Source organism: Mangrovimonas yunxiaonensis (assembly GCF_000733475.1).
GTDB classification, from domain to species: domain Bacteria; phylum Bacteroidota; class Bacteroidia; order Flavobacteriales; family Flavobacteriaceae; genus Mangrovimonas; species Mangrovimonas yunxiaonensis.
In genome coordinates this window covers 230,687-346,029 of record NZ_JPFK01000005.1, presented here as the reverse complement: position 1 = coordinate 346,029, position 115,343 = coordinate 230,687, and the positions used below count along the sequence as shown (strand labels likewise).

The window sequence follows — 115,343 nt, the reverse complement described above, 5'->3', positions numbered from 1 at the left end:
GCGGCTTTTATATGGCAACACCTTTTTAAGGTGCTTTAGAATTTTTTACTCGTAAAAAGTAACCCCACCAGTATTAATGTCGTACATGGCACCTATAATCATGATTTCGCCATTTTTCGCCATTTCCGAAAGGATAGGGCTTTCTTGGTGAATGCGATCTAGGGTTAATTCGACATTCTTTTTGGCTACCGAATCTACAAATTCCAAATTTTTAGATGTTCTTTGGCTTTCGTCTTTTGGTAGGTCTGTTGCATTTACGGCTGGGGTTATTTTTTCGATTAACTTGGTTAAATTCCCCATTTCGGCGTGGTCGCAAGCCCCTTTTATGGCGCCGCAGCTGGTATGCCCCAATACAACTATTAGCTTTGTGCCCGCTAGTTTACAGGCAAACTCCATGCTTCCTAAAATGTCTTCATTAACAAAATTTCCGGCAATACGAACACTAAATATGTCTCCTAACCCTTGGTCGAAAACCAGCTCGGCCGATACGCGAGAGTCTATACAACTTAAAATGGTTGCAAAAGGAAATTGCCCATCGCTAGTATCGTTTACTTGTTCTAATAAATTTCTATTTGCTTTTAGGTTGCTTTGAAACCTCACGTTTCCTTCCTTTAAAAATTGCAACGACTTTTCTGGTGTCATGGTTGCTTGTGATTCTTTTGTATGTGCTTTCATTATCTTAGTATTTTTTAATATTTATTTTCTACGTTATTTTTTATCCATTGTGTACACGCTTTAAATGTCTTAAAGATATGCTCTTCTGAAATTAAATCGGGAATAATGTCTATGCGTTCCATCATATACCTAGGTTGTTTTAATAAATCGACAAACAGCACCCTTACTTTGTTTTTACGAAGCTCTTGGAGCACGTCTTCCATAGCGTACAGTCCCGACTGGTCCATATATTGCATGCGCCCCAATCTGATGACAACCGTTGATGCCGTACTTGGTATCTGGTCTGCCAAACTTTGAAAGTCGCTTGTGGTTCCAAAGAACAATGGCCCTTTTAGGTGCTTGATAAAGACTTCTTCCTTAAGCGATACAGGGAAATCCTTCTCGTCGTCCCAAGCTTTTTCGTTGGCCAGAGCTTTAACATCTGAACGCTGTGCCGTAAGGTCGCCAATTTTTTTCATAAACATTAGCGAAGCAATAACCAAGCCTATTCCTACGGCATAAACCAAGTTCCAGAACGTTGATAAGGCCAATACAATTAGCATGATAATAACTTCTGAACTTACTTTTAACGGTCCTAATTTAACATCTTTTGGTAAACTTGGTATGGCTTTTAAGCCTTTATAGTCCATAACACCAATACCAACGGTTATTAAAATCCCGGCCAATACGGCTGCTGGAATTTGGGAAGCTATAGGCCCCAATGCCAACAATACCACTAAAAGCAACACGCCAGCAATCATACCAGACAATCTGGTTTTTCCTCCCGATTGAATGTTAACCACCGTTCTTATGGTTGCTCCTGCGCCCGGAATACCGCCAAAAATAGCAGCTATGCTATTCCCTATACCCTGCCCCATCAATTCCTTGTTGGGCTTGTGCTTGGTTTTGGTCATGTTATCGGCCACGACACTTGTTAACAACGAGTCGATTGCCCCTAACAAGGCTAGGGTTAATGCCGTAAACACATAAGGTGTAATGCTGCTTAGTTGAAACTCGGTAAAAATGGCCAAATTAGGAACAGGAAAACCGCTAGGAATTTCTTCAATTCGCCTATAGTCTAGCCCTAGCGCTACCGCCAAACCAGACATAACCAATAGGGCAACCAATGTACTAGGCACCGCCGTGGTTATGCGCTTAAAACCATAAATAATGATAATGGTTCCTAAAGCCAACATTAACTCTAACCAACTAATATTGCCTAAGGCCTTACCCAAAACTTTAAACGTCCCTAAAACCCCTGAGGCCTCTTTGGCTGCTAAGGTTTTAGCTTCTTTCATAATATCGTCTTGCGTAACCTGTTCGGCTCTGGAAATGGTTTCTTTAAAGTCTTCCAGCACCAAAATGCCCTCTCCGGCTTCTTCTTTCAAGATATTCTCTAGAATAACCTCTTCGGCTTGCGGCTTAAAGGTGTTTACAAATTCTAAATCCTCCTTTGGGTAATACCCTACTGCCGGAAGAATTTGTGTTATTAGAATAATAACCCCAATAGCGGTCATAAATCCCGAAACAACGGGGTAAGGAATGTATCTAATATACTTACCAAGTCCTAAAACACCTAAGCCAATTTGCATTAACCCAGCTAATAGAAAAACAGTTAAAATGGCTGGCAAGGCTTTGGTTACATCGCCATCGTTGGCAGCAATAATTCCTGCAATAACCACCATACTAACCGCGGTCATGGGTGCTGTGGGCCCCGAAATTTGCGTGTTGGTGCCTCCAAACAAAGCTGCAAAAAAGCTAATAAAAATAGCTCCGTACAAACCTGCCGTAGCGCCTAGCCCAGAAGACACCCCAAATGCCAAGGCCAATGGCAATGCTACGATACCCGCCGTAATGCCGCCAAAGGCATCACCTTTTAAATTTGAAAAGAATTTGCTCATATTAATCTGTTATATTAAGTTCGACTTACTTTATCACTTTATTTACAATTTTGCCCCAAGGCATTATCCTGTAAATAATTTATCTCAGTTTACTTATCTATTAGGCTACCTTATCTTAAAGGCAAGACCTAATACAATTTGTTTAAAGCGCTGGCTACACCCGTTATTTTAAAATCATGTTATAGCATAATTTTCGGTACCCGATACCAACAACGGTACATTTATGGTTTTTAATAGCTCTTGCAATTGAACACGTCCCTTTTTAGCCCCTTGTTTATGCTCTTCTCGATCTGCATACAAAAGGTCTACCTTACTTTTCAGTAAATATTTCGATATGCTTTTTATTGTGTGATCGTTTTCTTCAAACGCAAATTCAACGGCATCGTTATGGCTATAAAGCGCTGCTTTATTGTCTGCTTCATTTTTATCAAGAACATTAAACAGCCTAAGTGGTTGTTGCGAATAGCTGATTAAATCTTGGGCAAACGGCACCTTAAGTCCTGATGTTTTCCCGTTAAACACGCCCAAATGCAAGGTTTTTTTAGGCGCTAAGGCCGCATGGCCAGCAATTAAAATGGCGCCCTTGTGGTTTTTTAACACAAACTTGGTTACTTGATCGCCTATCGGATTAAATGGGCGCTGCTTTTGCTTTCCCAAAACAATCACATCTGGTTGCTGTGTTTTTATATAATTGCCTATTTCTGTTTTTACATGACCAATGGCATACCTATAATTCACAGGTATTTTGTATTGCTTGAACAACGTACTTGTTACTGCCTGCAATTGTTTGTCTATATCTGTTTGCTCTGAATGGATGGTACGCATGGCTGCCAACTGGTTGTCTTGTTTAACAACCTCTGTTGGTTTTTTTACACACAACAACTCCACATCGCCAGAAATTATATTTGCTAGGCCCAAGGCGCTTTTTAAAATGGCCTCTGTGGCATCTTTTAAGTCTGTGAGCACTAAAATTTTATATCTCTTGTGTCCCATAGCGATTAGCTTAAACTTAAATTAGACTTTGGCCGTTCGTTAAAGAACCTAATAAAACTAGACGGGTTTTCTACCACCCCTCTTTTAGACACCAGCTTTATGTCTATATTGCGCTCTTCGGCCTTATGCAGAAAATCCTCCAATATTTCAATAATATCGTTGTCCAGATAGCGAGTTTTAATCAGGTTAATCTCTAAATAGGTGTCCCTTGGCAAACTATCCAATTCTTTAAGGATGGCGCCTTTGTTAAAAAAGGTTACCTCTTCGGCAAGCGTCATTTTTATTCTGTGCTTGCCATTACTTTTATCTTCAATATGAAGAAAATGAGAGTTTTGGTAACTTTTTAAGAGTATCACAACAATACCTACGGCAAGCCCTAGGCTTATTCCCATTAACAAATCGGTAAATACAATACCAAACACTGTAACAAAAAATGGCACGGACTGTTTCCACCCCATTTTGTACATGTCCTTAAACAAGGCTGGCTTGGCCAGTTTGTAGCCAACCACCAATAAAATGGCTGCCAATACCGAAAGTGGAATCATATTAAGTAACCTCGGGATTAAGATGACCGATATGAGCAATAAAAACCCGTGTATAATGGTAGACATTTTCGATTTTCCTCCAGACTGCACATTGGCAGAACTTCTTACAATAACCTGTGTAACAGGCAACCCCCCAATTAGTCCAGAAACAATATTACCGGTACCCTGTGCCAGTAACTCCCTATTGGTTGGGGTCACGTTTTTATCTGGATCTATTTTATCTGAAGCCTCTACACACAACAGAGTCTCTAAACTAGCCACCAAAGCAATGGTAAATGCGGTAACCCAAATGTCTGCTTGGGTGATGGCTGCAAAATTTGGAAAGCTAAACTGGTTAAAGAACGATGCTGCATCTTCTGGTATGGGCACACTTACCAAGTGGCTCCCAGAAATGGAAAGCACCGTTGAAGCCCCTGTTAAATTGAAAAAAATAATACCTAAGACCACAGCTACCAAAGGCCCCTGTACCAATTGGAATATTTTCCCCTTTTTACTTAGCACCTTGTCCCAAAGGATTAAAATGGCCAAGCTTACAATACCTATTAAAGCGGCTCCTGGATGAATGTTATTAATAATCTGAAAAATTTCTGAAAACGTGGTACCGCCATCTAATTCGAAGAACTCCAAATCCCAAGCCGATGCTTCATCGTACCCAAAAAAATTGGGGATTTGTTTTAAGATAATAATCACCCCAATACCGGTAAGCATGCCTTTAATTACCGATGAAGGAAAATAATACCCAATAATTCCGGCCTTAAGAACCCCGAAAATTAATTGGATAACCCCAGCCAAAACTACGGCCACCAAAAAGTTTTGGTATCCTCCTAAAGCGCCAATAGCAGTTAAAACAATGGCTGCCAATCCTGCAGCCGGACCGCTTACTCCTATTTTAGAGCCACTTAGCCCCCCTACTACAATTCCGCCGACAATCCCGGCAATTAATCCTGAAAATAATGGTGCGCCACTAGCTAGTGCAATACCCAAACATAAGGGCAAAGCCACAAAAAACACGACAATACTAGCGGGCAAGTCGTTTTTTATGTATTTAAACATATTATAAAGTTTATAAATTTTAAAAATAAGACTCCCCCAAATGAAGATTTGGGAATTAAAAACCTGTTATAATATGTCTTGTTCGGGAGGTGGAGAAAGATTTTCTAAACTTAAGTTTGAATAATGGTTTAAATAAAAATCTGAGATTTTATTAGATTGTTTTTGCCCTAAAGACTGCATAAAGCCATCTGCATTGTAATTTTCTATATGCTTAATTTCGTTAGGGTTGTTCTCCTCCTCACTAACACTGTAAAAGAAGGAAACATCGTAAGAATCGTCTACAATAGATATAACCGTTGGCGCCAGCAAAAACATGGCGAAAATAAATAGGAAAAATGTATTAATAATACGCTTGGGCATAGTTTATTGTAATCGGTGGCAAATATACAGCATCCACCTTAAAGTTACGTTAAATAAACTTTAAAACTATAATGCCTTTAAATCCTGCGAAGGAACCCACCCTGTTTTGCCGTCTGAGAGCTTAATTTGCTTCCATTCGTTAACCGTATCCAGAATTTGAACCTTGGTGCCCTCGTGAAGTTTAAAAGCCTCTACACTGCGTAAATTGGGCTCGCTTTTTACTTGGGTTTCTTGGGCAAAGATAATTGCCGGTTTGTTGTTTTGGTCTAAGTTATATTTATGAAAAGCGAAAGCAAGTGCAGTTACCGATAACGCTAAAAACAACAGGCCCAGAACAAAGGCCAGACGCTTTCTGGCTGTTGCTGTGTTAAAGTAATACAACAAATATGCAATAACAAACACCAGCATGGTTCCTATAGACAAATACGCCCAACCATCAAAACCAAAGGTATTGGTAACCGCTTTTAAAAACCGTGTTAAACCAACCTCCGGAATCACATCAATAGCATCTATGGTCATGTTCTTGGCAAATGCCATATTGTTTTTAATAGCCTTGTCGTTTGGTGCCAATCGCAGCGCTTTTTCGTAATTATAAATACTAGGAGCTATATGGTTTAGTTTGTAATGGGCATTGGCGAGGTTAAAATACAGCTCGGCCGAATGTTTTCCACTTTCCAGCACCTTTTCATACCTAGTAATGGCCTCGGCGTACTTTCCTTGGTTATACAGCTCATTGCCTTGATCGAACCACTGCTGGTTTTGCGAAACCCCCATTGCCACTACAAAAAACATCAGGTAAAATAAAATCCTCTTCATCTTATTTGGCTTGTTTATCGATTAACGAAATGGTTTTGGCAGCCTTGTCGTAATCTTGTTGCATGGCCACATTGCTAAAAGGGGTATAGCGCGCCAATTCACAATTTTCCAGCAGGTCTAAAAACTCGCCCACTACAGCATGATCCACCTGTTTTGAAAGGAGCAAGGCTTTAATTTTGTCTTTACTAAAATCGCTTGTTTCTATATGTAATTTTGCTTTCAAATAATTGTGAAGCGCTTTCTCTAGAGCCACATAAAAGGCTTCTTTTTGCCCTAGTGTTTTCTTGGCTTCACCTAAATATTTTTTCGCCAATTTATCGGCTTTTCTAATCTTATTCCCAAACACATCGGCATCGCGTTTTTCTTTTTCCCTACGAAAAACCATGGCTAACGGTATGGCTAATAATGGTGCCAATAGCGATGTCCAAAAACCAACCGATTTAAAGAAAGGCTCTGGTTTTACCGAAGTAAACCGCGTTTCGGTTTTTACAAAAGCAAACTGGTCGTTACTCATAATAACCTTTTGTTTGCTGTTTGGTGCGGCTGCTATATTATCGTTAGACGAGGCATTGGTTGGGCCTTCTAAAACATCAATTACAATACTGTTGGAGTTTAGGCTCTTGTAGGTTTCTGTTTTAGGATCGAAATAAGAAAACGACACGTCTGGTATGGGGTATTTCCCTTTATACTGCGGCACAACGGTATACGTATCGGCTATTTGGCCTTGCATGCCATTTAAATTGGTGCGTATGTTTTCGGTGTGTTCTGGCTCGTAAATTTCTAAGGAGCTCGGCACAGAGACTTTTGGCAATTCGAACAGTTTAAGGTTGCCATTTCCTGAGACCTCAATTTTTAATTGTAAGGATTCTGACGCTTTAAGTTGTTCTTTTGATGTGGTTACGGCAAAATCAAAATCACCAACTGCTCCCGTAAAATCGGCTGGTTTTCCTGCTTCTGGGAGCGGTTTTACATGAATGGTCCTGCTGCCTGCCGAAATGGTTCTGTGGGCTTGTGTCATTAAACGCCCGCCAAAAATATCACGCCTATTGGTGGGGACCTCAACCGTTACGTTTAAACTTAGGGGCTCTATTTCCAGTTTTCCTGTTTTTTGTGGATACAGCACCGTTTTACGCAAAACCACATAGCGGTAATCCTCGCCCTTGTACTGTCCGTTCTGAATTTTAAGGCCCTTAATATCGATGTTCTGACTCCAAAAATCACTATATTTTGGACTGTCTACTTCACGCCAATTGCTAACGCCCGTATTGGGACTAACATAAAGTTTGTAAACCACCGTTATGGCTTCATTTAGGTAAGGCTTGGTTTTAGACACCTCGGCAACCAAATGAATGTTCTCCGATGCAATATAATCGGCATTATTACCATCTGTAGGTTTGTCTACTGCTTTGGTAACCACAATAGCTATTGGTGTTGTTTTATAGATTTCGCCCTTAATTTCTATGGTAGCTTGCTGAATTGTAAACGTTCCCTGACGTTTTGGGGCTAAAAAATAGCTGTAAGTTTTAGAGAATGAACGCTTGCCATTTACCCAAGAATGACTTACCGATTGATTGGGGCCTCCCACAATCGTAAAGTTTTGAAAACTTGGCGGATTAAAATTATCGCCGTCTTGGTTCATTTCAAAATCTACACGCAGGCGCTCGTTTACGCCCAACTTTTTCTTGCTCACCTTAGCTTCAAATTTAACTTGCGCATAAGTAAAGCTAGATAGCAGTATGAATAATATAAATATGTTCTCTTTTAATCTCATATTTTAACGAAAGACCATTATCGATTAATTTTTACCAATCTTTATCTGTCTGTACTTTTATGCCTTTTTGTTTTTCGGCATTCATTTTTTCTTGCACCTTTTGCTCTTGGTTGTTCATCGCCTCTAAAAGGTTTTTTACTTGTTGTGGCGATAGTTGTCCTTGCTTAGGCTTTGGCTGTTGTTGCTGGGTGTTATCTTGATTTTTTTCCTGATCGTTCTTTTGGTCTTGATTATCGTCTTTAGGCTGCCCGTCTTCGTCCTTTTCATCTTCGCCTTCCTTTTCGTCTTGATCGCCTTTATCTTCGTTATCTTTATTTTGGTCGTCCTGGCTTTCTTCGTTTTCTTTGTTTTCTTCTTTTTGCTCCTGACTTTCGTCTTGGTTCTCCTGATCTTGGTTATCCTGATTTTGGTCGTTTTCTTGTTTTTGCTGCTCTGCGCATGCTTTTGCCAAAGCAAAATTATAACGGGTTTCATGGTCGGCAGGATTGTTACGCAACGCATTTTTATAAGCTTCTACGGCTTCCTGGCAACGCTTATTTTTATACAGTATGTTGCCTATGTTGTGATAGGCCTTGTGCTTTTCTTCTTTTGTAGTCGCTCCTTTTGCAGCCTGCTCTAGGCGGTACAAAGCTTCGTCCAGACTTCCTTTTTTATAATACGAGGTGCCTAAATTATAAGCTCCTACGGTATGGTTTGGTTGCTCTGAAATGGCTTTTCGGTATTCCATTTCGGCAGATACATAATCGTCTTGCCCCAACATTTCGTTGGCTTCATACACCAAACCATTGGCTTTTTTAAGAGCCTGTTCCTGCGCTTTATCGGCAGCATCTTGCCCCCACACCAATGAGGTTATACAAAGCAATGCTATAGAGAATATCTGTTTCATTTTATTTTTAAACAGCGTTTTTGATGGGTGTTTTTTCAAAACCAATTGGTTTTAGCTTTTAGCCCCTAATTTATAAAGCATTTCGCGTTTTATGAGTTAAATGTTTTATAAAATTAAAGCGTGACATTATAGGTTTTCGTTAAATAGGTTAAGCTTTTTAAGCCAGGCCGTTTTACGTTCTAAAAGAAAAATATCGATAAATAGTAAAAACACGGCACAGGCTAAAAACCACTGAAATTGGTCTTTAAAATCGGCAAATTCCTTGGCCTCGAACTCGGTTTTATCCATTTTGTTTAAAATATCGCGGATGTTATCGACAACCTCTTGGGTGTTTTGACCATTTATGTATACGCCATTGGCCGCTGTGGCAATGGCTTTAAGGGTTTCCTCATCAAGTTTGGTGATAACCGTTTCGCCTTGGTTGTCTTTTTTATAATTTAAAACCACACCGTTTCTCTTTATAGGAATTGGCCCGCCTTTTACGGCACCAACGCCTATGGTAAAAATACGAATGCCTTCGTTGCTGGCTTCTTCTGCAATATCTGTAGCCACTTGAGAGTGGTCCTCGCCGTCTGAAATAATGATTAAAACGCGGTTGGTTTGTTCTTCATTATCAAAATAGGTTTTGGCCAGCTCTATCGCCTCGCTAATGGCTGTACCCTGCGATGAGAGCATGTCGGTGTTCATGTTCTGAAGGAACATTTTTGCCGCCGCATAATCGGTTGTAATGGGCAACTGCGGAAAGGCCTTACCGGCATAGGCAATAATGCCCAAGCGATCGCTTGCCAAGTTGTTAATGATTTGCGTAACCAATTGCTTTGATTTCTCTAAGCGGTTTGGTGCAATGTCCTCTGCCAGCATACTTTTAGAGACGTCTACGGCAAATACAATATCGACTCCTTCTCGTTTTACAGTTTCTAATTTGGTGCCTACTTTGGGGTTTACCAAAGCCAATACCAAACAGGCTATGGCCAAACACCAAACAACCAGCTTTAATACTGCCTTAAATAAAGATTGGTTGGGGCTTAAACGCTTTAAGAGCACTTTGTTGGCAAACCGCTTTTGAGCCCTTTTTTTCCAAAACTGAAGCACCAAAAACATAAGTACAACCACCGGAATAACCAGCAATGCCCAAAACCATATTTTTTCTTCTAATTGAAAATAATCCATCATAAATCCATCAAATAAAACTCCTAAAAACGGTATGTCTTAACAACACTTCAAACAATAACATTAGCCCTGCTAGTAGGACCAGTGGACGAAATTTTTCTTCGTAATTATAATATTTAAACTCTTCGATCTCTGTTTTTTCCAATTTGTTGATTTCATCGTAGATCTCTGCCAATTTTTGGTTGTTGGTCGCTCTAAAATAACGGCCGCCAGTAACTTGGGCAATGTCTTTCAGCAAATCTTCATCAATCTCAACCTGAACACGTCCATATTGAAAATTGCCATTAGGCAAAATGGCGACAGGCGATAGCGCCATACCATTTGTGCCAAGGCCTATGGTATAGGTTTTAATACCATATTCTACAGCCAGTTCGCTAGCTATTTTAGGGTCGATAAAACCCGAGTTGTTTACCCCATCGGTTAGTAGAATAATAACCTTGCTTATGGCCTTGCTATCCTTAAGGCGGTTAACAGCTGTGGCCAGCCCCATGCCTATGGCGGTCCCGCCTTCAATAATGTTGTTGTATTTTATATCTTCTAAGGAACGTAGCACAATGGCTTTATCGCTGGTTATTGGTGTTTTTGTATAACTTTCGCCCGCATACTCCACCAACCCAATACGGTCGTTTGGGCGTCCTTTTATAAACTCCGCAGCCACATCTTTTAAGGCTTCCAATCGGTTGGGACGCAAATCTTTTGCCAACATACTTGCCGATACGTCTATAGCCATAACGATATCAATCCCCTTAGTGGTTTTTGTTTTTGTAGAAACATCTACGGTACGAGGTCTGGCCAAAGCGGTAATTAGTAACGCCAAAGCCCCTAAACGCAAGGCGAACAGCAAATGCTTTAGCATGGGTAACCAAGACCTTGTTGCTTTAAACCCTTTTAGGCTAGACATTTTTAATTCGGCCGTTTGTTGGTTGCGCTTATACACATACCAAGCTATTGCTACCGGCAGCAACAGCAACAGCCAAAAGAACTCCTTATTTAAAAATTCGATCCCTTCTAACATTATTCTGTTTCGGTTTTTTCGGGCTGTAACTCCACCGAGTTTATAATTCTTTCTACCATTTCATCTGCATAAGCATCGTTTTGCGGCCAGGTTACAATAATTTGCTGTAAGACGTTTTGCGATGTAAAATGCAGCATGGTATAATTGGCAGCGATGTAATTTTCTGTTTGCAAAATGGGCACGCTCATGGTTCCGTGAGTTTTTAGTCCTTCGGCACCGTTAGGCGTGGTAAACTTATCGCGTTTTACAAAAATGTTGGTCATGCCCTTTTGCTCCATTTCCTTAATAACACTTTCTGTTACCATATTCAGATCTATTTCTGGGGCTTGCTGCTGGGCTTGATTTTGCTGGGGTTGTGGTGACTGTTGTGGTTGGTTATAAACCGATGTCGCAACGGTTACACTAAACATATCCAACATGGTGCCGTAACTAAACCCAATGGAGCTGCTTTGTTGCTTTACCTGTTCGGGAACCGGAAGCTCGATGCGTTTTAACACTTTTGGGGTTGAAATGGTAATTGGCGGCACCCCATAATCGCTAGTTACCCAATGACCCTCCAGCAATTCTTTGCTTTCGTGGCCTATAATGGTATCCTTAACATAGCCAAAGCCATATTTTACGCCAAAGCCCACAAATGTTGCCAGCAATAAAAACACGCCTATGGCAACTGTAATCCATATTTTTTGACGTTTCTTTTTTTCCTCTTGGGCTGCTTTATATCTTTCATCCAACAGTTTTTCTTCTTCTGATGGTTCTGGCAAAGCTTCTTTTACATGATCGATTTCCTGATCGATGGTTTGCCTATCCAGTTCGGCCAAAGCCGTATCTGGGGCAGACTTAGCAAATTTTACCAAATCGGCACGGCGTAAAATGGCCTCTAGTTTTTGAATATCGTCTTTACTAATATCAATTTGATTGCCTTCTTTAAGCAAGTTTAATCGTGATATCAATTCATCGGTTGTGCTTTCCAACGCCCGGTCGTATACTTTTTCGTCGAGATACCTTCTAATAATGAAGGTTAATTCTGAGTAATACTCCTTTAATTTTGAATGTTGTAAATAGTGGCTTTCATCCAGCTGCTTTAAGGCTGCTTTAGCCTTATCGTAAGGAGGTAACAAGGCCATTTTTTCGTCTTCGGTTAATGGCTTTTTACGCCATACAAACCAATACAATACAAATGCAACAACCAATAAAACCGCAAGCCCTACAAGGGCTGTTTTCCACCAATTACTAGCTGGTTTTTCTACATTTATCAGCGGTTTAATATCGTACATGCCTTGTTTGGTGGTATCGACTTGTACGGGGTTTACCCTTACGCGAAGCGAATCGGTTAAAAAGGTTTTGTCGCCTATAAGTATTTTTTGTCTTGGAATGGTGTATGCCCCCGAATCGAATTGGGTTAAACCGTATTTTTTAATGAGTTGAAGCTTGGCGTCTTGCTTGGTGGTATCAATTTTATACGATTCAATCATTTCCAATGGCGCAAAGGTTTGGCCTTCTGGAAAGATGACCAAATCGGTAGAATCTACTTCAACTTCTATTTTATAGGTTATTTGTTCGCCAATTTTTATGGCCGTAGAATCGATAGACGATGTTACTTGGGCATAGGAGCACAGCGAACAGAGGGCGAAAAACACAAACAAGCCGTTTATGGCTTGGCGCTTAAGGCTTGAAGTGGTTTTGTTCTTATATCGAAAATCGTTAATCATAACTCTAAACTCCTTTTATCCGCGTCTTTTAAAATACCCCAAGAGTTTTTTTACGTAGCTTTCATCGGTTCTACAGGCCAAACTTCCAGCCCCCGCTTTTGTAAAGCTGTCCTTAAAATAATCGACCCGCTCTTGGTAAAATGCCCCGTAATTGCGGCGTACTTTTTTCGATGCTGTATTCACTAAAAGCAACTCGCCTGTTTCTTCGTCTTGCATTTGTACCATGCCCAGATTTGGGATTTGCGCCTCGTGCTTGTCGTACACGCGAATGCCTGTAACATCGTGCCTTCCAGAAGCAATTTTTAAGGTGTGTTGGTACTGGTCGGTAATAAAATCGCTTAGTACAAACACAATGGCTTTCTTTTTCATGACGTTAGACAAAAACTTCAGGGCTTCGGTAATGTTGGTTTGTTTGCTTTTGGGTTCAAACTCTATAAGCTCCCTAATAATTCGCAAAACGTGCGAACGTCCTTTTTTAGGTGGAATGTACAGCTCAACATCATCTGAAAATAAAATAAGACCAATTTTATCGTTGTTTTGCGTCGCAGAAAATGCTAGTGTTGCGGCTATTTCGGTAACAATTTCACTTTTGAATTGCTGCTCGGTACCAAAAAACTCCGAACCAGACACATCGACCATAAGCATCATGGTAAGCTCGCGCTCTTCTTCAAACACCTTTACGTAGGGCTCGTTGTAACGCGCGGTAACGTTCCAATCGATGTTTCTTACATCGTCTCCAAATTGATATTGGCGCACTTCGGAAAATGTCATACCACGCCCTTTGAAGGTAGAATGGTATTCGCCCCCAAAAATATGATCGGACAACCGGCGTGTCTTGATCTCTATTTTACGTACTTTTTTGAGTAATTCCTTAGTATCCATTTTTTTTAGTATGCAGTGTTCAGTATGCAGTAAGCAGTCCTAAAATAGCATCCAGTAATTAGTTTTCAGTTTTACACTGAAGACTGACGACTGAATACTGCCAACTAATTAAGGTACTTCAATCTCGTTAACGATTTTGTTGATGATGTCTTCTGAAGTGACATTTTCGGCCTCGGCCTCGTAAGTAATGCCTATTCTATGGCGTAACACATCGTGAACTACTGCGCGCACATCTTCTGGAATAACATACCCACGACGCTTAATAAAGGCGTAGCATTTAGCGGCATTGGCCAAATTAATACTACCACGCGGCGATGCCCCAAAGGAAATTAACGGTTTTAAATGGTCTAATTTATATTGTTCTGGGTAACGTGTTGCGAAAATAATGTCCAGGATGTAGGTTTCAATCTTTTCGTCCATGTAAACCTCACGAACGGCTTGTTGTGCCTTTAATATTTGTTCTATAGACACGACAGGGTTTACTTTTTCGAAAGCCCCTTTTAGGTTGGCTCTAATAATAAGTTGTTCTTCGGCTTGCTTGGGGTAATCTATAACCGTTTTTAACATAAAACGGTCTACCTGTGCTTCTGGTAACGGGTAGGTTCCTTCTTGCTCTACAGGGTTTTGTGTGGCCATAACCAAAAACGGCTTGTCCAACACAAAGGTTTCGTCGCCAATAGTTACTTGCTTTTCCTGCATGGCCTCTAGCAATGCCGATTGTACTTTTGCCGGTGCTCTGTTAATCTCATCGGCCAGCACAAAATTGGCGAAAATAGGGCCTTTTTTTATGGAGAAATCGTTCTCTTTAATGTTGTAGATTAATGTTCCAACCACATCGGCTGGCAACAAATCTGGTGTAAATTGTATTCTACTAAAACTGCCATCGACCGCCTGCGACAAGGTGTTTATGGCCAGTGTTTTTGCTAGTCCCGGAACGCCTTCCAACAGGATATGCCCTTGCCCTAACAAACCGATAAGCAACCGTTCGACCATGTGTTTTTGACCAACGATAACTTTATTCATTTCTCTGGTAAGTAAATCAACAAAAGCACTCTCTCGCTCAATTTTCTCGTTAATTGCTTTAATATCAATTGTACTTGTTTCTTCTATCATTATTATAGGATTTTAAAAGCTCGAATATAGTTTCCTTATTTGAGTGATGCAAATTGTTAATTTTTTTTCTGCACCGCTGTTAATAATTGGTTAAAAAACAAAAGAGCAGCGCAAATGCGCTGCTCTTTAACAAAAATTTATAGTGGATGACTTACTCTAGGGTAATTTCTCCTAAATCGGCGGTCATGTCTGCTACCACCTCAACATCTGGAACAACCAGTTCTGTTAATCCAGTACCTTCTTCCGGTGTGATGGTTACAGCATAAATGCCTACAGGAATATCTGCTAATAAGAACGCCCCTGTTTCATCGGTTGTGGCTTCAACCATTTCGCCGTTCACCTCTACAGCAGCGGTTGCTACTACACCTTCATTTAAAATGGTTCCTGTAATGGCTCCAACAACGGGTACTTCAAGAAGTTCTATGGTTCCTATATTGGTTATTTGGCCGTTTACCACTTCTACATTTTCTACCATGGCTACGGCATATCCAGACTCGGGATCTGGTGTAATGGTTACGGTATGCACGCCAGCAGGAACGCCGTTTAGTACAAATGCACCGTTTTCATCGACATAGGCTGTAATATCGCCATCTGGTGTTGTAACAGCAGCTTGTACTTGAAAGTCGAATGGTGTTACTACACCTTCTATTTTTCCTGAAGATACTTCGGCTGTTGCACGAATAACTGGCTTTAAGTTGATGTTTCCTGAGTTTCCGGCAATTACGATAGACTCGTCTACATCAAAATCTAAAACATAATCGTAGGTAAATCCTGGTTCTAGAGTTTGGTTCACCTGAATTTTTAATCCAGACTGTTGTGCACTAGGCGTGTTTAGAGGGTGTGTTTCGCCATCGATAACCACAGAGTTATCTTCGCCTAGCACCAATCTAATTTGGTTTAACGTTCCCGAAGGAATTTGAAAGTCGTCTGCCAATAGCACATTAACGCCTCCTGTTAATTCTAATAAATCGTATACTCCAGTGTTAATTGGGTCTAGGCTTATCCAGCCTTCTTCGCCTTCACTGTTATCGTTCACCTTAACCATAACGTCTACCACCTCGACAAAAACATTGTCGAAATCGCCTGGATCATCAACAAGTTTTACCGAGATAAAAGACTTGCCCTCTGCTTGAGGTGTATCGTTATTATCTTCAGTACAGTTGAACAGTGTTAAGGCTAATAGTGAAAGAAAAGTTAGTTTTAACTGCTTAAAAGCTTTCATAAATTCTAAGGTTTTTTTGTTTTCTATTATCATATACGAAGCAAAACGGCTTTTGGATGACATTATTCACAAAAGATTTCCCTAGTCTGTATTTTTAAGTATCTTTTGGGAACAAAAAACGTTACAATACATTTTTGCATTTAGAGCGCTATTTGTGCAGAAATTTAAAGGCCTTCTAACCATGATTAACAAACGCCTGCTTATAAAAAACTTGCTAGCTCATAACGATGAGAATAGTTTTTATGACAAAAAGCGCAAAATTGATATCGGCCAAAAAGAGGGCAAAGCTAAGTTTTTAAAGCATATTTGCGCACTCTCTAACAGCAACCCCAACAACAACTCGTATATTGTTATTGGTGTAGACGATGCGGACAATGCCATTATCGGTGTCGATTTTTTTGACGATAGTAAAATCCAAAACCTCATTAATGCGTACTTAACCAACCCACCCATTGTTCAATACGAGAACATTCCTTTTCCACATTTACCCGACGACAAGGTTGTGGGTCTGGTAACCATTAGACCCAAAGGCGATAACACCATAACATCGCTTCGGAAAAACATTTGGAAATATTACGGTGGCTCGGTGTTTTTTAGAGATGGTAGCATGAGCATGCCTAAAGTGTTCGATATAGAAATTAAGGACACCAACTCCAGCCTTGTTTCGCAAATAGAGCAACACGCCCAAAACAACATTGAACACACCTTAGATGGGGTTTTCGATTTTATGAAAGCCCGAGAGGATTTTAACCCACAATACAAGGTTTTTAAAGAGTATTTTGTTGTGTGCTGGGCCGGACTGAAAAAAGTGGTAAAAGATGACGTCTTCTTTTCCAGAGTAGACATTAAGCTTATTAACGAACAGGTTAGGCTTTTTTATTCCAACCTAGACGAAGTCGCTATTTCATATGATGATGATACGTTTAAAATTATTGAATATGTGAGTCTAGGGCTTCAAAATTCTTACAAATACTACCCTTTAGAAGAGACCATTTTTTGTTTTGAAGACAACGGGTCGTATCATATAAACAGCCAACTGCTCTTTCAGCCCCCACAATACGATAAAAAAGTACTGCACCACATATACAACACCAACAATGCCATATTGGAAAAGCTTAAAAAAGGCATTTCTCTTACCAAAACCGACCAAATTGACATTAAAAACTTACCTGCTACTTATTTAATTTGCTATTTAAACCTTTTTCATGAGGCCATAGACAAGCTTCACCAAGCAAAACCCTACCTTAAAGCTTATAACGAAAGTGTCTATTCAGCATACAAAGATACCTTAAGAATTTTACGAAAAGTTAAGTATAGCTAGCTATGCATCAGTTTTTTATACCATTTTTTATGCCTTTCATAGGATTTATTTTACAAGCCCAGCTTTTTTTCACATCTTAGTAAGGCTATTAATTATATATTATATTCATAAACCTGCTTCTCCCGGCAAAGTTTCGGCATTGAAGCAGGTTTATACATTATATACCATAAAAAAACGCTTTGGGTTTCTCCAAAGCGTTTTTTTATGTCTTAAAGATGTTTGTTTATTTTTTTAGCTCGGCTTTTCCCGGCAACACCTTATAGCCCATATTGTAAAGGGTAAACCCATAAATATCGGCCCACTCCTGTATGATCATGCTAACAGGTTTTCCTGCGCCATGCCCGGCATTAACATCAATTCTAATTAAAGTTGGGTTAGGCCCAGATTGTTTGTCCTGCAAAGCAGCAGCAAACTTAAAACTGTGCGCCGGAACCACGCGATCGTCGTGATCGGCTGTCGTAATCATGGTTGCAGGGTAAGACGTTCCTTGGGTTACATTATGTACCGGAGAATATGCTTTTAAGTAATCGAACATCTCTTTACTATCTTCTGCCGTACCGTAATCGTAGGCCCACCCGGCACCAGCGGTAAAGGTGTGATAACGCAACATATCCAACACACCAACTCCTGGCAGAGCTACTTTAAACAAGTCTGGACGTTGGGTCATTGTTGCACCAACTAAAAGCCCGCCATTCGATCGGCCAGAAATGGCCAAGTAATCTGAAGCTGTATAATTATTAGCAATTAAATATTCTGCAGCAGCAATAAAATCGTCAAACACATTTTGTTTTTGCTGTTGTGTTCCTGCTTTATGCCACTCTTTTCCGTATTCTCCGCCACCGCGCAGGTTAGGCACAGCATAAATACCACCTTGCTCTAACCAAACCGCATTGGTAACACTAAAGGAAGGTGTTAAACTAATGTTGAACCCACCATAACCATATAAAATGGTTGGGTTTTTACCATTGCGCTCCAAGCCTTTCTTATAAGTAACCATCATAGGAACCTTGGTCCCATCTTTAGAAGTGTAGAACACCTGCTCGCTTACATAATCCTCTGGATTGAAGTTGATGTTTGGCGCCCAATACAATTCAGAATCTCCTGTTTCGGCATTGAACTTATAAATGCTTGATGGCGTGTTGTAATTGGTATAAGAATAATACAATTCTGTTTGGTCTTTTTTACCCGAAATAGCGCTCGAGCTTCCCAATCCTGGCAGTTTAAGCTCTCTAACCAACTCGCCATCGTAAGTGTATTGTTTTACTTGCGAAAGGGCATCAACCATGTATTCTGCAAAGAAGTACCCGCCCCCTTTTGAGATGGACAACACATGCTTGGTTTCTGGAATAACATCTTCCCAATGCTCGGGTGTAGGATTGCTAGCATCTACTTTTACCACACGCCCATTAGGGGCTTCTAAGTTAGTAAATAGGTAAAGGGTGTCGCCATTATTTTCAATAATATTGGTATCGGAATTTGTATGCTCAATAACCGCTACTAAAGGCGCTTGTTCCTTGGTTAAATCTTTAATGAACATTTTATTTCCCGAGGTAGACACTCTTGGTGTTAAAACCAAGTATTTTTCGTCTGGCGATACTTCGGCGTAGATGTAGCGGTGTTTTTCTTCATCGGTATGGCCGTACACCTTTAAATCGTCTTTTTGAGACGTTCCTAATTTGTGGTAGTACACCTTGTGCTGGTCTGTTTTTGCTGAAAGTTCACTACCGCTAGGCTTATCGTAGCTTGAATAGTAAAGTCCTTCGTTACCTTTCCAAGAGAGTTTTGTAAATTTCACATCATAAAGCGTATCGCCTAGTTGTGTGTTGGTTTCGGTATCGATTATAACCACTTTTCTCCAATCACTTCCGCCTTCAGAAATGGTATATGCGGCTAAGCTGCCGTCTTTAGAGAAGTTAATTTCCGATAAGGACGAAGTACCGTCCTTAGAAAACGTATTGGGATCTAAAAATACGGTATCGGTACCATCGGCTTGCTTTTTATATAGCACACTGTGGTTTTGCACCCCATCATTTTTATAAAAGTATATCGATTCCCCTTCTTTAAACGGTGCTCCTACACGCTCGTAATTCCATAAGTCCTTAAGCTGGCTTTTTAGGGCATCTCGATAAGGAATTTGGTTTAAAAACTCTTGGGTCACTTCGTTTTGTGCAGCTACCCAGGCGCCAGTTTCTTCGCTTCGGTCGTCTTCTAACCAGCGGTAAGGATCTTTAATTTTGGTGCCAAAATACGTATCTACCGTATCGACTTTTTTTGTTTCTGGGTATATCATGGCTGCTTCGGTTGTTTCTTTTTGCGCGTCTTTACATCCCAACAGAGCGGCAAAACCTAAAAGGGGCATTACATACTTTTTCATCATATTTATGCTAATTGATATTAAACAAAGAAGGTTCATATAAATCGCTATGAACCTTCTTTTTATTATTGAATTCTCTTTTATAAATCGAACTTAATACCTTGTGCTAAAGGCAATTCGGTTGTATAGTTAATGGTATTGGTCTGGCGACGCATGTATATTTTCCAGGCATCGCTTCCAGACTCACGCCCTCCACCAGTTTCTTTTTCACCTCCAAAAGCACCGCCTATTTCGGCTCCTGAGGTTCCAATGTTTACGTTGGCTATACCACAATCCGATCCGGCTTGCGACAAGAATCTTTCTGCTTCTCTTAAATTATTGGTCATGATAGCTGAAGAAAGCCCTTGTGCCACCCCATTTTGCATATCGATAGCGTTTTCTACATCGCCCGAGTATTTTAGTAAATACAATACCGGAGCAAAGGTTTCGTGCTGTACAATGTTAAAATGATTTTCGGCCTCGGCAATGGCTGGTTTTACGTAGCAACCGCTCTCGTAACCTTCGCCTTCTAGTACGCCACCTTCTACAACAACATTTCCACCTTCTTCTACAACGCGCTCAAGTGCCTGCTGGTACATTTTTACTGCATCTTTATCGATAAGCGGCCCAACGTGGTTGTTTTCGTCAAGTGGGTTTCCTATTCGTAATTGCTTATAAGCATCTACAACGGCATTTTTTACCTTATCGTAAATACTGTCGTGGATGATTAAACGTCTGGTTGAAGTACAGCGTTGTCCTGCTGTTCCTACAGCACCAAATACTGCACCAATAACCGTCATTTTAATATCGGCGTCTGGTGTAACAATAATGGCGTTGTTACCACCTAGCTCCAATAGGCTTTTTCCTAATCTGGCAGCAACTTCTTGGGCCACAATTTTACCCATTCTTGTCGATCCTGTTGCAGAAACTAAAGGCACACGCTTGTCTTTGGTCATAAACTCACCCACTTGGTAATCGCCATTAATTAAGCAAGAAATCCCTTCTGGTAAGCCATTGGCTTTAAACACTTGGGCGGCAATATTTTGGCAAGCAATACCTGTAAGCGGTGTTTTTTCACTTGGTTTCCACACACACACATCGCCACAAATCCAGGCTAAAGCGGTGTTCCAGCTCCAAACGGCCACTGGAAAGTTAAAGGCAGAAATAATACCAACCACGCCTAACGGATGGTACTGTTCGTACATTCTATGTCCTGGGCGTTCGCTATGCATTGTTAACCCGTGAAGTTGGCGCGATAATCCCACGGCAAAATCACAAATGTCAATCATTTCTTGAACCTCGCCCAATCCTTCTTGGTAGCTTTTACCCATTTCGTAAGATACCAATTTTCCTAAAGGCTCTTTAAGCTCGCGAAGCTTTTCTCCAAACTGACGTACAATTTCGCCACGCTGTGGTGCTGGCATGGTTCGCCACGTTTTAAATGCTGCGGTGGCGGTTTCCATCACTTTTTCATAATCGGCTTTTGTGGTGCTTTTCACCTTACCTATCAACTGCCCATCTACAGGAGAGTAGCTTTCAATTATATCGCCATTTGAAAAACTATTCGACCCTGTTGAAGTGCCATTATTAATATCGTTAACGCCTAGTGCTTTTAAGGCTTCAGTAATCCCAAAATCTGTAGCTACTGCTTGCATATTCTTCTTTTTTTGTATTTAATTGTATGATTTTTGCGAATATACTAATAATTAGTTGCTTAATTAAACAATGTAAAGGGTTAAAATTTGTTAACTTTAGCAGATCGCTTAAACAACAAAACCTTTTAAACCCAGTAATGACCAAAGTCCTACCTTATTACGCTGTTATTTTTACATCGAAGCATTCTAATAATTTGGAAGGCTATCATGACATGTCTCAAAAAATGGAACAGCTTGCCAAGCAGCAAAACGGGTTTTTAGGTATGGAAAGCGCCCGAGATGCGATTGGCATTACCGTAAGCTATTGGCTGTCCCTTGAAGCCATTACCCAATGGAAACAACAGAGCGAACACCTGTTGGCACAACAAAAAGGGCGCACCCAATGGTACGATTGGTATGCTGTTAAGGTTTGCAAAGTAGAACGGGAATATGCCTTTACTCCGTCGCTTTAACATGCTTTGTTAATTATTTTTTAGACAGCACCCAAGGCCGTACATTTGCATTTTTTTTGACTTATTATGGCTAATATCATCCTGCTTTTTCTGTGTTTATTCTTGGGGTTTTTCTTTAAAAAGAGCAATCAATTTCCAAAGGAAACGGCTTTGGTGCTGAACAAATTTGTGGTATACATCTCCCTACCGGCCATGGCCTTGCATTATTTACCAAAAATTGAATTATCGGCTAAGCTATTATACCCTATAGGGGTCGCCTGGATTGGTTTTTTAGTCGCTTTTGTGTTGTTTGCTTCTTTAGGAAAATGGCTGGGGTGGTCTAAAAGTCTTACGGGCTGTTTAATACTAACCAGCGGTTTGGGAAACACCTCTTTTGTTGGGATTCCTGTTATTGAAGCCCTTTACGGAAAGGACGGTTTAGAAACGCTTGTTCTTGTCGATTTACCAGGGTCTTTTATCATGCTGTCCACATTGGGCATTTTTGTTGCAGCCACTTTTTCCCGCGGAAAAACCAGCTTAAAACAAATAGGCGCTCGAATGATTGGCTTTCCTCCGTTTATCGCATTTGTTATCGGGTTTTCCCTTATTCTTTTAAATCTACAACTACCAGAAACCTTAGATTATGTTTTTGAAAAGTTATCTCTCACAATTACGCCTTTGGCACTGGTCTCGGTAGGCTTTCAAATTAATTTACAGAAACGCAGCAAACACTGGGGATTTCTCACCTTGGGGTTGGCCTATCAATTGCTGTTATGGCCGTTTCTTATTTTAATACTTTATAAGGTGGTGTTAAACCAATCTGGCGTGCCTATAGACGTTTGTGTTATGGAAGCCGGTATGGCACCCATGATTACGGCGGCTATTGTTTCTAGCGCTTACGGACTAAAACCCAAATTAAGCAACATGATGGTAAGTGCAGGTATTCCGGCATCGTTTATTACGCTGGCCTTCTGGTATTGGGTTTTAACCTTTGTATAAGATAACTATTACCTTAAAGGGAAGCCTTTTGCTGCCCACCACGGACGCACCTCTACCTCCAACCTTCTGGCTTGAACCATAGGATCTAAATGCGCTAGACTATCGGCCATTTTTTGTGTGGGTACGTTGTAAATTGTAATGCCCCTTATATCGCCATTATCGCCAAAAGGCCCCGAAATATCAGCAAAACCTTCCTCGTACATGCGTGCTAAATGTGCCAAGTGCGCTTCTTGCAGTTTGGCGGTCTCTTCTTCATTTTGGTTGCGTATGGGACCACTTTTTAAAAAGGCCATAAAATACTGTTGCATTAAAATGGTATCGCCTGTTTTTTTATCGACATAATCAAACGTTTGATATCCTTGCGCCTTTAACTCTTGCTTAATTGTTGCGATAGATTTTTCGGGAGCCTGTTCTTTTACCTCAGCAACGGTATCTACGGGTATTTCAACTGTTTCTGGCATTGGGGTTTCTTGAGTGATTACCGTTTGCTTTTCGTCTTTACAAGCGACCATAAGTAGTATTAAAGCTAGACCGGTTAAAAAGTGTTTCATAGGTGTTTTGTGTTATTCCACGTTTTAAATGGATGTTTGCTTAATTGTGAATTGTAATATTGCGGTTGCCCTGTAACCTCAACCCCCAACCAATCTGGGGTTTTAAAGGTTTCATTGGCATGGCCAAGTTCGACCTCTGCCACTGTTAGTCCGGCGTTGGCACCATAAAATTCATCTATTTCAAAAGTATGGTTTTCTACAACAACCTCGTAACGGGTTTTGTCGATAATCCCTTCTTCACAAAGTTTCAAGAGGTTTTCGGCGTCTGCCTTAGCAATAGGGGTCTCCCATTCAAAACGGCTGGTGCCGTCCTCAGACGATTTCCCTTTTACGGTTAAAACCCCTTTATCGCCTTTTATTCGCACCCTTACCGTACGCTCTGGGTGGGTGTTTAAAAACCCTTGTACAATTCTGGTTTTTGATACAGCTTCGTCTTTAAAAGCATTGGAGGTGACCAAAAATTTGCGTTCAATTTCTATCATTAAAAAGCAGGTATTAAAAGGCATTTAATGCCTAAATTTACATCATGTTAAGCGATTTACCAATACGAAAGATTATTCATGTTGATATGGATGCCTTTTATGCTTCTGTAGAACAAATGGACCATCCCGAACTAAAGGGCAAACCCCTTGCTGTTGGCGGAAGCAGCAAGCGCGGCGTGGTAAGTGCAGCGAGCTATGAAGCCAGAAAATTTGGGGTACGTAGCGCCATGAGCGGTGTAAAAGCAAGACGATTATGCCCCGATCTTATTTTTGTAAGACCTCGTTTTGACCGCTACCATGAGATTTCTAAAAAAATTAGACATATTTTTCACGACTATACCGATTTGGTAGAACCGTTATCGCTAGACGAGGCTTACCTAGACGTGACGCAGAACAAAAAGGGCAACCCCAGCGCTACCCTAATTGCCAAAGACATCAGGGCTCGTATTTTTGAAGAGGTTGGCTTAACAGCTTCGGCAGGGATTTCCATCAATAAATTTATTGCCAAGGTTGCCAGTGACTACAACAAACCCAATGGACAAAAAACAGTAACTCCCGAAGAGGTGCTACAATTCTTGGAGGATTTGGATATTAGGAAGTTTTATGGCGTTGGAAAGGTAACGGCAGAAAAAATGTACCAATTGGGGATTTTTACCGGCAAGGACCTAAAAAGCAAATCCCTAGAATACCTTGACAGCCATTTTGGAAAATCCGGCAGATACTATTACCATGTGGTACGCGGCATTCATAACAGTGCAGTAACATCTAACCGCATTAGAAAATCGTTGGCTGCCGAACGCACTTTTAGCGAAAACCTTTCTTCGGAAGTCTTTATGCTGGAAAAACTAGAGCATATTGCCCAAGAAGTCTCTAAACGATTAACCAAAAGTAAGGTTGCAGGAAAAACAATTACCTTAAAAATAAAATACAGCGATTTTACCTTACAAACCAGAAGCAAAACCTTACCCTACTTTATAAGCGATAAAAGCATTATTCTTGAAACCGCCAAGAAGCTGTTATACCAAGAGACCCTTCAAAATTCGGTGCGTCTTCTGGGAATTTCCCTGTCCAATCTCAATACCGAAAAACAACACAAGCCCAAAGACACAAAAACGGTTAGCGTACAATTGCAATTTGCGTTTTAATTTATTGCGAAAATGCGCCTTCTAAAAAACCCATAAAACTTACTTCATAAAGCTTTTCTCAAGTAACGAAACGCAGTATTAAGAAAACTATAACAAGCAGCGTTCGGTTTATTTTATATGTTTACAGCATGGGAAAATCAAACACAGTACGAAACACTTCGTCCCTTTATCTTTTATTGGGACTGGTAACGCTATTGCTGTTTTCTCCTTGTAAGGTTAGAAATGCTGTTGAAATAGCTTTAGGCGCCAACACAACCTCTGTTAGCAACAAGAGCCAAACAACGGCACAGCACCAACTTTGTGCATCATACGAAAGAACCCCTATTAGCGCTACTGCTCAACTGCCTGTTCATGGCAAAATACCGAATCTTTATGGTGGTGCCTTATTTAAGACCTTACACTCTTCTAAACACAAAATGCAATGGCACAAACAACTGTTTGTGCACCGCGAAATTACTATTCCCTACTACATTTTATACCAGAATTTTAAGGTTTACGCGTAATATTTTCTGTCCTAAAAATTACTTTTTCTATCTGTAAGGCAAACACCTTACAACTCTTTTTTAACCTTAAACATTTTATACAATGCATTATAAAAACGATTCGGGGCTTTTTGCCCTTGCACTACGTCTGGTTGTAGGCTGGACCTATTTTTCTGCCTTTTGGAGGCGGTTATTTTTAGCCAATAAACTCGATCCTGATGCGGCCGGTTATATTGGGGAGAAATTCAATCATTTCCTGCCCAATGCCCTAGGCATTAAACCCATTATAGAATACCTAGTTACCCACCCCGAAGCACTTTGGTGGAGTATGGCTTCTTTTACTATTGTTGAAGGTATTGTTGGGTTGTTTATCATGTTTGGGCTATTCACTAGGCTTATGAGCTTTGGTGTATTCTCTCTAGCTATGGGCATATTACTGGGCTCTGGATGGATAGGAACAACCTGCTTGGACGAGTGGCAAATTGGCGTTTTAGGCGTAGCAACCGGTTTTGTGCTTTTCTTTACAGGAAGCGGGAAATACTCTGTAGACAACCTGTTATTAAATCGCAACCACAGCATCACAAAAACATCGTGGTTTGCTTGGTTGGGCTCTGGGGAACTTCCTATTAAAGCGCAACTGCTTCCTAAAATAGTTTTAACAGGTTCCCTTTTAATCTTAGGGCTTACGCTTTACACCAACCAAGTGTTTCACGGTGGTGTTTATGGCACGCTTCATAACAAGTCGGTAAAGCCCAAATTAGAACTCTCTAATGCAACCATAACAAACAACACCCTCTATTTTGACGTTTACAGAACCGAAGGTGTAGACGTGTATGGGTCATTTTTAATAGGCTTGCAGGTGCTTGATAGCAACCATCGGGTTGTTTTTGAATTAAAAGGGAATGATCTTGCTAACCTCCCTTCAGAATACATTAAAAACTACTATGTTGCCAAGGTAAAACCCGGCGCACACAGTCTTATTATCCCTCTGGGTGCCAAGGCCACTTTACAGCTGCCCTTAAAGGAGAGCCTTCCTAAAAACGACCATTTCACCCTAAAACTTACAGATATTAGCGGGCTTGAGTGGCAACAACCCTTTTAAACAAAAAAACGGGAAGCGTAAAAATATGCTTCCCGTTTTTAAAATAGTTTTATACTGTTTAAAAATCGCAATTTGCAATCTCGGTTACCCGAAGCGTGTTTACCATGCCCTTATCCTGTATTGGCATTGCGGCCAAGCTAATAATCATGTCGCCAGCGCCTACAAAACCTTCCTTACAGGCTATGACGTTTACATCTTCTATGGTTTCGTCTGTACTCACAAACTTATCGTAGAAAAACGCCTTAACACCCCAAAGTAAGTTTAACTGGGTTAAAATACGCTTGTTAGAGGTAAAGGCCAATATGTACGCATTAGGTCTCCAGGCTGAAATTTGAAAGGCCGTATAACCACTATTGGTTAAGGTAGAAATAGCCTTGGCATCGATCTCGTTGGCCATATGAGCTGCATGGTAGCATACCGATTTGGTAATGTAGCGTTTTGTACGAATGTGGGGCGGAGCCTGTGGCACTTGAATTAAATGCGAATCCTCTACACTTTTTATAATGTCGGTCATTTGTTTAATAACCTGAACAGGGTATTGCCCTACAGAGGTTTCCCCAGACAGCATAACGGCATCGGCACCGTCCATAACCGAATTGGCAACATCGTTTACTTCGGCTCTGGTTGGAGTTAAGCTAGAGATCATGGTCTCCATCATTTGTGTCGCGATAATTACGGGAATACGGGCTTTTTTTGCGCGTTGCACCAATTGTTTTTGCACCAAGGGTACTTCTTGGGCTGGTATTTCTACTCCCAAATCGCCTCGGGCCACCATTAACCCATCGCAATACGCCACCAGCTTATCTATATTCGCTACTGCTTCTGGTTTTTCTATTTTTGCGATAATTGGTATTTTGTGGTCGCTATGCTCATTTATTAAGGCTTGAAGCTCCATTAAGTCTTCTGCGCGGCGCACAAAAGACAACGCTATCCAGTCGACCTTTTGCTCGATTGCAAATAGGGTATCTTCAATATCTTTTTCGGTTAATGCCGGTTGCGAAATGTTGGTATTAGGCAAATTAACTCCTTTTTTAGAGCGCAGCGGGCCACCTTGTATAACCCGTGCTTTTACCTCGGACGTTTTGTTGGTAGCGACAACTTCAAAGATTAATTTTCCATCGTCCAATAAAATTCGCTCTCCCGGATTGGCGTCCTTCGGAAAGTTCTTATAGGTCATGTAAACCCTATCTTTAGTCCCTTCAAAACGTTTTCCTGTGGCAAAGGTTATTTCATCGCCTTTGTTTACCACAACTTCGCCTTTCATTACGCCCACCCTTAATTTTGGCCCTTGTAAATCGGCCAAGATGGCTGCATTATAGCCATAGGTTTCATTGAGTTCTCGTATCATGGCTATGCGTTCTCTTACATCGTCGTAATTGGCGTGTGAAAAGTTTATTCTAAAAACATTTACACCTTCATCCAGCATGTCTTTTAGTATATCCTTACTACTGGTTGCTGGTCCTAATGTGGCTACTATTTTGGTTTTTTTCTGTTGTGGCATTAATAAAAAATTAAATTGTTCTTAGATTTTAATCGCTCGGTATTGATCTCGTAAGCGGCAATAACATGGGGCATTTCCTGCAAACGCACTGCAAGTTTTTGGCCCATTTGGGGGGGCATACCTTCATCTTCAATTTTTAGCAGGTAATTTACTTTTTTGTGTTCTGGCAGCAAATACGATGTTCTTAAAACCGTTTTGTTATCACTCTCAGAAAACAGGCTGTTGTTTTCTTGATGTTGGCTTGCCATTTCTTGTTTACAAACATTGGCTGCTAGGTTCCATGTTATTTGGCTGGCTTCGTCAAGCCAGGTAAAAATGGCATATTTTGAACCATCACCAAACTCCAGATCGTCTTTTTCGCGCTTAAGGTTTAAGTTTAGGGTTTTATTTAACAAATAGGCTAATCTGTAATCTTCTATAGACGTATGAATGCCTATTAGCTTGTAATCTATTTCGTCAAAACAATCAAGATTTAGTTTATATATCCCCATAGCTACAATAAAATGTAAATATACCACTTATAACTGTGATTAAAGTTATGTTTTCTTTAATCTTGGGTAACCATAGCGGCCTTAAACCAGCTTCTAAATGGTTTTGAAGCGCTTAGAATGTTCTTGATATTTGCTTTTGAAAAACGAAGAAGGCGCGTTTTGATGCTTTCTCTTCGGCTTTCTTTTTGGAAGTTGCTCTGGCTTTACTAACCACTTTTCCATTTATGGATAATTTGACCGAAAAATGCTTGGTATCGTCATTTCCGGTATCGTCGTAAACGTTATAATCGAACGTCTTTTTTTCTTTTTGGCACCATTCTATCAGCAGGCTTTTGTAGCTGATAACTTTGCCTTCCAGCTTTTCTATATCGACATATGGGGTAATGACCTTTTTGTAAATAAATTTCTCGCAGTACTTGTAGCCCCTATCTAGGAAAATGGCGCCTACAAGCGCTTCGAAAAGGTTGCCGTGAATGTTATCGCCAAATTGGCCTTTGGGTATTTTACTTTGCACCAGATTTATAAGTCCTAAATCGCGACCCAACTCGTTTAGGTGCTCGCGGCTAACGACTTTCGAGCGCATTTTGGTTAAATAGCCCTCGTCGCCACTAGGCACTTCTAAATACAAATGCGATGCAATAACCGCTCCCAACATGGCATCGCCTAAAAACTCGAGACGTTCGTAATTAATAGGATTGCCCTTATCGTCCTTGGTATTCATAGAACGGTGGGTAAAGGCTGTTTGGTAATATTTAAGTGTTTTAGGTTTAAACCCCAAAATATTCCGGACTACCACAAAAAAATTCCCGCCATCATCTGCACGGGAATTAAATATGTTTTTTATGTAAATCATTAAGGAATTAATCCAGCTTCTTAAACAACACACAAGCATTGTGACCTCCAAAGCCAAACGTATTGCTCATGGCCACTTTAACATCTCTTTTTTGAGCTTTATTAAGGGTTAGATTTAATGCTGGGTCAATATTTTCATCAACTGTGTTGTGGTTTATGGTAGGTGGTACAACACCATGCTCCATAGCAAGTATAGAGGCTATGGCTTCTATAGCACCAGCCGCACCCAATAAGTGTCCAGTCATGGACTTTGTTGAGTTAATATTGATTGTTTTGGCATGATCTCCAAAAACTTCTTTAATAGCCTTTAACTCGGCAACATCTCCTAAAGGTGTAGAGGTTCCGTGCGTGTTAATATGGTCTACGTCTTCAGGTTTCAAACCAGCATTTTCTAAACAATTTCTCATCACGGCCATAACGCCTATGCCATCGGGGTGAGGGGCTGTCATATGATGCGCATCGGAAGATAAGCCTCCTCCAACTACTTCGGCATATATTTTTGCACCTCTGGCTTTAGCATGCTCGTAATCTTCAAGGATAATTGCGCCAGCGCCTTCTCCTAAAACGAAGCCATCTCGTGTGGCATCGAAAGGTCTAGAAGCTGTTTCTGGGCTATCGTTTCTTGTTGATAACGCGTGCATAGCATTAAAACCACCCATTCCTGCAATGGTTACAGCAGCTTCGCTTCCACCGGTTACAACCACATCGCAATGGCCTAAACGAATGTAGTTTAGAGCATCGATCATGGCATTGGCAGAGGAAGCGCATGCAGATACTGTTGTGTAATTAGGCCCCATAAATCCATGTTTAATGGAAATGTTTCCTGGAGCAATATCTGCAATCATTTTAGGGATGAAAAACGGGTTGAATCTGGGCGTTCCATCGCCTTCGGCAAAATTAATCACCTCGTTTTGGAACGTTTCCAGGCCGCCAATTCCGGCACCCCAAATAACGCCTACTCGTAATTTATCTACAACGTCTAGATTTAGCTTAGCATCTGCAATGGCCTCATCAGAGGCAACCATGGCATACTGTGTAAACCTATCCATCTTACGAGCCTCCTTTCTGTCTAGAAAGTCGGTAGCGTTAAAGTCTTTTAATTCGCAAGCGAATTTAGTCTTGAACTTCTCAGTATCAAAATATGTTATAGGGGCAGCGCCACTTTTTCCATTAAGTAAGCCATCCCAATATTCATCTTTGGTATTGCCAATAGGTGTAAGCGCTCCTAAACCAGTAACTACAACTCGCCTTAATTCCATAAATTATATATGAATTACTTTGCTTCTTCTATGTATGAGATAGCTTGACCAACTGTTGCAATGTTTTCAGCTTGATCGTCTGGGATTTGAATATCGAATTCTTTTTCAAATTCCATAATTAATTCAACTGTGTCTAATGAGTCTGCTCCTAGATCGTTAGTGAAGCTAGCTTCTGTTACTACTTCGTTCTCATCTACACCTAATTTGTCTACGATAATCGCTTTTACTCTTGATGCAATGTCTGACATAATTTTTAATTTTAAGTTTAAATTTAGGACGCAAAAATATAAAACTTTATTTTAATACACACCTTTGACCTAAAAATGTGATTGTAATTTACTAAAATTACTTTGAAGTATTTCTATTTTGCCCCTTATTTGTTAATAATTATTCTTTTTTTTGTGTTACCAACAACCGCCTAACCCCTATACATGAAACGAATTGTAATTTTTGCGTCCGGTAGCGGCTCTAATGCTGAAAATTTAATCAGGTTTTTTCAAGATCGAGATAATGCTACGGTTGTTCAGGTTCTCACTAACAATCCTCATGCCAAAGTTCTCGACAGATGCAAAACCCTGAAAGTTAGCGCCCTATCGTTTAATCGTACGGCATTTACAGCCACAAACGATGTTTTGAACATTTTAAGAGCCTCGCAGCCCGATTTAATCGTTCTTGCCGGGTTTTTATGGAAATTTCCGCAAAATATCCTAGATGCGTTTCCTAATAAAGTCGTTAACATCCATCCTGCCCTATTACCAAAATATGGCGGAAAAGGTATGTATGGCATGCACGTACACCAAGCTGTTGTGGCCAATAAAGAGTCCGAAACAGGCATTACGGTTCATTATGTAAACGAACATTACGACGAAGGCGCCATTATTTTTCAAGCCTCCTGTGAGGTTGCCCCTTTAGATAAGGCCGAAGATGTAGCCGCTAAAATACATGAATTGGAAATGGCACATTTTCCTAAAGTGGTTGAGAAATTGTTAAACCATTAACTGTCATTTAGTGTAAAATAACGCATCTTCAAACTAAAACCATAAAAAAATTCTTTAGTCGTTCCTCCTTCTGAAGGATACAAAACTTTACAAAAACGTGTCTAAAAAAAAGAAAAAATACTACACCGTTTGGAAAGGGCACCACACAGGCGTGTTTGACTCTTGGGACGACTGTAAGGCACAAATAAAAGATTTTGAAGGTGCCCAATACAAATCGTTTGCCACCTTTGAAGCTGCTAAAACAGCCCTCAAAGGCAATTACAAAGACTATATAGGAAAATCTAAAAAGTTTGTTAGCGAACTAACGCATGAACAACTAAAAAAAATAGGACAGCCCAACAACAACTCTATTTGTGTAGACGCTGCTGTTAGTGGCAATCCTGGAAAAATGGAATACCGTGGGGTTGACACCCAAACCAAAAAGCAACTCTTTATACAAGGCCCTTTTGAAGAAGGCACCAACAACATTGGCGAGTTTTTAGCTATTGTGCACGGCTTGGCCCTATTAAAAAATAAGGGCAGCAAACGCATTCTTTACACCGATTCGCGAACCGCCATGAGTTGGGTAAAAAAGAAAAGTTGCAACACAAAACTTAAACGCACCGAAAGCAACAAACCCTTATTCGACCTTGTAGACCGCGCAGAAACTTGGCTTAAAACCCACACTTACACCACTGTTGTTGTTAAGTGGGAAACCAAGGCCTGGGGGGAAATTCCTGCCGATTTTGGTCGGAAATAATTCTGTTTTTCTCAACAACAAAAGGAACAAAACCAACAGCTATCATTACTCCCATTAAATTGGTTTGGTCACGCCTTCCTTATTATAAACCGAAGCGAGTAAATTGCTATACATATTGTTGTAGTGCGTTTTTTAATTCCAGTCTTTTTAAAGAGAACGTTTTGGAATTATTGTCCAAATAGTCCAAGATTACAATTCCTTTTTTCGCTATTTTTTTCCTAAAATAGCCGGTGTTAGGCGTTGTTATTTTTAGTTTCTTAACTGAAACAAAATGTCCATTATTTCAACATTGGGAGCTTCAACCACCTTATAAGCCTGAGGTATGCTTTTGGCCAAGTCCGATGCTTTAAAAGCTATTAAAGATTCTTTGTTGTCCCAAACATATATGCCGCCATAGTTCCCTTCTCCAGCCATTTTTACATAGTACTTTTGTAACAGACCGGGAATTGCCTCAAACTCGGGTTTTCTTTCGTTTGCTCTATCCAGGATGTCTTCCTCTGGAAGTTTCGATTTCAACTTAACAAATTGCAAGATAATAATGCTTTGGTTTTTAATGTAGGTAGTAGCTCACGCTAGTGCACCTAACAGCTTAGCTATGGTTTAACGCCGTTGCATCTTCGGTTTTTGGTGTGGACTAAAGATAGTAAATTTACGAAGGTTTTCTGCAAGAAAAATTAGAAGCAATGAATGATAGCCGGTGTTGGCATCTTGTTGCTTTTACGCAATTTTATCTTTGTTTTTTCAGATTACAGTATGTTAAAAAAATAAAACCACCAAAAAAATAATGGCTGAATACAACCTTCCAAATTCTAAAATCTTGCCCATCAGAATAATCAAACCAAGCCATAAGTCCAGAGTAAATAATCCTTAAATAAAACCTAATTTTATATTTGTTTTAATATGTGTCTTCATCTTCTTTAAAAGAAAACAAATAACACTTTGCTTATCAGTATGTAAAATAATTTTATTACCTTGATATTTTCTTGTTTTTGTATAATTAAACAAAAATTTTTATGAAATATTTATTACTTTTTTGTTTATTAGCTCCTCTTTTTTCTTTTTCCCAAATCCAGATTGGAGCCGATATAGATGGTGAAGCCGCAGATAATCGATCTGGGTATTCTGTAAGCCTGTCCTCTGATGGGAGTATTGTTGCCATTGGTGCTCACAAAAACGATGGAAACGGTACAGATTCAGGCCATGTGCGTGTGTATGAGAATCAATCGGGTAGTTGGGTCCAGATAGGCAGTGATATTGATGGTGAAGCTGCAGATGACAATTCTGGATGGTCGGTTAGCCTGTCCTCTGATGGGAGTATTGTTGCCATTGGTGCTTATTATAACGATGGAAACGGTACAAATTCAGGCCATGTGCGTATGTATGAGAACCAATCGGGTAATTGGATCCAGATAGGCAGTGATATTGATGGTGAAGCTGCAGGTGATCTTTCTGGGAATTCTGTAAGCCTGTCCTCTGATGGGAGTATTGTTGCCATTGGTGCTTACTTTAACGATGGAAACGGTGCATATTCAGGCCATGTGCGTGTGTATGAGAACCAATCGGGTAATTGGATCCAGATAGGCAGTGACATAGATGGTGAAGCTGCAAGTGACCGTTCTGGAGTTTCTGTTAGCCTGTCCTCTAATGGGAGTATTGTTGCTATTGGTGCCTCCTCAAACGATGGAAACGGTACAGATTCAGGCCATGTGCGTGTGTATGAGAACCAATCGGGTAATTGGGTCCAGATAGGCAGTGACATAGATGGTGAAGCTGCAATTGACAGTTCTGGACGGTCGGTTAGCCTGTCCTCTGATGGGAGTATTGTTGCCATTGGTGCTCACTTTAATGGTGGAAACGGTACAGGTTCAGGCCATGTGCGTGTGTATGAGAACCAATCGGGTAATTGGGTCCAGATAGGCAGTGACATAGATGGTGAAGCTGCAATTGACCGTTCTGGACAGTCGGTTAGCCTGTCCTCTAATGGGAGTATTGTTGCCATTGGTGCTTATAATAACGATGGAAACGGCACAGATTCAGGCCATGTGCGTGTGTATGAGAATCAATCGGGTAGTTGGGTCCAGATAGGCAGTGATATTGATGGTGAAGCTGCAGATGATCAATCTGGGAATTCTGTAAGCCTGTCCTCTGATGGGGGTATTGTTGCCATTGGCGCTCCCTTTAACGATGAAAACGGTGCAAATTCAGGCCATGTGCGTGTGTATGATTTAAGCGCAACAATGTCAACCAAAAGCTTTGAAAACGATTACTTTAGTTTTTACCCTAATCCAGTAAGAGATGTTTTTAATATAAACTTGAATAAAGGACTAACATTAAAACAGGTAAATATCTATACCATAAAAGGCAGGTACCTTTATTCAGAAAAAAATAAAAGCGTAGATATTAAAAACCTATCCAGCGGCATGTATGTTTTTGAAGTGGAAACAGACCAAGGTAAATCTGCAAAAAAGATAATAATAGAGTAATATAAAGAGGCTATATTAATAACAAAAAGGCTTTCTAATTTAGAGAGCCTTTTTTAATTTAAACATAACTAAATGAAAATGATTAATAATAACTTACTATCCATATCATTATTTCTTTAATAGTAAGCAAAAATCTGTTAAACAATCATTTAGGTGTTAGGTAACTAAAAAAATAACAACCTGTCATGTTTAGGAGGGTTTTTCGAGAGGACACAAGCAAAAGCCATTACTTATGGCCATTGTGGTAGCCTGTTTTTTTAATTTAAATATTCTAATGTGTTTACCATTTCAAATTTTGGGCTTCTTCTCATAAATTCTCTTAAAAAAGCCGTATGAGCAGTTCCCATAATTATAAACACTCTGTCATTTTTTGTCATTGGAATTCTGTTTAGATTGGAAAATATTTTCATATTTCTATGGTAAAAGATGGCTGCATTATCAGCACCTTCAAATCCATCATCTATTCCTACATAAAGTAATTTATCTGCATTAGTGTTTATTGCGTAATCAAGATGTATGGGCTCGTTACTTAATTTTAGTTTTTCGAGTAAAGATAGTTCATCATATTTCGCCTCTCGTTTAGCTATTTCAGGATACTCTTTAAATGGCTCGTTTGTAAGTTGTAAATACGTTTTTGAATCAATAGAATTTTCAAGTTCTGGATTATTTTCGATAAAATCTCCAACACTATAATTATACCCCATATGGTTATCTATGCCATATATTTTTTTTACATTACTCAACCTGCCAACATCAAATCCAATCATACTACTTTCGCCATAATTAGTGTTTAGCGTAGAGGGATTATCTAAAAAATCCTGATAAGCTTTATTAATTTCATTATTAAATTTTGGTAAATTTTCAATACATATTATTGTAGGTTTAAATTGTGCCAACATTTTAGAAATTTCTCTAATTTCTTTCTGTGCTTCCTCACTATGTTCATCGAATTCTGTTTTGTTAGCATCAGGGGTGTAACCAAAGTGAAATGTTCCAAAGTTTAAAACTTTTATTTTATCATTTTTTTGTTCAGTTGGGCTTTCTGTTTTTAATTCGTTCGGTTTGTTTTTTGTATTACAGCTAAAAATTACAATACATAAAATTAAGAAGATTGGCTTCATTTGTCGCTTTTAAATTGGCTTGTGTATGGCTATGTTTTGGTTACAGGAAATTAGCTATGATTTTCCGTCGTAGACCGAAGATAGGAAATTGAAATGAATTCCGATTAGGAATTAAGCCGCAATGGGCTATACATATTGTTATGGGCAAATTTTTATCTTGGGTCTGTCCAAACAACACCGATAGTTTCAAGGTCAGCAAGAAGGTTTATACAAGTTGTGCCAGGCCCGTTCCAAACATATCTGCAAACCTCTTCACATTGATTGTTATAGAACACTAATGGAAGATCAAGTATAACTTCATGGTTGAATGAATAGACAGGCACTCCTTGATAAATAGATTTAACAATATGTGCCCTAGTTGGTTCATCAGGCGGATTGCTCATAATCAGGTTGTACTCAAAGATATCGTTGCTCAAAAGGCACTCTGGAAAAGACAAGTCAGGTTCTTCTTCAACTGTAGGTTCGGGTCTATCATCGTCCTTGTTGCAGGCCAACAATAGAACAAATATCCAAGAAACTAAAATTATTTTTTTCATTTTGTCTTGTCCTGAAATAGGTTAACCATTTTTGGGGTGCTTAAATTTAGACTCCAATGCGTTCTAAAGTTATTGTAAGTAAATATAGCCTTTTTAGTCATTTTTTGAGCTAGTTTGGTGTTTTTAATGGTTTGTTTTAATCCATATTCATACTTAAGGGTTTTGTTAATGCCTCTATTAGAAGAATAAATGAGTCCATCAATGTTCCTCACAAGATATAAAGCGTAGTTTAAAGCCCTCACACAACCACTAAGTCCCAACCCCAAAAACCCTCATAAACACTTCTTTAGCTATGAAAAAACCATAAACCAGGCTGTTAGTAAAAGACACACACACAAATAATTATTATCGTGTACTTCGTTAAAAAACCCCTATATTTGCAAAAAAATTACAACACGATATATGAGCAAATTAGTTATCGTAGGTACCGTGGCCTTCGACGCCATAGAAACCCCTTTTGGCAAAACCGATAAAATATTAGGAGGCGCCGCAACCTTTATTGGATTAGCAGCTTCCCAATTCGATATCGATGCCGCAGCTGTATCAGTCGTAGGAGGCGATTTCCCACAAGACTACCTAAACATACTACAACAAAAAAACATCAACATTTCTGGTATAGAAATCGTAAAAGAAGGCAAAACCTTCTTCTGGAGCGGACGCTACCATAACGACATGAACACCAGAGACACCATAACCACAGAATTAAATACCCTAGCAGATTTTAACCCCGTAGTCCCTTCAGCATATAAAAATGCCGACTATGTTATGCTAGGAAACCTCCACCCCCTAGTACAATTAAGCGTTCTGGAGCAAATGGAAAACAAACCGAAACTAGTGGTGCTAGACACCATGAATTTCTGGATGGACAACGCCTTAGAAGACCTGCACGACGTTATTGGTAAAGTAGACGTTATTACAATAAACGACGAAGAAGCCCGCCAGCTTACAGGCCAACACTCTTTAGTGGTAGCCGCTAGAAAAATACACGAAATGGGGCCCAAATACGTGGTTATAAAAAAAGGCGAACATGGCGCCCTACTATTCCATGACGACAATGTGTTTTACGCACCAGCCTTACCACTAGAAGAAGTTTTCGACCCAACGGGAGCAGGCGATACCTTTGCCGGCGGATTTATCGGGTTTTTAGCAAAAACAGACGACATCTCTTTTAACAACATGAAACAAGCTGTAATTTACGGTTCGACCCTCGCGTCTTTTTGTGTTGAAAAATTTGGAACAGAGCGCATGCAACAACTCTCGAAAAACGAGATCTTTAAACGCTTACAAGAATTTAAACAATTAACGCAGTTCGACATAGAACTCGCATAAGTACAAACGCGCCCAAATTGGGCGCGTTTTAATTTATATATTAATTTTATTACGCGGTACAGCACAACCCGCAACAACACAACAACACATATTATGAGCGACGCACTAAAACACGAATGTGGCATTGCACAAATTAGACTCCTAAAGCCCTTAGAGTTCTACAAAGAAAAATACGGCAGTGCCTTTTATGGGGTAAACAAAATGTACCTCATGATGGAAAAACAACACAATCGCGGTCAGGATGGTGCCGGTTTTGCCAGCATTAAACTAGACACCCAACCTGGCGAACGCTACATAAGCCGTGTGCGATCTATTGCGCAACAACCCATTCAGGATATTTTTGGGCAAATAAACCAACGCATCAACAAAGAACTTACAGAACACCCAGAATACGCCAACGATGTCGCACTGCAAAAACGCCACATCCCTTACATTGGTGAAGTGCTTTTAGGGCATGTGCGCTATGGTACCTTCGGAAAAAATAGCGTAGAAAGTGTACATCCGTTTTTAAGACAAAACAACTGGATGCACCGCAACCTTATTGTTGCCGGAAACTTTAATATGACCAATGTAAACCAACTTTTCGATAGGTTGGTCGAACTGGGACAGCACCCAAAGGAAAAAGCCGATACCGTAACCATTATGGAGAAAATTGGGCACTTTCTGGACGATGCCGTTTCTAAAATCTATAAAAAACTAAAAAAAGAAGGCTACAGCAAGCACGAATGCTCACCACTAATTGCCGACCGCTTAAATGTTGCCAAGATTCTTAAAAAAGCATCTAAAGACTGGGACGGCGGCTATGCCATGGCCGGCCTGTTAGGACACGGCGATGCGTTTGTGCTTCGCGATCCCGCAGGAATACGCCCCGCATACTACTATAAAGACGACGAAGTGGTAGTGGTCGCCTCAGAACGCCCTGTAATTCAAACCGTATTTAATGTGGCCTTCGAAGATGTAAAGGAACTCGACCCTGGGCATGCCATTATCACCAAAAAATCTGGAGAAGTCGCCATCAAAAAAATTATCGAACCCCTAGAAAGAAAAGCCTGCTCCTTCGAGCGCATTTACTTTTCAAGAGGTAGCGATGCCGAAATTTACCAAGAACGCAAACAACTGGGTAAACTGCTTATGCCTAAAGTGCTACAAGCCATAAATAAAGACACCCAAAATACCGTGTTTTCCTATATTCCAAATACTGCAGAAACCTCGTTCTTTGGAATGATAGAAACCGTAGAAGAGCACTTAAACCAAAAGAAAACACAAGCCATCTTAGATGGTAACGGGCAATTATCGGCAGAAAAGGTAAAAGAAATCCTTTCCGAAAGACCACGCATTGAAAAAATAGCCATAAAAGACGTTAAGCTTCGCACCTTTATTACCGAAGATAGCAGCCGAGACGACTTGGTGGCCCACGTGTACGATGTAACTTATGGCGTAATAAAACCTACCGACAACCTGGTTATTATAGACGATAGTATTGTAAGAGGTACTACCTTAAAGAAAAGTATTATTAAAATGATGGACCGCTTAAGTCCTAAAAAAATAATCGTAGTCTCCTCTGCCCCACAAATTCGCTATCCAGACTGTTACGGTATAGATATGGCTAGGCTAGAAGACCTTATAGCCTTTAGGGCCATGCTGGAACTACTGGAAGAAAACAACAAATACCACATGGTAGAAGAGGTTTACCAAAAATGTAAAGCCCAAGTAACCCTAGAGGACAAAGATGTGAGAAACTTTGTAAAAGAGCTGTACGCGCAGTTTACAGACGAAGAGATCTCTGATAAAATCGCCCAGCTTATTGCAGACGAAACCGTTAACGCCAAGGTAGAAACTATTTTCCAACCGGTAGAAAACCTCCACAAGGCCTGTCCTAAAAACTTAGGCGACTGGTACTTTACAGGAAACTACCCCACCGCTGGTGGCAATCGGGTTGTTAATAGGGCCTTTATTAATTTCTTTGAAGGCAATAAAGAAAGAGCCTATTAATCAATAAGTTAAATATGCAGTTTATCCTACAAATCGACCTTTTTAACTAAAAAAAATGCCGTTCATCTGTTTTTTTGATATTTATTGATGAAGAAGATTTACCTTAGTACTACCATAACATAAGTAGGTTAAGTTCATGGTAGATTTGGGGCAAAAAAAGGTGAACTTTCGTTCACCTTTTTTTATTTTAAGCCCCCTTAAAAAGTCCAACTTCTTGCTAATTAACCCAAAAACATTCCCTTCAGCCTAATTTATACGCCATTCATCCATTTTTTTGTTCTCATAAGTATTTCCTCGTATATATTTGTTACCACCATAACATAAGTAGGTTAAGTTTATGGTAGATTTGGGGCAAAAAAGGTGAACTTTCGTTCACCTTTTTTATTTTACCACCTTTTGTTACAACGTCATCTTTGCTGTTTTTAATTCCTTCAAATAAAAAAGCAAACCAAAATGGTTTGCTCTTTTAAAATACAATACAAGGTATCTTTATAATCTATTTTGCTTGAGCGTAACGACGCTCTACTTCATTCCAGTTAATAATGTTAAAAAAGGCTTCTATATAGTCTGGTCTTCTGTTTTGATAGTTTAAGTAGTACGCATGCTCCCAAACATCCAATCCTAAAATAGGTGTCCCTCCACAACCAATACCTGGCATTAAAGGGTTATCTTGGTTTGGTGTTGAACACACTTCTACCTTCCCGCCTTCATGAACGCATAACCAAGCCCATCCCGATCCAAATTGGGTCGCGGCAGCCTTGCTAAACGCATCTTTAAACGCCTCAAAAGACCCATAAGCAGCCTCAATAGCATCTTTTAAATCACCCGACAAACGTCCTTTTCCTTCTGGGTTTATAACCTCCCAAAATAAGGTGTGGTTGTAATACCCACCACCATTGTTTCTAACAGCAGCATTGGCCATATCTAAATTGCCCAAAATATTCTCTATGGTTTTGCCTTCTAAATCGGTTCCGGCAATAGCATCGTTTAGCTTTGTTGTATATCCGTTGTGGTGTTTTGTATGGTGTATTTCCATGGTACGTGCATCAATGTGTGGCTCTAACGCATCGTAAGCATATTTTAATTGTGGTAATTCAAATGCCATAATATTTTTGTTTTTAAATGATTAAATTAATTTCTACTTCAAATTTAACGATTATTAGACACTTTCCATAAAATGGAAATAATTAATTGTTATGAAGTGATTGATTGTTTTTATCTTGTACCAAATTATCATAGCCTTATGACGCATCGCGAAGCATTTACCATATACAATGCCTCTGCCGGAAGTGGCAAGACCTTCACCTTAGTTAAAAATTATTTGCGCACGGTTTTAGAGGCCAAAAGCCCCCTTGCATTTAAGTCGTTACTGGCTCTTACCTTTACCAATAAGGCGGTTAACGAAATGAAGTCTCGCATAATCGATACGCTAAAAACGTTTTCCAACCCAAGCATCGTTCAGGAAAATCACCCCATGTTTACTGCCCTGTCACAGGAGCTAAACTTAAGTCCATTGGCCCTACACCAAAAAGCCAAAGTGGTACTGCATAAAATGGTGCACAACTATGCAGCTTTCGATATTTCGACCATCGACAAGTTTAACCACAAACTGGTTAGAACCTTTGCTCACGATTTAAAGCTGCCCGTAAATTTTGAAGTAGAACTAGACACGCCATACGTGCTGGGCAAAGCCGTAGACCAACTTATAGACAAGGCAGGCAACGATCAAGCCTTAACCAAGGTTTTGGTAGATTTTGCCATTGAAAAAGCCGATGACGATAAAAGCTGGGACATCGCCTACGATTTTAACAACATGGCCAGATTGCTTGTTAGCGAAAACGACCTTAGCTATTTAAACCAAATAAAACACAAGTCGTTACAAGATTTTTCAACCTTAAAAGGGCTCCTTAAAAAAGAACAACAGCAAAAAAAAGCGCTTATTATTAACACGGCACAGCAAGCCCTTAACCTTATTGATACCGAAGGCATTACCCATAGTGATTTTTATGCAAGCTACCTGCCCAAGTTTTTCACCAAAATTGCCACTGGCGACTTTAACGTGGGGTTTACCGCCGGCTGGCAAACCAAACTCACCGAAGGCGACCCTCTATATCCTAAAAAGGTAACAGAAAACACGGCACAAACCATAACAAAAATACAGCCACAGCTAGCCCTTTTATTTAACCAGATAAAACAGCTTATCGCCCAAGAGAGCTTCCTTAAAAACAGCTTAAAAAACATTACACCGCTTTCGGTATTAAGTGCCATAAGCCAAACATTGGATGAGATAAAAGCCGAAGACGACCTGTTGCTAATTTCAGAGTTTAATACCATCATTCACAACGAAATCAACCAGCAGCCAGCCCCTTTTATCTACGAACGCCTTGGTGAAAAGTTTCGCCACTTTTTTATTGATGAATTTCAAGACACCTCCATCTTGCAATGGCAAAACCTAGAGCCTTTAATCGCCAATGCCCTATCGGGCGAAAATCTTAAAGGTGAACGCGGTTCCCTCATGCTGGTTGGCGATGCCAAACAGGCCATTTACCGTTGGCGTGGCGGGCGTGCCGAACAGTTTATAGACCTGTATAATAAAACAGCAAACCCCTTTCAAACCGAAATATCGCTGGAACAACTAGCGTTTAATTACCGCAGCACGAAAACCATTGTTGCGTTTAACAACCACTTTTTTCAGCATATAGCTAACCTCGCCTTTTCTAACCCAAGCTATCAGGCCATATACCAAGCAAGCGAACAACAGGTTGTTAACCACGATTCAGGCTATGTTGAACTAACGTTTTTAGACACCAAAAACGAAGACCCCTACCTATTACACTGCCAAAAAACGCTGGACCATATTAATCAGGTTACCAGCCAAGGGTTTCAATGGGGCGACATTTGCATTATTACCAGAAAAGGAAAAGAAGGTGTGGCTATAGCAACCCACCTAACCAATGAAGGGATTGACGTTATCTCTTCAGAATCGTTATTGTTATGCCATTCTAAGGAGGTTAATTTTATGGTAAACATGCTGCAGCTTAGCCTTCAGCCAAAAAACAACGAAATTAAACTTGCCGTTCTCTTATTTTTAAGCGACCACCTTAACCACGGTAGCGAGACGCATGTTTTTTTAAGCCACTTTATGGCCCTGCCGCCAAAAACACTTTTCGGCGAGTTAGCCAAGTACCATGTTCACTTTAATTTTAACACCTTTACTAGCCTACCCATTTATGAGGCTGCCGAAAGCATTGTAAGAGGATTTAGCCTAAACGAACAGGCCAATGCCTATGTGCAATTTTTCTTGGACGAAATTTTAGACTTTTCGCAAAAGCACCATGCCAACATTTCGGGCTTTATAGAACTTTGGGAACGCAAAAAAGATGCCCTTAGCATTTCTGCCCCCCAAGATGCCAATGCCGTACAGATTATGACCATTCACAAATCTAAAGGTCTGGAATTTCCTATTGTGATATTTCCTTTTGCCAATCAGGACATCTATTTTAATAAAAACCCAAAAATCTGGTTCCCCATAGACGAAGCCACCTACGGGTTTCCTTATATGTACATTAATAAGAATAATGATTTAGAAACCTATGGCGATGTAGGCAAACAACTATTCGAACAATACCAAGCACAACTAGAACTAGATACCATAAACTTACTTTACGTGGTTTTAACCAGAGCTGTTAAGGAGCTGTATGTTATATCAGAGCTCGATCTCGACAAAAAAAATCAGGAAAATTTAAAGAAGTATTCGGGATTGTTTATTCATTATTTAAAATCAACCCAGCAGTGGCAAGATTCGCAAGCCACCTACACCTTTGGAGCCCCAACCAAAAACCATGTTGCCCCTAAAAAAAACACAACCACAACCCTAACACAATTTATCTCGACCCCACGGGAAGAACTGCAGCTTAACATTTTAACCAATGCCGGTTATTTATGGGATACCCCACAAGAAAACGCTATCGAAAAAGGAAACTTAGTTCATAACATCATGGCTAAAATTAACACCAAAGCCGATGTAGAACAAGCCTTTAATCAATATTTAGATCACGGAAAAATAACAGAAACACAAGCAAAAGACCTTAAACCACTCATCTTAAAAATTGTCGACCACAACAAACTACGCCCATTCTTTACAGAAACGTTAACCCATTACAACGAACGCGACATTATCTTAAAAAACGGCAGAATTGTAAGACCAGACAAAATAACCATTAACAAAAATAAAGAAGCCGCTATTATAGATTATAAAACAGGTGCCGAAAAACCCGAGCACCTTAACCAAATTACCACATACCAATACACGCTTGAAGAAATGGGATACTCCGTTGTGAAAAAAATACTCGTTTACATAAACCAAGAAATTACAATAAAAGAATTATAACTTTGCAAAAAACATAACACCATCATGTACGGAAACATAAAAACGTATTTGCAGGAAGAACTGCAAAACATAAAGGACGAAGGACTGTTTAAGGAGGAGCGCATTATCACCTCATCTCAAGGCGCAGAAATCACCCTTAACACCGGAGAAAAAGTACTTAACTTTTGCGCCAATAACTACCTTGGCCTAAGCGACCACCCAGAGGTTGTTCAAGCAGCGAAAGACACCATGGACACCCACGGCTTCGGCATGTCGTCTGTGCGTTTTATTTGTGGCACACAAGACATCCATAAAACCTTGGAAAAGAAAATTGCCGATTTTTATCACACCGAAGACACCATTCTTTACGCAGCTGCTTTCGATGCCAACGGTGGGGTTTTTGAACCTCTTTTAACCAAAGAAGACGCCATTATTTCCGATTCGTTAAACCACGCCTCTATTATTGATGGGGTACGGTTGTGTAAAGCGGCCAGATACCGCTACCAAAACAACGATATGGCCGATTTAGAACAACAGCTTATCGCTGCAAATGAAAATGGTGCCCGCTTTAAAATTATTGTTACAGATGGGGTATTCTCTATGGATGGCCTAGTTGCCCCTTTAGATAAAATTTGCGATCTAGCCGATAAATACGATGCCTTAGTGATGATTGACGAATGTCATGCCGCCGGATTTATAGGAAAAACCGGTCGAGGAACCCTAGAAGACAAAAACGTCATGGGCCGGGTAGACATTATTACCGGAACCCTGGGCAAAGCCTTAGGCGGCGCCATGGGTGGCTACACAACTGGTAAAAAGGAAATTATAGAAATGCTTCGCCAGCGCTCTAGACCATATTTGTTCTCAAACTCTCTGGCACCTGCAATTGTAGGAGCCTCTATAAAGGTTTTCGAAATGCTTTCTGAAAACACCGCTTTAAGAGACCAATTAGAATGGAACACCAACTACTTTAAAAAAGGCCTTAAAGATGCTGGTTTTGATATTATTGATGGCGACTCGGCCATTGTACCCGTTATGCTGTACGATGCCAAACTATCGCAAACCATGGCTAACATGCTACTAGAAGAAGGTATTTATGTTATTGGGTTCTTTTACCCTGTAGTGCCGAAAGAAAAAGCCAGAATCCGTGTTCAACTATCTGCAGCCCATAAAAAGGAGCATTTAGACAAAGCCATTGAAGCTTTTAAAAAAGTTGGCAATAAATTGGAAATCATTTAATTTTTTGGCGGGATATCGCCAGATTTTAGTGCAAATATTCAATATTTTTCTATATTTGTCTTTGTTAATAATATTTAACAACTTACTTTTGCTTACAATTAACACTTAAAAATTAAATTTTTGAATATGAAAAATCTTAGCAGATTATTGTTCGCGATGTTGCTTGTTTTTGGCTTAAGCAATGTTAATGCGCAAGATGAAAACAACCCTTGGGCCATTAGTATTGGGGTGAACGCTGTGGATTTCTATCCAACTGGCGAAGACGCTCCTCTTGGTGGATATTTTGACGAATACTTTAACGCGCCAGACCACTGGAACGTATTACCTTCACTTTCTAGCATATCTGTTGCAAGATATTTAGACAGTGGCTTTAGCTTAGGCGTAACAGGATCTATCAACAAAATTGATAAGTTTGGTGATGCAGAAGCTAACGATTTATCATACTATGGTATTGATGGAACAGTAAAATATAGCTTTTCTCAATTATTAAACACAAAAGTTGTTGAGCCTTTCTTAGGTGTTGGCGGTGGTTATACTTGGGTTGATGAAATTGGCGCTGGTACTTTAAACGGTACACTAGGATTAAACTTTTGGTTATCTGAAAACATTGGATTAAACTTCCAAAGTGCTTACAAGCATGCTTTCGAAGATTACTTAGCGACACATTTCCAACATACTGCTGGAATTTCATTTAGATTTGGTGGAAAAGACACTGACGGTGACGGCATTTACGACAAAGACGATGCTTGTCCAGAAGTTGCTGGTTTAGCTGAATTTAACGGTTGTCCAGATTCTGACGGCGACGGTATCGAAGACGGAAAAGACGATTGTCCTAACGAAGCTGGTTTAGCTGAGTTTAACGGTTGTCCAGATGCTGACGGTGACGGTGTTGCTGACAAAGATGATAACTGCCCAACAGTAGCTGGTGAAAAAGCTTTAGCTGGATGTCCAGATGCTGACGGTGACGGTATTGCTGATAACGATGATAACTGTCCTAACGAAGCTGGTCCTGCTGAAAACAACGGTTGCCCATGGCCAGATAGCGACGGTGACAGCGTTTTAGATAAAGACGACCAATGTCCAGATGTTGCTGGTACTGTAGCTAACAACGGTTGCCCAGAAGTAACTGAAGAAGTGCAAAAAACACTTAACGCTTATGCTAAGACCATCTTATTCGACACAGGTAAAGCATCTATTAAATCTGAGTCTGAAAAAGTGTTAAGCGATATTATCGCCATCTTAAACGAATACCCAACAGCTAAATTTACTGTTGAAGGACACACTGATAGCGTTGGAAGCAGCAAGCTTAACCAAGGCCTTTCTGAAAAACGTGCCCTTTCTGTAAAAGAATACTTAGTAGCTAACGGTGTAGATCAGTTTAGATTATCTTCAATGGGCTATGGTGAAGACAAGCCTATCGACACTAACAGCACTAGAGCTGGTAGAGCGAACAACAGAAGAGTTGAAATTAACTTAGTAAAGTAATAAGTTAGTTAAAATATAAAAGCAAAAAACGCTCCGGTTATCGGAGCGTTTTTTATTTTTATAATATGATAAGTTTTCTTGAAGACGTAATAATAGATTTAAAAAAACAAGGCCTAAATATACCAGACCTTACTTTTGTACTCCCCAGCAAACGCGCCGGGATATTTTTAAAACATACCCTACACAAACATGTAGAGGGCGCTTTCTTTTCGCCCGAAATAACATCCATAGAAAGCTTTATCGAGTCGCTTTCAACCTTAGAATACATCTCCAATACAGAACTTTTTTTTGAGTTTTACGAAGCCTATCTAAAAGTTACTCCAAAAGAACAGATAGAACCTTTCGATTCCTTTTATAAGTGGGCCCAACGCCTATTACAGGATTTCAACGAAATAGACCGCTATTTGGTACCGCCAGATAAGATTTTCAACTATCTGAGCGCTATTAAGGAAATAGAACTCGACCATTGGTCCTTAGAGGAAAACCAAACACCCTATATTAAAAATTATTTGGATTTTTGGAGCCGGTTAGGCAGTTACTATCACGCTTTAACAAACAGGCTTACGGCAAAACAAAAAGGTTACCAAGGCCTGGTTTATAGGCAAGCTGTAAACAACCTAGAGCACTACATAGCCACCTTAAAAGGTAAAACCATTGTTTTTGTAGGCTTTAATGCCTTAAACAAAGCCGAAGAACTTATTATACAAGAACTGCTTCAACAAGATCTCGCTCAAATCTATTGGGATCTAGACCAGCATTTCTTTACCGATACAATTCACGATGCAGGACACTTTATAAGAACACACACCAACACTTGGCCGTACTTTAAAAACAACCCACTTAATTGGATTTCTAACCATTATTCATCCCCCAAACAAATACAAATAACGGGGGTTCCTAAAAATGTGGGACAGGTTAAATATATTGGAACCCTTTTAGATGAACTAAACCTAAAACAAGGCCTAAAAAATACAGCTGTTGTTCTGGGTAACGAGTCCTTACTCATCCCCTTGTTAAATGCTTTGCCTAAAACCATTAATGGCATTAACATTACCATGGGACTGCCTCTTGTACAAATTCCGTTGGCATCGCTGTTTGAAAAGCTCTTTAGCATTCACAAATCAACATCTAAGGCCTTTTACTACAAAGATGTGGTGGCCATTCTATCGCATGAATACATAAGGCCATTGTTTCAAAAGAACGATACCAATGCAGCCGATAACATTATAGAACAAATACAGCAAAACAACATTATTTCTATAACACGCGATGAAGTAACTGCGCTAGCTCCCGAAAATGAAACCATACTGGGTTTACTATTTAAACCCTGGAACGAAACCCCTCTTGTAGGCCTTCAAAACTGCAAAGCCCTTATTCAAGAAGCAAAACGCCACCTTAATAAAAACAAAAGCAAAAATCTATTACAGCTCGAGTACCTGTACCGTTTTAATGAAATTTTTAACAGCCTAGAGACGCTTATTGGAAAACACGACCACATACAATCGACACAAACGCTTCACAGCATGTATAAGGAGCTTATTAAGCAAGATACATTAGATTTTCAAGGTGAGCCTTTACAAGGGCTGCAAATTATGGGCATGCTGGAGTCTCGGGTTTTAGATTTTGAGACCGTTATTATTGCGTCTGTAAACGAAGGCATCCTGCCTGCAGGAAAAAGCCAGAATTCGTTTATCCCTTTTGATGTGAAAATTGAAAATAACCTCCCTACCTATAAAGAAAAAGATGCTGTTTACACCTATCACTTTTATAGGCTGTTGCAACGCGCAAAACAGGTTTACATCCTTTACAATACCGAACCCGACGTGTTAAATGGTGGCGAAAAAAGCCGGTTTATCACCCAATTGGATATCGAAAAGGTACATGAACTAAACGTTCAAACCGTAACACCAGTGGTGCCGCCTATAAAAGAGCACCTCATTGAAGTGGCTAAACACCAAACAGCTCTTAGCAGGCTTAAGGAAATTGCCCAACGTGGCTTTTCACCTTCTTCGCTTACCAACTACATGAGAAATCCATTGGATTTTTACGCCCAAAAAATTCTGAGTATCAAAGCATACGACGATGTGGAGGAAACCGTTGCCGCAAACACCTTAGGGACCGTACTACATAACACACTGGAAAAATTATACAAACCATTTGAAGGTGCTTTTTTAAGTGAGAAAATGGTTTTGGACATGACCAGTAAGATAGACCATTTGGTGCAACAGGAATTTAAAGAGCTGTTTAAAAAAGGCAACACCTCAACAGGAAAAAACCTAATTATCTTCGAAATTGCCAAACGTTATGTTTATAATGTGCTCAAGGAAGAAATAGCGTGTTTAAAAGAAGGGCATCAAATTAAGATTATCGCCATAGAACAGGAACTAAAAACCCCTATTAACGTTCCCGGTTTAGACTTTCCTGTGTTTTTAACAGGTAAGGTTGACCGTGTAGATGAATTTAATGGCACCCTGAGGATCATTGATTATAAATCTGGAAAAGTAGAACCCGGTCAGCTTAAAATTAACCATTGGGAAGAGCTCACAACAGATTACAACAAATACAGCAAGCCGTTTCAATTATTGGCCTACGCCTTTATGATAGCTGCCGAAACCCCGTTTTCAGGCCCTGTTACGGCGGGCATTATTTCCTTTAAAAACCTCAGCAAGGGAGTTATGGCCTTTCAGGACAACAAAGACCCACTAATTACCCAAGCCACCTTACAAGCTTTTGAAGAGCAATTAAACACGCTTATTTTAGAACTGTTTGACCCTAACATTCCATTTAAGGAAAAACCCATAACCTAAACATGGTTTATTTTTTAAATTATATGGTATAAACCGCTTCAAAAGAAAAGCAAATATGGTGCGCCTCCTAACTGGGCGAGTCTCTGCCCTTGAATGAATTCAATTCCCTAATTCCTGAAGTGTTCCAAACACAACTTAAGCGATCTTTTTTTATTAAATGGCTTGTTTAAAAAGGATTATTAAACTACTTTGGTATGCTAACTAACTTAACCTAACCATGCAACACAAAGTAATTCTGGTGCTTTTGGCACTTGTATTTGCGTTCTTTTTAACCTCAAGCAATACCTCAAAAGTTTATATCTGCACAGGCAACTACAGCAAGAAATACCACTACAGCAACACATGCAGGGGCTTGTCTAATTGCAAAGCCGCCATTAAAGGCGTTTCGCTAGAAGAAGCCAGAAACAAAAACAGAACCCTTTGCGGCTGGGAAGATTAATCCCTTTTTTACGTGTATGCAGCTTTTAAGGCATAAAAAAACGCAACCAATTAATAATTAACTGATTGCGAGTTTTTAAGTGGAGCATATCGGAGTCGAACCGATGACCTTTTGGCTGCCAGCCAAACGCTCTAGCCAGCTGAGCTAATGCCCCTTTTAGAGAATGCGAAAATACTACTTTTCTGAAAATAACACATGTTTTTGTATTAAAAAATTTATTTCAGCCCGCTTAAAACCAACACGGGAAAGTTAGGGCTGTTAAAATCCTTCTTCAAAATGATATTTTTCTCCCAAAGTTTGGTAAAAAAACCGCGCCTTCTACGAACTACACACAATAAGTCTGGGTCGTTTTCTTTGTGATGCTCTAAAACCCCTTGAAATGTCGTGGCATTTTCACTTTTAGTAACCTTGGTGACCATTTGGGCCAAATCTGTATTCAAATCAAAATCGCCTTCCTTATAGTAGGGTGTTTTCACCAACAACAGCTTAAGAATGGCTTTAAATTGGTTTTGAATAGCCTTTAGAGGCTGCAAAGCATCGGCTTGTTTAATATGTGCCGACTTTAAAGCCATCAAAATATAAATAATAGGCTTAAACACGTACCCTTCGGGGACAATAAGTGCCGGGATGTTGGTTTTCTTAATTATTTTCCCCGAGGTCTTTCCTAAATAAACTTCCTCTTTAATGGATGTTGTTCGCGGCTCGATTAAAATTAAGTCTATGCTAAACGTCTTACAAATTGTTGAAATGGTCTCCGTTAGTTTTCCTTTAAAGGTTTTTACAACAACCTCTACGCCTTTCTTGTTTACTTGGTCTACATGCTGTTGCAAAAAGGCCAAGCTTTCACGTTCTAGAATTCGGTCTACCTGAAGCATGGTTCCTGCCTTTGTATACACATTATACACCTGAACCACATAAACTTTTGCGCCAAAAGCCTTAGCAAAGTCTATGGCGTATTGCAAATGGCTTATCGCATTGGCAGATGCCCCAACAGGAACTAAAATATTCTTCATAATCTAAAATTGTAATGCCCTGCAAAAGTACACATAAAATTCATTTTGAATAAAAAACAAAAAACCAGAAAAATCACGACCTTAGCCGTTGTAATAGGGTAAACCGTAAATCGCCCCGCTTTTGGGGTTCTTTTTTCTTGAGTACAGATATAAGCATAAAAAACATTAACCGTTTGGCCATTCCCGCACTTATTGCAGGAATATCTGAACCCATACTCTCGTTAACCGATACTGCCATTGTTGGCAATGTTGATACAAACGCCACCGAAGCACTTGCTGCAGTTGGTATTGTAACCACCTTTTTATCAATGCTGATCTGGGTATTTGGGCAGACACGAAGCGCCATTTCATCTATAATTTCACAATACCTCGGCGCCAATAAACTTAATGAGGTAAAGTCGCTCCCCGGCCAGGCCATTGTTATTATTCTTGCTATAAGCTTATTTATTATTTTTACCACATGGCCAATCTCTAACCATATTTTTAAACTATACAACGCCTCTGGTTTAATATTAGACTATTGCGTAACCTACTACAACATTAGAATTTTCGGATTTCCCTTTACCCTATTTACCATAGCTGTATTTGGGGCGTTTCGTGGGTTGCAAAACACCTTTTATCCCATGATTATCGCAGCCATAGGAACCATTACCAATATTATACTGGATGTTGTTTTGGTTTATGGCATAGAAGGCGTTATTCCTGCAATGCACATTAAAGGCGCTGCTTATGCCAGTGTAATAGCACAACTGGTTATGGCTGTTGTTGCCGCTGTTTACCTTTTAAAGAAAACCCCCATTCCTTTAAAAGTAAAACTCCCTTTTAACAAAGAGATAAAACGGTTTACCGTTATGGTGCTTAATTTATTTATACGAACCATTGCCCTTAACGTCACTTTATATTTTGCTAGTGCCTTTGCCACAAGTTATGGCGCCGAATATATTGCCGCCTATACCATTGCCATTAACATTTGGTTTTTTGGCGCATTTTTAATCGATGGTTATGCTAGCGCTGGAAACATCCTATCGGGAAAATTACTGGGCGCCAAGCGTTATGATGCGCTTATTGGCTTAAGCAATAAACTAATTGTTCATGGGGTGCTTGCCGGACTTGCCATTGCGCTTTGCTTTGGCTTGTTTTATTATCAGATTGGAGAAATTTTTACCAACGATCCAGCTGTTTTAACCCAGTTTTACAAGGTGTTTTGGGTGGTTTTGGCCATGCAGCCACTATGTGCCCTAGCCTTTATTTTTGATGGTATGTTTAAGGGCCTAGGCAAAATGAAATACCTTAGAAACCTACTGCTGTTTGCTACCTTTTTGGTGTTTCTGCCAATATTGTTTGGCCTTGACCAATACGGTTATAAACTAAATGCTATTTTTATTGCCATGATTTTCTGGATTATGGCTAGAGGCTTTCCGCTTATTATAAAATTTAGAAAACTCTTTTTACCGTTAGCACAAAAACGGTAACTTTGTTACCCTTACAACATAAGCTATGTTTGCACTACTACAACAAGTCGATATTGAAGAAAAAATAAAAAACGCCCCCGACAGCAGTTACGAAATTGGCGTGTTTATTGGTACCATGCTGCCATTTGTGGTACTGGTTGCTATTGCTTATGTTATTTATAGGTATAACAAAAATAAAATGAACAAAGATTAATTATGGGAAATAGCCTTTTCTTACTTTTAGCCGTTGTATTAATTGTTATTTACTTTTACAACCGTTACCGAGGCCGCAAATAGCCGTTATCTGGTTTTTAGCCAACCTGTAATGCTTAATCTTTTAGTATTTACAGGCTTTACTTCGTGTTCTAAAATCTGGCTTTCAAAAATAACCACGCGCCCGGGAAACGGGTAAATTGCCTTAGGAACCTCAATCCCATTTCGGTTAAGATACAACACCAATTCGCCCCCATTTTCTGGCTGCCAAGATTCGTGGTTTAAATAACACACCACAGATAGCTTTCTTCTGTCGTCGTTTTGAAACGTATCGATATGGCGCTTGTAAAAAGTACCTTGGGGGTATATGGCATAATGGAACTCCTTATAAAGGATTCCCATAAAACAGGTTTGGTTTAAATACGTGATTAAGCTGTTTATTTTATTAAAAAAAAGCCCTTCGGCGGCATTGACCTTGGTTTCGTCTATCCAAAAAATATGATCGCCACGTATGGTTTTAACAACGTTTTCATTAACCTTATTTCCTATGGCTGCTTTTTTAAAAGCATCATCGGCCTGCTTTTCCAACAAGGCGTCTCTCAAGGCCGCAACCTCTTCGTCATTAAAAAATGTTTCAACAATACTAAACTGTTGCTGCTGCAAGTCCGAAATAATTTGTTCGTACTGCGGATTTTCAACAAAATCCAATTGCTCAAAAAGCTCGCTCATAAACTAAAACCACAAAACGTGCGTAAATGTAATTTAAAATCCAATTGGTTTTACAAATTCAATACCTTTGCAATGAAATTTTTATCTCATGAGTAAAATACGAATCACGAAGCAATTTTCTTTCGAAACTGGACATGCCCTTTACGGCTATGATGGTAAATGTAAAAATGTGCACGGTCACAGCTATAAGCTATCGGTTACCGTTATTGGCACTCCTATTAACAATACCGACCACGTAAAGTATGGAATGGTGATTGATTTTGGCGATTTAAAAAAAATCGTAAAAGAAGAAATCGTCGATGTATTCGATCATGCCACGGTATTCAACAAAAACACGCCACATGTCGAACTGGCCAAAGCACTAAAAGATCGCGGGCATAGCGTTATGTTGGTCGATTACCAACCTACCAGCGAAATGATGGTGATTGATTTTGCCGAAAAAATAACCCAACGGTTGCCGAAGCATATTTCGCTGTTTGCTTTAAAACTTCAGGAAACCGAAACCAGCTATGCCGAATGGTATGCCAGCGACAATGCATCCCTTTAAAAAAAGGGATCATATTTCATTCCGTAAGGCCCTAAAGGTCTTAGCAAATCACCATGCAAAACCGCAAAAAACAGCATAAATAGCTTCCTGCCTCCGCAGGAATTTGTATATATTTACCCTATGAACATTCCAAAAGGAAAAAAAATATACTTTGCTTCCGACAACCATCTAGGAGCACCCACACAAGAAGCCTCGCGCCCTCGTGAAAAGAAATTTATTTCCTGGTTAGACACCATTAAGCAAGATGCTGCCGCTATTTTCTTACTCGGGGATTTGTTCGACTTTTGGTTTGAATATAAAACTGTTGTTCCAAAAGGCTTTACCAGAACCCTAGGAAAACTCGCCGAAATAAGCGATTCTGGCATTCCTATTTATTACTTTGTGGGCAACCACGATTTGTGGATGAACGGTTATTTTGAAGAAGAATTAAACATTCCCGTATACCATAAACCTCAGGAATTCACCTTTAATAACAAAACCTTTTTAATTGGACATGGTGATGGTTTAGGCCCTGGCGACAAAGGCTATAAACGCATGAAAAAGGTGTTTACCAATCCGTTTTGCAAATGGTTGTTTAGGTGGTTACACCCAGATTTAGGCGTAAAACTAGCCCAATACCTCTCTGTAGAAAACAAACTTATTTCTGGCGATGAAGATGCCAAGTTTCTTGGCGAAGATAACGAATGGCTGGTGCAATACTGCAAGCGAAAAGAAGCCCAAAAACATCGCGATTTTTATGTGTTTGGCCACAGACATTTGCCTCTTGAAATAGATTTAGAACACCAGGCCAAATACATTAATCTTGGCGATTGGATAAACTACTATACCTATGGCGTTTTTGATGGTGACGCTATGGTATTGAAGCAGTATTAGTTTTCTTGACCATGTGCTTTGTAGTCTTCGGTTAAATCTAGGGTTCTAAGCACTTTATTCCGTTTGCCAATAATGGTTACGGTTATTAGAGTCATAATCCCCCCAAAAACCACGGCTCTAGCTGGGCCAATTAGCTTGGCGGCCAACCCGCTTTCAAAAGCGCCTAGCTCGTTAGACGAGCCCACAAACATCGAATTTACAGACGACACACGCCCTCGCATTTCATCGGGTGTTTTAAGCTGTAAAATGGTTTGCCTAATAACCATGGAAATACCATCGGCAGCACCACTTAAAAACAAGGCTACAACACTAATCCAAAACACCGAAGACAAACCAAAAGCAATAATGCAAAGTCCAAACACAAAAATAGACCCTAGTAACTTTTTACCAGCATGTTTAGAGACCGGCATATAGGTCGTTAAAAACATGCTTACAATGCTTCCTAAGGAAATAGAAGCGTTTAATATACCAAATCCTTGCGAACCCACCTTTAAAATATCTTGCGCAAAAACCGAAAGTAAGGCTACCGTTCCTCCAAACAAAACCGCAATCATATCTAACGTTAAAGCACCGAGAATGGCTTTGTTAGAAAATACAAACTTAACCCCCTTTTTTAAGCTTTGTTTTATAGGCTCGCCACGGTTAGGGTTTAAAATGGGCTTTTTCTTGATTAAGAAAATAAGGCCTAACGACATCATAACCATAATAAAAATAACACAAAGTGTTTTTGGCACCCCCATCCAATGAATAAAAAACCCACCAAAAAGCGCTCCTAAAACGGCAGCGGCCTTCCAGGTGCTGGTGCTCCACGTGGCGGCATTTGGGTAAACCTTTTTAGGAACAATAAGCGCGATTAGGGAAAAAATAGTTGGCCCAAAAAACGCGCGTAAAAACCCTCCAAAAAAGACCAGCGCATAAATACCGTACAACACAGAGGTTGTTGTCCATCCGGCAACCACCTTATCCCAAGTTAACAAAAACAGACCTAAGCTAATTAGTGAAAAGGCTGCAATACATAGGGCTAATAGGTTTCGTTTTTCCCTTTGGTCGACTATATGCCCTGCAAAAAGCGCCATGGTAAATGCTGGAATAATCTCCATTAGACCTATTATACCAAGGGCTAACGGGTCTTTAGTTAAAGTATAGACTTCCCATTCGATAACGATAAACTGCATGGACCACCCAAAAACCAACAAGAATCGAACTAAAAGGAACATGTTAAACTCCTTAAATCGCAAGGCCGCATAGGGATCTGTTTTTGCCATAAGTCTTTGTTTTTACGCTGTCAAAAGTACCGCTAAAGCTGTACGATGAAACGTTTTTTTTAATTTAATTCAGGGAGCTATTTTATATCTTTTAATTTCAATTGAATGGAGGTCTGCCCATTCCAATGGTTTTCATCAATGGCATAGGCTGCTTTAAAAGGTTTGCCGTTAGCGATTATGGGATGTTTTTCCCCCAGACCAAAACCAATGCCTACGAGTCTTTTTGTATTATCGCCTACCATAAGCCGTAAATGTGTGCCATCGCCAACGCATTTACCATAGCCTGTATCGCGCAGCTGCTCGCTCATAAAAACAGGCGCCAAGTTTTGTGGCCCAAAGGGTGCAAATTGCTTAATAATCCGCATAAGCTTATCATCAACTTGGTGCAGGTTTATTTTTAAATCAATTTTTATTTCGGGTATTAATAAGGCTTTATCTATGGTTTGAGAGACCACATCTTCAAAAGCTTGTTTAAAAGCGGGGTAGTTTTCTTCTTTAAGGGTTAGTCCAGCGGCATATTTATGCCCGCCAAACTGCTCAATAAATTCGCTACAGGCTTCTAGGGCATTGTACACATCGAAACCGGAAACCGATCGCGCCGATGCGGCCAACTTGTCACCACTTTTAGTAAACACCAAGGTTGGTCTGTAGTACGTTTCTGTTAACCTAGATGCTACAATGCCTATCACCCCTTTATGCCAAGATTCGTGATAAACAACTGTAGTAAACCCTTCTTGTTCGTTATTGGTTTCTATTTGCTCAAGCGCTTCTTGGGTAATGCGTTTATCGGTTTCGCGTCTATCGGTATTAAAGGCATCTATTTCTATGGCGTAGTTTACTGCGGTATTAAAATCGGTTTCAGTAAGTAACGTCACGGCGTGATTGCCGTGTTTCATACGGCCTGCGGCATTAATTCTGGGCGCTACAATAAACACCACATCGGTTATGGTAAGGGTGTCTTTTTTTACTTCAGCTATAATCGCTTTTATACCTGGTCGTGGCTGGCTGTTTATTACCTGCAACCCAAAATACGCCAACACGCGGTTTTCTCCTGTAATGGGCACAATATCGGCACCTATGGCCGTTGCTACCAAATCGAGATAAGGTACTAAATCTGCAACCGTTTGCCCTTGCCTAGAGGCCAATGCCTGAATAAGTTTAAACCCAACGCCACAGCCACAAAGTTCTTTGTAGGGGTATTGGCAATCGTCGCGCTTTGGGTCTAAAATGGCAACGGCTTTTGGCAACTCATTGCCTGGCCTGTGGTGATCGCAAATAATAAAATCGATGTCTTTTTCTTTGGCATAAGCGACTTTATCTATGGCCTTAACCCCGCAATCTAACGCAATAATGAGTGAAAAATCGTTGTCATGAGCAAAATCAATCCCTTTAAACGACACGCCATAACCTTCATCATAACGATCTGGAATATAGGTTGCCACCAAATCGGTTCTGGTTTTTAAATAGGAACTCATTAAGGCCACCGAGGTTGTACCATCTACATCATAATCGCCGTACACCAAAATTTGCTCTCCTTTTGCAATCGCAGCTTCAATTCTAGCCACCGCTTTATCCATGTCTTTCATTAAGAAAGGATCGTGCAAATCGTCCAAGCTTGGGCGAAAAAATGTTTTGGCAGCCTCATAGGTTTCAATCCCACGTTGTAACAATAAGGTTGCAACAACGGTATCTACCTGCAAGGCCTCTTGAAGGGTTTTAATTTTTTGGGAATCGGGTTTGGGTTTTAGCGTCCAGCGCATGCTCCTTTTTATTTTTTTATGTTATTCCAACTAGCCCTGAGAAATCTCTTTTCAAGACACTTCGACAGGCGCGGTATAACACTTATAATCAATTATTTGTTATGATAGTGAATGCTTGTTTTTACATTGGCAAATTTGCGAAACATTTCCATCACGCCACAGTATTTCTCGATGGACAAATCGACCGCTTTTTTAATCTTCTTTTCGTTTAAATCCTCGCCATAAAAGTGGTATTCTACCGTTACAGTGTGGTAGTATTTTGGATGTTCTTCGGTCAATTCGCCATAGGTATCCATTCTAAAATCGGAGATTTTCACTTTCATCTTATCCAGAACAGACACCACATCCAAACCCGAACACCCTGCTAAGGCAGAAAGCATTAACGCTTTAGGTCGCAAGCCAGAATTATGGCCGCCGTGTTCTTCTGAAGTATCTATAAGCAGCGTTTTTCCGCTTGGGTTATCCGATTCAAATTGTGAGTTTCCTTTCCAATGCGTGGTTACTTTATTTGTCATTTTATGAAGATTTTTTGTTTCTTGTCATAAGTACGTTACTTATTACATCAAAAATACCAATAAAAAAAAGACTATGCCACTTGTTACACCGTTATCCGCAGATTACGATTTAGAAACCCAAAAACTGGCCGAATTCTTTAACGAAACGCTTGGTTTTTGCCCAAATTCCGTACTCACCATGCAACGCAGGCCAGCCATTTCCAAAGCGTTTATAAACCTCAACAAAGCCGTAATGGCCAACGAAGGCCGGGTAACCTCTGCACTAAAACGTATGATTGCTTGGGTGAGTAGTAATGCCACAGGTTGTCGGTATTGCCAAGCGCATGCCATACGTGCCGCAGAACGCTATGGTGCCGAACTGGAGCAACTGAATAACATTTGGGACTACCGTACCCATCCTGCTTTTTCTGAAGCCGAACGTGCCGCTTTAGATTTTAGTTTGGCTGCCAGCTAAGTGCCTAATGCGGTTGATGCGTCTATTCAAAAACGCCTGTATGAATATTGGGACGAAGGTGAAATTGTAGAAATGTTAGGTGGGATTTCATTGTTTGGTTATTTAAACCGTTGGAATGATAGTATGGGAACTAGCATTGAAGCGGGCGCTGTAGCAAGTGGTGAACAGTATTTAGGGAAACACGGTTGGGAATCTGGTAAGCATGGTTGATTAAAACCAAGATTTCAGACCGCTTCACTTTTAGAACATAGGCGAGCCTTGCTAGAAATAGAGAGGTTTTATGTTTTAATTAAAAGGATGTGGATAGAAGTGATTACAATATCATCTCAACTCTTTTCCTTAACTCCGGCAAAACGTCAACCTCAAACCAAGGGTTTTTGGTAAGCCAAAACCGATTTCTAGGACTTGGGTGTGGTAACGGCAGGTATTTTGGCATATAGTTTTTAAAGCTCTTAACCGTTTCGGTTAGGGTGCTTTTAGCCTGCTCTTTTAAATAATAACGCTGTGCATACATGCCTATTAAAAGCACCAATTCAACCTGTTTCATGTTATCAAACAACGGTTGGTGCCATTGCGGCGCACATTCTGGTCGTGGTGGTAAATCGCCACTTTTTCCTTTTCCGGGATAACAGAATCCCATAGGTAGTATGGCAAAGTTTTTAGGGTTGTAAAATTGCTCGGGCGTCACATTCAACCAATTTCGTAATTGCTTGCCACTGGCATCGTCCCAAGGAATACCCGACTGGTGGACTTTTAGGCCTGGTGCCTGACCCACAATCACAATTTTTGAATGTTTATCGGCAGAAACAACAGGTCTTGGACCTAATGGCAAATGGTCTTTGCAAATGGTGCAGTGTTTTATGTCAGATAGAAGTTTCCTCATAGAATTCAGCATCTTGTCATTCAGGAGGAGGAATGACTGAAGAATTTCAACATAAATAAAAGATTCTTCGTTTCACTCTGAATGACATTCACAGGCTTTTATCTTTTCCCACCAACCACAACCACAATTTCGCCTTTTGGTGATTTATTGGTGTAATAGTCCAACACCTCTTTAGCCGTTCCGCGAATGGTTTCTTCGTAGAGTTTGGTCAATTCTCGTGATACCGAAACAGGCCTGTCCTCACCAAAATACTCACAGAAATGCGCGAGTGTTTTTAAAAGCTTATGAGGTGATTCATAAAAAATCATGGTCCGAGTTTCTTCTGCTAGCAAATTTAAACGTGTTTGCCGTCCTTTTTTAACGGGTAGAAAGCCTTCAAATACAAACTTATCATTAGGCAAGCCACTATTTACCAAGGCTGGCACAAAAGCCGTTGCGCCAGGCAAACATTCCACGTCTATACCGTTTTCAACACATGCTCTTGTCAATAAAAACCCTGGATCGGAAATTGCGGGTGTACCCGCATCGCTAATTAAAGCCATAGTAACTCCGCTTTTTAGCTTGTTAATTAAGGCTTCCACCGTTTTATGTTCGTTATACATGTGGTGCGACTGCGATGGTGTATTTATGTCAAAATGCTTTAATAATTTTCCCGAAGTACGCGTATCTTCGGCCAGAATTAAATCGGCGGCTTTTAATACCTCAACGGCCCTAAAGGTCATGTCTTTAAGATTGCCTATAGGCGTTGGAACAATGTAAAGTTTCCCCATGTTGTTTTCCCTAAAATGGCCGCCTAATTAAACTTGCTTTCAATAATATGCATAAAGCGGGCTTCAAATTCTTCTTTGCCCTCCCAATTGTTATAGTCTGGTTTAACCATGTTTTGGATTAAGCCATGTGCCTCCTCGAAGTCTGAGGCCGTATTTAACTGCGATAAAACGCGGTCGTAATCCTTGTTATCGCCATTAAACAGGTGTTTAATAAAGGCTATCTTATCGTTTAGGCCTATGTTAATACCTTGTTTTAGCTTATCGTTTAGGGATTTTTTTTGTGCGGTCTTAGATACGGGCTCGAACACCGGGATGTCCTTAAAATCGGCCGTTATGTCTTCGAAGTCGTCCTTATGGTATTTTTTTTGTGGCAATATTTTTTCTAGCACCTCATCTACTTGCTGGGTTTCATGAGGCATATGGGCCACCATGTCCTTAATTTTTTCGATGGCGGGTTCCATAATATCATCGTCTTCAACTTCGTCTAGGTTAATGTACACCTTATCTTCAACTTCTATGGTGTCGCTAACCTTATTGTTAAAGGCCACATCTAGCATTTCAAAAAACGACGAATCGCTTCCTATGGTTGGTAAATCGTCGTCTAGATTTTCTTTGGCAAATTTTAAAACGGTGAGTTTTTCATAAAGCTCGGCAACCTCTTTATGCATTCTATCTATATCGTCCTTGCCCTTTAATTTAAGTATTCTATGTGCAATACTCATTAATTCTGCCTCTAGTTTCTTCTTCATAACTTTTAAAGTTTATTGCAATTTATGCTTTTGTTTTTTAATAAATTTACGCCACCTTTATACAAAACGAGTATCAACGGACTTTAGTGCTAAAATTACAAAATGTTTCTCGAAAACACAGTAAATCATAAAGAACAATTTGGTTGGATAGAAGTTATTTGCGGATCGATGTTTTCGGGTAAAACCGAAGAGCTTATCCGCCGGTTAAAACGCGCCAAATTTGCAAGGCAGAAGGTTGAAATTTTCAAACCGGCCATCGATATACGCTACGATGAAGGTATGGTTGTCTCGCACGATGCCAACGAAATTCGGTCGACACCCGTTCCTGCGGCGGCAAACATTCCTATTCTTGCCGATGGATGCGATGTTATTGGCATAGACGAAGCTCAGTTTTTTGACGATGAGATTGTACGGGTTTGCAACGATCTGGCCAATAAGGGCATACGTGTTATTGTCGCCGGATTGGACATGGATTTTAAAGGCAATCCTTTTGGGCCTATGCCCAACCTAATGGCAACGGCAGAGTATGTTACAAAAGTACACGCCATCTGCACCAAAACCGGCAATCTTGCCAATTACAGCTACCGTAAGGCCAAAAGCGACGATTTAGTGTTGCTTGGCGAAGTTGATGAGTACGAACCCCTAAGCCGTGCGGCCTTTTTTAAAACCATGCAACGGGACAAGGTGAGAAACATGAACGTTAACGATGCCGAAGAGCTCTTGCCAAAACAAACAAAAAACAATGCCAAATAAAATACGGGAAACCACGTTGTTTATCGATTTAAAAGCTTTAGAGCACAATTACGCCTACTTAAAATCGAAGCTTAAACCAAACACCAAATTTCTTGCTGTCGTTAAAGCCTTTGCCTATGGCAGCGACGCCCAAATAATTGCTAAAAAACTTCAAGACTTAGAGGTCGACTATTTTGCGGTGGCCTACACTAGCGAGGGCGTAGCCTTAAGAAATGCCGGAATAACCAAACCCATTTTAGTGCTGCACCCACAATCGGTGCATTTTAAAACCATTATAGAACGCTGTCTGGAACCCAGCCTTTACAGTCATTTTGTTTTAAACGAATTTATAGCAGTCTCCGAAAAGCTAAACCAAAAGCACTACCCAGTTCATATTAAATTTAATACAGGCTTAAACAGATTGGGGTTTAATGCTAAAGACATCCCAACAATAGCCGCTAAAACAAAAACCACTTCGGCCATTGAAACCCGGTCTTTGTTTTCGCACTTGGCCGCTAGCGAAGATTTTAACGAAAAAGCCTTTACCCTAGCGCAAATTGAAACGTTTAACACCATTTGCCAAACTTTTGAAAAGGAAACCGGCCTAAAACCATGGCGACACATTTGCAATACCTCGGGCATTTTAAATTACCCTCAAGCGCATTTTAACATGGTAAGAAGCGGTATTGGGCTTTACGGCTTTGGCAATTCCAACGAAGAGAACAAACACCTTATTCCTATTGGCAGACTAAAAACCTTAATCTCACAAATACACACCTTAAACCCCGGCGAAAGCTTGGGCTACAACAGAGGCTTTATTGCCGATAAACCCACCAGAACCGCAACCCTGCCTATTGGCCATGCCGATGGTATTGGCCGCCAATACGGCCAAAGAAAAGGCTATGTTATTATTAACAACCAAAAAGCTTACATCACAGGAAATGTATGCATGGACATGATTATGGTAGATGTTACAAATATTGATTGCCAAGAAGGCGATGAGGTAATTTTGTTTGACGAAAACCACACCGCCGAAGCCTTTGGCAAAACAACCGGAACCATTTCCTACGAAGTTATAACAGGCCTGTCAAAACGCATTAAACGTGTTTTTTTAAACCAATAAGTGCTGTTTTTAAGAAAATTACCTATTTTTAGGTCAATAACACTAATCATAAAACAATTATCATGTTAAAAGAGTTTAAAGATTTTGCCATGAAAGGCAATTTAATCGACATTGCCGTTGGTTTTGTAATGGGTGCGGCATTCAACAAAGTTGTGGCATCGTTTACCGGAGGTATTATCTCGCCGTTAATTGGCTTGGTCTTCAAATCCGATTTCAAAACGTTAAAGTACATCATTCACGAAGGCGTTACAAATGCCGATGGCGTTTTAGAAGGTGAAGTTGCCGTACACTGGGGGGAATTCCTTACCAATGTTATCGATTTTATTATCGTTGCTTTTGTGATGTTCATGGTTGTGAAAGGTGCCAACAAAATGAAAAAGAAAGAAGCACCAGCTCCAGAAGCGCCAAAAGGACCTTCGCAAGAAGAGTTATTGGCAGAAATTAGGGATTTGTTAAAAAAATAACCCCTTGTTAAAAATATAACTGTTTTACATTTCTTGTTAAAAAGCCTGTGTTAACCAAAAACACAGGCTTTTTTCATCTTATAAAAAAGAATTAATACTTAGCTTTGCCACTGTATAATAACTAAAGTGTTTTTACAATGAAAGTAGCTGTTGTTGGCGCCACCGGAATGGTTGGCGAAGTTATGTTAAACCTCTTAGAAGAGCGCAATTTCCCTATAGAAACCTTAATTCCTGTAGCTTCTGAAAAAAGCGTTGGTAAAGAAATTTCTTTTAAAGGAAAAACATATCCCGTAGTCAACCTCGCTACAGCTGTAGCATTAAAGCCAGACATCGCTCTGTTTTCGGCAGGCGGCAGCACATCGTTAGAATGGGCGCCTAAGTTTGCAGCAGTTGGAACGACGGTTATCGATAATTCATCGGCTTGGCGTATGGACCACACAAAAAAACTAATTGTGCCGGAAATTAATGCCAATACGCTTACTAAAGACGATAAAATTATAGCCAACCCCAACTGTTCGACCATACAAATGGTTTTGGCCCTAGCGCCCCTACATAAAAAATACACCATAAAACGCATTGTGGTTTCAACTTACCAATCGGTTTCCGGAACCGGGGTGAAGGCAGTAGAGCAACTGGATAACGAAATGGCAGGCGTAAAAGGCGACATGGCCTACCCACATCAAATTCATCGCAACGCCATTCCGCATTGCGATGTGTTTGAGGAAAACGGCTATACCAAAGAAGAGATGAAACTGGTACGTGAAACCCAAAAAATCTTAGACGATAAAACCATTGCGGTAACCGCTACGGCCGTTAGAATTCCAACCTCGGGAGGACATAGCGAATCGGTTAATGTGGAATTTGAAACCGATTTCGATTTAAACGACATCAAACACATACTTTCGCATACAGAAGGTGTTGTTCTACAAGACAACCCTAGCGCCAACACCTACCCCATGGCTGTTAACGCCCATGGAAAAGACGACGTGTTTGTAGGAAGGCTTAGACGTGACGAATCACAACCCAACACCTTGAATATGTGGATTGTTGCCGATAACCTTAGAAAAGGTGCTGCGACAAACACCATACAGATTGCAGAATTCCTAAAAAACAACAACATTATTTAAATAAACAACTGCTAAACTGTATAGTTTTCAACTATTTTGATATTTTTACATACTTTTTTCCGAAAAGCATGTAAAAATGTTAAAAAAACTAACCAGCATAATGCTTTTGGCAGGGCTATTTTTTACCATGGCCTGCTCTAACGACGATAGCGACTATGTTAATGCCCCCAACCCCCAACAGGAATCTCCTGTGGTTTTTAACCTAGAGCAAGTTCCTTACCCCAAATTAAGCGATTATAATTTTTTTGAAGGTCCGCAAGCCAACCACCAACCCGTTTATGGTGTGCTGCCATACAGCATCATTAACACCCTATTTAGTGATTATGCTAAAAAACAACGCTTTGTCTGGATGCCACAACATGTTCAGGCCAGTTATACAACAGCCGGCGATGTCCTAGAGTTTCCAACGGGTACCGTTTTAATAAAGACTTTTTTTTACGACCATGTCCTGCCCACAGATACCCGAAAATTAATCGAAACCCGATTAATGATAAAAAAACAAAACGGCTGGGTATTTGCCAATTATGTTTGGGATAACGACCAAAACGATGCTTTATTGGACTTAAATGGCAGCTTCCACAACATTGAATGGCAAGCGTTAAACCAAACTAGGACTGTAAATTACAGGGTTCCTTCAGAGGCCGAATGCCATACTTGCCACAAATCAGGAGAAGTCTCTATCCCTATTGGGCCAAAGCCCAGGAACCTAAACATGACCTATCCGTATTCCGAAGGCACAAAAAACCAATTACAAAAATGGCAAGAGATGGGGTATTTAGACCAAACCTTACCAGAGGATGTTCCAGCTATCCCAAATTGGAAAGACGAAAGCCTTCCGCTTACCCTTAGGGCCAGGGCCTATTTAGACATTAATTGCGCCCATTGCCACAGCGAGGAAGCCCACTGCGCTTACCGTCCTGTTAGATTCGATTTCGAAACTTCAGAAAACCTAACCAACCTAGGGGTTTGTGTTGAACCAGATACCGATTTGGGTGTAGGGCTTACCCATATTGTTACCCCCGGAAACCCCAACCGATCGGTGCTGCACTACAGATTAAACGCTACCGACGAGTCTGTTAGAATGCCCCTCTTAGGGAGAACCCTAGTGCAAGACGAAGGGCTTTTATTAATTGAAAACTGGATCACATCCTTAGAAAACAACTGCAACTAATTAACACCTTATGAAACGACAACTCCTCTTCCTTTTAACCCTTATAATGTCTGGTATTGGTTATGCTCAAGCCGGCTATACCTGCGCCGAAGCTATTGCCATAACCGCAGACGATACCAATACCATAACCTCCCCGGGAATTATAGGCAGCGAAGTCCCTTCGCCTGTCTGTGCCGCAAACGGATCTGGGGCCACAGGAGGTTATTGGTACACTTTTCAGCCCACAACCACAGCAACATATACCCTAACCACAGATTTAACCGTTAATACGGGAATAGACACCCGCGTACATGTGTACACCGGAAGTTGCGGCGCACTAACATGCGAAGCAGGTGATGACGATAGTGGTGCGGGCTATTTATCCCATTTGGAATTTTACGGGGTGGCTGGCACAACCTATTACATTGCATTTGATGACAGATGGGATACTGATGGTTTTGAGTTTATGCTTATTGAAGGCTTCCAAATCCCCCCTCCAGAACCAGGCGAGTTTGTCTTTATTCAAGACCCTTCCATTTCTATGAGTGGAACCTCCTATGCTATGGTAGACATGGATAACGATGGGTTGGACGATTTGGTGAGCGGCTCTTCTACGCATGTAAATATTAACCACCAAACCGATACCGGTTTCTCGTACCAGTCTTTTCAAGCCCCTGCTAGCTTTGGACCTTCTTGGAGCATGGCTGCTGGAGATTTAGATGCCAACGGTTATAACGACCTTATTTATGGTGCCTCTAGCGGCGTGTCTATTGTAATGGCCAACGGTACAGGAACAGGCTACTCCCAGAGCTATACCACCAGCACCTATGTGTTTTCGCAACGCTCTAACTTTGTTGATATTAACAACGATGGTTTCCTAGACGCATTTGTTTGCCATGATGTTGATCAAAATGTTTATTTCATTAACGATGGAACAGGAGCTGTAACCTTTTACCAAGGAGCCTCAACGGCTTTGCCCAACGGCTTAGGCACACACAGTAGCGGCGGAAACTACGGCACCGTATGGATTGATTTCGACAACGATAGGGACGTCGACCTGTTTATTGCCAAATGTAGAGGTGGTAGCGTTACCCATAAAGTAAATGAACTCTGGCGGAATGACGGTAATGGCGTGTTTGTAAACATAGCCGATTTGGGCTATTACCAAAGCAACTTTCCCGACCAAGGTCATAATAACAGTTCTAATTTAGGAGACCCCATTCAAACTTGGTCTTCGGCTTGGGCCGATTTTGACAATGATGGCGATATGGATGTGTATGTTGGCGCAAGCTCATCGGCCGATGGCCCGCACAAATACATGATTAATAATGGCGATGGTACGTTTACCAATGCAACCGCAACCGCAAACATCTCTAACGCCCCTTATGGCATTGAAAATGCTCCTGGCGATTTTAACAACGACGGCTATGTAGACATTCTTACAAGCGGTAAAATATTGCTTAATAACGGCGATAATTCGTTCACCCTGCACGAAACCGACATGCCGCCAAGTGGTGCTATTGGCGACGCTAACAACGATGGCTTTTTAGATGTGTTTAGAGGCAGCCTTTACCTAAACAACGGTGGTAATGGCAACAACTATGTAAAAATTAAAACCGTTGGTACGGCAAGTAATATAAATGGTATAGGAGCCAGAATAGAAGTGCATACAAGTTCCGGAACACAAATTAGAGATGTAAGAAGTGGTGAAGGCTTTGAGTTTATGAGCTCTTTAACAGCCCATTTTGGGTTAGGTACAGAAACCACCATTAATAACGTTACCATTTATTGGCCTTCTGGTGTTATAGATGTTTTTCCTAATCTGGACATTAACACCCAACACACCCTAATAGAGGGCGCTTCCTTAGCTATTGAAGACGCACATTTATCTGATCTGGTTATCTACCCGAATCCTGTTAAAGACAACATTTATTTTGAAACCTCCGGCAACGTTATCGGTAAAATTGCCACTGTTTTCGACATAAACGGAAAAATTATACAAAACGAAAGACTTGAAAAAACCCAGCTAGATGTTTCGACTCTTGCTGCTGGGGTTTACATTTTAAGGCTTGAACTGGAAGGGAAAACTACCACCCGGAAATTTATCAAGAAATAATATAAAAAAACCCACTTGGATTCAAGTGGGTTTTTTTATTTTTCGCCCATGCTGCAAATAAAAAACATAACGTTCGCTTATAAAAAAACGCCCATTTTAAAAGCTATAAGCTTTAATGTTAAACCTGGCGAACATGTATCGATTATTGGTGAGAGTGGTTCTGGAAAAAGCACGTTATTAAAATTAATCTATGGTGAATACGACCTTGATGCTGGGCAAATTTTATGGAAGGACACCCCCATTTTAGGGCCTAAATTTAATTTGGTGGTGGGCTATGAGTTTATCAAATATGTGGCACAAGAATTCGACTTAATGCCCTTTACCTCCATAGAAGAAAACATTGGCAAACACCTTTCTAACTTTTTCCCAAAAGAAAAAAAACAGCGGATCGCCGAACTGTTGGATGTTGTTGAGCTTACTCCCTTTGCTAAGCAAAAAGTAAAAACCCTTAGCGGTGGTCAAAAACAACGTGTTGCCCTAGCCAGAGCACTGGCCAAGCAACCCGAGATTATGTTGTTAGACGAACCTTTTAGCCATATAGACAGCTTTAAAAAACGCCGGTTACGCCGAAATCTGTTTCGGTACTTAAAGCAGAAAAACATTAGTTGTATTGTCGCTACACACGATAAGAACGATGTTTTGGGGTTTGCCGATAGAATTTTAGTCCTACAAGACAGCAAACTTATTTTAAACGATTTACCCGAAGTTATTTACAAACACCCTAAAACCCCTTTAGTGGCTTCGTTTTTTGGAGAATGCAACACCATTGACGGACAACTGGTCTATGCCCATAGGCTAGCTGTTGTGAAAGATGCCCCCCTTAAGGTTACCGTAAAGCAAACGTACTTTGAAGGATATCGGTATTTAATTGAGGCCACCAAGGAAGACCATACAATTATCTTCTACCACCAGGAATATTTAAATCCCGGCAAGGATGTTTGCCTTAAGATTGTAGCTTCCTAAGCTAAACTAGCGAGCTCCTCTCCTATCTGGCTTCCTATGGCTACGCCCATACCACCCAGTCTAACCCCGCAAAATACTCTATCTGACAGGGGTTTTACAAGCGCTTTTTTTGTTGCGCCAACCCCCATAATACCAGACCAAAAATAAGCCACCTCAACAGGCGTATCTGGTAAGATAACCGTTTTTAGCAGTTGTTTAAGTGTTGTTTTTACAACATCTGTTTGCCCAAAATCGAACGTCTCTTCTGTCTTAAAATCTAGGTTTCTTCCGCCTCCTAATAGTATTCTGTTATTAATATTTCTAAAGTAATAGTAGCCCTTATCTAAATGAAAAGTGCCTTTTATACGAAGGTTTTTTATTGGTTTGGTTATTAGCACTTGGGCTCTGGCAGGTTTAACATCCTCAGCAATTAACTTGGCTGCAAAGCCGTTGGTGGCCACGAACAGTTTGGCTGTTTTAAAGTCTATTATTGACGTTTGGACATGCACACAATCAGGCTGTTCCTGAAACGCCAAAACTTCAATATTATTTAAAATCAAGATCTCTTCTGAATGGGCTTTTTTTAGCAGTGCCTGCATCATTTTTCCGGTGTCAATTTGGCCTTCAAAAGCATTGTAAATAATCTTTTCCTGAATGTTTTGAAACCCATTTGTATTGGCCTTTAAACGAAACACCGGGGTCTTAAAAACAGGTTTTAGCAGGCTGTTTATTTCTGGCACCTTTGCCATGCATGTTTGGTACAAGGCTTCGTTTTCTGAAAACAGTTCATACCCGCCGTATGCTTTATACCCAATGGCCTTATCAGACAAGCGCTCACGAAGCAACTTTAGCCCTTTATAGCGTTTTTCTACAAGTTTACAAACCTCTGCTGTTGTATGATGGTTTAAGTCGTCTAAAATCTCGCTCATGCTCCCAAAGCAAGCAAAACCTGCATTCTTGGTACTTGCACCTTGTGGTAATATGCCGCGCTCGACAACCACAATCTTGGCTTTTGGGAATCTGGCTCTTAAACCCAGAGCACAATTAAGCCCAACAATACCGCTTCCTATTACGGTAAAATCGATGTTTGAAAACCATGTTTGCTTTTCCCAGTAAGACATTTCCATAGCACCTAAGGTAAGCATTTTTTTAGGCAAGGATGGTAATTCTTATGCCTTTTGACCCAAACAATACACATTTAATGTTCAAGCTAAAAAGCTTGTCTTGACATGCCCTTTAAAGGACAAAAAAAACTCCGAATTTTCATTCGGAGTTTTACTATTTAGTTTTCTTCTAGTGGTTGCATTTCAAAGTCTTCCATAAACTTGGTGGTGTAGTTTCCTGCCAAGTAATCTGGATGGTCCATTAATTGCCTATGGAAAGGAATGGTAGTTTTTATACCTTCAATCACAAACTCATCCAAAGCACGTTTCATTTTGTTAATGGCCTCCTCACGGGTTTGTGCCGTGGTGATTAATTTGGCAATCATAGAGTCGTAGTTTGGCGGAATAACATAGCCTGCATACACATGGGTATCTAACCTTACCCCATGCCCACCTGGTGCATGTAATGTGGTAATACGTCCTGGCGAAGGTCTAAAACCGTTAAACGGGTCTTCAGCATTAATTCTACATTCTATAGAGTGTAGGTTTGGCGTATAGTTTTTACCAGAGATTGGCACGCCTGCAGCAACTAGGATTTGCTCTCTAATAAGATCGAAATCGATAACCTGCTCGGTAATTGGGTGCTCTACTTGAATACGGGTATTCATTTCCATAAAGTAGAAGTTTTTGTGCTTATCTACCAAAAACTCTATGGTTCCGGCACCTTCATACTTAATGTACTCGGCAGCTTTAACGGCCGCATCGCCCATTTTTTTACGCAAGGCATTGGTCATGAATGGCGACGGCACCTCTTCGGTTAGTTTTTGGTGACGACGTTGTACCGAACAATCCCTTTCTGATAGGTGGCAGGCTTTCCCGTTAGAGTCGCCTACAATTTGTATTTCGATATGTCTAGGCTCTTCTATAAGCTTTTCCATATACATATCGTCGTTACCAAAGGCTGCTTTAGATTCTTGTCTTGCCGAATCCCATGCGTCTCTTAGGTCTTCTTGTTTCCAAACGGCACGCATGCCTTTACCTCCACCACCGGCAGTGGCTTTAAGCATTACTGGGTAGCCCACCTCTTCGGCTAGCTTTTCGCAAGTGTCGTAGTCTTCTATAATACCCTCACTACCAGGAACACAAGGCACGCCGGCCGCTTTCATAGTGGCTTTGGCTGTGGCTTTATCTCCCATTTTGGAGATCATCTCTTCTGAAGCGCCTATGAATTTAATATGGTGTTCTTCGCATATTTTTGAAAACTTGGCGTTCTCTGATAGAAACCCATATCCGGGGTGAATGGCATCGGCATTGGTAATTTCTGCCGCTGCGATAATGTTTGATATTTTTAAATATGATTCTGAGCTTGGTGCAGGCCCTATGCATACCGCTTCGTCTGCAAACTTAACGTGCAGGCTATCGGCATCGGCGGTTGAGTATACTGCCACCGTTTTAATGCCCATTTCTTTACAGGTTCTAATAACACGTAAGGCTATTTCCCCTCTATTGGCTACTAATATTTTCTTGAACATAACGTCTGGTTTAAAATCTCAAAAATTCCAAATTCCAACAAACTGGGATTTGCTTTTGGAATTTTAAATTAGGTTATGATGGATCAACCAAAAATAATGGTTGGTCAAACTCCACTGGCGATGAATCGTCTACTAATACTTTAACGATTTTGCCCGAAACTTCCGATTCTATTTCATTAAACAGCTTCATGGCTTCGATAATACAAAGCACATCGCCTTCTTTAATTGTAGATCCTACTTCAACAAACACCGGCTTATCTGGCGATGGTTTTCTGTAGAAGGTTCCAATAATTGGAGACTTTATGGTTATGTATTTAGAGTCTTCTGCTGCTGCAGGTGTTTCGGAAACAGCTGCGGCCGCCGGCTGAACGTGTTGTTGTGGTGCGGCTGGCATTGGCGCTTGGGCAACGGGTGCATTTACTGGAATTTGCTGCACATACGTTGTGGTTTCCTTATCGTCGCTTCCTGTTTTTATTGTAATCTTTACATCATCGGTTTCCAATTTAACCTCACTTGCACCCGATTTAGCTACAAATTTGATTAAGTTTTGAATGTCTTTTAATTCCATGATTTTTAGATATTAATTAATATGTTTAGTCCTTGGTTAGTTGTTTATGAATTGTACGCCCATTTTAAATAAATTGACCCCCAAGTAAAGCCACCACCAAAGGCGGCAAAAATGAGGTTATCGCCTTTTTTAAGCTGGTGCTCAAAATCGTATAATAAAAGGGGCAATGTGGCTGATGTTGTGTTGCCGTAACGGTGAATGTTTTTTAGCACCTTGGCTTCGTCTAGCTCCATGCGGTTGGCTGTGGCATCTATAATACGCAAATTGGCTTGGTGTGGCACCAACCAAGATACATCGTCCTTGCTTAGGTTGTTTCGTTTCATAATCTCCTCGCAAACCCCTGCCATATTCGATACGGCAAACTTAAATACAGTACGCCCATCTTGGTGTACAAAATGCTGTTTGTTTTTTACGGTGTCTTCGTTTGGGGGTAGGATAGAGCCACCGGCTTCTATTTTAAGAAACTCGCGTCCGGCACCATCGCTGCGTAAAAATTCGTCTTGAAATCCTAGGCCTTCGGTATTGGGTTCTAGTAATACCGCTCCGGCGCCATCGCCAAAAATAATACAGGTTGTCCTGTCGGTATAATCTATTATCGACGACATTTTATCGGCGCCTATTAAAAGTACTTTTTTATACCTGCCAGATTCTATATAGCTTGCTGCTGTAGAGAGGCCGTACAAAAAGCTAGAACAGGCGGCTTGCAAATCGTAAGCAAAGGCATTGGTTGCGCCAATTTCGCTAGCGGTATAAACGGCTGTCGATGCGACTGGCATATCGGGTGTTGCGGTTGCAACAATAACCAAATCAATGTCTTTGGGATCTAGCGCTTTCTTTTTAATTAAATCTTGAGCGGCTTTTATGGCCATATAAGATGTGCCTTTACCTGGTTCTTTAAGTATTCTGCGCTCTTTAATACCAGTTCTGGTTGTTATCCATTCATCATTGGTGTCGACCATGGTTTCTAAGACCTTGTTCGACAGCACAAACTCGGGAACGTATGCGCCTACAGCTGTAATGGCTGCTGTAATTTTACTCATCGCTATATTAAGTTAGTTGCCAAAAAGCGAAAATTCATCAAAAATGGTTGTGTTTTTTGATGTATTAAATGCTTTTGGAAGCAAATGTGATGCAAATTAAGTTGTTTTTAAGACTTTCAAAAATTAATCATAAAAAAAACGCTCATGGTTGAGCGTTTTAATATATGCGCGCATAATAGTTTATGCAACATTTTCTTCTGCCTCAGAGTTGTCAATTAGTACTTGACCTCTGTAATATAGCTTTCCTTCGTGCCAATGAGCTCTGTGGTATAAGTGAGCTTCTCCTGTTGTAGGACACGTTGCAATTTCTGGAGCAACTGCTTTGTAATGTGTTCTTCTCTTATCTCTTCTTGTTTTAGAGATTTTTCTCTTAGGATGTGCCATTTTATATAATTATTTATCCGTTAATAGTTTTTTTAATTTATCCCAACGAGGATCTGTTTCCTCTTCGCTTTCTATAGGTTCTTGTTGTTCTGGACTTAATGCGTCAAGTTTTTCGAGTATGGCTGAGTTTAATGTGCCGTCTTCTACCCCTGGGTGTATACGCTTACTTGGTACAGAAAGTACTATAAGTTCGTAAATGTACTGTTGAATGTTAATTTCGTATTCGCCATGAGGGATGATAAGCATGTCTGTCTCATCGTTATTATACTCTTGGCCAAATTTTACAACCAGATTAAATGTGTTTGAAATAGGCTGGTTATAAGGTTCGTTTGTTAAATCGCAATTAACATTTACACTCCCACTAAACGTAAAGTTTAATTCTAACAGGGTGGTTTTTTTTTCAAGTTCGACAGCGACTTTTACGTTGCTATCGTTAAACTCGTCATACTCAAAATGCTCAAAGAACTGGTTTCCAATTTTGTACTCAAATTGATGTTTTCCCAGCTTTAATCCAACAAACTGAATTGTAAACTCTTTCAATAACTTCATTACCACATCGTATTTGAGCCTGCAAATATATGAAATAATTGTTTAGGCTCAGCAACTTATAAACATTTTTTTGTTTATATCTTTTTCTGGTTTGTTTTTAGTGGGTTTTCGGTAAGTGCTTGGTGCTCTTCTCTGTTTTTAAATATCTTAATTGCTGTAAAAACGGCTTGCTTAAACGAGTTTTCGTCGGCTTCGCCCTTGCCGGCAATCTCGTAGGCGGTCCCATGGTCTGGAGAAGTCCTAACCTTATTAAGTCCTGCCGTATAATTTACCCCATTGCCAAACGACAGGGTTTTAAACGGAATTAGCCCTTGGTCGTGATAAGAAGCCACAATAGCATCGAAATTTTTATAATTGTTCGAGCCAAAAAAGCTATCGGCAGCATAGGGGCCAAAAACCAACATGCCTTTTTCTCTTAAGGCCTCCAGTGTTGGCCTTAAAACCTCGTCGTCTTCTTTTCCTATAACCCCATTGTCGCCAATATGTGGGTTAATGCCCAGAACGGCTATTTTAGGTTTTCTTACCTTAAAATCCTGCTGCAACGATTTGTGAATGATGTGCAGTTTTTCCTGAATGCGCTTTGCTGTAATGTGATTGGTAACTTCTTTTACAGGCACGTGGTCTGTTAATAAGCCTACTTTTAGGGCATCGGTAACCATAAACATTAGGCTATTTCCTTCTAATTCCTGAGCCAAATAATCTGTATGTCCCGGAAATTGAAATTCGTTAGATTGAATGTTGTGCTTGTTTATTGGTGCTGTAACCAAGGTATCTATTGCGCCTTCTTTTAAATGCTGTACCGCCAGTTTTAACGACTTTATAGCGAGCTCGCCAGCTTTCGGGCTTTCTTTCCCAAATTCGATGTTAACCTTTTCGTTCCAGGCATTAAACACATTCAGTTTGCCGTGCACCACCTTATCTATGGTATTAATGCCGTTAAAGTTTACGTTAAACCCAAAATGCTTTTTTAGGTGGCTCATGGTTTTTACCGAAGCATAGATAACGGGCGTACAGAAATCCAGCATCCTGCTATCTTCAAACGTCTTTAAAATAATTTCCCCTCCTATACCATTCAAATCGCCTATGGTAATCCCAACTTTGATTTTTTCTTTAACCTTCATTAAAATTAATCTGTTTTGTTCGTAATTTTGTTGTTACAAATTTAGACAAATAAAAAGGATTTTATGTTTACAGGAATTGTTGAAGCGCTGGGTGTTGTAAAAAAACTTGAAAAAGATGGTAAAAATCTGCACCTTACCCTAAGCTGCCCCTTTACCAACGCCCTAAAAATAGACCAAAGTGTATCGCACAACGGGGTGTGTTTAACCGTTGTTGATATTGACCAAGACACATATACTGTTACTGCTATTGATGAAACCTTAACAAAAACCACCCTTGGCCAGTTAAGCGTTGGCGACGTTGTTAACCTAGAGCGCGGCATGAAACTGGGCGATAGGCTAGACGGCCATATTGTTCAGGGCCATGTAGACCAAACCGCTATTTGCACCAATATTTCGCAACATGCTGGCAGTTGGGAATTTGCCTTTGAGTACGATGCCGCACTAAACAACCTAACCATTGAAAAAGGTTCTATTACCGTAAATGGGGTAAGCCTAACCGTAGTAAACTCTGGCATAAACACCTTTAGTGTGGCCATTATTCCTTATACGTTTAAACACACCAACTTTAACCAACTACAACTTAACAGCGTTGTTAACCTAGAGTTTGATGTTATTGGTAAATACGTTCAGAAAATAAATTCGGTAAAAAATTAAGAATACGTGCCTATTTTAAGGCCTTTCGTTTTTTGTAGGCCCCATAGGCCAATGCCAAACCGGCAACCACATACACCCCACCATCTATAGGGGTTCCTGGTGGTATTGGTCCTGTCATAGGTTGAGGAGCAGGAAGGCTTTCACTATTTTGTGCCGTACACACAAAACTTAGCAACACCAATAAAACGGACACCAATATGGGTTTGTACTGTGTTTTCATTTAGCTGTAAATGTATAAAAAAAACGCTATGGGCAAAACAAAAAACATCTTTTAAGTGCAAATAAAATCGATTAAGTGCGATTTTACTGCTGTTTGCCTCACGGTTCTTTAACTCAAAGATATGTTTTTTTGGCTTATGGCAAACGAAAAAGGCATTTAATTTATTGTTATTAAATGGGTTGCAGGTGGTTTAAAAATCAATCCTTCTGGATTATGACATTTATAATTACGGTTCATGGTTTATAGTTGTTGTTTTGTTAATACCACACGACACACTTGTACTGAGTTTACCGGAGTAATCGTGCGGTAGCGAGGGTCGTTTTTAGCGGGTGTTCGTTTCTGCCTTTATGTGCTGTTTTTTCCGTTTTATGCTTTAACTGCCTCTTATGCCCAAAGGCTTCTTTCATACTTTATCCATACCGAAGCCATACTTAAGCTATACTGGAGCCAAGGCGGGAGTGGTGAGACGGGAGGCGTGAGGCGTGAGACGGGAATACTGTTGCGGGGTGTCAGTTGTCATTTAATAGAATCAGAAATAAAGAATCAGGAGCCAAGAGTCAGGAACCAAGACGGAAGACGTGACCCTTTGGTGGCACTCAGTATAGCAGTGGGTAGTGGGTAGTTAGTAGTGAGTAGTAGGGATTGGGACTTTTTTTTGATAATCACAATTAATATCGCTAATCCAAAAATGTTTCATCTGAAAGCACAAAAAAAGCCTTACATTTCTGTAAGGCTTTCATTTTCAATCTGTGGTCCCACCTGGGCTCGAACCAGGGACTTTCTGATTATGAGTCAGATACTCTAACCAACTGAGTTATAGGACCCATTAGCATAACACTAATATACTCCTTTAAAAAAGAGTGTGCAATATTACTACATATTTTAAAATCCTACAAGGTTTTTTACGCCTTTATCTCTTGGCACAACTCAATTAATACCCCATTGGTAGACTTTGGGTGCAAAAAGGCCACCAGTTTATTATCGGCACCTTGCTTGGGTGTCTCGTTTAAAACAACAAAACCCTCCTGTTTTAAGCGGGCTATTTCGGCAGTAATATCGGCTACATCAAAGGCAATATGGTGAATGCCCTCGCCCTTTTTTTCTATAAATTTGGCTATCGGGCTGTCTGGGGTGGTTGCTTGCAGCAATTCAATTTTATTGGGGCCCGAGGCAAAAAACGAGGTTAGCACCCCCTCGCTAGCCACCGTTTCCATTTTGTAATGGGGTGCATTAAACAGCTTTTCAAAAAGCTTATTAGAAGCCTCAATATCTTTTACCGCTATGCCAATGTGTTCTATCTTTCTCATGATTAATATTGTGAAATGTGGCCTAAAAATAACATAATAATCAAATAACCGTTATTTTTGTACCTTGAAAGTTTAACGATTTAGTGGGATTACTTATGGAAGAAACGCAAAGACAGAAAAAAATCGCTTCGGTATTACAGCAGGATTTGGTAGATGTGCTGCAAAAGGCTGTAACCCAAAGTGGTTTAAGAGGCATTATTATTTCGGTAACCAAGGTAAGGGTTACGGTAGACCTATCCAACGCCAAGGTATACTTAAGTATTTTTCCAAAGGATAAATCCGAAGCACTATTAGATGGCATTGCTTCTAACAAGCATTTAATTAAGCACGAATTGGCCCAGCGCACCAAAAACCAATTGCGCAAAATGCCCGAGCTTCATTTTTACATTGATGATACGTTGGAGTACATCGACAGTATCGAGCGGTCGTTAAAAGGTAAAGACAACCCCATTGAAAACCCAGACCTCTTGGACAAACGAAAAAAGTCGTAATTGAATTTTTCCTTTTACATCGCTAAGCGTTACCTTTTTACCAAAAGTTCCAATAATGCTATAAATTACATTACCATTATTGCTACCATAGGGATTGTTCTTGGTTCTGCGGCCTTGTTTATTGTTTTGTCGGGGTTTGCCGGGCTTAAGGATTTTACCCTGCAGTTTACCTCCATTATCGATCCCGATCTTAAGGCTCAGCCTGCAACAGGAAAATACATGGTGCTTACAGAAGCAGAAACCCGCAAACTAAGCACCCTAAAAACCGTTAGCGCCCATTCTAAAATTATTGAGGAGCGGGTGTTTGTGGCTTATGAAACTAAAAACTACCCCAATGCGTTTATAAAAGGTGTTGATGAGAACTACCAAACCGTAACAGCTATAGATTCTGTAATTGCTTACGGCAATTGGCTAACATCAAAATCTAACCAAGTAGTCACCGGCATGGGCATTTCCAACACCCTTTCTATTGGGGTTTTAGACTACGGAAAAAAATTAAATCTCTATGTGCCAAAGCCCGGAAAAGGCCAAATTACATCGTTAAAAGAAGCCTATAATTCATTTCACGCTATAAATGTTGGTATTTTTGATGTAAACGAAACTTTAAACGACACCTACATTTACACGCCTATTGACATGGCTAGGGCCCTCTTGGAAGTTCCTAAAAATAGCTACTCGGCCATAGAGTTTAAGCTGCACCCCAATGCTACCGAAGCAGAAGCCCGAAACGAGATTCTTGGGGTTTTAGGAAACAAGGTCACCCTTAAAAATAAGGCCCAGTTAAACGATGCGCTGTACAAAATGCTAAACACCGAAAACTTGGCGGTTTACCTAATTTTTACGTTAGTTCTGATTATTGCACTTTTTAATGTTATTGGCTCTCTTATTATGATGATTTTAGATAAAAAAGCCAACTTAAAAACCTTGTACAGTACGGGGGCTACCTTAAAAAGCATTCAACGTATTTTCTTTTACCAAGGCAGCTTAATGTCTGTTTTAGGTGGTGTTTTGGGGTTGGCCATAGGCTATATTATTGTACGCTTACAAATCGCCTTTGCTTTGGTTATGATTACCCCATCGTTACCCTATCCAATGATTGTGAAATGGGAAAACCTTATACTCGTGTTTTTAACCATTTCCTGTTTGGGAATTATAGCCTCAAAAGTGGCATCGAGCAGAATTTCGAAAGCCTTAATTGAAGTCCAATAAATAAGCCCCTGAAACGAGCCAGCCTCAACATCTAAAACCAGCATGCTTTTATTTTGCACGCCTCTTTTTCATTGGCATGCCATTTTAATGGAAGCCCAATGCAGAGTGCCTAGAGTAGTTTTTCAATTAAGATACGAACTGGTAGCCTTTAAAGGCTTCTAACACCTCATTAAAAGCAGCAAACACATCGTTTGGATCGTCGCTGGTTACCATTTTAGTTCTGTACTCCTTAAAATGCGGAATGCCCTTAAAGTAGTTGGTATAATGGCGGCGGGTTTCAAAAACACCAAGCTTTTCGCCTTTCCAATCAATGGCCATTTCCAAATGACGCCTAGCGGCCTCTACCCGTTCTTCTAGTGTAATTGGGGGCAGGTGTTCGCCTGTTTTAAAATAATGCTTTACCTGTTTAAAAAACCAAGGATTTCCTATGGTTGCCCTACCTATCATGGCACCATCTAACCCGTATTGGTCACGCATTTCTACAGCGCGCTCTGGCGTATCGACATCACCATTGCCAAATACAGGAATATGCATTCTGGGGTTGTTTTTTACTTCGGCAATAGGTTTCCAATTGGCATGGCCCTTATACATTTGTGCCCTTGTGCGCCCGTGTATGGAAATGGCCTTGCAGCCCACATCCTGAAGGCGTTCGGCAACCTCAACAATTTTTATGGAGTCGTGGTCCCAGCCCAAACGGGTTTTTACCGTAACGGGCAATTTGGTGCGCTTTACAATTTCTGCTGTAAGCGATTCCATTAAGCAAACATCTTTTAAAATGCCCGCTCCAGCACCTTTGCTAACCACTTTTTTTACAGGGCAACCGAAGTTAATGTCAATAATATCCGGATTCGATTTTTCTACAATATCTACAGCTTCTAGCATGCTCTCTAGGTTGGCCCCAAAAATTTGAATGCCTACAGGGCGTTCCTTTTCATAAATATCCAGCTTCATGGTGCTTTTGGCAGCATCTCTAATTAAGCCTTCGCTGGAAATAAACTCGGTATAGACCACATCGGCACCCTGCTCTTTGCACAAGGCACGAAACGGCGGGTCGCTAACGTCCTCCATAGGGGCTAACAACAACGGAAAATCCGGTAATTCTATGTCTGCTATTTTTACCATTAAAATTGAATCTGCTTTTCTACATCACTTCCTGCTCGCTTTACTACTATGGTGGTGCTATCGCCAGCGCTAAATACCGACAAGGCCTTCATGTAGCTCATCATATCGGTTACGGTGCTATCGCCCAACTTAACCACAATATCGCCTTTTTGCAAGCCTGCTTTTTGTGCGGGCTTCTCTTCGCTAATGCCATCTATTCGCATGCCTTCGCCATCAAACATATAGTCTGGCACAACGCCTAAACCAACTTTAAACCGCGGGGTTTCCTCGCTTTCGTTTTTGGTTTTTCTAAAAGCCAGTTTTCCATTGTCGTCAAGCTCTGAAATAACGGCCAGGATGTAGTCGGAAATTAAATCCATTCCTTTGTAGTTCAGCTTTTCGGTATCGTCTCCTGGCTTGTGGTAATCGTCGTGTTGCCCAGTAAAAAAGTGCAATACGGGAATATCTTGTAAGTAAAAGGAGGTGTGGTCTGATGGGCCAATCCCCGATTCGTGTTCAATGAGTTTAAAATGCGTGTTGTTAGACGCCAACGTTTGCTTAAAACGCGGCGATGTACCCACACCGTAAACGGCCAAAGTGCTGTCTTGTTTTAAACGGCCAACCATATCCATATTAATCATGTAATTGGCTTTAGCCAAATCTAGGGTTGCATTTTTAGCAAAATAATTAGACCCTAAAAGGCCCATTTCTTCTCCAGAAAAAGCCATAAACAAATAGTTGTTTGCCGTGTTTTTGCCTTGTAGTCTTGCTGCTAGGTCTAACATTATGGCAACGCCACTAGCGTTATCGTCGGCACCATTGTGTATTTCTTTGGTTTTACCGCGATGCAACGACCCTTCGTCGCCATAGCCCAAATGGTCGTAATGTGCCCCAATAATAATGGTGTGTTCGGCTTGGTTATCTATATAGCCCAACACATTGGTTCCTGTTACAGTGCCATCTTCGTTTGCGGTAACAAATTTTGCTTCTTCGTGCGGATTGGTTTTAGGGTTAAACGAAAACGTTTGGTAATAACCTGCCGTACCCTTTGGCAATAGCCCTATTGTTTTAAAGCGCTCAACAATATAGGCTGCCGCTTCCTGCTCGCCTTTTGTGCCTGTTTTTCGGCCTTCCAACTTATCATCGGCCAAAAAAGCTACATCGGCTTTTATTTCATTTTTATAGGTGTTCTCTTGCTTACACCCCAACAGGGCAATAAAAAGAACGCATAGCAGCACTTGTTTCATCTGTAACGATTTAATTGTTATACAAACACCTAACTATTGGTGTTTCATAATAATAAACTTATTTTTGAGCAAAATTAGGTAATAATTACCATAAGTTACAAGCATTATACTATGAAGTCACGATTTTACCTTTTGCCATTACTTTTAACTTTAGCTATGGCTTGCAAAAACGATTCTAAAACCACTACAGATGCTCATGCCGGAGCCACCAAATGGGTAGACACCCTTATTTACCCTGGCGAGAAGCACTTTAAATCGTTAAAACAGTTAACCTTTGGTGGCGATAATGCCGAAGCCTATTGGAGTTTTGACGACAAGCAATTGGTGTTCCAGTCCAACAACCCCAACTGGAATGTAAGCTGCGACCAAATGTTTTTGATGCATGTTGATGAGACTTGGGAAGCCGCTATTCCTCCTATGGTAAGTACCGGTAAGGGGCGTACCACCTGTTCGTATTTTTTGCCGGACAACAAGCATATTATTTATGCCTCTACCCATTTGGGTGATAGCATTTGCCCAGAAACACCCATGCGTAAAAATGGCAAGTACATTTGGCCCATTTACGACTCTTACGACATTTTTGTGGCCGATTTAAACGGCAATATCGTTAAGCAGCTAACCAACGAAAAGGGGTATGACGCCGAGCCAACCGTATCGCCTAAAGGTGATAAAATAGTTTTCACATCAGATAGAAGTGGTGATTTAGAATTGTACACTATGAATCTTGACGGTAGTGATGTGACACAAATTACTTTTGAGCTTGGTTACGATGGCGGGGCCTTCTTTTCGCCAGATGGTAGCAAGTTAATTTTTAGATCGTCGCGCCCAAAAACCGAGGCAGAAATTAAAGAATACAAGGATTTATTGGCCGAAGGCCTAGTACAACCTACGCAAATGGAACTTTATATTTGCAATGCCGATGGTAGTGATTTACGCCAACTTACCAATTTAGGAAATGCCAATTGGAGCCCGTTCTTTCACCCAAGCGGCGAGAAAATTTTATTCTCATCAAATTTTGAGTCCGAAAGAGGCTTCCCTTTTAATTTGTATTTAATAGATATTGATGGAAAGAACTTGGAGCGTGTGACCCATAGCGAAACCTTCGATGCCTTTCCCGTATTTTCTAATGATGGTAAAAAATTGATTTTCTCCTCTAACCGAAATAATGGTGGTGGTCACGACACCAACCTGTTTATTGCCGAATGGGTAGATTAGCTTTTTTTTAAAAATGTTTGTTTTTGTTTAACAGAATTATTTTTCAAACTTACTGTAAACACTTAGTTTTACTACTCCTGCTTAACCAAAGTCCAAATACTATTTTCGGGTATAGACAGCTCGTTGGGACTATCTCCTGCATAGGTATTTGTAATTCGCATACGTAATTTTTCCACACCATTTTCTTCAAACCTAGCCATACGTATTTTACCCCATATATCGTTAGGCTCTACAATACTCAAAAAAATAAATCGGGTATTGGGAGCGCATTCCGGACAAGGTGGAAAACCTCTGTTATAAGTTCTTATACTAGTCGAATTAATACTATTATTCCATGGGTTAGGATTAATAATTAAAGGAACACCATTAGGGTCGTTTGATATTATTTCTGGATAAGTATCCACTAATACTTGTCCATTCTCCTCATAGCGAAATTCACCCACTAAAAAGTCAAAATAATCTCCAGATGAATCTAAAAAATTAACCACTTTATTAAAGGTTATGGTTAATGTGTCATTACCCAAGTTACCTGACCATGTTCCTACGTATGGATTAAAATCGTTACCGACATCTTTATAATATTCAGGAACTCCACTAATATAATTAGGGTAATTCCCCTCATTATAAAGAGGTATAATATTTTGTGCTTTACAGCTTACTAAAAATAGTATAAATATAACTTTAATTATTGACTTCATAGTTTCTTTTTTTAATTACAAGGTGTTATTTCTGGTTGATTATTAGCGTCCAGATTTACTTTTTCAAACGTATGGTCTGTCGTGTTTAATTTATATAAATATAGCGGTGATTTAGATAAACCATAATCTTCTGCAATGTCTTCAAAAGTTGTTAAAAATTCTCTTAAATAATCATTCTCATTACTAGTTCCATAAGTTCCTGAAGATATCAAAACATCTAGTCTATCTTGTCTTTGCTCTGAGTTATTACCTAATACATTACTACTACATAAATATCTTAATGCATTATAGTCTCTTACTTTTATCATATACGTACCATTAGGTGTAGTTACTACAGAAAAGGCATTATGTATGTTTACATTACTGTCACTATTAGTATTATAACTTATACTTTGGCAATATTTAAATAATTTATAGACATCTTTCCCCGAAAACATAGGATTACCTTGGTCTGGGTGGGTATGCATCCCGCCTGTTATATTACCGCCATGGTTTAATTTTACGCCATCGTAACTACCTTCTTTAAAATTGGTAGATAGTACATTATTGGCAAATGAAACCTCAAAGCCTTGCTCGTTGGTTTCGGTGGTGTCCTCAATATAATTTTGTAAATCGTTTAATGCGTTTTGAAAATAAGCATTATCTGTTAGCTCATTTAAATAGTAACACTCAAGTTCCTCATCCACATAGTCATCAAAATCTTGGGTTTCGTTATTATCAATATAATCTAAAATAATATCGCTTACAGCACTACAACCCGACTTTTTAATGGCTGTTGCCATTTTTTTAAGCATTACCTCGCTCGCATTATTTAACCAGTTTTGTTGGGCTAAGGTTAAGCTACCTGCACCGCCAAGGCAATCTATAATATCGTCTTTGTCACTAGGCTCATTAACCCCTATTGGCGATGTGCTTATGGGGACTGTTTCATCTCCGCCATGGTCTCCGTCAAGTACACCATCGCCCGAGGTGTCGGTTGGTCCATCACCTCCACCTGTGCCACCTGTACCTGTGCCTCCTAAGTCACCTGAACCAATGGTACCTCCATCGCCTGACGTGTTACCGCCATCGCCTCCTGATGTATTTCCTGTTCCCCCTGAACAAGTGACAGCAAACAATTCAAGAAAACAATCACCGCAACCTCCATCGCAATCAGTACATTTCATTACGTAATGATAATCACAGCCTCCATAACTCCACACAATTTTTGAACTTTCATTTAACAATGATGACAAAGTAAAAATATCTTCATCTATATTTTGAACACTTAAATCATAGTTAAATTCTGTATCAGTAACTTTTTCTCGGTCTATGTACCTAAACAAATAATAATTTATAAGGGTATCGTGTTTAATTTCTAAAACTAGATTTTCGAATGCAGAAGTCTGAAAAGTAGGGGTTTCTAACAAAAAGGAGTATGTAGCAGAAGAATCGGTAACTACTTTAATTATTTTATCGGTTAATAAGGTGATTTCACCATCAGTAGATGTTACTCTCTCGTTAACGCTAAGGTTTTCTTTATGCTTAGTAACGTTAAATATTTTTCTTAGTTTATCTAACTGTCTTTGTGTTTGACTTTCTTGGCTAAACTCCTCAAGAGAAATAACACTTAACCTACTTTCTTCTTTTAATGAAGATTGGTTATTTCCATCTACAAACTCGTCATCTTTTTGACAAGCTTGAAAACAGAGAACAAAAACAAATATACATAAACTTAAATACGCATACCTATTGTGGTTTGGTTTGGTTTGGTTTGGTTTGGTTTGGTAATATTATCATTTTTCATAAAAATTTAATTAGCTTAATATCAAATATATAAAAATTATTTTTAACTGTTTAATTAAAAACAAACACTGATGTTAAAAGCGATAATGTGTTAACTTTTTGTTTTTAAACGCTCCCTTTCTTTTAGGTTTTTAGACCGGTTGTTGGTTTGTAGCAAGGTGTTTCCAAATTTATAGCGGAAGCCCAGTTTTATGTATCTGTTATCGAAATCGGCATAGCTTTTATTCGCTTGGTTGCTATACCTAACATAGTAGTCGTAATCTTGATCGTTAAACAAATCTTCTACAATAACAGAAAAGATGGCTTTCTTGTTCCAAAGCGATTTAGAAATGGCCAATGTAGATATAACCATACCATCTATTGTTCTAAACCCTTGCAGGTTTTTACTGCTGTAATGCAATGCTAAATCAATGTTTAAAGAATTGTCCTTTAATAAGGTTATGTTATTTTGCAATACGCTGTAGTTAGACCATTGGTCTTGTACAATGTTTTCGTTTTGAAAGGTATTGCTGTCCTGAACATTGTAAAACGAGGTTACGGCATATATGTACCAGCGGTTGGTAAGGTAGGTACTGGCAACAAAATCGAAGCCATACTCTATGGTTTCATCAAAATTTGTAGGCACCCAACTTAACGTATTGTTTGTGTTGTCTTGAATGGGGATTTCGTAAATATTGTCATCCATCTTCTTGTAGTATGCCTCTATAAAATATGTTCCCGAGAGCGCGATACCAAATTCACCGTGATCGACTACTACAGGCTTTAGGTTGGGGTTTCCAGTCACGCTGGTATTATCGTTTAAGTAAAACCTAAAAGGGTTTAAATCGCGGTAATTGGGCCTAATAATGCTTTTCTTGTAATTGGTATAAATCGAGATGTTCTCGGAGGGGTTAAAGCTTATGCTGGCGTTGGGAAACCATTTTAAATACTCTTGGTTAGCCGTTTGGTTAGTGGTTACCGAAAGGCCTTCTATATTGGTTTGTTCGGCACGCAATCCTGCCACAAGGCTCCACTTGCTCCAATCTTTAGAGAGGTTGGCATAACCTGCAAAAACATCCTCGTTATAATCGAACGCATTGGTGTTGTTTGGGTTAAGTACCGGTGTACCACCAACCATATCGAAATGGGTAATGTTGCTGTTGGTATTAACGTTAGAGTATTTTAGTCCTGTTTCAAAAGTAAACGTCTCGCCAACAGGTAGTTTATAGTCTAGTTTAGAGGAATAGATTTTGGTTTCCTGATTGTTGTCCGTTACAAAGCTTGTTGTGTTTGTAAAGGCATTTGTATTAGTAAAATAACGGCTTGTCACGCGCTGATCCATTTCCATGTCGTAGGTTGTAAAGTGGGCGTTAAACAACAAGGCTTCTCCTTTGGTGTTGAATTTATGCTCATAATCAAAATCAAATCCCAGATTTTGTTTGGTGTCGTTTGAAAAGCTATGCGATAAAAAATAGTACTGTAAGCTGTTGCTGTTGTTATAAATATTGGTTCGGTTGGCAATTTTATATTCAAAATCCGGAAGCCACATTGTAGTTGCCGATAGGCTTAAGGTGTTTTTATCATCGGCTAAGAAATCAAAATTAAAATTGAGGTTATGGGTTTTGGACCAAGTGTTTCTGTTTAATCTGGATTTCCACACCTCATCAATGGCCGTGCCGTTAAAATACGAGGTTTCCTCTTCGTTGTTTCTATTTATTTTATCTTGACTATAGCTGTAATTGGTGTAAAAATTAATTTTATCCGACTTAAAAAAATGTCCTGTCCCTACATTGTATCTGGGAAAAACACCTTGGGTGTAGTTTGTAAAAATATTGCCCCTATAGCCTGTTACCAAGTTTTTGCTCATGATGATGTCTATCACAGCACCACTAGTGGCATCGTACTTGGCCGAGGGGTTTGTAATAACCTCGATAGATTTAATGTTATTGGCATCGGAGCTTTCAAGCAATTGCGACAGCTCATCTGAGGACAAATGCACTTTTCTACCGTTTATAAAAATTGTAGGTTCGGTATGCTTTACAGAAATCTTACCTCCAATAACCAAAACGCCGGGGGTACTTTTCATAACCTGCATTATATTCCCTTGGGTTAAGGCCGAGTTTTCTATGTTAAACACAATTCTATCGGGCTCTTTTTTAACCGTTGGTTTTTTATAGGTAATGCTTACCTCGTCAAGGCTTTCGGCCGTTTCTATTAAGGTAATTTGGTTCAGGTTGGTCTGGGCCTCTACAGCTAACGTTTTGGTATAATCTTCATATCCTATAAACGTTATTTTTAAAAGATAGCTGCCTTTTTCAACAGGACCAACAACAAAGGAGCCATCGGTATTGGTGGTGGTGCCCGCCACAAACGCAGCATCGGTTTCTGTTAAAAGAATAACATTCGAAAACGAGATAGGGGCGCCATTAACATCGTGAACAGTTCCAGAAATCGAGAATTCTTGTGAAAACGCAACCAAGGTTAAGAAAAACAGTGTTAGTTGGGCTAATTGCTTTATAATAATCAACTTGTTTTGGTTTAATGCTGCTAATATACTATTTGTTTTAAACTTTTTGTTACGGAAAAACCGTAAGTGTATCAACAAGTTAACAATATTGCTGTTTACGTTGAGAAATCAACTATATTTGCAGCATTAAATTTAGTGTAAAGCGCTTATGAAGCATATTAGGAATTTTTGCATTATTGCACACATCGATCACGGAAAAAGCACGCTTGCCGATAGATTATTGGATTTTACGGGATCTGTTACCGAAAGGGAAAAACAGAACCAATTATTAGATAGTATGGATTTGGAGCGCGAACGTGGTATTACCATTAAGTCGCATGCCATACAAATGGATTACGTTCATAATGGTGAGCAATACGTTTTAAACTTAATAGATACGCCTGGTCATGTCGATTTTTCTTATGAAGTTTCACGATCTATTGCCGCCTGCGAAGGTGCGCTATTAATTGTAGATGCCGCACAAAGCATACAGGCACAGACCATTTCTAACCTGTACTTAGCTTTAGAGAACGATTTAGAGATTATTCCTGTACTAAACAAGGTGGATTTGCCTAGTGCCAACCCCGAAGAAGTTACCGATGATATTGTTGATCTATTAGGTTGCGACCCTGCCGAAGTTATCCCTGCCAGTGCCAAAACTGGTTTGGGTATTGAAGCTATTTTAACAGCTATCATTGAACGTATTCCAGCACCAAAAGGGAATGTAGATGAGCCGCTTCAAGCTTTAATTTTCGATTCGGTTTACAACCCTTTCCGCGGTGTTGAAACCTACTTTAGGGTTATAAACGGGAAAATCACAAAAGGGCAAAACATTAAGTTTATCGCCACCGATAAAAACTATTTTGCCGATGAAGTTGGGACGCTCAAATTAAAACAGCTTCCAAAGCAAGAAATTAAGGCAGGAGATGTAGGTTATTTAATCACAGGCATAAAAGAAGCTAAAGAAGTAAAGGTTGGTGACACCATAACCGATGCCAAAAACCCTACTAAAAATGCCATTAGTGGGTTTGAGGATGTAAAACCCATGGTTTTTGCCGGGATTTACCCTGTAGACACTGAAGATTATGAGGACTTAAGAGCCTCTATGGAAAAATTGCAATTAAACGATGCCTCGTTGGTCTTTCAACCTGAAAGTTCTGCCGCACTAGGCTTTGGTTTTCGTTGCGGGTTCTTGGGCATGCTCCACCTAGAAATCATTCAAGAGCGTTTAGAACGTGAGTTTGATATGACGGTTATTACCACCGTTCCTAACGTATCGTATCACGCCTTTACCAATAAACATCCCGATGATGTTATTATCGTAAATAATCCTAGTGATTTACCAGAACCTTCAACCTTAAATCGTGTTGAAGAACCCTTTATAAAAGCCACCATTATTACAAAAGCAGATTTTGTTGGCAACGTGATGTCGCTGTGTATTGATAAGCGTGGTGTAATAACCAATCAAACCTATTTAACAACTGAACGTGTTGAACTATCTTTTGATATGCCATTGGCTGAAATTGTATTTGATTTCTATGATCGGTTAAAAACGGTTTCTAAAGGTTATGCTTCTTTTGATTATTCGCCAATTGGTATGAAAACGTCAAAATTAGTTCGTGTCGATATTCTTTTGAATTCGCAACCCGTTGATGCGCTTTCGGCATTAATACATGCTGATAATGCCTATACCATTGGAAAAAAGATAACAGAAAAGTTACGTGAGTTAATACCAAGACAGCAGTTTGACATTCCTATTCAGGCCGCCATTGGCGCAAAAATTATTGCTCGTGAAACGATAAAAGCGTTGCGTAAGGATGTAACTGCCAAATGTTACGGCGGTGATATTTCCAGAAAACGTAAGCTTCTTGAAAAGCAGAAAAAAGGTAAAAAGAAAATGCGTCAAGTTGGGAATGTTGAAATTCCACAACAAGCCTTTATGGCCGTTTTAAAACTTAACGATTAAGCGACGATTCTGTCGTCTTTTTCAAAGTCGTCGACAGGCTTTCCTAGATAAACCAGTTTAAAGCCTTTTTCAAAAGCAAACGCCTCGGGCAACGAGCATATAATGTGCAGTTCTCCCGAGGTGTCTTTTATAAACAACGGAATAGATTTCTGCTCGTTGTTTAAAATGTCTATCTTCTTAAGAAAAGCCTCTTTGGTATTTACAACCAACTCGTTAACAAAAGGAAAATCCCTAGCCGCTTCGCTAAAGTTAATGTAATCGTCTTTGGTCGAAAATATGGTTTCCTTATCTTCAAACTCGATGTCGTTGTTTCGTATTTCATCTGAAGAAACAAGCCTGTACGACCCAGATTCTCCCAAATGGGTTTTAAAGCGTTTAATCGCATACTTGTTAATTTGATCGCTACCAGTAAAGGCCATTAAATACCCTATATCACTCAATTCAATATCGTTAGATAAATCTTCTGAATAAACGTTGGCCTCTAGGGCATCTAGCCCCATAGATTTGGCCTTAAGAATGTTGTCCTTATTACTATCAATAAGCACAATATGCCTATTATTCTCCATTAAATACTTGGCTATGACGCGCGAGGCTTTAGAGGCGCCAACCATAAGAATCCCATCGCTTTTGGTTAAATACACCCCTACCCATTTAGCAAAATGGCGCGCTGTAGCAGCATTTAAAAGCACGGTTACCAACACTGTTGTAAACACCAATGGGGTAATATACTCGGCATAGGGTTCGCCCTTTAAAACCAGTTTGGTGCCAAATAACGATGCAATACCGGCAGCAACAATACCTCTAGGCCCTACCCAACTTATAAAAACCTTTTCGTTGAGTTTTAAACCCGATTTTGCCGTACTTAGGAAAACACCTATGGGCCTTAGTAAAAATATAATTACCCCCATTAACAGTGCTGTTTTCCAGTTGTAAACAATAAGCAAATCTTCTAGGTTTACGTTTGCTGAAAGTAAAATAAACAAGATGGAAATTAACAGAACACTAAGCGACTCCTTAAAATACAAAAGCTCTTTTAGGTTAGGCAAATCGCTGTTTCCTAAAACCATGCCCATAACCACAACGGCCAATAACCCAGACTCGTGGGCAAAAATATCGGATTCTACAAACACCAATAAAACAACCGATAATGCGGCAACATTTAATAAATAGTGTGGAATGAGTTTCTTTTTAATGGCAAAATACAAGGCCAATGCCGCCGTAGTACCAAAAGAAAAGCCAACAATTAAAATCTTGCCAAACTCCATAAAAGCTTGCAAGGTATAACCGGAGCTGTCACCAATGCTTATAAACTCGAAAACCAAAACAGCCACCAGAGCACCAATGGGATCGATTAATATGCCTTCCCATTTTAGTACGGCAGAAATGTCTTTCTTTAAAGGAATGTTTCTTAAAATAGGCGCAATTACGGTTGGTCCCGTAACAATAATAAGCGACGCAAATAAAAACGAGATTTTCCAATTAAGCCCCGTAATGTAATAGGTGGCTATAGCAGCCCCTATAAAGGTTACTGTGGCGCCTATACTAATTAGCTTTAAAATAACAGGCCCCACTTTAGAGATTTCGTTTCTTCTTAAGGTTAAGCCACCTTCAAACAGGATAACCCCAATGGCCAACGAAACAAAGTTGTATAGGCTATCGCCTGGAAAAAGGCCTTTTTGACCATTCCAAACAGGCTCAATCCATTTAGAGCCATCATGGGAAAACAGTGTGGAAATTGGCCCGACAAACAAGCCAATTAAAATTAGTGGTAAAATGGCTGGTAATTTTAACCGCCAAGCCACCCATTGTGCCAATATGCCTAAAACAATGATTCCTGCTAATTCTACCATATAGTTAGTTAAGGGGTTAACCGCAACGGTAATATTACTATAAAATGGGGTTACATCAAAAAAAAACGTGGCTTTTTTAGCAGCTGTAAAGGCGCAACCCAAGCTATTTAAACGGGAAAAAATAAGGAATTACCACCGATGCTGCCAACCAAATTATCAGGTTTAAAGGTCCGCCAAATTTTAAAAAATCGTTGAATTTGTAGTTTCCGGGGCCATAAACCATCGTGTTTGTGGGGTAGCTCATGGGGGTCATAAAGGTTAGTGAGCAAGCAAACATAACGGCAATTAAAAAAGGTCTGGAATTAACCTCCATGGCTGCAGCTAGACTAATAACAATGGGGGTCATTAAAGCAGCCGTGGCCTTGCTAGAAATAAGGTTGGTAAAAATAACCGTGGCTAAAAACAAAATACTTAGGGTTATTTGGGCATCGTACTGCCCCAAAGTTGCTTTAATAAAATCGGCAATCTGCAAGGCCCCTCCTGTTTTTTCTAAAGCCGTTCCCATTGAAAGAACTCCCGCCATCATAAAAATAACTTTCCACTCTACCGCTTTATAGGCTTCTATGGGTTCTAGGGTTCTTGTCATAATCATTAATAAGGCCCCAATCATGGCACTTATTAAAATTGACGTTAGATTAAAGGTTGCTGCCAGTATAACGCCTATTCCTATTAAAATGGCTGGAATAGCCTTGCGGTAATTGGTTTTCTTTTTAGTGTATTCGGACAACTTAATAACCAATTGGTTTTCCTCTAAATAATCGATTTCTTCGTTTTGCCCCAACAACAAAAGCATATCACCTTCTTGTAGTATGGTATTTGATAGTTTGTTGTACACAATCTCACCGCGCTGCCTAATAGCAACCACCACACATTTAAACTGCTGTTTAAAATTCATGTCCTTTAGCGATTTCCCAGAAAGCTCGGAGCCAAAGGGAATAATAACCTCGTACACATTATGGGCATTTGTTTGTTGCTCGGCAGCTTTCATACGTCTGCTTCCACTAACCTTATAGCCTTTTACACCCAACAACCGATTTAAGGCGGCTGGCGGTGCCATAATTTTTAATATATCGCCTGCCATGATTTTCATATTGGGCAAAAATTGGTGGTTTAGTTCGCCGTTTCTTAAAATGGCCAGTATGTTAACATTAAAGTCTTTTACAAGCTTCGTACTTTCTACGGGGCGTCCTATTTCCGGACTTGTCGTATCGACTTCTATTTCTGTAATATACTTTTCGGCTTTTTGGGTAAGTGCTTCGGTTGTTGTTTCTTTTTTAGGCAACAAAAACGGGGCCACCAAAAACATATAAACAAACCCAACTACCATTAGGCATAAGGCTGCTGCACTAAACTCGAACATTCCAAAGGCCGGCACGCCATACGCCTTGGCGTAACTACTAATTAAAATGTTTGTTGAGGTGCCTATAAGCGTGCATGTGCCTCCAAACAAAGCTGCAAACGAAATGGGCATAAGCAACATGCTGGGTTTTATGTTGGTTTCCCTACAAACCGTTAGGGCAATGGGAAGCAGTAAGGCCACCACTGCTGTATCGTTTATAAAGGCCGAAAACAAACTGGAAATGCTGCAAAAAACTACCAAGGCCATGATGTAGTTTACCTTGGCGAGTTTAATGATTTTATAGCTTAACCCATCTAAAATACCCGAGTTGAAAATGCCACCACTAATTACAAAAATACATCCTAAGGTTATGGTCGCCGGATGGTTAAAGCCCGAAAAGCCTTCTTCGGGAGATAGTATGCCCGTAACAATAAATAACGCCATAATGATGATGGAAGTCGTATCGATACTAAAGTAATCCCTAACAAAAAGAATAACCCCAATAACAATAATGGAAAACGTTATTATAAGTTCGGTGCTCATACCCAAAAAAATTACGTTCTGTTTGTGTTGTCTTTCCCTTCAGACATGTAGTATAACCGTTTAAGGCTTTTCTTTAAAAGCATAAACCTATAAATGCCCACAACAAAAAAAATGGCACTAAAAACCAGCGATGCCATGGCTAGATATCTAAAATCTGGAAAGTTCTTTAACTGAAAAAAAGCAATTCCCCCCAACAACAAATACAGCGACGATCTAACATAGGACAGCAGGGTGCGTTCGTTTGCCAAACGGGTGCGTTCTATCGCCAAATAATCCCTTAATATAACCTCTTCATCTGGTTTAAAATCACGGCCAAACCTAAGCAGTTTCATTTTTTTAATCTTTAACGGCTGGTTCACAACGTTTTTCATGGTGGTATGTTTTTCATAAAAATAACGCATTTTATAATAGTTTCAAACCATTAAGCATCTCAAAGTAAAAACCTTAAAATTGTTAAATAATTCTCAATAATCTAAGTTTACAGAAAAAAAGTTGTACGTATTTGTTAATTTGCACAGCTTAAAGTGTACTCTTTATGAAACTATATCCTATTGAAGCTGGAAATTTTAAATTAGATGGTGGCGCCATGTTTGGTGTGGTTCCAAAATCGCTTTGGCATAAAACCAATCCGGCCGACTCCAATAACATGATTGATATTGCAGCGCGTTGCCTGTTAATTGAGGACAACAACCGCTTAATCCTTATAGATACGGGAATGGGAGACAAACAAAACGATAAGTTTTTTGGCTACTATTACCTTTGGGGCGACGACTCGATAGATAAATCCTTAAAAAAATACGGCTTTCATAGAGATGATATTACCGATGTATTCATGACCCATCTGCATTTTGACCATTGTGGCGGTAGCATACAGTGGAACAAAGACAGAACCGGCTACGAGCCTGCTTTTAAAAATGCTCACTTTTGGAGCAATAGCGCCCATTGGCAATGGGCAACACAACCCAACAACCGCGAAAAAGCTTCTTTTTTAAAAGAAAACATCCTCCCTATGGAGGCTTCTGGACAGCTTAAATTTACCGCTTTGCCAGAACAAAAGCTGCTTAAAAACACCGCACTAGGGTTCGATATTTTTTTCGCCAATGGCCATACCGAAAAACAAATGATCCCCATGATTAACTACCAAGGAAAAACCATTTGCTTTATGGCCGATTTGTTACCAACAGCAGGGCACTTGCCGCTTCCTTACGTTATGGGGTACGATACCAGACCATTGCTTACGCTTGACGAAAAAGAAACCTTTCTTAATCTAGCCGCAGACAACAACTATTATTTATTTTTAGAGCACGACGCACATCATGAAATCATCACGGTAAAACATACTGAAAAAGGCGTGCGATTAAACGAGATTTTTACGTGTGATGATATTTTTAACTAACATAAATTTTTAAAATGAGATTATTAAAACCTGTATTGTTTTCAGCTGTAGCAGCATCTATATTATCTAGCTGTGGCGGTTCTTCAGAAGTTTTGTCTACACCTTTAGAGAATGTAGATACCATGCCTTTAAAGGTGACAGAATTAACCCAAGCCGAAAAGGAAAACTGGGGGCATTTAGACCTTGTTACAGATACCATTCCTGGAATGAGTGTCGATAAAGCCTATGCCGAAATTATTAAAGGTAAAAAAGGAGAAACCGTAATTGTTGCCGTTATAGACAGTGGTATCGATATTGAGCACGAAGACCTAAACGATGTTCTTTGGACTAATGAAGATGAAATTCCTGGTAATGGCATAGACGATGACAAAAACGGGTATATCGACGACATTCACGGGTGGAATTTCCTTGGCGATGCCTACGACGAACAACTAGAGTTTGTAAGAATTTTAGCGTCTGGCGATACTAGCAACCCAGAATATGCCCGCGCTAAAGCAGAGTACGACGAAGAGCATACAAAAACCCTAGCGCAAAAAAATCAATACGAGCAAATTTACCAACAATTAAAAAATGCCGATGCTCTGGTAGCAGAACACCTTAACAAAGCAGATTATACGCCAGAAGATGTAAAAAACATCAAAGCCGAAAACAACGAAACCCTAACCCAAGCGGTAGGCATGCTACAATATATGTACAGCAATGGTTTCGATTCTACTGCAGCAGCACTTTCAACAGTAAAAGAAGGGGTTGAGTATTTTTCAGACAAATTAAACTACAACATCAACAAAGATTTTAACGGTAGAACAACCGGCGATAATCCAAACGACTTAACCGATGTTGGTTATGGCAATGGCAATGTTATGCCTAGCGAAAAAGGCGAAAGCCACGGAACCCACGTTGCCGGTATTATTGCTGCCGAGCGCAACAATGGGCTAGGCGCCAATGGGGTGGCCAACCACGTAGAAATTATGAGCTTAAGAGCCGTACCTAATGGCGACGAGTACGATAAAGATATTGCACTTGCCATTAGATATGCTGTTGATAACGGCGCAAAAGTTATTAATGGTAGCTTTGGAAAATACTACTCGCCACACAGCGACTGGGTAAGAGATGCCATTGCTTATGCCTCTGAAAAAGATGTAGTTTTTGTTAATGCCGCAGGAAACGAAGGCTTGGATTTAGACCAAAAAGCTTGTTACCCTAACGACCAAGTAGATAACGGACCAGAAGTATCTAACACCTTTATTACCGTTGGGGCATTGGCACCAAAGTATGGCGCTGCCATGGTTGCCGGTTTTTCTAACTACGGCAAGATTAATGTTGATATTTTTGCTCCAGGAGCCAAAGTATATTCAACCACACCAGAAAACGAATACGACACCAAAGGCGGTACCTCTATGGCAGCCCCAGGAGTTGCCGGTATTGCAGCCTTAATACGTTCTTATTACCCTAAATTAACAGCAGCACAAGTAAAGCAAGTTATTTTAGACTCTGGATTAGCCCTAAACACACAAGTTGTGGTAGGTGGCGATGCTAATAACGTTAAGCCTATTGGAGATTTAAGCAAATCTGCTAAAATAGCCAATGCTTACAACGCCCTTATTCTTGCTAGCCAATTATAATTAAAAACCTATATAAAAAAGCTACATGCCAATATCGTGTAGCTTTTTTATTTAAACATTACCTTTCCATGAAACGAATTTCTTTAACCCTACTAATTGCCGGTGTTTTATTGTCCTGCGGAAACACCAAAGGCGTTGTAACCCAAGAGCAGTCTAAAGAGCAGCAAACTTCTGGATACTGGCAACAACACGTAGATTACAAAATGGATATTGATATGGATGTGACCACCTATCAATACCACGGAAACCAAACCTTGGTGTATACCAACAATTCGCCCGATGTGTTAAACAAGGTGTTTTATCACTTGTATTTTAACGCCTTTCAACCGGGTAGCGAAATGGATGTTCGCTCTAGAACCATTCCCGATCCAGACGCTAGGGTTGGCGATAGAATAAGCAAACTTAAACCCAATGAAATAGGCTATATAAATGTAAATTCGTTAAAACAAAACGGGGCAACCCTATCTCATGAAACGGTAGGAACTGTTTTAGAGGTTGAATTGGACAAAGCCATCCAACCTGGAGAATCGGTAACCTTTACCATGGATTTTGATGCCCAAGTACCTGTACAAATTCGTCGTTCTGGAAGGAATAGTAAAGAAGGCGTAGCACTGTCCATGAGCCAATGGTACCCTAAAATGGCCGAATATGATTTTGAAGGCTGGCATGCAGACCCTTATATAGGAAGAGAATTTCATGGCGTATGGGGCGATTTTGAAGTGAATTTAACCATCGATAAAAATTACGTTGTTGGCGGAACTGGTTACCTTCAAGGCGAGCCCAAAGTTAACGGCAATAAAAAAACCCTAACCTTTAAAGCTCCAAAAGTACACGATTTTACCTGGGGTGCCGATCCCGATTTTATTCACGATACCATGCAGGTGCCAAACGGCCCGATGCTGCATTTCTATTACAAAAAAGATCTAGACCCAACCTATTTGGACAACTGGAAAAGGCTGCAACCAAAAACGGTTGAACTTATGGAATATTTTAGCACCCATATTGGGCAATACCCTTACGAGCAATATTCGGTTATTCAAGGAGGAGATGGCGGTATGGAGTATGCCATGTGCACCTTAATTACAGGACAACGCAAGTTTGGTAGCTTGGTTGGTGTAACGGCCCACGAGCTGGCCCACAAATGGTTTCAGTTTATACTGGCTACCAACGAAAGCAAACACGAGTGGATGGACGAAGGTTTTACAAGTTACATTTCGGACTTGGCCATGAACGAGATTATGGGGCAAAATGCAGAAAACCCGCATGCAAGCGCATACAGAAATTATGCATATTTGGCTAAATCTGGTAAGGAACAACCCTTATCTACCCATGCCGATAGGTATAACTACAACCAAGCCTATGGCATTTCAGCATACAGTAAAGGCGCCGTGTTTATCGCGCAATTGGGTTATATTATTGGTGAAGATAACCTAAAGAAAACCATTAAAAAATACTACAAGGATTTTGCCTTTAAGCACCCAAGACCTATTGATGTCATCCGTTCTGCCGAAAAGGTTTCTGGTTTGGAATTAGACTGGTACTTGATGGATTTTGCTCAAACCACCAACACCATAGATTATGCTGTAAAAACCATTTCGGATAGCGATATTACTTTAGAGCGTATAGGCCTTATGCCAATGCCTATAGACCTTACCGTAACCTATACCGACGGAACAACCGAGGATTTTTACATTCCGTTGCAAATGATGCGTGGTGAAAAACCAACCTCAGCAACGCAAATAAAAGATTGGGCTTGGGCTTACCCAACCTATACTTTTACTGTTTCTAAAGCGGTAAAATCGGTGCAGATAGACCCTAATAACCAAATGGCAGACATCAATACCGAAAACAATACAATGGTAACGACTACCGAAAGCAGTACAAAAACACTTTAAAAGCTGTTCTAAAAACGAAAAAAGCCTCCCAACTTTTATATTGGGAGGCTTTTTTTATTATAAAATACTACCTTTGATTGTTCATGAAAAACCGTTTTAACAAAACCGAAAAACTAAAAAGCAAAACACTTATTGCTTCCCTTTTTTCCGAAGGGCAAAGTGTTTCGGCCTACCCCTTGCGGTTGGTATATTTAAAAATACCCCTAAGCGAACGCTCGCAATTAAAAGTAGGCGTTTCTGTCCCAAAAAGGCATTTTAAAAAAGCCGTAGATAGAAACCACATAAAACGATTGCTACGGGAAGGCTACCGCTTAAATAAAGTCGCATATTTTAACAACATCGAAACATCTTATGCGTTCATGATTTTGTATATTGGTAAAAAAGGTACAACATTTGATGAGATACATACTAAAACCCAACGTTTGTTTGAAGCGTTTTTAAAAAAAACAGCACCCTAATCTTTTTAGTATATGAAACTACTTTTTACCATCTTGTCTATAACCCTGTTGCCTTTGGCCTGCAGCAACAACTCTAGTTCTAACGATGCCTATAAGTACGAATCGCCCGCTGTGGTCGAGGCTTTGGATATGGATGGCGGTGCCCCACAACAATCTGAACACCTACCAGCGGCTTCAGTAGAACAAAAATTAATTAAAGAAGCTTTTTTAGAATTTGAAACTAAAAACCTGGACCAGACCTTTGGTAAAATTGCTTCAACCGTAAAAAAATACAAGGGTTACATACAGGACGATACGTCTAATAAACTGTACAACCGTTTAAGCAGGCGATTAACCATACGCATTCCAACAACAGCGTTTCAAGCCGTGCTAGATACCCTAAGCCACGATGTAGCTTATTTTGATACCAAACAAATTAGTGCCAAAGACGTTACCGAAGAGTTTATCGATTTAGAAGCACGTTTAAAAGCCAAACGCGAATTAGAAACCCGCTATTTAGAGTTGCTTGCGAAAGCAAAAACCGTAAAGGAAATTTTAGAGATAGAACGCGAATTGTCTAACATTAGAGAAGCTATCGAAGCCAAGCAAGGCCGTTTAAATTATTTACAGAACAAAGTAGCCTTAAGCACGCTAACCATAGAATTTTACAAAACCACCGCGCAGGAAAGCGGGGCTACTATTTCTTATGCCCAAAAAATGTGGAAGGCCATAAAATCTGGCTTTAACGGCATTTCGTTATTCTTCTTGGGAATACTTCATATTTGGCCCTTTATTTTAATCTTAATATTAAGCTTTTTTGTGGTAAAACGTTGGCTAAAAAAACGCCATAAAAAAATATAAACTATTGTAAATATACGTGTTATGAAAACATTTTTAAAACGGAAAATACTCATTCCAATAGTTGCAATAACCATTTTCTTTACCGGGTCGGCCTTTCAAAACGACTTTTTTGAAATTGCCAAGCAAATAGAAATTTTTACCACCCTGTTTAAGGAATTAAACATGAACTATGTTGATGATACCAACCCAGCACAATTAATGGATACCGCCATAAAAAGCATGCTGGACGATTTGGATCCCTATACAAAATATTACAACGAACAGGATGTAGAAGCCGAACGCATACGCCAAACAGGCGATTATACGGGCATTGGTGCCAAAGTAAGAACCCTTAAAGACAAATTGGTTATTGTTGAACCTTATAAAGACTATCCTGCCGATAAAGCAGGCTTAAAAGCCGGAGACGAAATTATAACTGTTAATAACATTGATGTGGCCACCTATAAAGAAGATACAGGCGATCTTTTAAAAGGGGCAGCAAATTCTACAGTTAACGTAACTTATGTCCGACAAGGCAAACAATACCAAGCCACCATAAAACGCTCTGAAATAGAAATAGATGCCGTTCCTTACTTTTCCATGATAAACGATAAGGTAGGCTACATTGTTTTAAGCAAGTTTAACAGTAAAATTTCTGCACAAACGGCTTATGCCATTAAAGATCTAAAAGCCCAAGGCGCCAAACGCCTTATCTTAGACTTACGCAACAACCCTGGCGGGCTTTTACACGAAGCCGTAAATGTGGTAAATTTATTTGTTCCTAAAGGGCAGCTGGTAGTTACCACAAAATCTAAAGTAAAGAAGTTTAACAAAACCTATTACACCCAAAAAGAACCCTTAGACACCGACATTCCGTTAGTGGTCTTGATAAATGGCAAAAGTGCTTCGGCCAGCGAGATTGTTTCGGGCTCGTTACAAGATTTGGACCGCGCTGTAATTGTTGGCTCTAGAAGTTTTGGAAAAGGCTTGGTACAACGCCCAAAAAAATTAACCTACGGCACCCAGCTAAAAGTAACCATTTCGCGCTATTATACGCCTTCTGGAAGATGCATTCAAGCATTGGACTACTGGAACCGCGATGAAGAAGGAAATGCCATTAGAATTGATAAAAACAAGTATAACGAGTTTAAAACCAAAAATGGCAGAACCGTTTTTGATGGCGGCGGGGTGCTCCCAGACGAACAAATGGCCATTACTAAAAACTCCATCATTACCGAAGAAATTCTAAACGATTTCTTAATTTTCGATTATGCCACTACCTACTACTACAAAAACAACATAGAAAACATTGAAAACTTTGCCTTAACCGATAACGATTTTAAAGCCTTTAAAACCTACTTAAAGTCCAACAACTTTACCTTTACTACAGAAACCGAAAAGGCCTTAAACAACGTTCATGAAATGGCCGTTAAAGAAGCACTGGACGATAACATTAAACAAGACTATAACAAGTTGCTGGAAAATTTAAACAACGCCAAGACCTTGGCCATAGACGAAAACAAAAGTCAGATACTAGCACTATTAACCGACGAAATTGTAAAACGCTACGTATATAGGGAAGGCCTTTACGATTACTATAAAACCCACAATCCAGAAATAAAAAAAGCAACCGATATCCTCTCTAACTTAAACAACTATAATGGGTATTTAAGGTAAAATTGCATCTTTTTTGTATATTAACATCGTCTTAATCGTTACCATGTACAATGAATAAGCTGTATGTTATTTTCTTATTTCTAATAAGTCTGTACTCTAGCTATAGCCAACATAGCAACCTAAAGCATCAAGTTTATTTTGAAACTGACAAGTTTGATGTTAACGAAACCGAATACAGCAGGTTATTGGCTTTTTTATACGATATTGAAAATTTAGACATCGAAAAAGTATCTATTTACGGCTTTACCGACGATAGGGGCAGCGACGACTACAACCTCATCCTCTCGCAACAACGGGCCGATGCCATAAAAACCGTTTTCTCTAACAATGAGTTTGACGAAAGCGTTATTACCAATGTAGATGGTAAGGGCGAAGTCTTGCTTAAGGTTGTAAAACAAGAAGACATTCATAAAGTAAGAGGATTAAACCGCAAGGTGGAAATTATAGTACAACCCTTTAACCCACCAAGAAAACTAGAGGCGCCTAAAGAAAAACTAACCACCGAAGAAAAGCTTAAGGGAAAACTAAAAGCTGGCGATAGAATTAAGCTGGAAAACATCCTTTTTAAAACAGGTTACAGCATACTACTCCCCGAATCGATAAAAACCCTAGAGGACATCTCCAACATTTTAGTAGAACGAAAAGATGTTTACTTTACCATTCAAGGGCATGTGTGTTGTACTATGGGAAGCCGCGATGCCATTGACAGAAAAACCAAAAAACGCAATTTATCGGTTGCCAGGGCAAAATACATTTACGATTATATGGCCAAAAAAGGCGTAAGCAAGCGCCGTATGAAATTTGTTGGTATGCGCCGAAATTTTCCGCTTGGCGGCGAACCCAAATTTGACCGTCGTGTTGAGATTTTAGTGACCTATGCTGAAGATAAAGATTAACTTTTTAACCTAACTAAAGTTATATTTTTGTATGCCATATTGTTATTTATAAGTCTCAAAATCTGCATATTTAAAATTATAATTAAGTAACGTTTTCAATTTTTCACTACTTACAATTTTAAAATCATTCTTTGAATTTTCATCGAAGAGAACTGTCGATTTTCCAACTTTTTTAATCTCTTTAAGGTAAAAATGGCGTCTTTTTGGATGCTTATCTGAACAGGCATTTAAAACTTCATTCCAAATGTTTTTTATAATAATTTGTTCAATTATTTCTATACAATCATCTCTATGTATAACGTTTATATACCCTTCTGGATTTTTAACAGCTGTATTAGATTTAATAAAATTTCCAGGCTTTCTATCATAACCAAATAATCCTCCAAATCTTAGTATTGTAGTCTTAAAAGAAGGGTTGGTTATAAACAGCTTTTCTATTTTAGAAAGTGGCGTGATAGCTGTATTAGTTTCTTCAGTAACAATTCCATTTGTTAATGGATAAACAGATGTAGAACTAATAAATAGAATTTTTTTTACTTTAGATTTTTCAATATTACTAATTAAATTATTTACATCTTCGAGGCTTTTAGATGTAATAGCAATAATTAATACATCGGAAGATAAAAAATCCATCATATCAACATCAGGCTTACTAATGTCTATAAGAAATGGTTTAATATTTTTTTCCTCAAGGATTTTTAATTTAGAAATAGAAGTTGTTGAACCGTAAACTTTATACCCTTTATTAGTTAAACTAACAGCTAAAGCTAATCCAAGCCAACCACATCCTAGTATGCTTATTCTTTTATTCAATAAATATCATTTTTTACTTGCGTACAACATCGCTATATGGGGAATGCCATCTTCTAAATATGCTTCTCCTGTTTCTTTAAAACCCAAATTGTTGTAAAACCGCTTTAAATAACACTGTGCCGATATTTTTATAGCGGTTGTGTTAAAATGCTGTTCAATGGCCTTTATAGAAGCTTCCATAATGGTGTAACCATACTTATAATCGCGGTGGTCTTGCTTAACTACTACACGACCAATACTAGCTTCTTTAAAATAATCGCCAGGTTTAAATATGCGGGTATACGCTATAAGATTTCCGTTTTTATAGCCCATAACATGAAGGGCTTTGGCATCTTTTCCATCAATATCTTGGTAGGCACAATGCTGTTCAACAACAAATACCTCACTGCGCAATTGCAGCATGTGGTACAAATCGTCTTTGGTTAACGCATCGTATGTCTTTACAAAAATATCAAGCATTAGTCCTGTACAATAACATCTTTAGAATCATCTTTTTTATATTCTGGCTGAATGGTCACGTGGTTAATATTAAATTCCTCATGAAGCAAGGCCTCTATGGTTATTAACAAGGTATTGAATTCTGAAGTAGAAAGATCATCGTTTAAATCTAAATGCGCTTCCAAATGCAGCTCGTCGTCACTTAAATTCCAAATATGTACATGGTGTAGTTTTTTAACCTTTTTCAACTTATTAACTGTTCTAACAACAGCTTTTAAATTGATGTGGTCAGGCGTAAACAACATGAGCATTTTTGTGGATGTTTTTAATAAATCGTACCCCACATAAATTAAGTAAAATGCAATAAGTAAGGTTAACACACTATCTACCCAAAACATCTGGTAATACTTCATTAACAAGCCGCCTATTAACACTGCTACACTGGCCAGCATATCGGTTAACAAGTGCAAGTATGCCGATTTGATGTTAATGTTATTTTCAGAATCTTTTTTAAGCAACAACACGCTAATCCCGTTTCCTATAATGGCAATAAAGGAAAGCCAAATAACCAAATCGGATGCTATTTCCTGTGGATTATTAAAACGCTCTACAGCTTCAATAATTAAAATAATAGCTACAATAATAAGTGTTGCAGCATTAACAAAAGCCGCCAGTATTTCGGCGCGTTTGTAACCAAAAGTCCGGTTTAAGGAAGCCTTTTGTTTAGACAGTTTAGAAGCCACATAACTAACCACCAGAGAAATAACATCGCTAAAATTATGAAGCGCATCGCTTAACAAGGCCAAACTACCAGAAACCAAGCCCCCAACAATTTGAGTAACGGTTATAACAATGTTTAACAAGATAGAAACCATTAAATTTCTATCTTTCATGTCCTGTTGGTGTAAGTTATTGTGCGAATGTGCCATGGCATGCCTGGTTTAGGCTGGTACTAACAAGATACTGGTATTTTGTTTACACGGTTTTCGTGACGGCCACCTTCAAAAGCAGTTTCTAAAAAGGTATCGACCATTTCTAAAACCTGAGGTAAGGCCGTAAATCTAGCTGGTATACTAAGTACGTTAGCATTGTTGTGCTGTCTAGCTAAAGCTACAATTTCTTTGTTCCAACACAAAGCCGAACGTACACCTTGATGTTTGTTGGCCGTCATGTTGGCCCCATTGCCACTACCACAAATAATAATGCCAAAATCTACTTGCTTATCTTCAACATCCTTAGCCACCGGATGTACAAAATCTGGATAATCTACACTATCGGTAGCGTCTGTACCATAATTATTAACGGTAAAACCTTTACTTTTTAAATGCGCCATTACAGCAAATTTATAATCGGTTCCTGCGTGGTCGTTTCCTATAGCTAGTCTCATTTTTATGGGTTTTTGTGGTGTTAATTTCTTCCAGTAAAGGTACAAAATGAAGCCATACTAGCCGGCTATAATTTTATATTGTTTTAGGTAATGTTAATTACTTTAACACCTACACTTAATAAGTTGTTAATAACTGTTTACTTCTTTATGAAAGAAAAATTTTTAAAACTCATAAAATTTTACAAAGCAGAATACAGACGAATAAAACAAATGATAACGTCGCTTTTTTTAGAAGACTTTTCAGCATCAAAATTAGGGCTTGCTAACATCATTTTTTAAAAAACATGTTAAAAAAAACGTGTGGAATTAGGTTGTAAACAACTGTTAACAACTATTAAAACATCCTTAAAAATGAAGCAGTTAAATTTAAAATAAATGTTAATTAAATATTAACAGAACGTCAACTGTGTATTTTCAAAATAAAATGCTAAAAAGTTATGCCAACTATTAACAGCCTATAATAAACATCATTATTTTTTTAAATTTTTAAAAGAAGAACAATTAATATAATATTAAATGTGAATAAACTTTTTTATAAGCTGATGTTCTTACTATATTATAGCTTAGATTTGTGATAATTAGAAAAAAGTAGATGGCAAGAAAGAAACGCAGAAAGAATTCAAACAATAAAATTTCAAACCTTACAAATACCATTCTTAGTATTTTAAAAAAGGAACGCAATAAAAGTTTTAACTACAAGCAAATAGCGGCCAAACTTGGTGTAAACGATGCCAGTAGCCGAAACCAAATTATAAAAAAACTACAGCAATTAAAAGCCAAACAAGAAATTGAAGAGGTAGAACGCGGCAAGTTTAAAGCCTTGGTTACCACACAGTACCATACTGGTATTCTAGACCTAACGGCAAAAGGATCTGGGTTTATAATTTGCGACGATTTTGAAGACGATATTTATGTGGCCTCAAACAATATTAATCGCGCTTTAGATGGCGATGAAGTTGAGTTTTACCCCTATAAACGCAAAAAACGCGGCAAGTTAGAAGGCGAGATAACCCAAGTTATTAAACGCGCCAAAACCGATTATGTGGGTGTGGTACAAGTGCATAGCAACTACGCTTTTGTAATCCCAGACAGCCCAAAAATGTATAAGGATATTTTTGTGCCTATTAACAAAACCAACAAGGCCGAAGATGGCGACAAAGTATTGGTAACCTTAGAGGATTGGCCAGAAAAAGCCGATTCGCCTTATGGAAAAATACTTAAAGTATTAGGAAAACCTGGCGAGCACAGTACCGAGATTCATTCCATTTTGGCAGAGTATGGGTTGCCTTACGAATTTCCACACGACGTCGAGGCCTATGCCAATACAATAGACACATCGATTAGCGAAGCCGAAATCGCCAAGCGTCGCGACATGCGTAAAACACTCACTTTTACAATAGACCCTAAGGATGCTAAGGATTTTGACGATGCTTTGTCGTTTAAAGTACTGGAAGATGGCCTGTTTGAAATAGGCATTCACATTGCCGATGTTTCGCATTACGTTCAACCCAATACCATTTTAGACGATGAAGCTTACGAACGCGCCACATCGGTTTACTTGGTAGATCGGGTGGTTCCTATGTTACCCGAAATTTTATCGAATAAAGCCTGTTCACTTCGTCCGCACGAAGAAAAATACACCTTTTCTGCCGTGTTTAAAATAAACGATAAGGCCGAAGTAATGGACCAATGGTTTGGAAGAACCGTAACCTATAGCGATGCCAGATTTGCCTACGAAGAAGCCCAGGCTGTTATCGAATCTAAAACCAATACCATACCCCAAGAGGTATCTTTAACTGGAGAAACCTACCAGACTCATCAAGACATTGCCGATGCCATTTTAAAAATGGACGAGCTCGCCAAAAAAATGCGTAGCAAGCGCATGCGTTTAGGTGCCATTTCGTTCGATAAGGTTGAAGTAAAATTCAATTTAGACGAGGCCAATAATCCTATAGGAGTATTCTTTAAAACCAGTAAAGATGCTAACAAATTAATTGAAGAGTTTATGCTTTTGGCCAACAGAAAAGTGGCCGAGTTTATAGGCAAGCAAAAACCACAAAAAACTTTTATATATCGTGTACACGACGAGCCAGACGATAGCAAATTAGCGGCTTTACAAAACATTGTTGGACGCTTTGGGTACAAGTTAAACTTAAAGGACAGAAAAAGCACCACAGCCTCTTTAAACAGCCTGTTAAACGAAGTGGCAGGCAAGAAAGAACAAAATTTAGTCGATACTCTGGCCATTCGAAGTATGAGCAAGGCCGAATATACCACGCACAACATTGGGCATTATGGTTTAGCCTTTAACTACTACAGCCACTTTACATCGCCTATACGCCGTTATCCCGACGTTATGGCACATAGATTGCTTCAGCATTATTTAGATGGCGGAAAAAGCGCCAATGAGGCCATTTACGAAGAAAAATGCCAACATTCCAGCAATATGGAATACTTGGCAACAAAAGCCGAACGCGATTCGATAAAATACATGCAAATTAGGTTTATGCAAGACCACGAAAATGAAGCATTTGTAGGCGTTATTTCTGGTGTTACCGATTGGGGTATTTATGTAGAAATTATCGATAACAAATGCGAGGGCATGGTACGTATTCGCGACATAAAAGATGATTATTACGAGTTTGACGAAAGCCAATTTGCCATTATAGGCCGCGAAACAAAACACATGTACCAATTGGGTGACGAAGTTATTGTTAAGGTAAAAGACACCGATTTGGTTAAAAAACATTTGGATTTTTACCTTCTTGGTAAGCATGAAGACGATACGGTTTAGTTACCAACATCATCTTAACAGCCAGTTATTCTAAACGGTCGCACTAGTTGTTAATGTGTTGATTAACCATGCTTTGTATCCTATCTTTTTCAGATTCTGCATCAGGTATTTATTAATACCGAAAACAACTAACATTCGTATTAGGATAAGTGCTATAAATCCCTAAAGGTTTTGGTAAGGTAAAAAACACCTTAGGAAACATTAAAACGGAATGGATTTTGTTAGAACAAGTAAAAAATAAATTCATGAAAAACATTCTTTTTATGCTAGCCGTACTGCTAGCTTTTACAGCAAATTCACAAAACACCATAACCAAAACTGTAGGCGAGTTTACTACCCTAAAAGCTTTCGATTTAATAGATGTCGAGCTTATTAAAGCCGAAGAAAATAAAGTAGAGATTTCTGGTAAAAATGCTAAAGATGTTGCGGTTATCAATAAAAATGGCGTCTTAAAAATTAGAATGAAACTAGAAGAAAGCTTTGATGGTCGCGATACCTATGTAAAAGTGTATTTTACCAATTTAGAAACCATCGATGCTAACGAAGGGGCTTTTGTTGCTTCAGAACACGAGTTTAAACAAATAGAGCTTACCTTAAAAGCCCAAGAAGGGGCGCTTATTAAATTACAAACCCAGGTTACCATACTAGACATTAAGGCCATTACAGGCGGCGAAGTTAAAACCTCTGGTACCGCCAAAAAGCAACTGGTTAACCTGAGCACAGGCGGACTTTACAGTGCAAAAGACCTCACTGCCCATGATAGCGAAGTAACCATAGTGGCCGGAGGCGAAGCTAAGGTTAAAACGCTTGAAAATCTAGACATAAAAATTAGGGCCGGTGGGCTTGTTGTTGTTTATGGTACCCCTAAAAATGTGACTAAAAACAAAGCTTTAGGCGGGCGTATAGAATACAAAAACTAAACCCACTATTTTTCCTACCTTTGTAAGACAAGTATAATGTCTTATGATAAATGATATTTTAGCGGCCATTCCATTTGGTATCATCCTAGCGTTTACCATAGGACCCGTATTTTTTGTCCTTTTGGAAACCAGTGCGACCAAAGGGTTTAAAAGTGCCCTAATATTTGATTTAGGCGTTATATTTGCCGATATCCTGTTTATTGTAGTGGCGTTTTACAGTGCCAACAGCCTACTTCAAAAAATAAAGGACGATCCCAACTTTTTAATTTTTGGTGGGGTGCTACTTGTTGCCTATGGCGTTATTTCGTTTACAAAAACATCCAAATCCTTTCGGGCTATTGTAAAAGAATACCACCGGGTTCAAATCAAAAAAAACTACGGCAAACTCTTTATAAAAGGCTTTCTCTTAAACTTTATTAACATAGGTGTTTTAGTAGGTTGGTTAGGATTTATTGTAATAGCAAATTCTATAACAGTAAGCCCAAATGGGGTAGAGGTCTTTATTGTAACCATACTTATAACATACCTGGTTGTCGATTTATTTAAAATAGCCGTGGCCAAACGCATTAGACGAAAACTTACGCCACGGCGTATTTTTAAAACCAAAAAAATAATTGCTTTGGTTATTTTAGGCTTTGGTATTTTACTTTTAGTGCAGGGGTTTTTTCCAGATGAAAAAGAATTGCTCAAGGAAAAAATAGAACAAATAAATCCTATAAAAGAAAAGCTTCCGGAATAAACCAGAAGCTTTTTTTTGGAGGCGTCGAGCGGATTCGAACCGCTGTACAAGGTTTTGCAGACCTCTGCCTAGCCACTCGGCCACGACGCCTTAAATACCTGTAGAAACAGGTATCTCATATTAAATTATGAGAGGGCAAATATAAAAATATTTCCCCTTTTTAGCTATTTAGAATCTAATTTTTACGTTTTTCCGTCATTTTTATCGTTACCATTTCTACATCGCCACCAATAGGCGGGTTTAGTTTACTAACGGCAACACTTACTTTTTTTACCGTTTTATCTTCTTTTAAAATGCTGCTAATAATACGTTTGGCAACAGTTTCTAATAAATGCGATGGTTGTTGCATTTCTTCGCGTACAATACGGTTTAAAAACACATAATCTACGGTATCACTTAAGATATCGGTTTTGGCCGAGGTTTGCAAATCGGCTTTAATTTTTAAATCCACACGGTAATCGCTACCAATTTTGGTTTCTTCCTTAAGGCAACCGTGATGGGCAAAAACTCTTATATTTTCAACTTTTATAACTCCCAAAATACTATTTTTTTACAAAGATATATTATTCCCTTATTTTAGAGTTATTTCCTTTAAATTTGTAGCCTATTTTTTAGATAAGAATTATGAGTGAAAAGTCACTAAATTTTATAGAACATATTATTGAAGAGGATTTAGCCAATGGCTTAGAAAAAGATAAACTTCGTTTTCGTTTTCCACCAGAACCCAATGGTTATTTACATATTGGTCATACCAAAGCCATAGGCATTAGTTTTGGTTTAGGATTAAAATATAAGGCGCCCGTTAATTTACGTTTTGATGATACCAATCCAGCAAAAGAAGAACAAGAATATGTCGATGCCATAAAGCGTGATATTAAATGGTTGGGTTACCAATGGGCCAACGAGTTGTATTCATCAGATTATTTTCAACAGCTTTACGATTGGGCCATTTTATTGATTAAAGAAGGCAAAGCGTATGTCGATTCCCAATCCAGCGAAGCCATGGCTGAGCAAAAAGGCACCCCTACACAACCGGGAGTGGATGGCCCTTATAGAAACCGTTCGGTTGAAGAAAACCTCGATTTATTCAACCGCATGAAACATGGCGAATTTGAAGAAGGTTCGCATGTACTTCGTGCAAAAATAGATATGCAGCATCCTAATATGCTCATGCGTGATCCTTTAATGTACCGCATTCTTAAAAAAGCCCATCATAGAACAGGAACAGATTGGTGCATTTATCCTATGTACGACTGGACGCATGGTGAAAGCGATTATATTGAACAAATATCACATTCCCTTTGTTCGCTTGAATTTAAGCCCCATAGAGAGCTTTACGATTGGTTTAAGGAACAAGTGTATAAATACCAGCCAGAAGCACTTCCTATGCTTCCTAAACAACGTGAGTTTGCCCGTTTAAACTTAAGCTATACCATTATGAGCAAACGCAAGTTGCTTAAATTGGTGGAAGAAGGTATTGTTTCTGGTTGGGACGATCCTAGAATGCCTACCATTTCTGGACTTCGTCGTCGTGGTTATACACCAAACGCCATTAGGAAATTTGTGGAAACCGTTGGCGTTGCCAAACGTGATAATGTGATTGATGTGGCCTTGTTGGAGTTTTGTATCCGTGAAGATTTAAATAAAACAGCTCCAAGGGTTATGGCGGTCTTAGATCCCGTAAAAGTGGTCATTACCAATTATCCTGAAGATAAAGTAGAATGGTTAGAGGCTGAAAATAATCCTGAAGACGAACAAGCAGGTTCTAGAGAAGTTCCTTTTTCTCGTGAGCTTTACATTGAAAAAGCCGATTTTAAAGAAGCAGCTGGCAATAAGTTTTTCAGATTAAAACTAGGGGGTGAGGTACGTTTAAAAAATGCCTACATCATTCAAGCCAATCATGTGGTAAAAGATGCTAATGGCGAGATAACAGAAATTCACTGCACCTATTCCGAAGATACGTCTAAAAAAGTAAAAGGCACCTTGCATTGGGTGTCCATTAAGCATGCGCTAAAAGCCGAGGTAAGGGAGTACGATAGGTTGTTTATGGACGAAGCTCCGGACAGTCACCAAGATAAGGACTTTATGGACTTTTTAAACCCGAACTCTTTAAAGGTTGTTGAAGCTTTTGTAGAACCAAGCTTACAGGACGCCAAAATAGGCGATAGGTTCCAGTTTCAACGTTTGGGCTATTTTAATGTGGATACCGATGCTACTTCAGAAAAAATAATATTCAACAAAACCGTGGGCTTGCGCGATACTTGGGCCAAACAAACCCCAAAACTAAAACAGCCTACACCACAAAACGCACCAAAACCACAACAACAACGAAAAGCGATTAGCGTCATTCAGCAATTGGGTAAAAAATACACCAATTATCCAGAAGACAAGCAAGCTAAAGTAAAAGCAGAAATTTTAGAACTGGCCAAACAGGTAACTTACGACGAATTAGAACCGTTGTTTGGTACGGCTGTAAAAAAAGTAGGCACGCGCATTGCTGCTGTGCTTATACTAAAAGTGATGTTGGATACAGGATTGGAACGAAACGAAGCCATAAACGAATTTATAGAAAAAGCCAAAACCGATACCAACCAATTACTGGTTGATGAGGCGTCTAATTTATAACGACCTTTTTTAATACAGCGATAAAAATCCCAAGTTTTTACTTGGGATTTTTATTTCATTTGTTTTAAAAATGATGGTGTTTTTTCAATAATTACTATCTTTAGTTCACTAACTAATGATATTATACTATGGAAATTAACTTTTTAGCCCTGCTTGCAGCTGCCGTTTCTGCACTTGTTATGGGAGCTATTTGGTACAACCCAAAGGTTTTTGGAACAGCTTGGGCACAAGCAGCAGAAATGACCGAAGAAAAAATGAAAAGCGCCAACATGGCCAAGATTTTTATTTTGGCTTTTGTTTTTGCTTTTATGCTAGCCATCGTGCTTCAGTTGCTTACCATTCACCAAACCGGTGCACTAGGCATGATTGGTGGCGATCCCACTGCGGCCAAACCATCTTATCAAGCGTTTATGGACGACTATGGGCAGGCTTACAGAACATTTAAGCACGGAGCTTTGCACGGTACTATGGCAGGGGTTTTACTCGCGTTACCCGTGTTAGGAACCAATGCCTTGTTTGAGCGAAAAAGTACCAGATATATTTTAATTAACAGTGGCTATTGGATTGTAACCATGGCCATTATGGGAGGCATTGTTTGTGCCTGGCCATAAATTTGTAATGAATACAAAAACCAAAGGACTGATAAACACCATCAGTCTTTTTTTATGCTTTGATACACTATAAAATTTACACAACATACCAACAACTACCAACATCGTGGGACGTATTAACAGCACATGATGTTTTTTTAAGCACCCCGTATTTAAAAGCTATTGAAACCGCTGCGCCAAACAACATTTCCATGTATTATGTTGGGATTTTTAAAAACGAAACCCTAGTGGCGGTGGCAGTTTTACAACGCGTGCAATTGTATGTAAAGGATATGTTTAGAAACAATAACGACTCCTGCTTTAAAGAGCGGGTTAAAAGTTTGGTATCGCTTATTTTAAAGGGAAACATTCTGGTTTTAGGAAACCTCACGCATACGGGACAACACGGGTATTTTGTTTCAAATGCCATTTCAATACACGAGTTTACCCAAATGCTTTTTAGGGCTTTTAACGCGTTAAAGCAGTACATTAAAACCCACTCTAAAAAACGCATTAGGTTGTTTTTGTTGAAGGATTTTTTTGATGCTGATGCCATTCATCACGAACAGCAAAAGTTGTCTGAAAAGGGCTTTTATAAGGTAACAGTACAACCCAATATGTTATTTCACATACCAGCATCTTGGAATACCTTTCAGGACTACCTAAAAGCTTTGAACAACAAGTACCGCCGCCGTTACAAACGCGCGAGAAAAAAGTACAATGGTATTGTTTGTAAGGAATTGGACGCGCCTACCATTAAAGCACAATCCAACCGCCTTTACGAACTTTACAAAACGGTCTCGGATAATGCCAAGTTTAACACCTTTATCTTACCAGAACACCATTTTTTAATTTACAAACTAGAGCTTCAAGACAACTTTAAGGTGTTTGGCTACTATCTAGACGATACCTTGGTGGGATTTTACACCCTAATTTTAAATAAAAATAACGCTTTAGAAACGTATTTTTTAGGGTACGACGAACGTTATCAATACAGCATGCAGTTGTATTTAAACATGCTATACGATATGGTGGCCTACGGTGTAGATAACGGTTTTAAAACCATTGTTTATGCCAGAACAGCCATGACCATAAAAAGCTCGGTAGGAGCCGAGGCTTTTCCCATGACCATGTACATGAAACATACCAATGGACTAATGAACACCCTGTTAAAACAAATCTTTTCGTTAATGAACCCCAAAAAAGCATGGGACGTTCGCCATCCTTTTGCGCCTTAGCAACACGTTTTAAGCGACACAAAAAATATTCGTGCCGTAAAGGTTTTATAACGTGCTTATTTTTTGTATTTTAAGGTAAAAATCAAGGGGTTATGAAAACACAGGAGCTTTTGCAAAACATATCCGAATTAACTAGGGATATAGAAACCAATTATCCAGAGTTATACAAGTACTTGGATGAAACGCCTATGACCATACCCAATATGGAACACCCTAACATAGACGATGCTGTATTGGAAGATTACTTAACCAGTTTGCAGGTTTTAATAAAAAAGTTTAAAGCAGGACAAATAGAATAGGGCCCTTAAAGGCCCTATTTTTTTATGATTAGTTTGTATCGCTCTTTTTGTTTCTGGCTTCTTTCATGGCTTCCCCAATTTGGTTACTTGCCGTAAAGCTAGCCACCATATCGTTAAGCATGTTACTGCCGGCTTGGGGGGCATTAGGAAGCAAAATTAAGTTGCTGTTGGTTTCTTCTCCTAACGACTGTAATGTATCGTAATGCTGGGTTACAACAATTAGGGCCGATGCTTCTTGAGAATTGATTCCCACACGGTTTAATACCTCTACCGATTCTTCCAAACCACGTGCAATTTCACGTCTTTGGTCGGCAATACCCTGGCCTTGCAAGCGTTTGCTTTCGGCTTCGGCCTTGGCTTTTTCAACAATTAAAATACGGGCGGCATCCCCTTCGTATTGAGCGGCAATTTTTTCGCGCTCAGAGGCATTAATACGGTTCATGGCAGATTTTACCTGAGCATCCGGATCAATATCGGTAACCAGGGTTTTTATAATATCAAAACCATAATCCAGCATGGCATCGTTCAATTCCGATTTTACGGCAATGGCAATGTCGTCTTTTTTTACAAACACATCGTCCAGTTTCATTTTAGGGACCTCGGCACGAACCACATCAAAAACGTAACTGGTAATTTGGTCGTGCGGATAGTCTAATTTATAAAAGGCATCGTATACCTTTTCTTTTATAACCACATATTGTACCGATACTTTTAAGCGCACAAATACATCGTCTAATGTTTTGGTTTCTACAATAACATCCAACTGCTGGATTTTTAAGCTTAAGCGCCCCGATACGCGATCGATTAAAGGAATTTTCATTTGAAGTCCCGAATGGCGAATGCTTTGAAACTTACCAAAGCGCTCTATAATGGCAGCAGATTGCTGTTTTACAATGAAAAAGGAAGAAATTAAAATAATAAATCCGAAAAAGATTAAAGGAATAAAGATAAATTGGCCCATAACAGCGATTTTTAAGGTTAGATTATAAGTTTACTAATTTAAGCTATATTTGTTTCAATTACGTATGCCATGAAACAAAACAAGCATTTTATTTTATTAGTAGTCTTTTGTATAGGGTTTGTTACAACATTTTATGCTCAACACAAGCGATATGCCATAAAAAATGGGTTTGGCCTTTACGGAGGTTTAACACAATACGATATTTTAACCGATAATTTTGAAACCCAACCCGGCAATGGTTG

Annotated in this window: 106 protein-coding genes, 3 tRNA genes and 1 pseudogene (1 of these 110 cut by a window edge); 48 read left to right on the top strand and 62 right to left on the bottom strand. The window is 39.6% G+C overall.

Annotated elements, in window-relative coordinates:
- Positions 1-45: 45 nt before the first annotated feature.
- From IA57_RS05750 to IA57_RS05685, 14 genes are all read right to left on the bottom strand, one after another.
- Entirely contained in the window at positions 46-675 is a 630-nt protein-coding gene (locus IA57_RS05750; protein ID WP_036120480.1) for a carbonic anhydrase family protein, read from the bottom strand.
- Between the two features lie 14 nt (positions 676-689).
- The gene (locus tag IA57_RS05745; protein WP_036120477.1) at positions 690-2,555 is read right to left on the bottom strand and encodes a SulP family inorganic anion transporter; all 1,866 of its coding nucleotides are present in this window, start codon (positions 2,553-2,555) and stop codon (positions 690-692) included.
- A gap of 174 nt (positions 2,556-2,729) precedes the next feature.
- Positions 2,730-3,548: a universal stress protein gene (locus IA57_RS05740; protein ID WP_036120474.1), complete on the bottom strand. Its 819-nt coding sequence runs from the start codon at positions 3,546-3,548 to the stop codon at positions 2,730-2,732.
- A gap of 5 nt (positions 3,549-3,553) precedes the next feature.
- A complete protein-coding gene (locus tag IA57_RS05735) occupies positions 3,554-5,146 on the bottom strand; it encodes a SulP family inorganic anion transporter (RefSeq protein ID WP_036120473.1) in 1,593 nt (530 codons plus the stop codon).
- 66 nt (positions 5,147-5,212) lie between these two features.
- Complete coding sequence (locus tag IA57_RS05730) at positions 5,213-5,506, bottom strand: hypothetical protein (protein WP_036120471.1); 294 nt, start codon at positions 5,504-5,506, stop codon at positions 5,213-5,215.
- A gap of 66 nt (positions 5,507-5,572) precedes the next feature.
- A complete protein-coding gene (locus tag IA57_RS05725) occupies positions 5,573-6,322 on the bottom strand; it encodes an SH3 domain-containing protein (protein ID WP_036120469.1) in 750 nt (249 codons plus the stop codon).
- 1 nt (position 6,323) lies between these two features.
- Positions 6,324-8,093, bottom strand: a complete 1,770-nt coding sequence (locus IA57_RS05720) for a BatD family protein (protein WP_036120468.1) — start codon at positions 8,091-8,093, stop codon at positions 6,324-6,326.
- 31 nt (positions 8,094-8,124) lie between these two features.
- On the bottom strand, positions 8,125-8,979 hold the full coding sequence (locus tag IA57_RS05715) for a tetratricopeptide repeat protein (protein ID WP_036121355.1): 855 nt from the start codon (positions 8,977-8,979) through the stop codon (positions 8,125-8,127).
- A 126-nt stretch (positions 8,980-9,105) separates the two neighbouring features.
- Entirely contained in the window at positions 9,106-10,149 is a 1,044-nt protein-coding gene (locus tag IA57_RS05710; protein ID WP_036120465.1) for a vWA domain-containing protein, read from the bottom strand.
- A 10-nt stretch (positions 10,150-10,159) separates the two neighbouring features.
- Positions 10,160-11,164, bottom strand: a complete 1,005-nt coding sequence (locus IA57_RS05705; RefSeq protein ID WP_036120463.1) for a vWA domain-containing protein — start codon at positions 11,162-11,164, stop codon at positions 10,160-10,162.
- Complete coding sequence (locus IA57_RS05700; RefSeq protein ID WP_036120460.1) at positions 11,164-12,873, bottom strand: hypothetical protein; 1,710 nt, start codon at positions 12,871-12,873, stop codon at positions 11,164-11,166. Before IA57_RS05700 ends, IA57_RS05705 begins: the two co-directional genes overlap by 1 nt.
- A gap of 15 nt (positions 12,874-12,888) precedes the next feature.
- Entirely contained in the window at positions 12,889-13,755 is an 867-nt protein-coding gene (locus IA57_RS05695; protein ID WP_036120457.1) for a DUF58 domain-containing protein, read from the bottom strand.
- 108 nt (positions 13,756-13,863) lie between these two features.
- On the bottom strand, positions 13,864-14,868 hold the full coding sequence (locus IA57_RS05690) for an AAA family ATPase (protein ID WP_036120454.1): 1,005 nt from the start codon (positions 14,866-14,868) through the stop codon (positions 13,864-13,866).
- Positions 14,869-15,019: 151 nt separating this feature from the next.
- The gene (locus tag IA57_RS05685) at positions 15,020-16,090 is read right to left on the bottom strand and encodes a DUF4382 domain-containing protein (RefSeq protein WP_036121352.1); all 1,071 of its coding nucleotides are present in this window, start codon (positions 16,088-16,090) and stop codon (positions 15,020-15,022) included.
- Positions 16,091-16,271: 181 nt separating this feature from the next.
- Here IA57_RS05685 and IA57_RS05680 point away from each other — a divergent pair, with 181 nt between their 5' ends.
- Positions 16,272-17,411: an ATP-binding protein gene (locus IA57_RS05680; RefSeq protein WP_036120452.1), complete on the top strand. Its 1,140-nt coding sequence runs from the start codon at positions 16,272-16,274 to the stop codon at positions 17,409-17,411.
- Positions 17,412-17,634: 223 nt separating this feature from the next.
- On the opposite strand, the gene IA57_RS05675 is transcribed toward IA57_RS05680, so the two are convergent.
- Together IA57_RS05675 and amaB are read right to left on the bottom strand one after the other, a co-directional pair.
- The gene (locus IA57_RS05675; protein WP_036120449.1) at positions 17,635-19,785 is read right to left on the bottom strand and encodes a prolyl oligopeptidase family serine peptidase; all 2,151 of its coding nucleotides are present in this window, start codon (positions 19,783-19,785) and stop codon (positions 17,635-17,637) included.
- Between the two features lie 80 nt (positions 19,786-19,865).
- Complete coding sequence (gene amaB, locus IA57_RS05670; protein ID WP_036120447.1) at positions 19,866-21,419, bottom strand: L-piperidine-6-carboxylate dehydrogenase; 1,554 nt, start codon at positions 21,417-21,419, stop codon at positions 19,866-19,868.
- A gap of 137 nt (positions 21,420-21,556) precedes the next feature.
- Between amaB and IA57_RS05665 the strand changes: the two genes are divergently transcribed.
- Positions 21,557-21,871: an antibiotic biosynthesis monooxygenase family protein gene (locus tag IA57_RS05665; protein WP_036121349.1), complete on the top strand. Its 315-nt coding sequence runs from the start codon at positions 21,557-21,559 to the stop codon at positions 21,869-21,871.
- 66 nt (positions 21,872-21,937) lie between these two features.
- Positions 21,938-22,849 carry an AEC family transporter gene (locus IA57_RS05660; protein WP_036120444.1) on the top strand — a complete coding sequence of 304 codons (912 nt, stop codon included), beginning with the start codon at positions 21,938-21,940 and terminating at the stop codon, positions 22,847-22,849.
- Between the two features lie 8 nt (positions 22,850-22,857).
- On the opposite strand, the gene IA57_RS05655 is transcribed toward IA57_RS05660, so the two are convergent.
- Both IA57_RS05655 and IA57_RS05650 read right to left on the bottom strand, forming a co-directional pair.
- Entirely contained in the window at positions 22,858-23,400 is a 543-nt protein-coding gene (locus IA57_RS05655) for a YciI family protein (protein WP_036120441.1), read from the bottom strand.
- The gene (locus tag IA57_RS05650) at positions 23,397-23,882 is read right to left on the bottom strand and encodes a CYTH domain-containing protein (protein ID WP_036120439.1); all 486 of its coding nucleotides are present in this window, start codon (positions 23,880-23,882) and stop codon (positions 23,397-23,399) included. The genes IA57_RS05655 and IA57_RS05650 overlap by 4 nt, the downstream gene beginning before the upstream one ends.
- 44 nt (positions 23,883-23,926) lie before the next feature.
- Between IA57_RS05650 and dinB the strand changes: the two genes are divergently transcribed.
- The 3 genes from dinB (at position 23,927) to IA57_RS05635 (ending at position 26,611) form a co-directional block, all read left to right on the top strand.
- Positions 23,927-25,027 (top strand): DNA polymerase IV, encoded by a 1,101-nt coding sequence (dinB, locus tag IA57_RS05645; protein ID WP_036120437.1) that lies wholly within the window; start codon positions 23,927-23,929, stop codon positions 25,025-25,027.
- A 128-nt stretch (positions 25,028-25,155) separates the two neighbouring features.
- A complete protein-coding gene (locus IA57_RS05640; protein ID WP_036120434.1) occupies positions 25,156-25,530 on the top strand; it encodes a hypothetical protein in 375 nt (124 codons plus the stop codon).
- A gap of 82 nt (positions 25,531-25,612) precedes the next feature.
- On the top strand, positions 25,613-26,611 hold the full coding sequence (locus IA57_RS05635; protein ID WP_036120430.1) for a TQO small subunit DoxD: 999 nt from the start codon (positions 25,613-25,615) through the stop codon (positions 26,609-26,611).
- 58 nt (positions 26,612-26,669) lie between these two features.
- On the opposite strand, the gene pyk is transcribed toward IA57_RS05635, so the two are convergent.
- The 5 genes from pyk to IA57_RS05610 all read right to left on the bottom strand — a co-directional run bounded on the left by pyk (position 26,670) and on the right by IA57_RS05610 (position 30,962).
- Positions 26,670-28,112, bottom strand: a complete 1,443-nt coding sequence (gene pyk / locus IA57_RS05630) for a pyruvate kinase (protein WP_036120427.1) — start codon at positions 28,110-28,112, stop codon at positions 26,670-26,672.
- The gene (locus tag IA57_RS05625; RefSeq protein ID WP_036120424.1) at positions 28,112-28,603 is read right to left on the bottom strand and encodes an IPExxxVDY family protein; all 492 of its coding nucleotides are present in this window, start codon (positions 28,601-28,603) and stop codon (positions 28,112-28,114) included. Before IA57_RS05625 ends, pyk begins: the two co-directional genes overlap by 1 nt.
- Positions 28,604-28,715: 112 nt before the next feature.
- On the bottom strand, positions 28,716-29,456 hold the full coding sequence (rnc, locus tag IA57_RS05620) for a ribonuclease III (protein ID WP_036120420.1): 741 nt from the start codon (positions 29,454-29,456) through the stop codon (positions 28,716-28,718).
- A gap of 7 nt (positions 29,457-29,463) precedes the next feature.
- A complete protein-coding gene (gene fabF / locus IA57_RS05615; protein ID WP_036120415.1) occupies positions 29,464-30,714 on the bottom strand; it encodes a beta-ketoacyl-ACP synthase II in 1,251 nt (416 codons plus the stop codon).
- Between the two features lie 14 nt (positions 30,715-30,728).
- On the bottom strand, positions 30,729-30,962 hold the full coding sequence (locus tag IA57_RS05610; protein WP_008269813.1) for an acyl carrier protein: 234 nt from the start codon (positions 30,960-30,962) through the stop codon (positions 30,729-30,731).
- 183 nt (positions 30,963-31,145) lie between these two features.
- On the opposite strand from IA57_RS05610, the gene purN reads away from it, so the two are divergent.
- Positions 31,146-31,712 (top strand): phosphoribosylglycinamide formyltransferase, encoded by a 567-nt coding sequence (gene purN / locus IA57_RS05605; protein WP_036120407.1) that lies wholly within the window; start codon positions 31,146-31,148, stop codon positions 31,710-31,712.
- 97 nt (positions 31,713-31,809) lie between these two features.
- Positions 31,810-32,451 (top strand): ribonuclease H1 domain-containing protein, encoded by a 642-nt coding sequence (locus IA57_RS05600; protein WP_036120404.1) that lies wholly within the window; start codon positions 31,810-31,812, stop codon positions 32,449-32,451.
- Positions 32,452-32,700: 249 nt separating this feature from the next.
- On the opposite strand, the gene IA57_RS05595 is transcribed toward IA57_RS05600, so the two are convergent.
- The gene (locus IA57_RS05595; protein ID WP_131505676.1) at positions 32,701-32,982 is read right to left on the bottom strand and encodes a hypothetical protein; all 282 of its coding nucleotides are present in this window, start codon (positions 32,980-32,982) and stop codon (positions 32,701-32,703) included.
- 482 nt (positions 32,983-33,464) lie between these two features.
- Between IA57_RS05595 and IA57_RS05590 the strand changes: the two genes are divergently transcribed.
- Entirely contained in the window at positions 33,465-34,934 is a 1,470-nt protein-coding gene (locus IA57_RS05590) for a T9SS type A sorting domain-containing protein (protein ID WP_036120399.1), read from the top strand.
- 257 nt (positions 34,935-35,191) lie between these two features.
- Here IA57_RS05590 and IA57_RS05585 read toward each other — a convergent pair whose 3' ends face one another.
- From IA57_RS05585 to IA57_RS05575, 3 genes are all read right to left on the bottom strand, one after another.
- A complete protein-coding gene (locus IA57_RS05585; RefSeq protein WP_036120396.1) occupies positions 35,192-36,055 on the bottom strand; it encodes a DUF5694 domain-containing protein in 864 nt (287 codons plus the stop codon).
- A gap of 152 nt (positions 36,056-36,207) precedes the next feature.
- Positions 36,208-36,591: a hypothetical protein gene (locus tag IA57_RS05580; protein ID WP_036120393.1), complete on the bottom strand. Its 384-nt coding sequence runs from the start codon at positions 36,589-36,591 to the stop codon at positions 36,208-36,210.
- Positions 36,588-36,803, bottom strand: a complete 216-nt coding sequence (locus tag IA57_RS05575) for an integrase core domain-containing protein (protein ID WP_051881006.1) — start codon at positions 36,801-36,803, stop codon at positions 36,588-36,590. Before IA57_RS05575 ends, IA57_RS05580 begins: the two co-directional genes overlap by 4 nt.
- Before the next feature lie 190 nt (positions 36,804-36,993).
- Between IA57_RS05575 and IA57_RS05570 the strand changes: the two genes are divergently transcribed.
- Both IA57_RS05570 and IA57_RS05565 read left to right on the top strand, forming a co-directional pair.
- On the top strand, positions 36,994-37,920 hold the full coding sequence (locus tag IA57_RS05570; protein ID WP_036120390.1) for a PfkB family carbohydrate kinase: 927 nt from the start codon (positions 36,994-36,996) through the stop codon (positions 37,918-37,920).
- A gap of 93 nt (positions 37,921-38,013) precedes the next feature.
- Complete coding sequence (locus tag IA57_RS05565; protein ID WP_036120387.1) at positions 38,014-39,912, top strand: amidophosphoribosyltransferase; 1,899 nt, start codon at positions 38,014-38,016, stop codon at positions 39,910-39,912.
- A gap of 496 nt (positions 39,913-40,408) precedes the next feature.
- Here the strand turns inward: IA57_RS05565 and IA57_RS05560 are convergent, their stop codons facing one another.
- A complete protein-coding gene (locus IA57_RS05560; RefSeq protein WP_036120385.1) occupies positions 40,409-41,017 on the bottom strand; it encodes a superoxide dismutase in 609 nt (202 codons plus the stop codon).
- A 138-nt stretch (positions 41,018-41,155) separates the two neighbouring features.
- On the opposite strand from IA57_RS05560, the gene IA57_RS05555 reads away from it, so the two are divergent.
- The 5 genes from IA57_RS05555 (at position 41,156) to IA57_RS05535 (ending at position 50,251) form a co-directional block, all read left to right on the top strand.
- Positions 41,156-44,302, top strand: a complete 3,147-nt coding sequence (locus tag IA57_RS05555) for a UvrD-helicase domain-containing protein (RefSeq protein WP_036120382.1) — start codon at positions 41,156-41,158, stop codon at positions 44,300-44,302.
- A 24-nt stretch (positions 44,303-44,326) separates the two neighbouring features.
- Entirely contained in the window at positions 44,327-45,520 is a 1,194-nt protein-coding gene (kbl, locus tag IA57_RS05550; protein ID WP_036120379.1) for a glycine C-acetyltransferase, read from the top strand.
- A gap of 126 nt (positions 45,521-45,646) precedes the next feature.
- Positions 45,647-47,005: an OmpA family protein gene (locus IA57_RS05545; protein WP_036120377.1), complete on the top strand. Its 1,359-nt coding sequence runs from the start codon at positions 45,647-45,649 to the stop codon at positions 47,003-47,005.
- 65 nt (positions 47,006-47,070) lie between these two features.
- Positions 47,071-49,812 (top strand): PD-(D/E)XK nuclease family protein, encoded by a 2,742-nt coding sequence (locus IA57_RS05540; protein WP_036120374.1) that lies wholly within the window; start codon positions 47,071-47,073, stop codon positions 49,810-49,812.
- A gap of 217 nt (positions 49,813-50,029) precedes the next feature.
- Positions 50,030-50,251 (top strand): hypothetical protein, encoded by a 222-nt coding sequence (locus IA57_RS05535; RefSeq protein WP_036120371.1) that lies wholly within the window; start codon positions 50,030-50,032, stop codon positions 50,249-50,251.
- A gap of 80 nt (positions 50,252-50,331) precedes the next feature.
- On the opposite strand, the gene IA57_RS05530 is transcribed toward IA57_RS05535, so the two are convergent.
- Both IA57_RS05530 and IA57_RS05525 read right to left on the bottom strand, forming a co-directional pair.
- A tRNA-Ala gene (locus IA57_RS05530) sits at positions 50,332-50,405 on the bottom strand.
- Between the two features lie 61 nt (positions 50,406-50,466).
- Positions 50,467-51,264: a universal stress protein gene (locus IA57_RS05525; protein WP_036120368.1), complete on the bottom strand. Its 798-nt coding sequence runs from the start codon at positions 51,262-51,264 to the stop codon at positions 50,467-50,469.
- Between the two features lie 137 nt (positions 51,265-51,401).
- On the opposite strand from IA57_RS05525, the gene IA57_RS05520 reads away from it, so the two are divergent.
- Together IA57_RS05520 and IA57_RS12655 are read left to right on the top strand one after the other, a co-directional pair.
- Complete coding sequence (locus IA57_RS05520) at positions 51,402-52,736, top strand: MATE family efflux transporter (protein WP_036120365.1); 1,335 nt, start codon at positions 51,402-51,404, stop codon at positions 52,734-52,736.
- Positions 52,737-52,761: 25 nt separating this feature from the next.
- On the top strand, positions 52,762-52,929 hold the full coding sequence (locus IA57_RS12655) for a hypothetical protein (protein WP_169738982.1): 168 nt from the start codon (positions 52,762-52,764) through the stop codon (positions 52,927-52,929).
- A gap of 86 nt (positions 52,930-53,015) precedes the next feature.
- Here the strand turns inward: IA57_RS12655 and IA57_RS05515 are convergent, their stop codons facing one another.
- Positions 53,016-53,657: a 2OG-Fe(II) oxygenase gene (locus tag IA57_RS05515; protein WP_036120362.1), complete on the bottom strand. Its 642-nt coding sequence runs from the start codon at positions 53,655-53,657 to the stop codon at positions 53,016-53,018.
- 88 nt (positions 53,658-53,745) lie between these two features.
- Here IA57_RS05515 and IA57_RS05510 point away from each other — a divergent pair, with 88 nt between their 5' ends.
- Together IA57_RS05510 and IA57_RS05505 are read left to right on the top strand one after the other, a co-directional pair.
- Complete coding sequence (locus tag IA57_RS05510; protein ID WP_036120359.1) at positions 53,746-54,204, top strand: 6-pyruvoyl trahydropterin synthase family protein; 459 nt, start codon at positions 53,746-53,748, stop codon at positions 54,202-54,204.
- Positions 54,205-54,324: 120 nt separating this feature from the next.
- On the top strand, positions 54,325-55,077 hold the full coding sequence (locus IA57_RS05505; protein WP_036120356.1) for a UDP-2,3-diacylglucosamine diphosphatase: 753 nt from the start codon (positions 54,325-54,327) through the stop codon (positions 55,075-55,077).
- Here the strand turns inward: IA57_RS05505 and IA57_RS05500 are convergent.
- The 3 genes from IA57_RS05500 to IA57_RS05490 form a co-directional block, all read right to left on the bottom strand.
- Complete coding sequence (locus IA57_RS05500) at positions 55,074-56,342, bottom strand: MFS transporter (protein ID WP_036120353.1); 1,269 nt, start codon at positions 56,340-56,342, stop codon at positions 55,074-55,076. The genes IA57_RS05505 and IA57_RS05500 overlap by 4 nt on opposite strands.
- Positions 56,343-56,419: 77 nt before the next feature.
- On the bottom strand, positions 56,420-58,102 hold the full coding sequence (recJ, locus tag IA57_RS05495; protein WP_036120350.1) for a single-stranded-DNA-specific exonuclease RecJ: 1,683 nt from the start codon (positions 58,100-58,102) through the stop codon (positions 56,420-56,422).
- A gap of 92 nt (positions 58,103-58,194) precedes the next feature.
- On the bottom strand, positions 58,195-58,617 hold the full coding sequence (locus IA57_RS05490; RefSeq protein WP_036120349.1) for an OsmC family protein: 423 nt from the start codon (positions 58,615-58,617) through the stop codon (positions 58,195-58,197).
- 73 nt (positions 58,618-58,690) lie between these two features.
- Between IA57_RS05490 and IA57_RS05485 the strand changes: the two are divergent.
- A pseudogene (locus IA57_RS05485) lies at positions 58,691-59,281 on the top strand (carboxymuconolactone decarboxylase family protein).
- A 103-nt stretch (positions 59,282-59,384) separates the two neighbouring features.
- Here the strand turns inward: IA57_RS05485 and IA57_RS05480 are convergent.
- The 3 genes from IA57_RS05480 to IA57_RS05470 all read right to left on the bottom strand — a co-directional run bounded on the left by IA57_RS05480 (position 59,385) and on the right by IA57_RS05470 (position 61,473).
- On the bottom strand, positions 59,385-59,954 hold the full coding sequence (locus IA57_RS05480) for a uracil-DNA glycosylase family protein (protein ID WP_036121344.1): 570 nt from the start codon (positions 59,952-59,954) through the stop codon (positions 59,385-59,387).
- A 98-nt stretch (positions 59,955-60,052) separates the two neighbouring features.
- Positions 60,053-60,724, bottom strand: a complete 672-nt coding sequence (rsmI, locus tag IA57_RS05475; RefSeq protein WP_036120346.1) for a 16S rRNA (cytidine(1402)-2'-O)-methyltransferase — start codon at positions 60,722-60,724, stop codon at positions 60,053-60,055.
- Between the two features lie 23 nt (positions 60,725-60,747).
- The gene (locus tag IA57_RS05470; protein ID WP_036120343.1) at positions 60,748-61,473 is read right to left on the bottom strand and encodes a hypothetical protein; all 726 of its coding nucleotides are present in this window, start codon (positions 61,471-61,473) and stop codon (positions 60,748-60,750) included.
- Between the two features lie 102 nt (positions 61,474-61,575).
- Here IA57_RS05470 and IA57_RS05465 point away from each other — a divergent pair, with 102 nt between their 5' ends.
- The 7 genes from IA57_RS05465 (at position 61,576) to IA57_RS05435 (ending at position 69,148) form a co-directional block, all read left to right on the top strand.
- A complete protein-coding gene (locus IA57_RS05465; RefSeq protein ID WP_036120340.1) occupies positions 61,576-62,226 on the top strand; it encodes a thymidine kinase in 651 nt (216 codons plus the stop codon).
- Positions 62,216-63,328 carry an alanine racemase gene (gene alr / locus IA57_RS05460; protein ID WP_036120337.1) on the top strand — a complete coding sequence of 371 codons (1,113 nt, stop codon included), beginning with the start codon at positions 62,216-62,218 and terminating at the stop codon, positions 63,326-63,328. The genes IA57_RS05465 and alr overlap by 11 nt, the downstream gene beginning before the upstream one ends.
- A gap of 62 nt (positions 63,329-63,390) precedes the next feature.
- A complete protein-coding gene (gene mscL, locus IA57_RS05455; protein WP_036120335.1) occupies positions 63,391-63,792 on the top strand; it encodes a large conductance mechanosensitive channel protein MscL in 402 nt (133 codons plus the stop codon).
- 137 nt (positions 63,793-63,929) lie between these two features.
- Positions 63,930-64,919, top strand: a complete 990-nt coding sequence (locus tag IA57_RS05450) for an aspartate-semialdehyde dehydrogenase (RefSeq protein WP_036120332.1) — start codon at positions 63,930-63,932, stop codon at positions 64,917-64,919.
- 76 nt (positions 64,920-64,995) lie between these two features.
- Positions 64,996-66,090 carry an SO2930 family diheme c-type cytochrome gene (locus tag IA57_RS05445; protein WP_036120329.1) on the top strand — a complete coding sequence of 365 codons (1,095 nt, stop codon included), beginning with the start codon at positions 64,996-64,998 and terminating at the stop codon, positions 66,088-66,090.
- Positions 66,091-66,100: 10 nt separating this feature from the next.
- On the top strand, positions 66,101-68,185 hold the full coding sequence (locus tag IA57_RS05440) for an FG-GAP-like repeat-containing protein (RefSeq protein ID WP_084176725.1): 2,085 nt from the start codon (positions 66,101-66,103) through the stop codon (positions 68,183-68,185).
- 48 nt (positions 68,186-68,233) lie between these two features.
- Entirely contained in the window at positions 68,234-69,148 is a 915-nt protein-coding gene (locus tag IA57_RS05435) for an ABC transporter ATP-binding protein (protein WP_036121338.1), read from the top strand.
- Here IA57_RS05435 and IA57_RS05430 read toward each other — a convergent pair.
- From IA57_RS05430 to pdxA, 7 genes are all read right to left on the bottom strand, one after another.
- Complete coding sequence (locus IA57_RS05430) at positions 69,145-70,254, bottom strand: NAD(P)/FAD-dependent oxidoreductase (RefSeq protein WP_036121335.1); 1,110 nt, start codon at positions 70,252-70,254, stop codon at positions 69,145-69,147. The two genes, IA57_RS05435 and IA57_RS05430, sit on opposite strands and share 4 nt — an antisense overlap.
- A gap of 155 nt (positions 70,255-70,409) precedes the next feature.
- Entirely contained in the window at positions 70,410-71,762 is a 1,353-nt protein-coding gene (accC, locus tag IA57_RS05425; RefSeq protein WP_036120326.1) for an acetyl-CoA carboxylase biotin carboxylase subunit, read from the bottom strand.
- Between the two features lie 73 nt (positions 71,763-71,835).
- Positions 71,836-72,330: an acetyl-CoA carboxylase biotin carboxyl carrier protein gene (gene accB, locus IA57_RS05420; protein ID WP_036120323.1), complete on the bottom strand. Its 495-nt coding sequence runs from the start codon at positions 72,328-72,330 to the stop codon at positions 71,836-71,838.
- A 44-nt stretch (positions 72,331-72,374) separates the two neighbouring features.
- Positions 72,375-73,370, bottom strand: coding sequence for a beta-ketoacyl-ACP synthase III (locus IA57_RS05415; protein ID WP_036120320.1), 996 nt, complete (start codon positions 73,368-73,370; stop codon positions 72,375-72,377).
- Positions 73,371-73,550: 180 nt separating this feature from the next.
- The gene (rpmF, locus tag IA57_RS05410) at positions 73,551-73,754 is read right to left on the bottom strand and encodes a 50S ribosomal protein L32 (RefSeq protein ID WP_036120317.1); all 204 of its coding nucleotides are present in this window, start codon (positions 73,752-73,754) and stop codon (positions 73,551-73,553) included.
- 9 nt (positions 73,755-73,763) lie between these two features.
- Positions 73,764-74,303 carry a YceD family protein gene (locus tag IA57_RS05405; protein WP_036120314.1) on the bottom strand — a complete coding sequence of 180 codons (540 nt, stop codon included), beginning with the start codon at positions 74,301-74,303 and terminating at the stop codon, positions 73,764-73,766.
- Between the two features lie 74 nt (positions 74,304-74,377).
- Positions 74,378-75,424: a 4-hydroxythreonine-4-phosphate dehydrogenase PdxA gene (gene pdxA, locus IA57_RS05400; RefSeq protein ID WP_036120311.1), complete on the bottom strand. Its 1,047-nt coding sequence runs from the start codon at positions 75,422-75,424 to the stop codon at positions 74,378-74,380.
- A 63-nt stretch (positions 75,425-75,487) separates the two neighbouring features.
- Here pdxA and IA57_RS05395 point away from each other — a divergent pair, with 63 nt between their 5' ends.
- Complete coding sequence (locus tag IA57_RS05395) at positions 75,488-76,078, top strand: riboflavin synthase (protein ID WP_036120310.1); 591 nt, start codon at positions 75,488-75,490, stop codon at positions 76,076-76,078.
- A 10-nt stretch (positions 76,079-76,088) separates the two neighbouring features.
- Here IA57_RS05395 and IA57_RS05390 read toward each other — a convergent pair whose 3' ends face one another.
- The 3 genes from IA57_RS05390 to mce all read right to left on the bottom strand — a co-directional run bounded on the left by IA57_RS05390 (position 76,089) and on the right by mce (position 77,605).
- A complete protein-coding gene (locus tag IA57_RS05390) occupies positions 76,089-76,298 on the bottom strand; it encodes a hypothetical protein (protein ID WP_036120308.1) in 210 nt (69 codons plus the stop codon).
- Positions 76,299-77,048: 750 nt separating this feature from the next.
- A tRNA-Ile gene (locus IA57_RS05380) sits at positions 77,049-77,122 on the bottom strand.
- Positions 77,123-77,200: 78 nt separating this feature from the next.
- Positions 77,201-77,605 (bottom strand): methylmalonyl-CoA epimerase, encoded by a 405-nt coding sequence (mce, locus tag IA57_RS05375; protein ID WP_036120303.1) that lies wholly within the window; start codon positions 77,603-77,605, stop codon positions 77,201-77,203.
- A 95-nt stretch (positions 77,606-77,700) separates the two neighbouring features.
- Here mce and rbfA point away from each other — a divergent pair, with 95 nt between their 5' ends.
- The gene (gene rbfA / locus IA57_RS05370; RefSeq protein WP_036120301.1) at positions 77,701-78,096 is read left to right on the top strand and encodes a 30S ribosome-binding factor RbfA; all 396 of its coding nucleotides are present in this window, start codon (positions 77,701-77,703) and stop codon (positions 78,094-78,096) included.
- The gene (locus IA57_RS05365; RefSeq protein ID WP_036120298.1) at positions 78,097-79,305 is read left to right on the top strand and encodes an ABC transporter permease; all 1,209 of its coding nucleotides are present in this window, start codon (positions 78,097-78,099) and stop codon (positions 79,303-79,305) included. It begins immediately after the preceding gene.
- A 126-nt stretch (positions 79,306-79,431) separates the two neighbouring features.
- Here the strand turns inward: IA57_RS05365 and dusB are convergent, their stop codons facing one another.
- Entirely contained in the window at positions 79,432-80,427 is a 996-nt protein-coding gene (dusB, locus tag IA57_RS05360) for a tRNA dihydrouridine synthase DusB (protein ID WP_036120295.1), read from the bottom strand.
- Positions 80,427-81,653, bottom strand: a complete 1,227-nt coding sequence (locus tag IA57_RS05355; RefSeq protein ID WP_036120293.1) for a M28 family peptidase — start codon at positions 81,651-81,653, stop codon at positions 80,427-80,429. Before IA57_RS05355 ends, dusB begins: the two co-directional genes overlap by 1 nt.
- Positions 81,654-81,809: 156 nt before the next feature.
- Here IA57_RS05355 and IA57_RS05350 point away from each other — a divergent pair, with 156 nt between their 5' ends.
- Positions 81,810-82,868 carry a TolB family protein gene (locus tag IA57_RS05350; RefSeq protein ID WP_229730266.1) on the top strand — a complete coding sequence of 353 codons (1,059 nt, stop codon included), beginning with the start codon at positions 81,810-81,812 and terminating at the stop codon, positions 82,866-82,868.
- A 71-nt stretch (positions 82,869-82,939) separates the two neighbouring features.
- Here IA57_RS05350 and IA57_RS05345 read toward each other — a convergent pair whose 3' ends face one another.
- From IA57_RS05345 to IA57_RS05330, 3 genes are all read right to left on the bottom strand, one after another.
- Positions 82,940-83,566, bottom strand: a complete 627-nt coding sequence (locus IA57_RS05345; RefSeq protein ID WP_036120289.1) for a DUF6705 family protein — start codon at positions 83,564-83,566, stop codon at positions 82,940-82,942.
- An 11-nt stretch (positions 83,567-83,577) separates the two neighbouring features.
- Positions 83,578-84,732: a hypothetical protein gene (locus IA57_RS12340; RefSeq protein ID WP_131505675.1), complete on the bottom strand. Its 1,155-nt coding sequence runs from the start codon at positions 84,730-84,732 to the stop codon at positions 83,578-83,580.
- A 710-nt stretch (positions 84,733-85,442) separates the two neighbouring features.
- The gene (locus tag IA57_RS05330) at positions 85,443-87,857 is read right to left on the bottom strand and encodes a TonB-dependent receptor (RefSeq protein ID WP_051881005.1); all 2,415 of its coding nucleotides are present in this window, start codon (positions 87,855-87,857) and stop codon (positions 85,443-85,445) included.
- Between the two features lie 148 nt (positions 87,858-88,005).
- Here IA57_RS05330 and lepA point away from each other — a divergent pair, with 148 nt between their 5' ends.
- The gene (lepA, locus tag IA57_RS05325) at positions 88,006-89,802 is read left to right on the top strand and encodes a translation elongation factor 4 (RefSeq protein WP_036120281.1); all 1,797 of its coding nucleotides are present in this window, start codon (positions 88,006-88,008) and stop codon (positions 89,800-89,802) included.
- Here the strand turns inward: lepA and IA57_RS05320 are convergent.
- The 3 genes from IA57_RS05320 to IA57_RS05310 form a co-directional block, all read right to left on the bottom strand.
- Positions 89,799-91,652 carry a cation:proton antiporter gene (locus IA57_RS05320; protein ID WP_036121319.1) on the bottom strand — a complete coding sequence of 618 codons (1,854 nt, stop codon included), beginning with the start codon at positions 91,650-91,652 and terminating at the stop codon, positions 89,799-89,801. The two genes, lepA and IA57_RS05320, sit on opposite strands and share 4 nt — an antisense overlap.
- 103 nt (positions 91,653-91,755) lie before the next feature.
- Entirely contained in the window at positions 91,756-93,534 is a 1,779-nt protein-coding gene (locus IA57_RS05315; RefSeq protein ID WP_036120278.1) for an SLC13 family permease, read from the bottom strand.
- A gap of 11 nt (positions 93,535-93,545) precedes the next feature.
- A complete protein-coding gene (locus IA57_RS05310) occupies positions 93,546-93,905 on the bottom strand; it encodes a DUF202 domain-containing protein (protein ID WP_229730267.1) in 360 nt (119 codons plus the stop codon).
- A gap of 164 nt (positions 93,906-94,069) precedes the next feature.
- Here IA57_RS05310 and IA57_RS05305 point away from each other — a divergent pair, with 164 nt between their 5' ends.
- The 7 genes from IA57_RS05305 (at position 94,070) to IA57_RS05275 (ending at position 102,297) form a co-directional block, all read left to right on the top strand.
- A complete protein-coding gene (locus IA57_RS05305; protein ID WP_036120275.1) occupies positions 94,070-94,930 on the top strand; it encodes an MBL fold metallo-hydrolase in 861 nt (286 codons plus the stop codon).
- Between the two features lie 14 nt (positions 94,931-94,944).
- Positions 94,945-96,552 carry a S8 family peptidase gene (locus IA57_RS05300; protein WP_036120272.1) on the top strand — a complete coding sequence of 536 codons (1,608 nt, stop codon included), beginning with the start codon at positions 94,945-94,947 and terminating at the stop codon, positions 96,550-96,552.
- A 68-nt stretch (positions 96,553-96,620) separates the two neighbouring features.
- A complete protein-coding gene (locus tag IA57_RS05295; RefSeq protein ID WP_051880991.1) occupies positions 96,621-98,447 on the top strand; it encodes a M1 family metallopeptidase in 1,827 nt (608 codons plus the stop codon).
- A gap of 83 nt (positions 98,448-98,530) precedes the next feature.
- The gene (rnpA, locus tag IA57_RS05290; RefSeq protein WP_036120269.1) at positions 98,531-98,905 is read left to right on the top strand and encodes a ribonuclease P protein component; all 375 of its coding nucleotides are present in this window, start codon (positions 98,531-98,533) and stop codon (positions 98,903-98,905) included.
- A 12-nt stretch (positions 98,906-98,917) separates the two neighbouring features.
- Positions 98,918-99,745 (top strand): DUF4349 domain-containing protein, encoded by an 828-nt coding sequence (locus tag IA57_RS05285; protein WP_036120267.1) that lies wholly within the window; start codon positions 98,918-98,920, stop codon positions 99,743-99,745.
- 21 nt (positions 99,746-99,766) lie between these two features.
- Entirely contained in the window at positions 99,767-101,401 is a 1,635-nt protein-coding gene (locus IA57_RS05280) for a S41 family peptidase (protein ID WP_036120265.1), read from the top strand.
- 50 nt (positions 101,402-101,451) lie between these two features.
- Positions 101,452-102,297, top strand: a complete 846-nt coding sequence (locus IA57_RS05275; protein WP_036120262.1) for an OmpA family protein — start codon at positions 101,452-101,454, stop codon at positions 102,295-102,297.
- Between the two features lie 42 nt (positions 102,298-102,339).
- On the opposite strand, the gene IA57_RS05270 is transcribed toward IA57_RS05275, so the two are convergent.
- Genes IA57_RS05270 through rpiB form a run of 4 tightly spaced genes read right to left on the bottom strand, consistent with a single transcriptional unit; the run spans position 102,340 to position 104,935 of the window.
- Positions 102,340-103,110, bottom strand: coding sequence for an NAD(P)-binding domain-containing protein (locus tag IA57_RS05270; RefSeq protein ID WP_036120259.1), 771 nt, complete (start codon positions 103,108-103,110; stop codon positions 102,340-102,342).
- 6 nt (positions 103,111-103,116) lie between these two features.
- Entirely contained in the window at positions 103,117-103,569 is a 453-nt protein-coding gene (locus tag IA57_RS05265; RefSeq protein WP_036120256.1) for a GNAT family N-acetyltransferase, read from the bottom strand.
- Positions 103,569-104,477, bottom strand: a complete 909-nt coding sequence (locus IA57_RS05260; protein ID WP_036120253.1) for a cation diffusion facilitator family transporter — start codon at positions 104,475-104,477, stop codon at positions 103,569-103,571. The genes IA57_RS05265 and IA57_RS05260 overlap by 1 nt, the downstream gene beginning before the upstream one ends.
- Before the next feature lie 23 nt (positions 104,478-104,500).
- Positions 104,501-104,935 (bottom strand): ribose 5-phosphate isomerase B, encoded by a 435-nt coding sequence (gene rpiB, locus IA57_RS05255; RefSeq protein WP_036120250.1) that lies wholly within the window; start codon positions 104,933-104,935, stop codon positions 104,501-104,503.
- Between the two features lie 592 nt (positions 104,936-105,527).
- Here rpiB and rnr point away from each other — a divergent pair.
- From rnr to IA57_RS05235, 3 genes are all read left to right on the top strand, one after another.
- On the top strand, positions 105,528-107,729 hold the full coding sequence (rnr, locus tag IA57_RS05245; protein ID WP_036120245.1) for a ribonuclease R: 2,202 nt from the start codon (positions 105,528-105,530) through the stop codon (positions 107,727-107,729).
- A gap of 245 nt (positions 107,730-107,974) precedes the next feature.
- A complete protein-coding gene (locus IA57_RS05240; protein ID WP_036120242.1) occupies positions 107,975-108,649 on the top strand; it encodes a head GIN domain-containing protein in 675 nt (224 codons plus the stop codon).
- 43 nt (positions 108,650-108,692) lie between these two features.
- Positions 108,693-109,388: a LysE family translocator gene (locus tag IA57_RS05235; protein ID WP_036120239.1), complete on the top strand. Its 696-nt coding sequence runs from the start codon at positions 108,693-108,695 to the stop codon at positions 109,386-109,388.
- A gap of 16 nt (positions 109,389-109,404) precedes the next feature.
- Here the strand turns inward: IA57_RS05235 and IA57_RS05230 are convergent.
- Together IA57_RS05230 and folB are read right to left on the bottom strand one after the other, a co-directional pair.
- Positions 109,405-109,478 (bottom strand) — tRNA-Cys (locus IA57_RS05230).
- A gap of 85 nt (positions 109,479-109,563) precedes the next feature.
- Entirely contained in the window at positions 109,564-109,926 is a 363-nt protein-coding gene (folB, locus tag IA57_RS05225) for a dihydroneopterin aldolase (RefSeq protein ID WP_036120236.1), read from the bottom strand.
- An 86-nt stretch (positions 109,927-110,012) separates the two neighbouring features.
- Between folB and IA57_RS05220 the strand changes: the two genes are divergently transcribed.
- The 4 genes from IA57_RS05220 to IA57_RS05205 all read left to right on the top strand — a co-directional run bounded on the left by IA57_RS05220 (position 110,013) and on the right by IA57_RS05205 (position 114,140).
- Positions 110,013-112,013, top strand: coding sequence for a glutamine--tRNA ligase/YqeY domain fusion protein (locus IA57_RS05220; protein WP_036120233.1), 2,001 nt, complete (start codon positions 110,013-110,015; stop codon positions 112,011-112,013).
- 128 nt (positions 112,014-112,141) lie between these two features.
- Positions 112,142-112,624 (top strand): DUF1761 domain-containing protein, encoded by a 483-nt coding sequence (locus IA57_RS05215; RefSeq protein ID WP_036120231.1) that lies wholly within the window; start codon positions 112,142-112,144, stop codon positions 112,622-112,624.
- Positions 112,625-112,683: 59 nt separating this feature from the next.
- On the top strand, positions 112,684-113,841 hold the full coding sequence (locus IA57_RS05210) for a GNAT family N-acetyltransferase (protein ID WP_036120227.1): 1,158 nt from the start codon (positions 112,684-112,686) through the stop codon (positions 113,839-113,841).
- Positions 113,842-113,933: 92 nt separating this feature from the next.
- The gene (locus IA57_RS05205) at positions 113,934-114,140 is read left to right on the top strand and encodes a hypothetical protein (protein WP_036120224.1); all 207 of its coding nucleotides are present in this window, start codon (positions 113,934-113,936) and stop codon (positions 114,138-114,140) included.
- 28 nt (positions 114,141-114,168) lie between these two features.
- On the opposite strand, the gene IA57_RS05200 is transcribed toward IA57_RS05205, so the two are convergent.
- On the bottom strand, positions 114,169-115,101 hold the full coding sequence (locus IA57_RS05200) for an SPFH domain-containing protein (protein ID WP_036120221.1): 933 nt from the start codon (positions 115,099-115,101) through the stop codon (positions 114,169-114,171).
- A 69-nt stretch (positions 115,102-115,170) separates the two neighbouring features.
- Between IA57_RS05200 and IA57_RS05195 the strand changes: the two genes are divergently transcribed.
- Positions 115,171-115,343 carry the 5' portion of a hypothetical protein gene (locus IA57_RS05195; RefSeq protein ID WP_036120218.1) on the top strand. It continues 517 nt past the right edge of the window, so the window shows 173 of its 690 coding nt (coding positions 1-173); it begins with the start codon at positions 115,171-115,173; the stop codon falls past the right edge of the window.

What these genes read in the sequence shown, in the direction of transcription:
- IA57_RS05750 (WP_036120480.1), bottom strand. Translation starts at nt 675, where the DNA reads ATGAAAGCACATACAAAAGAATCACAAGCAACCATGACACCAGAAAAG.
- IA57_RS05745 (WP_036120477.1), bottom strand. Translation starts at nt 2,555, where the DNA reads ATGAGCAAATTCTTTTCAAATTTAAAAGGTGATGCCTTTGGCGGCATT.
- IA57_RS05740 (WP_036120474.1), bottom strand. Translation starts at nt 3,548, where the DNA reads ATGGGACACAAGAGATATAAAATTTTAGTGCTCACAGACTTAAAAGAT.
- IA57_RS05735 (WP_036120473.1), bottom strand. Translation starts at nt 5,146, where the DNA reads ATGTTTAAATACATAAAAAACGACTTGCCCGCTAGTATTGTCGTGTTT.
- IA57_RS05730 (WP_036120471.1), bottom strand. Translation starts at nt 5,506, where the DNA reads ATGCCCAAGCGTATTATTAATACATTTTTCCTATTTATTTTCGCCATG.
- IA57_RS05725 (WP_036120469.1), bottom strand. Translation starts at nt 6,322, where the DNA reads ATGAAGAGGATTTTATTTTACCTGATGTTTTTTGTAGTGGCAATGGGG.
- IA57_RS05720 (WP_036120468.1), bottom strand. Translation starts at nt 8,093, where the DNA reads ATGAGATTAAAAGAGAACATATTTATATTATTCATACTGCTATCTAGC.
- IA57_RS05715 (WP_036121355.1), bottom strand. Translation starts at nt 8,979, where the DNA reads ATGAAACAGATATTCTCTATAGCATTGCTTTGTATAACCTCATTGGTG.
- IA57_RS05710 (WP_036120465.1), bottom strand. Translation starts at nt 10,149, where the DNA reads ATGGATTATTTTCAATTAGAAGAAAAAATATGGTTTTGGGCATTGCTG.
- IA57_RS05705 (WP_036120463.1), bottom strand. Translation starts at nt 11,164, where the DNA reads ATGTTAGAAGGGATCGAATTTTTAAATAAGGAGTTCTTTTGGCTGTTG.
- IA57_RS05700 (WP_036120460.1), bottom strand. Translation starts at nt 12,873, where the DNA reads ATGATTAACGATTTTCGATATAAGAACAAAACCACTTCAAGCCTTAAG.
- IA57_RS05695 (WP_036120457.1), bottom strand. Translation starts at nt 13,755, where the DNA reads ATGGATACTAAGGAATTACTCAAAAAAGTACGTAAAATAGAGATCAAG.
- IA57_RS05690 (WP_036120454.1), bottom strand. Translation starts at nt 14,868, where the DNA reads ATGATAGAAGAAACAAGTACAATTGATATTAAAGCAATTAACGAGAAA.
- IA57_RS05685 (WP_036121352.1), bottom strand. Translation starts at nt 16,090, where the DNA reads ATGAAAGCTTTTAAGCAGTTAAAACTAACTTTTCTTTCACTATTAGCC.
- IA57_RS05680 (WP_036120452.1), top strand. Translation starts at nt 16,272, where the DNA reads ATGATTAACAAACGCCTGCTTATAAAAAACTTGCTAGCTCATAACGAT.
- IA57_RS05675 (WP_036120449.1), bottom strand. Translation starts at nt 19,785, where the DNA reads ATGAAAAAGTATGTAATGCCCCTTTTAGGTTTTGCCGCTCTGTTGGGA.
- amaB (WP_036120447.1), bottom strand. Translation starts at nt 21,419, where the DNA reads ATGCAAGCAGTAGCTACAGATTTTGGGATTACTGAAGCCTTAAAAGCA.
- IA57_RS05665 (WP_036121349.1), top strand. Translation starts at nt 21,557, where the DNA reads ATGACCAAAGTCCTACCTTATTACGCTGTTATTTTTACATCGAAGCAT.
- IA57_RS05660 (WP_036120444.1), top strand. Translation starts at nt 21,938, where the DNA reads ATGGCTAATATCATCCTGCTTTTTCTGTGTTTATTCTTGGGGTTTTTC.
- IA57_RS05655 (WP_036120441.1), bottom strand. Translation starts at nt 23,400, where the DNA reads ATGAAACACTTTTTAACCGGTCTAGCTTTAATACTACTTATGGTCGCT.
- IA57_RS05650 (WP_036120439.1), bottom strand. Translation starts at nt 23,882, where the DNA reads ATGATAGAAATTGAACGCAAATTTTTGGTCACCTCCAATGCTTTTAAA.
- dinB (WP_036120437.1), top strand. Translation starts at nt 23,927, where the DNA reads ATGTTAAGCGATTTACCAATACGAAAGATTATTCATGTTGATATGGAT.
- IA57_RS05640 (WP_036120434.1), top strand. Translation starts at nt 25,156, where the DNA reads ATGGGAAAATCAAACACAGTACGAAACACTTCGTCCCTTTATCTTTTA.
- IA57_RS05635 (WP_036120430.1), top strand. Translation starts at nt 25,613, where the DNA reads ATGCATTATAAAAACGATTCGGGGCTTTTTGCCCTTGCACTACGTCTG.
- pyk (WP_036120427.1), bottom strand. Translation starts at nt 28,112, where the DNA reads ATGCCACAACAGAAAAAAACCAAAATAGTAGCCACATTAGGACCAGCA.
- IA57_RS05625 (WP_036120424.1), bottom strand. Translation starts at nt 28,603, where the DNA reads ATGGGGATATATAAACTAAATCTTGATTGTTTTGACGAAATAGATTAC.
- rnc (WP_036120420.1), bottom strand. Translation starts at nt 29,456, where the DNA reads ATGATTTACATAAAAAACATATTTAATTCCCGTGCAGATGATGGCGGG.
- fabF (WP_036120415.1), bottom strand. Translation starts at nt 30,714, where the DNA reads ATGGAATTAAGGCGAGTTGTAGTTACTGGTTTAGGAGCGCTTACACCT.
- IA57_RS05610 (WP_008269813.1), bottom strand. Translation starts at nt 30,962, where the DNA reads ATGTCAGACATTGCATCAAGAGTAAAAGCGATTATCGTAGACAAATTA.
- purN (WP_036120407.1), top strand. Translation starts at nt 31,146, where the DNA reads ATGAAACGAATTGTAATTTTTGCGTCCGGTAGCGGCTCTAATGCTGAA.
- IA57_RS05590 (WP_036120399.1), top strand. Translation starts at nt 33,465, where the DNA reads ATGAAATATTTATTACTTTTTTGTTTATTAGCTCCTCTTTTTTCTTTT.
- IA57_RS05585 (WP_036120396.1), bottom strand. Translation starts at nt 36,055, where the DNA reads ATGAAGCCAATCTTCTTAATTTTATGTATTGTAATTTTTAGCTGTAAT.
- IA57_RS05580 (WP_036120393.1), bottom strand. Translation starts at nt 36,591, where the DNA reads ATGAAAAAAATAATTTTAGTTTCTTGGATATTTGTTCTATTGTTGGCC.
- IA57_RS05570 (WP_036120390.1), top strand. Translation starts at nt 36,994, where the DNA reads ATGAGCAAATTAGTTATCGTAGGTACCGTGGCCTTCGACGCCATAGAA.
- IA57_RS05565 (WP_036120387.1), top strand. Translation starts at nt 38,014, where the DNA reads ATGAGCGACGCACTAAAACACGAATGTGGCATTGCACAAATTAGACTC.
- IA57_RS05560 (WP_036120385.1), bottom strand. Translation starts at nt 41,017, where the DNA reads ATGGCATTTGAATTACCACAATTAAAATATGCTTACGATGCGTTAGAG.
- IA57_RS05555 (WP_036120382.1), top strand. Translation starts at nt 41,156, where the DNA reads ATGACGCATCGCGAAGCATTTACCATATACAATGCCTCTGCCGGAAGT.
- kbl (WP_036120379.1), top strand. Translation starts at nt 44,327, where the DNA reads ATGTACGGAAACATAAAAACGTATTTGCAGGAAGAACTGCAAAACATA.
- IA57_RS05545 (WP_036120377.1), top strand. Translation starts at nt 45,647, where the DNA reads ATGAAAAATCTTAGCAGATTATTGTTCGCGATGTTGCTTGTTTTTGGC.
- IA57_RS05540 (WP_036120374.1), top strand. Translation starts at nt 47,071, where the DNA reads ATGATAAGTTTTCTTGAAGACGTAATAATAGATTTAAAAAAACAAGGC.
- IA57_RS05535 (WP_036120371.1), top strand. Translation starts at nt 50,030, where the DNA reads ATGCAACACAAAGTAATTCTGGTGCTTTTGGCACTTGTATTTGCGTTC.
- IA57_RS05525 (WP_036120368.1), bottom strand. Translation starts at nt 51,264, where the DNA reads ATGAAGAATATTTTAGTTCCTGTTGGGGCATCTGCCAATGCGATAAGC.
- IA57_RS12655 (WP_169738982.1), top strand. Translation starts at nt 52,762, where the DNA reads ATGTTTGCACTACTACAACAAGTCGATATTGAAGAAAAAATAAAAAAC.
- IA57_RS05515 (WP_036120362.1), bottom strand. Translation starts at nt 53,657, where the DNA reads ATGAGCGAGCTTTTTGAGCAATTGGATTTTGTTGAAAATCCGCAGTAC.
- IA57_RS05510 (WP_036120359.1), top strand. Translation starts at nt 53,746, where the DNA reads ATGAGTAAAATACGAATCACGAAGCAATTTTCTTTCGAAACTGGACAT.
- IA57_RS05505 (WP_036120356.1), top strand. Translation starts at nt 54,325, where the DNA reads ATGAACATTCCAAAAGGAAAAAAAATATACTTTGCTTCCGACAACCAT.
- IA57_RS05500 (WP_036120353.1), bottom strand. Translation starts at nt 56,342, where the DNA reads ATGGCAAAAACAGATCCCTATGCGGCCTTGCGATTTAAGGAGTTTAAC.
- recJ (WP_036120350.1), bottom strand. Translation starts at nt 58,102, where the DNA reads ATGCGCTGGACGCTAAAACCCAAACCCGATTCCCAAAAAATTAAAACC.
- IA57_RS05490 (WP_036120349.1), bottom strand. Translation starts at nt 58,617, where the DNA reads ATGACAAATAAAGTAACCACGCATTGGAAAGGAAACTCACAATTTGAA.
- IA57_RS05480 (WP_036121344.1), bottom strand. Translation starts at nt 59,954, where the DNA reads ATGAGGAAACTTCTATCTGACATAAAACACTGCACCATTTGCAAAGAC.
- rsmI (WP_036120346.1), bottom strand. Translation starts at nt 60,724, where the DNA reads ATGGGGAAACTTTACATTGTTCCAACGCCTATAGGCAATCTTAAAGAC.
- IA57_RS05470 (WP_036120343.1), bottom strand. Translation starts at nt 61,473, where the DNA reads ATGAAGAAGAAACTAGAGGCAGAATTAATGAGTATTGCACATAGAATA.
- IA57_RS05465 (WP_036120340.1), top strand. Translation starts at nt 61,576, where the DNA reads ATGTTTCTCGAAAACACAGTAAATCATAAAGAACAATTTGGTTGGATA.
- alr (WP_036120337.1), top strand. Translation starts at nt 62,216, where the DNA reads ATGCCAAATAAAATACGGGAAACCACGTTGTTTATCGATTTAAAAGCT.
- mscL (WP_036120335.1), top strand. Translation starts at nt 63,391, where the DNA reads ATGTTAAAAGAGTTTAAAGATTTTGCCATGAAAGGCAATTTAATCGAC.
- IA57_RS05450 (WP_036120332.1), top strand. Translation starts at nt 63,930, where the DNA reads ATGAAAGTAGCTGTTGTTGGCGCCACCGGAATGGTTGGCGAAGTTATG.
- IA57_RS05445 (WP_036120329.1), top strand. Translation starts at nt 64,996, where the DNA reads ATGTTAAAAAAACTAACCAGCATAATGCTTTTGGCAGGGCTATTTTTT.
- IA57_RS05440 (WP_084176725.1), top strand. Translation starts at nt 66,101, where the DNA reads ATGAAACGACAACTCCTCTTCCTTTTAACCCTTATAATGTCTGGTATT.
- IA57_RS05435 (WP_036121338.1), top strand. Translation starts at nt 68,234, where the DNA reads ATGCTGCAAATAAAAAACATAACGTTCGCTTATAAAAAAACGCCCATT.
- IA57_RS05430 (WP_036121335.1), bottom strand. Translation starts at nt 70,254, where the DNA reads ATGGAAATGTCTTACTGGGAAAAGCAAACATGGTTTTCAAACATCGAT.
- accC (WP_036120326.1), bottom strand. Translation starts at nt 71,762, where the DNA reads ATGTTCAAGAAAATATTAGTAGCCAATAGAGGGGAAATAGCCTTACGT.
- accB (WP_036120323.1), bottom strand. Translation starts at nt 72,330, where the DNA reads ATGGAATTAAAAGACATTCAAAACTTAATCAAATTTGTAGCTAAATCG.
- IA57_RS05415 (WP_036120320.1), bottom strand. Translation starts at nt 73,370, where the DNA reads ATGAGTAAAATTACAGCAGCCATTACAGCTGTAGGCGCATACGTTCCC.
- rpmF (WP_036120317.1), bottom strand. Translation starts at nt 73,754, where the DNA reads ATGGCACATCCTAAGAGAAAAATCTCTAAAACAAGAAGAGATAAGAGA.
- IA57_RS05405 (WP_036120314.1), bottom strand. Translation starts at nt 74,303, where the DNA reads ATGAAGTTATTGAAAGAGTTTACAATTCAGTTTGTTGGATTAAAGCTG.
- pdxA (WP_036120311.1), bottom strand. Translation starts at nt 75,424, where the DNA reads ATGAAGGTTAAAGAAAAAATCAAAGTTGGGATTACCATAGGCGATTTG.
- IA57_RS05395 (WP_036120310.1), top strand. Translation starts at nt 75,488, where the DNA reads ATGTTTACAGGAATTGTTGAAGCGCTGGGTGTTGTAAAAAAACTTGAA.
- IA57_RS05390 (WP_036120308.1), bottom strand. Translation starts at nt 76,298, where the DNA reads ATGAAAACACAGTACAAACCCATATTGGTGTCCGTTTTATTGGTGTTG.
- mce (WP_036120303.1), bottom strand. Translation starts at nt 77,605, where the DNA reads ATGAGAAAGATAGAACACATTGGCATAGCGGTAAAAGATATTGAGGCT.
- rbfA (WP_036120301.1), top strand. Translation starts at nt 77,701, where the DNA reads ATGGAAGAAACGCAAAGACAGAAAAAAATCGCTTCGGTATTACAGCAG.
- dusB (WP_036120295.1), bottom strand. Translation starts at nt 80,427, where the DNA reads ATGGTAAAAATAGCAGACATAGAATTACCGGATTTTCCGTTGTTGTTA.
- IA57_RS05355 (WP_036120293.1), bottom strand. Translation starts at nt 81,653, where the DNA reads ATGAAACAAGTGCTGCTATGCGTTCTTTTTATTGCCCTGTTGGGGTGT.
- IA57_RS05350 (WP_229730266.1), top strand. Translation starts at nt 81,810, where the DNA reads ATGGCTTGCAAAAACGATTCTAAAACCACTACAGATGCTCATGCCGGA.
- IA57_RS05345 (WP_036120289.1), bottom strand. Translation starts at nt 83,566, where the DNA reads ATGAAGTCAATAATTAAAGTTATATTTATACTATTTTTAGTAAGCTGT.
- IA57_RS12340 (WP_131505675.1), bottom strand. Translation starts at nt 84,732, where the DNA reads ATGAAATGTACTGATTGCGATGGAGGTTGCGGTGATTGTTTTCTTGAA.
- lepA (WP_036120281.1), top strand. Translation starts at nt 88,006, where the DNA reads ATGAAGCATATTAGGAATTTTTGCATTATTGCACACATCGATCACGGA.
- IA57_RS05320 (WP_036121319.1), bottom strand. Translation starts at nt 91,652, where the DNA reads ATGGTAGAATTAGCAGGAATCATTGTTTTAGGCATATTGGCACAATGG.
- IA57_RS05315 (WP_036120278.1), bottom strand. Translation starts at nt 93,534, where the DNA reads ATGAGCACCGAACTTATAATAACGTTTTCCATTATTGTTATTGGGGTT.
- IA57_RS05310 (WP_229730267.1), bottom strand. Translation starts at nt 93,905, where the DNA reads ATGAAAAACGTTGTGAACCAGCCGTTAAAGATTAAAAAAATGAAACTG.
- IA57_RS05305 (WP_036120275.1), top strand. Translation starts at nt 94,070, where the DNA reads ATGAAACTATATCCTATTGAAGCTGGAAATTTTAAATTAGATGGTGGC.
- IA57_RS05300 (WP_036120272.1), top strand. Translation starts at nt 94,945, where the DNA reads ATGAGATTATTAAAACCTGTATTGTTTTCAGCTGTAGCAGCATCTATA.
- IA57_RS05295 (WP_051880991.1), top strand. Translation starts at nt 96,621, where the DNA reads ATGAAACGAATTTCTTTAACCCTACTAATTGCCGGTGTTTTATTGTCC.
- rnpA (WP_036120269.1), top strand. Translation starts at nt 98,531, where the DNA reads ATGAAAAACCGTTTTAACAAAACCGAAAAACTAAAAAGCAAAACACTT.
- IA57_RS05285 (WP_036120267.1), top strand. Translation starts at nt 98,918, where the DNA reads ATGAAACTACTTTTTACCATCTTGTCTATAACCCTGTTGCCTTTGGCC.
- IA57_RS05280 (WP_036120265.1), top strand. Translation starts at nt 99,767, where the DNA reads ATGAAAACATTTTTAAAACGGAAAATACTCATTCCAATAGTTGCAATA.
- IA57_RS05275 (WP_036120262.1), top strand. Translation starts at nt 101,452, where the DNA reads ATGAATAAGCTGTATGTTATTTTCTTATTTCTAATAAGTCTGTACTCT.
- IA57_RS05265 (WP_036120256.1), bottom strand. Translation starts at nt 103,569, where the DNA reads ATGCTTGATATTTTTGTAAAGACATACGATGCGTTAACCAAAGACGAT.
- IA57_RS05260 (WP_036120253.1), bottom strand. Translation starts at nt 104,477, where the DNA reads ATGGCACATTCGCACAATAACTTACACCAACAGGACATGAAAGATAGA.
- rpiB (WP_036120250.1), bottom strand. Translation starts at nt 104,935, where the DNA reads ATGAGACTAGCTATAGGAAACGACCACGCAGGAACCGATTATAAATTT.
- rnr (WP_036120245.1), top strand. Translation starts at nt 105,528, where the DNA reads ATGGCAAGAAAGAAACGCAGAAAGAATTCAAACAATAAAATTTCAAAC.
- IA57_RS05240 (WP_036120242.1), top strand. Translation starts at nt 107,975, where the DNA reads ATGAAAAACATTCTTTTTATGCTAGCCGTACTGCTAGCTTTTACAGCA.
- IA57_RS05235 (WP_036120239.1), top strand. Translation starts at nt 108,693, where the DNA reads ATGATAAATGATATTTTAGCGGCCATTCCATTTGGTATCATCCTAGCG.
- IA57_RS05220 (WP_036120233.1), top strand. Translation starts at nt 110,013, where the DNA reads ATGAGTGAAAAGTCACTAAATTTTATAGAACATATTATTGAAGAGGAT.
- IA57_RS05215 (WP_036120231.1), top strand. Translation starts at nt 112,142, where the DNA reads ATGGAAATTAACTTTTTAGCCCTGCTTGCAGCTGCCGTTTCTGCACTT.
- IA57_RS05205 (WP_036120224.1), top strand. Translation starts at nt 113,934, where the DNA reads ATGAAAACACAGGAGCTTTTGCAAAACATATCCGAATTAACTAGGGAT.
- IA57_RS05200 (WP_036120221.1), bottom strand. Translation starts at nt 115,101, where the DNA reads ATGGGCCAATTTATCTTTATTCCTTTAATCTTTTTCGGATTTATTATT.